Here is a 115,343-nt window from a genome sequence, read left to right on the forward strand (position 1 = left end):
AGCTGAAAATAGTCCTTGGTTTCCTCTTGTTCAGCATCCTCCACATCTTCATAAACCAAGGCATTGTCCAGGTCTGTCCTCAGTAACTGCTCCTGTCTGCCTTCACTACCCAAAGAGAGGAAGCAAAATGGCACTTTGGAGGCCTTTGGATATTTGGCATCCAATTTTTTCTTAGCCAATAAAATGGCCCTTCTTATGATCACATCATTTACTTCAGAAATGATATTGGCGATAAAATCGATGGCTACTTCATTTTCCAAATAATAGGCAAGTAGGTTTTCTGCCCGGTCTCTGATCACTTTCATTTCCTCTACCTCCCAAGTATTCATCAAAGCATGTATTAAGACCGCAGGGCTGTTTCCTTGAGATAGAAATACATCATGATCAGAAAGTATTCCTGTTATCTTACTTTGATCTGTACCATCCTCAGTTAATATCAAATGATGGAGGTGATGCTTGATCATCATTAAATAAAGGCTCGGAAAATTACTTTTATGGTGCATGGTCATCACTGGAGAGGTCATTATTTCCTCCACTTTGGCATCCACTGACAAGCCCGTGGCCACCACTCTATTTCTTAAATCTTTATCTGTAATAATACCTATCGGATGTCCCTGATCATCCAGCACTACAATAGATCCCACATCCATTTTGTGCATCATCTGAGCAGCCTCACTTATCTTTGCACCTTTTTGACAGCTGAGTACTTCTGTAGGGAAATTGACCTTTCCATTTTCCAAAAACAAAGATAGACCATGGTCTGAGGAAGCATCCTTAAATAATTTTCTGGCCTTTTGAGATTGGGAGAGATCTGTCCTTACCACTACCTGGCCTGCCGCAAATCCAGCTGCAAAATATAAACTGACCTCACTGTTTTCTTTAAGGATCTTGTTAAAAATATCTACAGGAACGGCATATAAAAGACTGTCCTCCGCAGCATAGGCATTTAAGACATAAGGCCTGTTTCCCAAAAGGGCCATTACGCCAAATACATCTCCCTCATCACAATAATCCTTCACAACCATTTTCCCGGAATCTTCTTCTGTCAGATAAACTGAACCCTCTTTCAAAACAAAAAAATGAGGATTGGCCATATTTCCTTTCCGAAAAATATATTCTTCCTTGCTGAAATACATCAACTCCACTTCCTTGGCGACACTTTCCAAAAGCTCATCTGAAAGAAAACTGAAAGGAGGATATCGAAATAAAAACTCCTTTACCCTGTTGACAATGACGTTTGACATGGTTATTGATTTTGGGCTATTGGCATATTAATTAGGTAAATACCCCAACATGGCTCCTATTAGCAGGCAATCTACTTAAAAACCATTGAAAGGTAAAAGCATGTAGAAAGAAAGCTTAGTGAAGGCATAACGTAAATTGACCTCAGTTGCTTAAAATTAAAAAAGCCGTTTCTTAAATTAAGAAACGGCTTCAAATTCATATCATTCAGTTTTTACTCAATCCTGCCCTTGATGATTTCATCCACTACAGACGGATCCAATAGCGTAGAGGTATCGCCCATATTATCCATGGATCCCTCTGCCACCTTTCTTAAGATTCTTCTCATGATTTTACCAGAACGCGTTTTAGGCAATCCCGGTACAATCTGGATTTTGTCCGGCTTAGCAATAGGCCCAATGATTTTACTAATGGTATCCTTAATTTCTCCTTTAAGGTTTTCCTCTGTCCTATTTTTCATATCACAGATCACATAGGCATAGATTCCTTGTCCTTTTACTTCATGAGGATATCCCACTACTGCAGATTCTATCACTTTAGGATGCTCGTTGATGGCATTTTCCACCTCAGCAGTACCCATTCTATGACCGGACACATTGATTACATCATCTACTCTTCCAAGTATTCTGTAATATCCGTCATGGTCCCTTTTGACACCATCACCTGTGAAATACATGCCTTTGTAGGTAGAGAAATAAGTCTGCTTGCAACGCTCATGATCTCCATAAGTCGTCCTGATCATTCCAGGCCAAGGGAATTTCACGCAAAGATTACCTTCTACAGAATTTCCTTTCAGCTCTTTCCCTTCCGGATCAACTATGGCCAATTGAACACCTGGAAGTGGCAAGGTTGCATAAGCGGGCTTGGTCGGAGTAACACCTGCTAAAGGAGACACCATAATCCCCCCAGTTTCGGTTTGCCACCAAGTATCTACGATTGGACACCTATTCTTACCTATATGGGTATGATACCAGTGCCACGCTTCCTCATTAATTGGCTCTCCTACGGAACCTAATACCTTCAGAGAGTCTAATTTATAAGGTTCAATAGGCTTAGTACCATGTGCTTCCAATGCCCTGATGGCAGTTGGAGCGGTATAAAACTGGTTCACCTTATATTTATCCACCACAGCCCAAAACCTTCCGGCATCGGGATAAGTAGGAACTCCCTCAAACATAATAGAGGTTGCTCCTGCCAATAATGGTCCATAAACTATATAAGAGTGGCCGGTAATCCAGCCAATATCAGCTGTACACCAATAAACATCACCTGGTGAATATTGGAATACATTTTCAAATGAGTATTTGGTGTAAACCATATAACCGCCAGTGGTATGTACCACCCCTTTTGGCTTACCCGTAGATCCTGAAGTATAAAGGATAAATAGCATATCCTCGCTGTCCATTACCTCTGCCTCATTGGTGTCAGGTTGACCTGCAATGGCATCATTCCACCAAATATCTCTTCCTTCTACCATATTGACCTCTTGCTTGGTCCTTCTATAAACTACAACGGTCTCCACCGTGGTAGTTTTCTCCAAAGCCTCATCCACAACGGCCTTAACAGCTATCTTTTTGGTGCCACGGAAGTTCCCATCTGAGGTCAATACCGCTTTGGCTTCACAGTCATTGATTCTATCTGCCAATGCATTGCTTGAAAAACCCGCAAAGACCACGGAGTGAACAGCTCCAATCCTTGCACAGGCCAACATGGCAATGGCTGCCTCTGGTACCATAGGCATATAGATAATCACCTTATCTCCTTTTCCAATTCCCTTGGATTTTAGTGCATTGGAAAACTGACATACTGCATGATAAAGCTCCCTATATGTCAAAGTCCTGCCTTCTTCATTGGGATCGTTTGGTTCCCAAATAATGGCAGGGCGGTCACCCATGATAAAAAGGTGCCTTTCAAGTATATTTTCGGTGATGTTTAGCTTACCATTGACAAACCATTTTATATCTGGACCCTCAAAATTCCAGTCTAAAACTTTATCCCAACGCTTTTTCCAGTGAAAGGAATCTGCTATCCTTGCCCAAAACTGTTCCGGTTCAGTAACACTTTTTTGATATTCATGAAAATAACCACTAAGGGTGTGGATTCTATCACTCATGTTATAAATTAAATTTTAGGTTTTATTATTAATTTGTTTTGTCCTTTTTGGATCCTCAAGCTATTTCTAATATTTCGAAAAACAAACAATCCATTAAAGAAATATTTCGAAAAAGATTAGGTCTCATTGTATTAAATCATCATGTCTAAAACTTAATTGATTTTTTATTAAAGTATAACAATTATACTGATACCCATAATTGTAAAATAGCCTCTCAAAGATTTCAAAGGTATCTACTAAAGATTCTTTATCCGTGAAAATCTGTGCAATCTGTGAGAAACTAACTTATCTGTATATAGTCATATAACTGTAAACTATAACGCGACGAATCCCAAATAGATATCCAAGTTAATATTAATTAACAAAAACTAATGAGACTGTGCCGCTCCTGCACCCCTAGGAATGCGGATGTCCTCCACCATCTCTTGAACAGCGGCAGGTGGAGCAGGTGTCATCATGGACACCACAAAACTCACCGCAAAATTCAATAGCATTCCGATTGAACCAATTCCCTCTGGGGAAATCCCAAATAACCAATGATCCTCAGTTAAGTTTTCTGCAGGTACTCCCAGCAAATTCGTACCGAACTTGAAATAAATGATATAAGAAAGCGTAAAAACCAATCCAGTTAGCATTCCAGCTATTGCTCCTTCCTTATTCATCCTTTTGGAAAAAATTCCCATTATAATCACAGGAAAGAATGAAGCCGCTGCCAAGCCAAAGGCAAAAGCCACCACCTGGGCAACAAAACCAGGAGGGTTAACACCAAAATAACCTGCTACTATCACAGCAACTGCCGCAGCAGCCCTGGCGATCATCAATTCTTTTTTATCAGAAATCCCCGGATTGAAGTTTTTTACCAGATCCCTCGACACGGAAGTAGAGATTACCAAAAGTAAACCTGCTGCAGTGGAGAGCGCTGCCGCCATTCCTCCTGCAGCCACCAATCCTACCACCCAATTGGGCAATTCTGCTATCTCTGGATTCGCCAATACCATGATATCTTTATCAATGGTCAGTTCATTTTTATCAGCTTCAGCAAGGTATTGAACCGTTCCATCACCATTTTTATCATCTATCTGTATCAGTTGTGTCTGCTGCCAATTCTCTACCCACTCGGGTAAATCATCCACAGGTTTCTCAGCGACTGAATCAATGGCATTATATATCCCAAAAGCTGCCACAGCAGGAGCAGTAGTATATAAGATCGCAATAAAGACCAGTGCATATCCTGCCGATAATCTGGCACCCTTCACTCTAGGCACAGTAAAAAACCGGACAATTACATGCGGCAAACCAGCTGTTCCCACCATCAAAGCCAATGTAATGGCAAACATATCAATCATTGGTTTTTGACCAGTCGTATATGCGTTAAAACCCAATTCGGTCAATACTCCATCCAACTTATCCAATAGAAAAGTCCCATCAGACACAGTTCCTCCCAGTCCAAGTTGAGGGATAGGATTGCTGGTCAACTGCATGGAAACAAAAATGGCAGGCACCATAAAAGCAAAGATCAGCACACAATATTGAGCCACCTGAGTATAGGTAATCCCCTTCATACCTCCCAAGACCGCGTAGAAAAATACGATACACATCCCGATGACCACGCCGGTATTGATATCTACTTCCAAATACCTAGAAAATACAATCCCTACTCCTCGCATCTGACCAGCTACGTAGGTGAATGAAATGAAAATAGCGCAAATGACAGCTACTACCCTTGCCTTATTGGAATAATATCGATCCCCCACAAAATCAGGCACCGTGAACTTTCCAAACTTGCGCAGATAGGGAGCCAATAACAGAGCCAGCAACACATAACCTCCTGTCCAGCCCATCAAATAAACAGACCCATCATAGCCCGCAAAGGAAATTACTCCCGCCATTGAAATAAATGAAGCGGCAGACATCCAGTCAGCCCCCGTTGCCATCCCATTTGCCAAGGGAGACACTCCTCCTCCTGCAACATAAAATTCTTTGGTAGAACCAGCCCTGGTCCAAATCGCTATCCCTATATATAGGGCAAAAGAAAGCCCTACCAGAATATAAGTCCAAACTAAAATATCCATGATTTAATTATTTTTACTGTGCTAGAAAAATTTATTCGTGTACATCAAATTCCCTGTCCAGCCTGTTCAAAAGCCAGACATAAACAAAAATCAATAACACAAAAACATAAATAGAGCCCTGCTGGGCAAACCAGAAGCCCAATTTAAAGCCGCCAATATGCCATTCATTTAAAAAATCTACCAGTAAAATACCGCATCCAAAAGATACGCAAAACCAAACTGCTAGAAGAGACAAAAGAATTTTCACGTTCTTCCTCCAGTAGGCCTTCATTTTTTCTTGATGAGTCATGATCAGAAAAGGGTATTTGGGGTTAAATTAAAAGACTTGAAGCAGAAAGCATCCTCAACAACCAATCCTTTGAATGGTCATCAACTTAACACTAGCCACTTCATATCAAACCTTTAAATAACAATAAATACACTGATTATCCAGACTATTGCCAAACATTTTTTCTTTAAATCGACCAAAAGCGAGAATAAATGAGAAAGATTGAAAAAAAATACCACATTGTAGCGAAACAGATAATGCCACCGTCTCGACAACATATAATAAAACTATAACCGGAATTATGAGGCCTTATTTTCTTTTACTTTTTTCAATTGTCTTTGGTCTTCTTTCCTGTAATAAGGATGATGAGTTTCCTTCCTGTGTTAAAGCAAATGTCATAGGGCCAGAGCAGTGTTCTGATTTTATTTTAGTAGAGATCATTAGTCCTGGCGGTGTTGGAAAAGACATCACCTACTATGACGGGAAGAGCTATCATAATGTGATCAAGTTAATTTCGAACGATGGTGTTCAGAATATCAACAGTGGTTATTACAATGTCCGTGATTTCGACCCCGAAAGGGATTCAGCGCTGAGCGATCCAGTTATTTGCCAAGCCATTTATGCCCCTTACAATGTCCCTGCAATGGTTGCAAATGCCTTTTCTATAATGGAATGTCCTTAACCTCCCTTTAGATCAAATATTCCGTGGCTATTGCCAAAAGAGCTGCAAGCAAACTCAGCAGTAGTCTATTCAAATGAAATTTGTGGTGAGGACTACTTTCAAAAAAGATAGTAGTAGAAATATGTAGGAAGCCCCCCGCAACAAGGCCAAATAATAGGTCTATTGCTTCGGTACCTAATATATTTTGTGCAAATAGGAACTGGCTAGACAGCATACCTAGAGGAGAAGCCAATGCAAAAACCAATAATAGTATTAACACCTTATTCCTTTTTAAGTTATTCATCAACACGGCTACCAAAGCAAAAGCAGCGGGAGCTTTGTGCATAATAATTCCCAACAATAAACTTTCCGTACCATGATGATGCCCTGAAAGGGAAGGCTGTTGACTTAACAAAGTCCCTTCCAAAAAGGCATGTAGTGACAAGCCTATCATCACCATCCAAACAGTATTTTTACCTGTACCATGATGGTGGATATGGCCATGCTCTATACCTGAAGAAAGAAATTCCAATACCTGTTGCAACAAAAAGCCTATTAACACATATAAGCCCATATAATAAGCTGAGTCTTTATTGGCAAACAACTCAGGTAGAATATGTAATACAGTAATAGAAAAAAGATAAGACCCTGCAAAAACCAGTATCAATTTGAAACTCTTTTCCTTCCATTGAGGCATGGCATAGGCTAGCAAACCTGCAATCATGGCTGACAAAAAAAGTATTAGAAAATTTCCGATCATAGGTTATTCAATATAATTATCCGCCTTCTTCTAAATGAGAATTTGGAATAAAACCCCAGATAATTTAAAATCTTAATCAATAGGACAATGATTGTTACCTAATTTAATTCTCTTCTCCCTTAATATAAGAAACAAAAGGCTTCAGCTTCTCACTGATATAGGTTTTCATTACTCCTTCTTCATCATAAATAAGAAACACATCGATATCCGCTGTTTTCTCCTGCAAAGCAATCGCCTTTTCTGTGCCCATCACCATCATGGCAGTAGCAAAGGCATCAGCTGTCATACAGTCTTTCGCCAAAACAGTTGCTGACAATAACTGGTGATTTACTGGATAACCGGTTTTAGGGTCGATAGTATGAGAGTACCTAACGCTATCCTTGACATAATAATTCCTATAATTCCCAGATGTGGCCATTCCACGGTTATTCAGTCCTATTATGCTATAGATATCATTATTACTAATATCTTCACTAGGTTGATTTACACCGACTTTCCAAAGCTCTCCATTTTCATTGGTTCCCTTAGCAGCCAATTCCCCACCAATTTCCACCAACATATCCTTGACACCCTTGCTTTGTAAAAAAGTCGCGACCACATCAACTCCATAGCCCTTGGCAATTGCGCTGAAATCCAAATAGACTTCCGGCTGTGTTTTCCAAACCTTCTCCTTATCAAATTGGATTTTGTCGAAACCCACTTTTTTTAGCAATGCCCCAATATTCACACTGTCTTTTGGATTGGCACCCTCTGGCCCAAAACCCCAAACATTTACCAAAGGACCAACCGTTGGGTCAAAAGATCCAGCAGTCTGCTGATTAATTTCCTTGCTTCTTCCCAGTACAGTAGGGAAAAATTTTGACTCAAAAAACAAGGTATCTCCCTGATTAAAACGGCTAAGCTCAGATTCTGGAATATAAGTGGAAAGGGACTCATTGAAAACTTCCAAAAGAGAATCTACTGAGGCCGTAAAATCCCGGTCTTCCAAATCCAGATAAACTATCCTGTACGAGGTCCCCATGGTTTGACCGCTGATCACCATTTTCCCTTCTTTTTCAGGTTCAGGGGCTTTAGGAGCCATTTGGTTCTGTCTGTAAAGAAATACTAGGAAAACCACCAAAAGGAGAATGATGGAATAAATAATGTTTTTTCTGGCGTTCTTTTGCATGTAAATCAGGAAATTTTCCCGAAAGTTAATTTTTATTTTTTTAATTGTCTCCAAAAGTCTGGCACAAGTCCTTGGGCACTGACTTTTTCCTACTTTGATTTTTCTATATTTGTATCCAAGGAAAAAGGAGAATATGAGAGAAGACTATCTAAGCGGCGAAAATGAAAATATGAGCCATACCGACAGGGAAATAGAAAAAGCCCTACGTCCCCTCAGCTTTGATGACTTTACTGGTCAGCAAAAAATCGTGGACAATATCCAGGTATTTGTGCTAGCTGCCCGTAAGAGGGGAGAACCGCTTGATCACGTTCTTCTTCATGGCCCTCCAGGTCTAGGAAAGACTACTTTGAGCCATATTATCTCAAATGAGCTGGAAAGCAGCTTGAAGATCACTTCTGGGCCAGTATTGGACAAGCCCTCTGATCTTGCGGGTTTACTGACCAATCTGGATGAGGGGGATGTGCTTTTCATTGATGAGATCCATCGTTTAAATCCCGTGGTAGAGGAATACCTTTATTCTGCTATGGAGGATTTCCGAATCGATATTATGCTTGACTCTGGACCTAATGCCCGCTCGGTACAGATTTCCTTGAATCCTTTTACCCTCATCGGAGCTACCACCCGTTCAGGGCTTTTGACCTCTCCCCTAAGGGCCAGGTTCGGAATCAATGCCCGGCTGGAATATTACGATGCCAAATTATTGACAACCATCGTAACCAGATCGGCCAATATTCTGGGAGCTCCCATTGACGAGATTGCAGCTTATGAAATTGCAAGAAGGAGCCGAGGCACCCCTAGGATTGCCAATACACTTTTGCGTCGAACCCGTGATTTTGCAGATATCAAGGGAAACGGCACTATTACGATTGACATTGCCAAGATGGCCCTGAATGCCTTGGATGTAGATGAAAATGGACTGGACGAAATGGACAACCGTATCCTAATGACCATCATTGATAAATTTAAAGGTGGCCCAGTGGGCATTTCTACTATTGCTACTGCTTGTAGTGAAGAAAGCGAAACCATTGAAGAAGTTTATGAACCATTTTTGATCCAAGAAGGCTATCTAAAAAGAACCTCAAGAGGAAGAGTTGCGACTGAATTGGCCTATAAGCACCTTAATATTCGTCCCAATTTTGGAGGACAGAATGGACCGCTGTTTGGTGACCAATAGGCGAATTACCCTTTATTTCTCCTAAAGAGATGCTTTCCATGAATCAAAATGAGAAAAATGCCACTACCATAAAGCAATTGGCCAAAGAACTTGGCTTTGAATATTGTGGTATCGCCAAAGCAGATTTTCTCGAGGAAGAAGCCCCAAAATTAGAAGCTTGGTTGAACCGCAATTACCATGGAGAAATGGCCTATATGGCCAATCATTTTGACAAAAGGCTGGATCCTCGTAAACTGGTGGATGGCGCCCAGACAGTGGTCAGCTTGATTTATAATTATTACCCTGAGCAAAAGCTCCCCGAAGGAAACGAGGATTATAAAATAGCCAAATATGCCTATGGCAAGGATTACCATTTTGTCATTAAAGACAAATTAAAAATCTTTTTGGAAAGGCTTAAAGAAGCTATTGGAGATATTGAAGGCCGAGCCTTTGTGGACTCTGCTCCGGTAATGGAAAGGCAATGGGCCCAGAAATCCGGCCTAGGTTGGCAGGGTAAAAACAGCCTTTTGCTCAACAGAAAGATGGGGAGCTTCTTCTTTTTGGCTGAGTTGATTATTGATCTCAAGGCAAGCCCTGATGTCCCTATGAACAAAGACTATTGTGGAAGTTGCACTCGGTGTATAGACGCCTGCCCCACCGATGCCATAGTGCAACCTGGAGTGGTGGATGGCTCTAAATGTATTTCCTACTTCACCATAGAATTGAAAGATGAATTGCCCAGCTCCATGAAGGGGAAATTTGAAAACTGGATGTTTGGCTGTGACATTTGCCAAGATGTATGTCCCTGGAACCGATTCTCCCAACCTCATCAGGAAACAGAGTTTCTGCCACATCCCGAACTCCAAAAGATGACCAATAAAGACTGGGAAGAAATCACCCAAGAAACTTTCAGCAAAGTATTTCAAAAATCAGCAGTTAAACGAACTAAGCTAAAAGGCCTACAAAGGAATATCCAATTTTTGAAGGAAGAAAAATAAAAGCGAGTGACCTGTAATAGAGGACAATCAACAAGGGCTACAAGTGAATTGCAGCCCTTATTATTTGCCATTTATTATTACGCTTCTTTTACTACCATCTTAAACCCTTCACCATGGATGGTGATGATCTGCACTTTAGGATCTGCCTTTAACAGCTTTCTGATCTTACTGAGGTAAACATCCATACTGCGGGCATTAAAATAACTGTCATCACCCCAAATTTGCTTTAGGGCATAGCTTCGATTGACAGGCTTATTCAATTCAGAAGCCAAAAGCCTTAGCAACTCATTTTCTTTCGAAGTCAATTTATGCTTGCCTTGGGGACTTTCAAGCAATTGTTCATCATAGTGCAATACCAAATCACCCAAATTATAATTCTTCAAACTAGCTGGAGCCTCATTACCCTTTTGGGTTCTTCTAAGAATGGCCCCTATCCTTAGCAACAATTCCTCCATGCTAAATGGTTTGGTGATATAATCATCAGCACCAATTTTCAGCCCTTCGATTACATCATCCTTCATATTCTTAGCAGTCAAATAGATAATGGAAATATCCTCCTGTATCTTCTTTATATCCTTCCCAAGCGTAAAACCATCCTTTTTGGGCATCATGATATCCAATATGCATAGGTCAAACTTATCTTTCTTAAATTGATTCCAGCCCTCTTCTCCATCTCTGCACAATGCGGTATCATATCCTTTCATGGTCAAGTACTCCTGAAGGATATCTCCCAAGTTAGGGTCGTCTTCTACGACCAAAAGTCTAGCTTTACTCATTTTTTTCGGGGTAAATTGATGGTAAATGTACTTCCTTTATTGATTTCACTTTCAACAAAAATCTCTCCATGGTGCTCTTCCACCATTGTTTTGACATAGGCCAATCCCAAGCCAAATCCCTTTACATCATGAACATTTCCGGTAGGGACCCGGTAGAATTTATCAAAAATCTTCTTAACGGAATCTTTTGACATGCCCATCCCATTATCTTTTATGGTGATGGTAAAGCCTTCTGGATTCTCTACCAATTTAAGTAAAATCTCCGGCTCTTCCCTGGAGTATTTGGTGGCATTGTCCAAAAGGTTATTGATGATATTGGACAAGTGAAAGGCATCAGCTTCTAAGTAAGGGTTTTCCACAGCGACATCCATCTTTATAACACCACCCTTTTTCTCTACCTGTAGCTCAAAATGCTTCTTGGCATCCTCCAATAAGCTCACCAAATCCACCTGTTCAAATTTCAATTTGAAATCCTTCTTGTCCAAAGCGGCAGCCTGAAGCACCTTTTCTACCTGTGTACCTAAGCGCTTATTTTCATCTTTAATAATGCCCAAATACCTATTCCTAAAGGCATCCTGATTGACCAACTCTGGATCCTGCAATGCCTCCACTGCCAAGCTGACCGTGGCAATAGGTGTCTTGAACTCATGGGTCATATTATTGATAAAATCATTCTTAGTTTCAGAAAGCTTTTTCTGTCTGATAATCACCTTTATGGCATACACAAAACAAAAAATGATGATTAGTAGAAATACCAGTGAACTGGATAAAGGAAGCCAAATTTGACTGATCAAGAAGGCGTTTTTTGAAGGGAAATTGATCATCATGAAATTTTCCTTTCCTACCAAATCACCAGGAAAAAGCTCTGCTTTCAGGCCATTGGCCAAAAAGAATTTAGGATCAGCGATATTATTAATCCCTATCAGCGAATTTTCATGGTCCAATATTGCCAGTTCAAAATGTCCATTAATACCCCTTTTACTAAGCTGCGATTTAATGTCCCTATGCAAAGCAGCTGTATCCACCCTGTTTAAAATACTAATTTTGGCATCTGCCAGTAACTGGGTCATTACGACTTCCACCAATTCGATTTTTTTATTGGCCTTTACGATATTTTCAGCAGCATTTTCTGAAATATTATATTCCTCAGTGATCAATGCCTCCCTATTTAAACTATAATCCTGCACCAAAGCAAAACTGTCCCGCTTAGCTACAAACTCAAGGTATTTTTCTTTTTCCTGAAGATAAATAATCATTTCATCAGGTGTGAATAACTGACTGGCAATGGAAGGAGGAAGCTCAAAATACTTCTGCAGCTCAAATTGATCTTGAGGCTTTCCATTTCTGGATGCAATCATCCTCCTAAAGGTCTGTGATACCTGTGGAACGGTTTCCTTAAATAGAGAATCCAAAACGGAAGGCCTTCGCTCTATGGAGACCTGCCTTTTGATATTAAATTCAATCGGCTCAATTTTTTGGAACAGGACCTTTTGGAAAGAACTGTCCTTTGCCATTGCGTTCAGGATAATTTCACTGGTCTCTCCCTTTTCCAATTTAGCAATACTGGCCGCCAAAGACTGGTACACATTCTGCTCGAATCGCTCTTGATTGATCTTGATGGCATTGGCTACCCAATAGTATTGGAAAGCCACCAAGCCCAAGCACGCAAGGGACATTAACAGAATTATTATTTTCATTTTTGTCTTAGACATATTACAAATTTACTGGTAAATATGGAGTATGCCGGAACCTTAACAATTTTTAACAAGGCTTAACAGGCCAAGCATAGAATTTTATTTCGAAATCAGGTACTTTTATACTCATCAACTTATTGATTTAATTAATAACATAATTAATCGATAGATCATTTCTTAAAATCAAAGTTCCCTCTAACCCCATATCGCTATGAAAACGAAATTAAATTGGATTATGGCAGTTTTTTGCTGCTTTGCCATCTCTTCAGTTTCCTTTGCTCAGGATACTGAAAATGGAACCAAATATTTCCTCAATGTCACCTCTGAAAAAAATGGCGTGAAGGAAAATATTTCTAAGACCTATGACAACCGCGAGATCATGGAAAAGGATCCCTTCTTTAAGGAATTAAAGCTAGACCTTCCAAAAGGACAACATGACAAGTTGGTCTTGGAAACCACCATCAATGACAAAAAGATCAGCCTTTCGACTATGAAAATGACTCAAAAAAGATTGGCGATTGGCAAACATATGGCTTGGGTGGATAGAGACGATGATGTCAATGTGGAAATACTGAATGAGAATGGAAAGCAAGTTAGAGTGATAGAAAGAAAGAGTGGATTTCAATATCCTAGTTTTGAATTCGATGCTCAGACAATAGAAGGTGGAAACGCAAAAATCTTTAGCCAAGACAAAAAAGTAGAGGTTTTTGCCTTTGAAAAAGATGAAGAAGGCCATATCAAAATGGATGATGCAGAAGTGGATGAAACCATCAAAAGACTGGAGGATTTGGTTAAAGAGCTAAAAGAAGCCAAAAAAAATAATTGATAAGTTTAAATTATAAGTTAGTGGATTAAATTTCAAAGAGGAAGGCAATGCCTTCCTTTTTTTGTTGCCCGGCCTTTTCTATCTTTGCCCACTTAATTAATCATGTATCATGACTATCAATAACGAACAGTATCAGATTCAGGGTGTTCCACTTTTGGACATCGCCAAAGAATTCGGCACTCCAGTATATGTCTATGACGGACAAAAAATATTGGATCAAGTAGCCGCATTAAAAAGTGCATTTTCTACAGTAAATCTGAAGATAAAATATGCTACTAAGGCACTTTCTAACATCAATATCCTGAAGTTGATGAAGAAGGCTGGTACTGGTGTGGATGCAGTTTCGATAGAAGAAGTAAAACTTTGTCTACACGTTGGTTACACTCCAGAAGAGATCATGTATACGCCAAACTGTGTTTCCTTTGAAGAAATCCAGCAAGCCGTAGACCTTGGAGTGATGATCAACATTGACAACATTCCAATGTTGGAGCATTTTGGCACCTATTATGGCAACACTGTGCCTATTTGTATCCGCTTAAACCCACATATTTTGGCTGGAGGAAATGCCAAAATTTCCGTTGGGCATATAGATAGCAAGTTTGGTATTTCCATTCTTCAATTGAAGCACGTACTTAAAATAGTAGAAGTACACAACTTACAAGTGATTGGACTACATGTCCATACTGGATCCGATATTTTGGATGCCGAGGTATTCTTAAAAGGTGCTGAGATTTTATTTGATGCTGCCAGAGAGTTCAAAGATTTGAAATTCTTGGATTTTGGGGGAGGCTTTAAAGTTGGCTACAAAGAAGCAGATATTACCACTGACATTCAGGATGTTGGCAAAAAGGTCTCTGCTGCTTTCAAAGAGTTTTGCAATGAATATGGAAGAGAGCTGGAAATCTGGTTTGAGCCTGGGAAATTCTTGGTAAGTGAATGTGGTTATCTATTGGTCCATGCCAATGTTATCAAATCCACACCTGCTTCGACCTTTATTGGAGTAGACTCAGGACTTAACCACCTTATTCGACCAATGATGTATGATGCCTATCATGGTGTAGTGAATATTTCAAGGCTAAATGGGCCAGATAGAGTTTATACCATAGTAGGGTATATCTGTGAAACCGATACCATCGCAGCAGACAGAAAATTAAAAGAGGTAAAAGAAGGTGATGTTTTGGCCATCAAAAACGCCGGAGCTTATGGTTTTAGCATGGCTTCCAATTATAATTCCCGTCTTCGCCCTGCTGAAGTATTGGTATTAGATGGAAAAGCTCATTTGATCAGAAAAAGAGAGTCATTTGAGGATATTTTAAAACATCAAATAGACATTAATATTATGTAGAATTATCAATTTATCTAATTATTAACTGATAATTCTTTGAGCATTAACAGGATATATTTAAATTAGCGATGAGTATAAACCATTGCACAAGCCTGGTAGTAATAATTACAAAAGCTCGGAGCCAACTCTCCGAGCTTTTCTTTTTTAGTCGAAATCTGAACTGCAGAAAATTTCCTCCAACTCAGGCACCCTTTAAAAAATTTAAAAGGCTAAGCCTCTGAGACTTCACCGAATTCTCAGGAAAATATCCCCATCAGTCATTAAATTCTTGTCATTCCGTTAGAGAATTTTCCTCCAGGTACTTTTCTCCAGACAACTGGTTTTTATCAACTTTTTCATGAAAACTATTTTTTCGCAAAAAAAATATTAAAAAATATCAAAATTTTAACATAACAGATAGCACCAATACTTTTGCTGTTAAAAACTTATTTTTTGTTTTTTACTCCGATTTCTTTCGTTTTTCACTTTTTAGAAAGCACTATCTGAACGAAGCTGCGCCATACTTTATTTTGTTTATATGTTTTTTATTTCATTTATTATAAATAGAAACTGGAATTAACAAATTTCAATTATTTAAATATGAAATTCATAAAATATTGTTTCAAATACTGAAACACGTTTTTCCTGTTTCGAAATGCAAATAACCAACGATAATCTACCCGGATTAATAATTATTTCTTCGACGTTAATCATATGCAGAAAAGTCCATATATATATGGGTCTAGGCTTCTTTGTCTCTTTGCATTTGTCCTTGGTATTTGTTTGTGGACAAACAGTAACAGCTATGCCTCTTCCGCTCTTGCCGTAGAGGTAAGTGGAAAGCTTGCACTATGTTCTTATGAAGAAAAAGGGAATATTATTCTAAACGTTTCTGGGGGAGTTTCACCTTACCAATACGAATGGCCATCTATCAAACAATACACTTCTTCGATAGACAATCTCAATGCAGGAAAGTATACTGTCATCATTACTGATGCCAATGGATTAGAACTCACCAAAGAGATCCTTATTCAGCCGCCCTATCCACTAATAGGAAAATTGCTTCAAACTGAAGCTGCTACCTGTGGCGCTGCCAACGGAACTGCGGAAATAAAAGTAGTAGTGGGAAGGGGAGATCCTTACCGTTACGAATGGAGCAATGGACTGAAAGGCTCCACCAAAGCTGAAAACCTGCAAGCTGGTGACCATTCAGTTGAAATCTTTGACAAATACAATTGTAGCACGACTTTATATTTTACCATAGAAGAAAAAGGCAGCCCTATTAATATAGCGGAGTCCCTAGTACACAACAGTTGTGGCAGCACAGACAAAGGTGCCATCTCACTGAATATTTCAGGGGGACAGGCTCCTTATGAATTCGAATGGTCCAATGGAGCCAAAAGCGCCAACTTGGATCAACTCCCTAGCGGAGAATTCAGCGTCGAAATCAAAGATGCCTCAGGATGTAGTATTAGCAAGACCTTCCAAATAAAAGATTCAGAGTCATTGCAGGTAGCAGTTGAAAAACAAAATATTAGCTGCAATGGGGCCGAAAATGGATGGATATCACTTTCCATAGAAGGAGGAGCAACGCCTTATACAGTAAAGTGGAGCGACACTGATGAAAACATTAGAGAAAGAAGCCAGCTCAAGCCAGGAACCTATATTGCAACTATCATGGATGCGAATGGCTGTATAGCTGAAAAAAGCATCGACCTTAGTGATGCCAGCCTTATGAATGCCAGAATCTTATCCATGGTGAACGTGGATTGTGGAAATGGCTCAGCCACAGGAACAGCATGGCTAAATATTGAAGGCGGCCTTCCTCCCTACAAAATCGAATGGCATAATGGCACCAAGAATCAAGATGAAATTTCTTTCAATCAGGCACAGGAAATAAGCGTGACGATCACCGATTCTAAAGGCTGTACCACCCAAAGCTCAGCCAAAGTAGATTTCCCTTCAAACCTAGCCAGAACCAATTTTACCTATGAGCTTGAAGGTTTTTCTACCAGTGAGGAAATTATCGCCAGAAAACCAGTGGCTTTCAGAAGTAATACACCTGAAGAAGTTATTGCATGGGAATGGGATTTTGGAGACGGAACAAGTAGTGAAGAAGCCAACCCAGTCCATGAATTTGTAAAAGAAGGGGAGTACGAAGTTACACTAAGGGTACATAATCTATATGGATGTAGCTCTGCTTACTCCAACACCATAGAAGTGGAAGACAATAGTTCAAGTATTAAAATACCCAATGCATTCAGCCCCAATGGGGATGGTCTAAATGACTATTTCGTTCCAAAGTTCAAAAACATAAGCGAGTTAGAATTAAGCATATTTAATACTTGGGGCGAACTGATTTATCATCAAACCAAGATAGAAGGCAAAGGCTGGGATGGCAGCTATAAAGGAGCTATTCTCCCGCCGGACAATTATGTCTACAAGGTCCAATTCAAAGATTTGGAAAATAACGTAATCGAAGAAGGAGGAGTATTTACACTAATTAGATAAGGGATGAAGAAGGCATTACTGTTTGGCATATTTTGGATGACTTGCCTCCTATTACAGGCACAGGACATTCAATATTCACAATTCTATGCTGCCCCAATATACTTAAACCCTGCCATGACAGGGGCAAGTGAAATGACCAGAATCGGCATGAACTATAGAAATCAATGGCCAGGACTAAACCAATCTGTAAATTCCTATTCAGCCTATATGGACCACTATATGTTCAATATCAACAGTGGCATCGGGCTTATGGTCAACAAAAGCCAACAAAGTGCTGCGAATTTGAGCACAACAGAAATTGCTGGTTCTTATTCCTATAGACTTCAACTGGGGGCTGAAAGCTATTTGCGCATGGGCGGCCAAGTGAGCTATATGTCCAGAGATGCCTATTTTGGCAATCTTGTCTTTGGCTCCCAATTAGATGTAAACTCCGATCAAATTATCGGCCCAAGCGGCGAAAACCTTGGTAACGATATCAAACATCGCTTTGCTGATTATAGCTTTGGCTTATTATATAATAATAAGAATGCCTGGCTTGGAATTTCAGGACACCACTTAACCACTCCAAATACCAGTTTTCTAGAAGATCAACTTAGCGAGCTCCCCATGAAATTATCAGCCCATGGTGGAGTTAAAGTTGACCTTCTGGGAGCTGGGATGAACACATTCAACGATAGAAGCATCACCTTTGCTTTCAATTACAAAACACAAGGGCAGTTCCAGCAGCTGGACCTAGGAACTCAACTCGACCTCAGCCCAGTGGTTTTGGGCGTATGGTACAGGGGAATTCCTGTCGTCAAACAAGAAACCCCTAACCACGAGTCCCTTATTGGGCTTTTCGGTTTCTCTTTTGACAATGGCATTGACATAGGGTACAGCTATGATTACACCTTATCAAAACTAGGCAACAACCTTTCTGGTGGAGCACATGAAATCTCCCTTAGATTTTCCTTTTTCGCTGGAGATTCCCGTTTAAGAGGCAGAGAAAGTTCAATGCCCTGCTTTAAATATTAAAACATAGCATTGCCTATTGGTCAAGCAATATATTGAGGGAGATATCTGCATATCCTTCTCCATCTTTTTTGTATCTTTGCCCTTTAATTCATTAGAGATTATTCTCTTAAAAGGTTTTACCTTAGAAAAAGGAAAAATATCAATAAGATGACGAAAGAAGTACGCGTACGTTTTGCCCCATCTCCAACCGGAGCCCTACATATTGGAGGTGTCCGCACCGCCCTTTACAACTACCTTTTTGCCAAAAAGCACAACGGCAAATTTTTGTTGAGAATAGAAGATACTGACCAGACCCGTTATGTACCGGGTGCTGAGGAATATATTAAATCTGCTTTGGAATGGATAGGCATCACACCAGATGAGAGCCCATGGGTAGAAGGTCCACATGGCCCTTACCGCCAATCTGAAAGAAAACCACTCTACATGCAATATGCCATGGACTTAGTGGAAAAAGGCTATGCGTACTATGCCTTTGATACAGCTGAGGAGCTAGATGCTATGAGAGAAAGATTGACTGCTGCCAGAGTAGTTTCTCCTCAGTACAATGCCATTACCAGAACCCAGATGAAGAATTCACTTACCCTTCCTGAGGATGAGGTAAAAGAAAAACTAGCGTCTGGAGAACCTTATGTCATCCGTCTGAAGGTCCCTAGAAAAGAAGAAATCAGATTAAACGACATGATCCGTGGTTGGGTAATGGTTCACTCAAACACATTAGATGACAAAGTTCTAATGAAATCTGATGGGATGCCTACCTACCATCTTGCAAATATTGTAGATGACCATTTAATGGGAGTTTCACATGTAATCCGTGGTGAGGAATGGTTACCTTCCGCCCCTATACACGTCTTACTTTACCGTTATCTGGGATGGGAAGACAGCATGCCTCAGTTTGCCCACTTACCATTATTATTAAAGCCTGATGGCAATGGTAAGTTATCCAAAAGAGATGCTGACAAGCATGGGTTCCCGATTTTCCCTATGGACTGGACAGATCCTAGAACCAACGAACTTTCTCCTGGATTCAAGGATGCCGGCTACCTTCCTGATGCTTTTGTCAATTTCTTGGCCTTCTTGGGCTGGAACCCAGGTGATCACCGTGAGATCTTCAATATAGAAGAACTCATAGAAGCGTTCACGGTAGAAAGAATCGGCAAATCAGGGACTAAATTTGACATCAATAAAGCAAAATGGTATAACGAGCAATACTTAAAAGCCAAATCCAATCAAGAGTTGGCGGGGTACCTGATGGAAGACCTTGAAAAAGAAGGAATTGAAATCCTCCAATCCAAGGCTGAGAGGATTGTAAATATCATGAAAGAAAGAGCCACTTTCCCTGCAGATTTATGGAGAGAAGGTAGATTCCTATTGATAGCCCCTGACTCCTTTGATGAGAAAATAGCTGGCAAAAAATGGAATGAAGATGCCGTACAGGTATTGAGCAGCTACAAAGATGAACTAGCTAAATTTGAAGGTGAGTTCACACCAGAAAGCGCTAAATCCTTATTGGAAAAAGCAGCAGAAGCCAATGAAATCAAACTGGGTAAGGTGATGCAGGCCGTAAGATTAGCCACCACTGGAGTGGGGGCTGGCCCTGATTTAATGGAGGTATTTGTGATCATTGGAAAAGATGAACTAATCAAAAGAATTGATTTTGCGTTAAATACATTAGAAGTAAAAGCAAATTAATCCACGAACAACCAGTCTACTAATAATCACTGGTTTAAAAAGAAAGGAAAAGTCATGGCTAAAAAACCTAAAAAAGAGGAAAACCCTAAAGTAAATCCAGAATTGGAAGGATTTAAAATGAATATCAATTCATTTGGGGAAATCTCTAGTTCTTTTTCCATTGACAAAATCAATGAGTTTCTGAACAAAAATGTAGAGGATAAAAAACTCAAAGACCGGAATGATTTAGACCAGGTCAAAAAAACCGATAAAAAATAGTCTGCGTAGGCAGACTATTTTTTATTATTTTTAAATTACAGAGCAGCTATTAAGTCTTCAACTTGAATCCTATCATCAAAAAACAGATCTATTATATTGCTAGTCTGGCATTAATATTTACCCTGTTGCTGTTCAACAGTTCATATACTTATGCCCAAACCAATATTGGCTTTAGAGGAGGTTTGAGCTATTCAGGCATGACTTACAGATCTGTTGCCTCACTTCCCAAAGTCAAGGCGCACGGTGTCAAAAACCAACCGACCTTTGCCTTTGTCTTTGAGCATTTCTATAAGGACCATGCAGGTATAGAGGTAAGTTTCCAGAAAGTGACTACGGGATTTATAGAATATAATGAGGACGAAACAGCTACCAATGAAACCCATTTTGACTATTTCAAAGTACCGGTTTTGGCCAATTTCTATTTTGGAAGGTCAGGGCGCTTTCATATAAAAATGGGGCCACATTTTGGAAGACTCCTCAAAGCCACAGATGTCAAAAGGGAATTTGAAGCTCCAAATGAAAACATTCCCATACTGCCTACTTACGGACAGGAAGGGGATGATCCCAAAAAATTAATGTACGGACTTACTGCCGGAGCGGGAATTTCTAAGGTATTTGGCATAAGCACCATAGCAGCAGACGTTCGCGCATCTTATGAATTTGGCCGACCAGAAAATCAAGACAGGATTTTTGATATGACCGGAACAAATATAGAATTCACCCTTGCTTATCTTTTCCGCGTGGCAAAAAGAAAATAAGCAGATCAAAAAAAGCCACCAATTTTCATTGGTGGCTTTCTATCTATTCATTTCTGTTTGTATCAATCCTCACCTAAGAAAGGATATCTATAATCCGTAGGAGTCACAAATGTTTCTTTGATGGTTCTTGGCGATACCCATCTCAACATATTGATCATGGCACCTGCTTTATCATTGGTACCAGAAGCTCTGGCTCCACCAAATGGCTGTTGTCCAACAACTGCTCCAGTACATTTATCATTGATATAGAAGTTACCAGCCGCATTTCTCAATTTCTGTGTTGCCAGCTGAGCAGCATACCTGTCCTGGGAGAAAATGGCACCCGTAAGTGCATAAGAAGAAGTTTGGTCTACCAATTCTAGGGTAGCTTCAAAATTATTTTCCTCATACACATAAATGGTCAATACCGGACCGAAAATCTCCTCACACATAGTGGTGTACATAGGATCCTTGGTCAATAGTACTGTAGGCTCTACAAAATAACCTTTTGATTTATCGTAATTACCTCCGGCGATCACTTCAAGGCCATCAGCTTTGGCATTATCGATATATTTGGTAATCCTATCGAATGCTTTCTCATCAATAACTGCATTGACAAAGTTGCCAAAGTCCTCAGTTCCTCCCATTTTAATGCTAGCAAGATCTTCGACCATATACTTCTTCACATCTTCCCAAAGGTTAGACGGAACATAAGCACGCGAAGCTGCAGAACATTTTTGGCCTTGGAATTCAAAAGCACCTCTTACCAATCCTGTAGCAAATTGCTTAGCATGGGCAGACTTATGGGCAATCATAAAGTCCTTACCACCTGTTTCACCTACAATTCTTGGGTAAGCTTTATATTTAGTGATGTTTTCACCGATAGTTTTCCAAATTGTCTGGAATACAGCAGTGGAACCTGTAAAGTGAATACCAGCGAAGTCTGGATGGTTAAATACCACTTCACCAGTGTCTGGCCCATCTACATAAATCAAGTTGATCACCCCATCAGGCACACCAGCTTCCTTAAATACCTCCATCAATACCTGAGCAGAATAAATCTGGGTATAGGCAGGTTTCCAAACTACCGTATTGCCCATCATGGCTGGAGCAGTAGGTAGGTTGCCGGCAATAGCGGTAAAGTTAAAAGGAGTCAAGGCAAAGACAAAACCCTCCAATGGACGTTGTTCAGTCCTATTCCAAACGCCATTTCCAGAAATCGGAGGCTGTTGGGAATAAATTTCCGTCATGTACTTTACATTGAACTTCAAGAAATCTACGATTTCACAAGCAGAGTCGATTTCAGCTTGATAGGCGTTTTTTGATTGCCCCAACATCGTGGCAGCATTCATCTTATACCTATAAGGCCCAGCGATCAAATCGGCAGCTTTTAAGAAGATAGCAGCTCTTTGCTCCCATTCCATGGTTTCCCATGCTTCTTTCGCACCCAAAGCAGCATTAATCGCCTGCTCTACGTGAGACTTGTCTCCTTCGTGAAAATATCCAAGGATGTGCTGATGGTCATGAGGAGGAGAAAGTGGAAGTTTATTCCCTGTCCTTACTTCCTCGCTACCAATATACATTGGTATATCCACTTCCATAGCGCGAGCCTCTCTGATTGCTTCCTGTAACTTAGCTCTTTCTGCTGAGCCAGGAGCATAATCAAATACCGGTTCATTTTTCGGTTCCGGTATATTGAAGAAACCTTTTAACATAATAATTTGAGTTTTTTATTCTGATTAGTGCAAAGATAAAATTTCGGACTTAAATTCTATGCAAAAGGACGAACAGCCTGCTAAAGAAATTTCTCTAATTCTTTGAATCCTTGAATAGTATATGTGGCCTCCACCCCAATATCCAATCCTTTGGGGTTGAAATAAACCTGATCTATGGAGGCACTTTTTGCGCCCTCCACATCAGATATTGGATTGTCACCTATCATCAAACATTCCTCAGAATAAGTTGCCAGTTGCCTCATTGCATACTCAAAAATCCGCTTATCGGGCTTCTTGTGCCCTGTTGTTTCAGATGTAACGATCAGCTTGAAATAATTATTAATTCCAGAAGCGGAAATTTTCTTAGCCTGACTTTCATCAAATCCATTGGTGATAATATGCAAATCATATTTCTCCTTTAAGTATTCTAAAATCTCCTTTGAATAAGGAAACAAATGTGGCTTTGAGGAAGTACGATGCATAAAATCCTCCTCCATTTCGACGGGCACTTCTATTTTATGAGCACCCAACTGATCAAAAATCCTCCTAAAGCGTTCCTTTCTAAGGGTAATTTTATCAATTTTCCCTTTATCATAATAATCCCACAAACCATGATTTACCTTGATAAAGGCTTTGTAAAAATCATAGTTCGAAGGTACTCCCAGATTCTCCAGTGAATAAACCTCATACAATTCAGATAATGATTCCTGTACATTTCGATCATAATCCCACAAAGTGTGGTCCAAATCAAAAAATAGGTGACGGTACTTTTTCAAAACTTTAAACTTTAGCGGTAAGGGGTATTTTCTATTTTGTTGATCGCTAGCTCCCTATTGGAACGCAAAATCTCATAAATTTCCTGATCTCGGATCAAATTGACATCTTTTTGAATGAACTTAAAAATTTGATTGATAATCTCAATGGCCTCGTCCAAAATATAATAGAAGGTCCATTGGTCCACTCTTCTGCTGCCCACCAAACCAGAGTTTTTAAGATAGGCAAGATGCCTGCTTGTCTTGGTCTGGGTAAATTCCAAGATATGCTCCAAATCGGAAATGCATAACTCCTTGTTTTGGATCAGCAAGTGAATAATCCTTACCCTAGGCTCTTCTGAAAGTGCCTTGAAGACCCGCATGCCGTAATTTAAACTGATATTTTTAAGTCTCATTTAATAATTTTTAACGAAGAAACCTCCCTGAAATTAAGAAAATGCAGTGAAAATAACCTATAATAGCATTTGAATTTGGGAGCTACTACTTAAACCAATTTCCTTAAGGAACGTTTCTCATTAAAAAGCTTTATTTTGAAAATCACTAATTTATATCTCCCTTTATTTTTGTTTTTTTTCCTGCTCATGACAGGAATCACTTCTTCTTACGCACAAGATTCTAAGGACAGAAAAGTGCTACAGCTGTCTGGTATTATTTTAAATGCAGACAGTACAACGGCTATTTCGGGAGTAAACGTATATGTACCCAATAAAGGTAGAGGAACCAGCTCTAATAATTTCGGATACTTCTCCATGCCTGTAGCTACAGGTGACAGTGTGGTCTTTAGCTTCGTAGGATTGAAAAATCAAACTTTCAAAGTTCCTGATACGGTAGAGGAAGATAAAATCAGTCTTATCTTGACAATGGTTCAGGACGAAATTGCCTTAGGCGAAGTAGAGGTAATGCCTTATCCTACAGAAGAAGAATTTAAACAAGCGGTATTAGCCATGACTGTGGATGACATCCCATTAGATAGAGGGAATTTGAGTCCTCAAATGCTGCTAAGATGGGCTGAGCAAATGCCATCTTCACCTAATGAGAATTTCAGAAGCTTCCAAAGCGGTCAAATGCAACAAATTCAAGACCGCTACGGACCAAGATCATTCCCACTACTTAACCCATTTGCTTGGGCCAACTTTATCAAGTCCATCAAACGGGGAGACTTAAAAAGCAAGGATTAAAAACCTACATAAACAAAATGGGCTGCTTCTTCCGAAGCAGCCCATTTTCATTTTCAACATTAATAGCTTTCAAAGCTAATTCCTACAATTCTGGCAATACCCATTCCTCAAGAATACTTGGCTTTTTCATCATTGCCTCTATAGCTTCGCTGCTTCTAGGTGCATCTGCAGAAAGGTTAACAAAACCATCCTTTGTAATCAGCACATCGTCCTCAATCCTTACGGCAATATTCCACCATTTCTCATCACAATCACTTCCTTCTGGAATATAAATACCCGGCTCAACAGTCAATACCATTCCCTCTTCCAAGGGGCCATAAGCACCTCTATCATGCACGTCAAGTCCCAAATGATGACTGGTACCATGTGGGAAATAACGGTGACGCTGGCCTCTGACAATAATCCCCAAGTCTACCAATCCTTCATTAATGATTCTCTGTGCTACCTTATTGACCTCACTAAACTCAGTACCAGGTCTACAAACTGCCATTGCCTCTTCTTGGGCCTTATAAACCAAATCATAAATAGCCTTTTCTTCTTTGGTAAATTCACCGGAAACAGGAATAGTTCTGGTAACATCAGCCGTATACCCCCTCCATTCGGCCCCAAGATCCATCAACATCAAACGGTTTTGGGGATCTCTCAAATCATTGGAGATATAATGTAGAATACAACCATTTTGACCAGCCCCAACAATAGAAGGATAGCCAACTGACTCAGCACCATAACGCTTATAAACAAATTCATGTATGCCTTGAACCTCCCTTTCAGAAATTCCAGGCTTCAATGCTTTCATCACCTCTACCTGTCCTATGGCAGAAATACGGATAGCATTTTTCAACATTTCAATTTCTTCCGGAGTTTTTACCCCTCTCAATACGGTCATCATCTCAGGCAAACCTGCCACATCCACCTTGGTTTCCGGCAGGTTCTTTGCTATTTCCATTCGCTTTTCTGGTGTCTCTGCATCAGCAAATGCGATTAGTAAGGCATCATTTTCCACCTCTGGATAATATTTTCTGTATCGACCAATTACCTGAGCAACATTTGCGGAATTGTCCAAGTCAGTCGCTTTGATCAGATCATACATTTGATTGGTTACTTTGGAAATCTGTTCAGGATAATTACTGGCAGCCTTAAATCCTTCCATCATGGTCATCATATCCTTATTGGCGCTACTTTCCTCAATCCCTTTAAGATTAAAGGTTAGCACTTTATCCAGTTCGCCCAAATTAACCTTGGCCTCATCATTAAACTGGGAATTCAGAAACACCTGCTCAAAACCCAACTTTTCTTTTACACCTTCAACTCCAAGCCTTTTCCCATTCCACATTTCAGCATTTTCATCCCTCGCCTGCACATAAATCACTTCATCAACCATTTCACCTCCTACCAATTTTGGCTCACTGAAAATCACCAAAACAGCATTAGGCTCTCTATAGCCAGTTAAATAGAAAAAATCTGTGTTGGGATGATATATAAAATCCACATCATTGGATCTGTTCTTCACAGGAGCGGTAAAAACCACAGCTGCTGAATTTTCTGGAAGCATTGCTCTTAGCGCTTCTCTTCTACCTTTGTGAAAAGATTTGTCAAGGCCATCATCAAAATATGACTGGGCCTTTACCATGTTTATCCCAAGGCAAAACAAAATTGCCAACAGTATTTTACTACCTTTCATATGCGATTATTTTTTTTCAAATGTGAATATAGGGGATTAAAATTACAATGGTTTTTACATAAATGACAAAAAGCTTTTTATGGCTTTTCAGAAAATTTCCAATTCCTTCTGCCACTTGTCCATTTGATTGACCAGATTCCAATTTTATTTATCCAAAAACCACCTTATTCCCTATATTTGTCAAATTCATAAAAAGCTAAAAACCTGATGAAAAAGATTGTTCTAGCCAGTTTAATTTTGTTGGCTTGCTTATCCACGGGATTCGCTCAAAATTCCCAAAAACCAAAATTAGTAGTAGGTATAGTAGTAGATCAAATGCGCTACGAATATTTGCACAAATTCCATGACCGATATACTGAAGGAGGTTTCAAACGCCTGATGCACGAAGGTTTCATGATGAAAAATGGCCATTATAATTATATCCCTACCTATACCGGGCCTGGTCATTCATCCGTCTACACAGGAACTACTCCTGCTACACATGGCATCATTGGCAACAGCTGGTATGTAAGAAGTATGGATGGGAATATGTATTGTGCAGGTGACAGTACAGTAACAGGCATCGGGGGCACAGCATCTAGTGGAAGAATCTCCCCAAGGAACTTGTTGACCACTACCATTACGGATGAACTTAAACTATCCACCAATCACCGCTCAAAAGTAGTAGGTGTAGCTATCAAAGATCGTGGAGCTGCCTTGCCTGCTGGTCATTTAGGAGATGCTTATTGGTATGATGGCAAAACCGGTGAATTTATGAGCTCTACCTATTATGGAGAGGAGCTACCTGATTGGGTGCAAAAATTCAATAAGAAAAAACTGCCTCAAAAGTATCTTTCAAAAGATTGGAAGCCTCTTTACAATATCAAAACTTATATCCAAAGCACGGAAGACAATAATGACTTTGAGTCGCCATTTATTGGAAGGGAAACTACTAGTTTTCCTTATGACCTTAAAAAACTCCAAGAGAATAATGGGGGCCTTGGCTTAATCTCTTCTACACCATTTGGAAATGACCTGACTTTAGACCTTGCCTATGCAGCACTTGAAGGTGAAGACCTTGGTAAAGGTGATGAAACTGACTTTTTAGCCGTTAGCTTTTCCTCTACAGATTACGTTGGACATCGATTTGGTCCAGCTTCCAAGGAAATTGAGGACACTTATTTAAGGCTAGACCAAGGACTGGACAAATTCTTTGCTTACTTGGATAAGGAATATGGAAAAGGTGAATACCTTGTTTTCCTTACCGCTGATCATGCGGTGGCCGATGTGGTCAATTATATGAAAAGCATCAATGTCCCAACAGGAAGTTTCAACTCTAACTTTGCCAATACACAACTTAAGGGATTCACCAACCAAAAATATGGTGAGGGAGACTGGATCCTAAACACTTCAAATGAACAGATTTTCCTAAATAGAAAACTGATAGCCGAAAAAGGGCTTGATCTGGCAAAAGTACAAAGAGAAGTTGCTGATTTCATGATGCGATTTGACGGCATTAAAGAAACATATACCGCCTCTGACATGATGAGTCATGAATATACCCAGGGTAGGGCCCACTTACTGCAAATGGGTTTTAATCATAAAGCCTCAGGCGATGTTTTATTGATTTTGGAACCAGCTTGGTTAGTCAACTCTTCTAGAGGAACCACGCATGGCACTGGCTATAAGTATGACACACATGTCCCTATTTTATTCTACGGATGGAATGTTGACGCAGGAAGCAGCTCAAGGTATTGCACAATTACTGATATAGCACCTACTGTTTCCATGCTACTAAATATCAGAATCCCTAATGGAGCAAGTGGTGAGCCAATTTTAGAAATCACCGACTAATAACAATTTCTATTGATTGAAAAATCCCTCCCAGAATCTTATCTGGGAGGGATTTTTAATTTCAAATTTCCAGCGTCTGTAAAGGGAAAAAGGAACAAAAATTATTTATTTTATCCACAGCTTTTCCACAGTTTTTCCCTGCCTTGTTTTGACCATAATCAGCAGCATTCCTTTTGGCAAATTCTGTATATCAAATTCATAAATACCATAATCAGGAGTTATTTTCCGTATATTTTGTCCCATTGGGTCTAATATACTAATCTCTACCACTTGAGGCAGTCCTGACAGCCCAATGTGGATATCTCCAGACGATGGGTTCGGATAGATATTTATGCGCCCATTTTCCACCTCTTTTTCAATAGAAGTGATCAAATCAATATTAACATCCAGGCTTTGCGATGGACCTGATTCACAGGCATTCATAGGCACAACATTTAGGGTAAAATCACCCTCAACCTCCCAGCTCACGAGCACTTGATTTGTACCCTGCCCCTCAACAATTCTACCACCATCTGTACTCCATTGATAATTCACGCCTTCCACTAATGGAACCTCATAAACCTCTTCCTTCAGGCCTACTTTTATTGGGCCAGTGATACTGCCAGGTTGTGCTGGCGCTTGGCTAACTGAAATGGCTTTTTCAAATACTGCAGCTTCACCACAAGTGTTCCTCGGAAACACTCTTATAGATTGATTCCCTTCACTTTCCCATTCCACAGCAATATGGGCAGTACCTTGCCCTTCTTGGATGATTCCACCACTTACCTCCCAAATATAGGAAGTACCAGGTATCGAGTCTACTTCGAAGGGTTGAGTTACTCCCAAGCAGGCGATACCATCACCAATGATATTGGACACTTGAGCAGGCTCCTCTGAGACCAAAACTTCCAATCCAGTGGTTGGACCATTACCGCAAATATTTTGTCCTCTTACCAAAACTGCATTCCTTCCAGGAGTATCCCATTGAACCACTACTCTATTGCTTCCTTGCCCTTCCAAAATAGTTCCTCCATCTACTCTCCATTCATAAGTCACTCCAGCCCCTACTTCATCCTGAATAGTATAAATTTGTTGGCTCAGGCAAATATCTTCCTCACCAAAAATAGCACTCGGCTCTAATGGAACCAGACAGCTATATTGATAAAAAATCCCGTTTTCTCCTACCGCATATCCAGTATTCAAATCTCCAAAACTAATATCTGTAAAATCCTGGTAGGTGCTGGTCAAGGTTTGTTCCCAAGTTTCACCTTGATCCATGGTTTGAATAATCAGACCTTTCTCCCCAGCAATAAAGCCGACAGACTCATCCAGAAAATCAATCCCTGAAAAATCCTGGGAATAAGTCAATGAAATCTTTTTCCAGCTCAGCCCTTTATCTTCCGATTTATATAAGGCTCCTGATTTACCTACCACCAAAACAGTCAATTCATCCAATATTTTCAATGCGGTAAAATCCTCCGAGGCTCCTAAACTTACTTTTTGCCAATTATCAGCTCCATCTGTCCTATAGATATTTCCTTGATCACCAATGATCAAACCAATATCCTGATCAAAGAAATCAATGTCCCTAAAATTAATAGGTAGTGCGCCTTCTGCAATTGTGGTCCAATTAACTCCACGATTGTCTGTTTTGGCGATATAGCCATTTTCACCAACTATGTACCCATTATTGGCGTCAAAAAAATGTATGCCATACAGGTTCTTTTCTGTATTCGGGTTTAAAGCTGTCCAGCCCCCACCGGAGTTAGTGGTTATTAATATCGTTCCATTATCGCCTACCACATAGCCAAAGGAAGCAGACACAAATTCCAAATTGTTAAAAGGTATGGAAAGGGGCCTAGAACGATCTGCAAAGGAACTACCACCATTGGTTGTAGAAAGTATTAAAGCCTCTTGCCCCACAATATAACCACGAAGATCCGTAACAAATTGGGTAGCTGTAAAATCATTATTCCTACCGGACATTCTAAGCGACCAGGATGCCCCGGAGTTTGCCGAAGATATCAGCACGCCTGAATTGGCTACAGCATAAACATTATTGGTGGCCAGCTTATAGCTTAGCCCTAAGATATTTTGATCTGTCCTACTTGTTCTTTGAGAAAATGTAAGCCCTGCATTGTTGGTATATAAAACCACTCCGCTCTCGCCAGCCACCAAACCAACGTTCGGATTGGTGTCATGAAAATCTACCCTGTTATAATTAAATTCAGTTCCACTTTGTATAAAAGTCCAGCTCAATCCGGCATCTATGGATTTCAAAATTGTGCCCGCATCACCTACAATATAACCTGTTGTATCATTCACGAATACAATATCATTTAGGGGATTGCTGACTGGTGTATTGATTTGAGTCCAGTTATTCCCACTGTCAACAGTACGGAGGACTTTTGCATCAGAAGTGGCCAAATAGCCTGTGTCCAAATTATAAAAGTGCATGGCATTCAAATCTGCCGTAAAGCCAATATTTTGGAAAGTCCAAGTCTGTCCACTGTCATCTGATAAAAATACTGTGCCAGCATCCCCGACTATATAAACCTTATTTTCTGTCAAGTATTGGACTGAATTTAGATCTTCACTGTGACCTATACTAACCAAATCCCACTGATCACCTCCATTAATTGTCCTAAAAACTAATCCCCCTTCACCAACTATCAATCCCATATCATTATTAAAGAAATCCAATGCCAGCATTTTACCATCAACAGGGCTTTCTTGCTCAAACCAACTCAATCCTCCATCTATTGTTTTTAAAATAATCTGATCACCTGAAATATAGCCTACGTCGTCATTTACCCAATGAATACCTGTAAGCTCATTTCCCCATCCGGACATCCTCCTCCAACTCTGAGAAAAGGACTGAAGTACAAAAAACTGAGTGACTAAAAAGAAAAGTATATATTTTTTCATGTAAATAATGGCTGTATTGATAAACGATGTTGTAAAAGTATATTTTAAATTATTCAAATACCATCCCCAAAAGCGATATGTCAACGCTTCATTACTAGTAATTTACAAAAAAATAACACAGATACCAGCTTTCCACTCACCCTAAATTATTCACCTTCAACAAGTAGCAAATACATCAATCCATTAATTTTTACTCCAGTCCACTTATATTTTAGGAAGGACCTTATATTCAAGAGAGTCACAAAACATAAAAGTTAGTAGATTATATAAAAAATTAAGCACAAAAAAAGGCTGATAAATCACCAGCCTTTCTATGTCTATACTTATATATTTTATCCATTAACGATCATCAGCACCTACAGAGATCATAGCACATCTAAACCCGATGCTATTGGTAGCTGAATCTTGGTGCATAAATCTCCTTGTACCTGGAGACAACCAATAGGCTACATCCTTCCAAGAACCACCTTTATAAACTCTATAATTATCATCAATCAAAGATGTGCCATATAGGTCTGCATCATCCAGAGTACCATCTTTTCTCAACGGGTTCAAATCTTCAAAATCTTCATAAGACAATGGTCTGTAAACATCTTGAACCCATTCGTTCATATTACCTGACATATTGTACAAGCCAAAGTCATTTGGTGGGAATTCGTAAACATTGGCAGGGATAATTTCTCCATCATTGGTAATACCACCAGCAATACCGGCATAATCACCTCGACCACGCTTAAAGTTAGCCAAAAGGTCACCTTGACGGGATTTCCTCTTCACATCATAAGGATTTCTAACGCCTCTACCATCCCAAGGATAAATTCTACCATTTTCTTGGTTCTCGTCTAAATACTGCGTTCCGATCATGGCTTTTGCAGCATATTCCCATTCAGCCTCATTTGGAAGTCGATAACTTGGCAATACTACACCTCTTTCTATCAACTGGTTTTTGCTCATGGTACTGTCCAGCTCATTTTCTTTTCTGTACAGCTCATTCACATACACCGTTCTCCATTGAGAGTAAGCATTTGCTTGAGCCCATGTAACACCTGCTACAGGGTAAAAGTTAAATCCAGGGTGACGGAAATAATAAGTAGAATATACGTCATTATAAGATAAAGCTTCAGACCAAACATCTTCTCTCGGCTCTAACTTATTCAATGAATCCGCGCTTACACGGCTTCTCATATTGAAAAGAAACTCTTTATAATCCACATTGGTCACTTCAGTTTCATCCATATAGAAAGAAGCCACAGTTACTGTTCTCTCTACATTGTCCCTGAATGCCATAACATCCTGCTCTTGGGTACCCAAGACTGCTCGACCACCTTGAATATATTTCAGCTTAGGCCCTACTACAGGATCTTTAAGCCTTACAACAGTAAATTTTGTGGTGTCTTCCAGATCAAAATTCAACTCAGCACCGGTTGAGGCACTGACCTTACCTGGATTTCCTGCTGTCCTTCTACCATACGTTGGACCGTTATTTTTAGCACAAGAAGCCAAAAGTGTCATTGACAACATTAAAAATGCTGCAAAGACTAATTTCAAATTTTTATTTTCAATCCCCATTTGATCGGTTGTTTTTTCCAAACCTAAACTAAGTACTAATATATAATCATTCAATGAGTATTCACAATACTTTAAATGATCCCGTACGCATTTTCCCTATTTATCTTAAATATAAAAGAACATAGTAAAAAGCACAACAAATAAAGTATTAGATATAATAAAAGCAAAATTTAATGCCTCATATCTGCCAACCACTGCTTGGCAATATTTACAGATTGAACTCCACTAATCGTAAGAATTAAACGATTTTTATGCTCCTTTATTTTACAATATCTTCCCTTTGATTGAATAAACCGAATTATATTCCCAAATACCTCAGATTTAAAATAAATTTCTCTTGATGATGGAACAAAATAACATTTCATCATTCCATTTTTGAGCACTAACTTTTCGAAACCCAGTTTCTCGGCCATCCATCTCAATCGCACAGTCTCAAACAAAGCACTTACTACTTCAGGGACTGGCCCAAAACGATCTGTAATGGATTTGGCAAATTTTTCCAGTTCCTCTTCGGTTTTAATATTATCTAATTTCGAGTACAAGCTCAATCGTTCGGAAATATTCGTCACATAATCTTCTGGGATCAAAAGCTCCATATCGGTTTCGATCACACAATCTTGTACCAACACTTCTACTTTCTCCTTAAGGTCCACTTCAAACAAAGCGGCAAATTCATTTTCCTTCAACTCCTGAACTGCTTCATCCAAGATTTTATGATACATTTCAAAGCCCAAGTCTGTAATAAAGCCACTTTGTTCTGCCCCCAAAAGATTACCGGCTCCACGAATATCCAAGTCCCGCATGGCCACCTTAAAGCCATCTCCCAAATCAGAAAACTCCTCCAAAGTCTGTAGCCTTTTTCGTGCTTCAGGTGTTAAACCTGACATTGGAGTGGTCAACAGATAGCAATAGGCTTTTTTATTGCTCCTTCCAACCCTGCCACGCATTTGGTGAAGGTCACTCAAGCCAAACATATGAGCCCTATTGATAATAATAGTATTGGCATTTGGAATATCCAGACCTGATTCGATAATATTAGTTGAAACTAAGACATCATATTCTCCTTCAATAAAACTCACCATCACCTTTTCCAATTGCTTCCCATCCATTTGCCCATGGGCGCCTACCACCTTGGCATCTGGGACCAATCTCATAATTAAATTGGCTATGGAATCAATCTCACCCACTCTATTGTGCACAAAGAATACTTGACCGCCCCTTTGAAGTTCCTGAGAAACAGCATCACGAATAACTTCTTCTTTGAATGCATGGATCTCAGTGGTCACAGGCTGTCTATTAGGCGGAGGAGTAGCTATCACCGAAAGGTCCCTTGCCCCCATCAAGGAGAAGTGTAGTGTCCTTGGAATAGGTGTAGCAGTAAGGGTTAGCACATCCACATTTACCCTTAGTTCCTTGAGCTGATCCTTTACCTTCACCCCAAACTTCTGCTCTTCATCTATAACCAATAAGCCTAGGTCTTTGAACTTCATGTCCTTATTGACAATCCTGTGGGTCCCTACCAAAACATCAATCTCCCCACTTGAAACCTGCTCAGCAATCTCCCTGACCTGCTTTGCAGTCCTGAATCGGTTAATATAATCCACCTTCACAGGGAAATCCCTCAACCTTTCTTTAAAGGTTTGGTAATGTTGCATGGCCAAAATAGTGGTAGGAACCAAGACCGCCACTTGCTTGCGATCATTAATGGCCTTAAAAGCAGCCCGAATGGCCACTTCAGTCTTTCCAAAACCAACATCCCCACACACCAACCTGTCCATTGGATAGGCTTTTTCCATGTCATCCTTGACATCACCTGTGGCACTGGCTTGATCAGGGGTATCCTCATAGATAAATGAACTCTCCAACTCGACCTGCAATACACTGTCAGGTGAAAACTTATACCCTGGGGCATTTCTGCGTTTGGCATAAAGTGCTATTAAATCCTTCGCGATATCCCTTACCTTGCGCTTGACCTTCTTCTTTTTGTTCTCCCACTCTGGTGATCCCAGCTTAGACATGCTCGGCATGGTTCCTTCCTGCCCAGAATATTTTGATATTTTGTGCAAGGAATGGATGTTCACATAAAGTAAATCATCATCTCTAAAGACCAGTCGCACTGCCTCCTGCAAGTTATCATTGATCTCTACCTTTTCCAGACCTGCAAATCGACCTATCCCATAATCAACGTGCACCACATAATCTCCAGGCTGCAAGGTCTTAAGTTCCTTCAGCGTTAGGGCTTTCGTTTTACTGGCCTTTTGATTGCTTTTATATCGGTGAAAACGCTCAAAAATCTGGTGATCAGTATAACAGGCCAACCTAAGGGAAAAATCCAAAAAGCCTTCCCTCAAACTAATGGGCATGGATTGCACCTTTAGTGTAGGATCGAGCTCCTGAAAAATATTTTGTAATCTTTCAACTTGCTTTTCACTCTCCGAACAAATGATATTGACCAATCCTTGCCGCTCATTATCCACCAGATTCTCCACCAACATATCAAAGTTCTTATTGAAAGATGGCTGAGGCTTTATATCAAACTCAAACACCTGAGCTTCTGGAAGGTGAAACTGATTGCCAAATTCCAGTTTATTAAATCCAGCAATGGACTTCATAAAAGCCGCCCCATCATCAAACAAACCATCAGGTTTTAGCATCAGCTTTTCACTCCCCGTTTGCCCCACTATCTGATCAAATTTTTGACTGGCTTTATCAAATGCTTGATCCAACAAATCCATGGTCATTTCCACGTCCTTTATCCAAACCTGGGTTCCTTCTGGCATAAACTCCAAAAACGACTGCCTTACTTCCTGCATCAGCCTGGTCTGCACATTGGGAATGATGCTGATCTGCTCTAAATTCTCCACTGAAAGCTGGCTCTCAGCATCAAAAGACCTTATACTTTCTATTTCCTTGCCAAACAGCTCTATTCTATATGGCTCCTCATTTGCATAAGAAAAAACATCAATTATACCTCCACGAATGGCAAACTGCCCAGGCTCATAGACGAAATCCGTTTTCTCAAAATCATAAGTGGCCAATAATTCTGCAATAAATTCAGTATCCACTTTTTCACCCACCTTAGCAGAAAAAGTATTGTCTTTTAAGGACTTCTTATTGATTACTTTTTCATAGAGGGCTTCTGGATAAGTCACTACGATCTCCTGCTCACTCTCCTTTGATAGAATTTTATTGAGAATCTCTGCCCTTAAAAGGACATTGGCGTTTTCCACCTCGTCATATTGATAAGGACGCTTATAGGAGGAAGGAAACAATAATGGCTTGATTCCATCCACCAGCATTTTAAGATCATCAGCAAGATAGGCCGCTTCCTCCTTATCACGAGCAACTATCAAATGATAATTGTCTCCGATTCCTGCCATTGCTGCCAATAAGACCATGTCCATACTTCCGGTCAGCCCTTTCAACTGAAAGTTTTCACCCTGAACACTGAAAATACTACTGGCCACAGTCCTGATATAAGAATCCTCTTTATACAGGGAAAGAAATGCTTTTTTATCCAAAATGAATATATCTTAAAGGTGGTATTCCAATTTTACGCTATCGATCTGCAAGTTAGGAAAAAGCTAGCTTTTCTCTCTGCCTGGGAAGATATACTACGCCAAGCAAATTTGTATATTCTTTCACTTTTACAAACCAAGCAATAGTTGCAACCAATTCACAGCTACTTAAGTTATAATCACGTACGACAAATCGATGGTCTCATCCGAAAATTGGCTCATGAAAACAAAAACAGAGGATAGCTGGGTAAAAAAAGTAGAAAGACTCCATCCATATCAAACCTTGGTTTATCTAGGAATGTTGGGTAGTGGTCTTATTTTCCTTTTTTTGTCTGTCGCATTTCTAAGCTCTTTTTATGACGCTAGCCCCCTGGAGGTTTATAAGCTTCCCAAACCTTTTTGGCTAAGCACACTGGTTCTTATTGTCAGTAGTTTTATCACCCATAAATTGATCAAATTCTACCAACAAGATCAGCCAAAGCAATTGGAAAGACTGTTATGGTTTATTTTCCTATTGGGATTATCCTTTACCAGCCTCCAGCTTTGGGGCTGGGAAGAACTGAAAAATCAGGGAATTAATTTCAGCGGTATACCCAGTGGAAGTTACCTATATGTGCTCACAGGAATACATATCTTTCATTTAATGGGCCTTTTGATCTTTGCCTTATTCCTTTTATGGGAAGTTCATCAAACTATTCTTGACCCTGTCAAAGATTTGGTATTTAGTACCAACCCCTATGCAGAGATGAAATTCAGGTTATTCATAATTTATTGGCATTATGTGGACATTATTTGGCTCTGCTTATTCCTAATATTCACTTTAGCATTTTAGCATTTTTCACCATTTACTATGCTTATTCCAATATTTTTTTGAAATTTCAATTTTCGAATAAACAAATTTTACCTTTATGGCAAACAATAATTTTGAGATCAATATCAACCCCGATTGGATCAAAAAGCACCTACGGAAGATCATTTTTGGACTGATCCTCCTCTATGCGGCATTTAGCGCCATATACACTGTAGGTCCTGAGGAAGAGGGAGTAGTTCTTCAGATGGGAAAATATAACCGCACCGTGCAGCCAGGCCTGAATTTCATTTTGCCTTTTGGCATTGAAGAGATTTTCAAAATCCCAGTCCAAAGGCAACTAAAACAGGAATTTGGATTTAGGACTTCCAATCCAGGCCAAAGATCAGATTATGTAAAGGACGGCTACCGCGATGAATCCACCATGCTCACTGGAGACTTGAATCTTACCGATGTCGAATGGGTGGTCCAATATCGTATCAGCGACTCCTATAAATATCTTTTTAAAGTCAGGAACGCGGACAAAACCCTTCGTGATATGTCTGAAGCAGCCATGAGGAAAGTAGTAGGCGATAGGACTGTCAATGAAGTGCTAACAGTGGGCAGACAGGAAATAGCCACCAGTGTGGAACAATTACTTCAAGAATTATGCGATGAATATGAAAATGGCATTCGAATCGATCAGGTTGTATTGCAGGATGTCAATCCACCGGACCCTGTAAAACCTTCCTTTAATGCCGTCAACGAAGCTCAGCAAGAAAGGGAAACCCTAATCAATCAAGCAGAAGCAGACTATAACCGGGTAATCCCAAGAGCCCGAGGTGAGGCGCAGGAAACCATTGAACTGGCAGAAGCCTTTGCCCTGAACAGGGTAAACCGCTCGAAAGGGGAAGCAGACCGATTCAATTCACTTTTCAAAGAGTATATAAAAGCCCCTGAAGTAACCAAGCAAAGGATTTATCTGGAAACCATGGAAAAAGTCCTGCCGAAACTAGGCAACAAGGTCATCGTGGATGAAAAGGGCAATAATGTATTACCCTTACTCAACTTGGACAGGAAAGGAGGAACTGAGAAATGAGCAGAAATATCATCATATACAGCATTATAAGTCTTTTGTTGATCATTGCAGCAAATGGCAGCATTTTCATCTTGGATGAAACCCAACAAGCTATCGTTACCCAATTCGGGAAGCCAGTGGGTGAACCGCGCACCAGTCCTGGACTCAACTTTAAAATTCCGTTTTTACACAAGGTTCAGTTCTTTGACAAAAGGTACCTGGAATGGGATGGAGACCGAAACCAAGTCCCTACCAAAGACAAGAAATTTATCTTTGTGGACACCTATGCCAGATGGGAAATCACCAATCCACTGCAGTTTTTTATCAGATTGAGGGATGAAAGATCTGCCCAGTCCAGATTGGATGATATTCTTGATGGTGAAACCAGAAATGCCATTGCCAGTCATGATCTACTGGATGTGGTCCGCTCCACCAACAGGGACCCAGAAGTCACAGAGGATTTTATGGAGGAACTGGAAATTCTGGAAGAGATCTCCGTTGGCCGAGAAAAAATCGAAGAAATCGTCCTTTCTAAGGCCAATGAAAGAACGGCTGATTTAGGTGTTAGAATTTTAGATTTTAAATTCAAACGAATGAATTATGTAAATGAAGTTCGTGACCGCGTGTATGACCGAATGATCAGTGAGCGAAATAGGATTGCCGATCAGTTCCGTTCTGAAGGTCAAGGTGAAGCCAGAAAGATCCAAGGTGATAAAGAGCGTGATTTGGCAAAAATCCAATCAGAAGCCTTTAAAGAAGCAGAAGAGATAAAAGGTCGGGCAGATGCTGAAGCTACTGCAATTTATGCCGAAGCTTACAACCAAAACAGACAGGCAGTGGATTTATATAAATTCCTAAGAACAATGGAAAGCTTTGAGAAGTCCTTGGATGAAAATACCAGCATTATTCTTTCTACAGATAGCGAATTCTTCAAATATCTCAATAGTATCAAATAAGAAAAGAAACATATTAAAACCTGATTATCCGCTATGATGACAGTAAGCTTAAGTCCTTTGCTCAGGTGGTCGGAAGTATGAAGTCCGAAGTAGTTCATATTTTAGTCAAAACGATCATTTCGATTCGCTCTTAATCATTATTTGTTCAAATGCGGATATACATATATTAAAAAATAAATGCGCCATCCACTGAATCGGATGGCGCTTTCTATTTGTCAGGTAAATCTTTTATTTCCTATCTTATTCCTTTGTCGCAAAATCAGGATATGCCCTCATGCTATGCTCATTGATATCCAAACCTTCCACCTCTTCACTTTCATGAACACGTATACCAACAGTCTTCTTCATAGAATAGAATAATACCCAGCTAAATACTATACAGAACACACCAACAGCAGCCACACCGATTAATTGAGACATCAATTGAGAGAAACCAGCAAGGTCACCAAAAATACCTACTGCTAGGGTACCCCAAATACCGCCTACCAAATGTACTGAAATCGCACCAACAGGATCATCTACTTTTACTTTGTCAAAGAAAACAACTCCAAATACTACCAAAGCTCCGCCTACGAATCCGATGATGGCAGACTCACCGACAGACATTAAATCCGCACCGGCAGTAATCCCCACCAATCCAGCCAATACTCCATTGAGTACCATAGTGATATCGTAAGACTTGAATTTCAAATAAGAGAAAATTAATGCACCAAAAGCACCAGCGGCACCAGCGATAGAAGTAGTCACAAACACTTTAGACACAGTTCCTGGGTCTGCACTCAAAACCGAACCACCGTTGAATCCAAACCATCCGAACCAAAGTAAAAACACACCGATTACAGCCATTGGAATATTGTGTCCAGGGATCGCATTCATACCTCTTTCAGTATATTTCCCAATTCTTGGCCCCAATAGATAAGCTCCAACTAAGGCTCCCCAACCACCTACAGAATGGACGATCGTAGAACCCGCAAAATCATAAAAAGGAGTACTTAGGGTATCCAAAAATCCTCCGCCCCATTTCCACATCCCAACGATTGGGTAACAAATAGCTACATAAAGTGTGGAGAATATGATAAATGGCCCCAATTTGATTCTTTCTGCAACAGCTCCCGACACAATAGTAGCTGCAGTAGCTGCAAACATGGCTTGGAAAATAAAATCAGTGAAGAACGTATAACCTTCGCTATAGGCATAAGTATCCCATCCTTCAGGAAGGCTTAAACCCAAGCCACTCAAGCCAAAGAAACCTCCTGCAAAAGCTTCTCCCGGATACATCAGGTCGAAGCCAATAAATGCATAGGTCAACAAACCCATGGCCGGAATAATGGTATTTTTAAATAAGATATTAATGGTGTTTTTGGCTCTTGTAAGTCCAGCCTCAAGGGAAGCAAAGCCAAGGTGCATGATGAATACTAGGATAGTGGCCACCATCATCCACACATTATTGATGGTAAATAATTCTTGGTTCATTAGAAAGGGAAATTATTGATTAGGATTTGAAAGGTGATAGATTAATAGTTGAGGAATTATAGTGCATCCGCACCTTTATCCTCATTTCTTACCCTATAGGCTTCAAGCACATCGGTAACGAAGATTTTACCATCTCCGATCTCACCTGTACGGCCTTCTTTCAGGATACATTTGATGACTGAATCTACCAGATCCTCTGTAACGACAATTTCCAACTTGGTTCTAGGAATAAAAGCTGGCTCATAAGCCACCCCCCTATACTTTTCAATCTTTGCGTGCTCAAGACCCATACCCTTAACTTCATAAAAAGTAAGGAATTTTACTCCTAAGGCAGCAATACATTTGTGAATCACCTCAAATCGAGATGTTCTAATAATCGCTTCTACTTTTTTCATTTTATTATACTGACAAACTACTCGGTTATATTTAAACCATTTTTTAACTGAATTGCATGCAAATCTAATAATACAGATTAATTTTTAACCCATATTTTTCATTTTTTTTAACAAAAACTCATTTCGTCGGGTATTTAACAAACCAAAAAGGAAGAAAACAGTGAGATTTGACAACAAACGGGTGGTTTTTAGCATTTTTTGGAAATCGGTCTAATTTTTGACTGCCCACATGGTCACTTTAAAAGATTGTCTTAATTTTAGGCACCAAAACAAACCAGACTATCAAGAAACTTTCAATTTCATGAATAAACCAACACTTTTGATTCTAGCTGCAGGGATAGGTAGCCGATATGGAGGGAATAAGCAAATAGATGGCTTTGGCCCAAAAGGAGAAACGATAATAGAATACTCAATATATGACGCAATCAGGGCAGGCTTTGGGAAAGTTGTCTTTATAGTCCGTAAAGAAATTCTGGAATTGGTCAAAGAAATTTTCTTGCCCAAGCTAGAAGGGAAAATCAAAGTCGAATTTGTTGTTCAATCCCTGGAGAGCATGGTTCCTTTGGAATATAGAAATCCCGAAAGAAAAAAGCCCTACGGCACAGGTCATGCAGTATTGTGTGCAAAGGATGCTATTAAGGAACCTTTTGCTGTAATTAATGCAGATGATTTTTATGGGAAAGAGGCCTTTCAGGTCTTGGGAGAATTTCTTCAAAATGGGGTAAAAGAGGACTTACACTGCATGGTCGGTTATGCGATTCAAAACGTACTTTCTGACAATGGCACTGTCAGTCGCGGAGTCTGCGCGACCAATGGTCATATGCAATTGATGGGAATGACAGAAAGGACAGCCATCGCACAGGAAGGTGATCGAATCCTTAGTCGTGAAAACGATCAAGAAATTGAAATACCTACTGATACTCCTGTTTCTATGAACTGCTGGGGATTCCATCCTTCATTCTTTGAAGAAACAGAAGACCTTTGGAGAAATTTCTTGGCCGAAAACAAGGACAATATCAAATCCGAATTCTATATCCCTACTGTAGCCAATGCTTTAATAGAGAAAAAGAAAGCCAACATCGCCATTCTGGAAGGAGGCAAAACATGGTTTGGAGTCACTTATCCTGATGACAAACCTGTGGTGGTAAAGGCGCTTCAGGATCTACATGAGCAAGGAGATTATCCTGATTCATTATGGACATAAGCCTATAATGGTTTCTTCCCAAAAAGATTTTACCTTAACATTATACTTCTGGATATTGTCCAATAGTTTAATTGAATAAGCGTTGATATTATAAGCACAATAAAATCAGCTTTTTATAATGAAAAAATTACTTTTCTCACATCGTCCATTTTCGCAGAATTTTGCGCTTTTGATCCTTAGGTTGAGTGCTGCAGGTATGATGATGACTCATGGCTGGTCTAAAATCGCCAATTTCAGCGAGTACCTGACCAAATTTTCAGATCCTATTGGATTAGGCCCAGCGGTTTCTTTACAGCTGGCTATTTTTGCGGAGTTTTTCTGCGCGATCCTATTGGCACTTGGCTTTATGAGCAGATGGGTATTGATCCCTTTGATTATCACTATGATGACCGCAGCATTTATAGTACATGCAGATGACCCCTTTGGAGGAAAAGAAAAAGCCCTGCTATTCCTAGTGATATTTGTTGTATTGCTTTTTACAGGCCCTGGAAAAATCTCCATGGATGCCCAGATAAATAAAAAAAATAGATATCGTTAATAAAAAGTCCCGGTGATCACCGGGACTTTTTATTATACCATTCTAGCTGTCTCCACCAGATTTATAATTTCCTCATAATTGATATTATGGTAATTCTGGGCGATCCGAGGATCGCTCATTACCTTATCCATAATTTCATTTTGGAGCTGGCCTTGTGCATAAGCGTCAGCATACTTCATATCTGAGAAAGTCACCATAGTGTACAGGGGCACCCATTCTTGTGGATATAGTTCATGGAGTTTTGCCTCTATTTTCTTGCGAATAATAAACTTAGGATTGGCCACACTGTCCCTCATTTCCACAAAATTATCCCTTGCCATTTGACTTATGGCATCTGTGTCGGGCTTTCTGATTTTCTGGAATTTCTCAAACACCAATTCCCAAGAAGTTGTACCAAATTTCTCTATCAGCTCATCCAGTATAAAGCAATCTTCAAATCCACAATTCATTCCCTGTCCAAAGAATGGAACCATAGCATGGCAGGCATCCCCAATCAATAAGGATTTATTTTTTTGCCATGGGAAGCATTCCACATTGATCAGTGAACTTGTAGGATTATTGAAAAACTCATCAGACAAATTCGGCATCAATTCAAAGGCATCATTAAAGAAAGTCCTGAAAACACTTTCCAGATCACTCTTATCGTTGATTTTATCAAAACATACTTTTTCACCTTCAAAAGGCAAAAATAAAGTACAGGTAAATGATTTGTCCGGATTTGGCAAAGCAATAAGCATAAACATACCTCTCGGCCAAATATGCAAGGCAGTCGGATCCATAGCAAATTCGCCTTCCGCCGTGGCCGGAATGGTCAACTCCTTATATCCGTGAGAAATATATTCTTGCTTATAATTCAATCTGGTCTGCTTCTGCATGGCATCCCGCAAGGAAGAATACGCTCCATCTGCCCCAATGATCACATCGGATTCTTTCACAAACTTTTGCCCGTCTGCATAGGAAAAGCTCAAAGATGTTTTAGAAATATCAATTTCTTCACAGAGATGATCAAAATATATACTCACCCCTTCTTTTTCTGCTTCGTTGATCAGCAGCTCATTGAAGTCTCTTCTCGAAATAGAATATATTGCTTGGTTTTCCTTTCCATAAGGCAAAAAGGATGTCTCACCATGTTCATCATGGATACTCCTCCCATACATGGGCAAAGCCATAGGAGCCACTTTTTTCCGTAGGCCAATTCTATCCAAGGCTTTCCAGCCACGGTCACTCAAAGCCATGTTGATGGACCTCCCTTCGGGAACATTCTTTTTATCCCTGAGATCAGAACGCTTTTCATACAAGCCAACTTCCAGTCCTTTTTTTCTCAGGTAAATTCCCAAAAGAGAACCAATCAATCCAGCTCCAATAATGCTTACATTATTATTCCTCATCGGTTCAAAATCAGTTTAATAGGTTAATTAAATAGGTCTAATATTTATTTATCTTAAGCAAATTTTGCTAAAGATCGTTCCAATATCTGCGCAAAGAGAAAAACATCCTCAAAGCTGTTGTATAATGGTGCTGGAGCTAGTCTAATCACATTCGGATTTCTCCAATCTCCCACAATTCCATTTCTATAAAACTCATCAAAAACAGCCTTTCCTCCTTTATGGATCAAAAGAGACAACTGACAGCCTCTAGCTTCAGGGTCTTCTGGGGTAATGATTTCCAAAACTCCAGTTTCACCGCTAATTTTGCGAATCAAGAATTCCAAATAGCCGGTCAATAAGACACTCTTTGTCCTCAGCCTGCCCATTCCCGCTTTCTCAAAAACATCCAAAGAAGCTTGATGGGCGGCCATCCCCAACACGTTTCCATTGGAAGTCTGCCAGCCATCCGCACCATACATGGGCTTGAAACCTTTTTCCATCATAAACCGCTCCTTTTCATCATGTCCCCACCATCCTGCAAAACGATTCAATTCCCTATTATCTGCATATTTTTCATGGACGTAGATTCCTGCCACATTTCCAGGCCCGGAATTCAAGTACTTATAACTGCACCAAGCTGCAAAATCCACCTTCCATTCATGCAAGACCAAGGGATAATTCCCAACAGCATGCGCTAGGTCAAAGCCTACCAAAGCCCCAACCCCATGACCTGCTTCGGTTATTTGCTTCATGTCAAACACCTGACCGGTATAATATTGCAGGCCTGCCATCATCACCAAAGCTAGCTCGTCCGCATGTTCTGAAATAGTATTCAGGATATCCTCAGTTCTGAGTGTATGCTCACCAACTCTAGGCGATACTTCTATGATGGCCTCATCAGGAGAATAACCGTGAAACTTCACTTGGCTCTCCAACATGTACATATCAGATGGGAAAGCTCCAGCCTCTGTCAGTATTTTAAACCTCTTTCCTTCCGGACGATAAAAAGAAACCATTAAAGCATGAAGATTGCTGGTCAGGCTGTTCATCACCACCACCTCATGTTCCTTGGCCCCTACAATATGGGACAAAGCCTTTTTTGCTCGAGTATGTACTGAAAACCAAGGTTGCTCTCCATCAAAATGTCCATCTACTGCCTTGTCCGCCCAAGCATGAAGTTCTTTCTGCACATACTCTTCTACTGCTTTTGGCTGCAAACCCAGTGAGTTTCCACAAAAATAAATAGCTGATCGTCCATCAATTTTTGGAAAAAGAAATTGAGATTGAAAATCCTTTAAGGGATCCTCAGCATCCATCTTTCTGGCAAAATCAAGGCTGTATTCGTAAGAAATCATGCTTTTGATCAAAATTTCGTGTTATTGGCTGCGAAGTAAATGTACCCACAGCCTATTTTTCCATCTTAGTTCCACACCGTGAACAAGTGGTATTCTCTGGATTGCTCCAGAATCTCTCCATGATAGGAGGCAACTGGTTAACGATATCGGTTACTTCATGGTATTCTTCATAAAGTTTATTTCCGCAATTTTCACAATGCCAGATAAAACCGTCCTTTTCACCTTCCCTTCTGTAACGCTCAAACACTAAGCCTATAGTATTGGCAGGCCTTCTTGGACTATGTGGAACTTTTGGAGGCAAAAGAAAAATCTCACCCTCTTTGATGTGGATATCCTTTGGCTCACCATCCTCTATCACTTTCAGGACAATATCCCCTTCCAACTGATAAAAAAACTCTTCTCCTTCATTGTAGTGATAATCTTTACGGGAATTTGGACCGCCCACTACCATCACAATAAAATCCTCATTGCCTGTATAAACTTGCTGATTACCGATTGGTGGTTTTAAAAGATGTCTATTATCATCAATCCACTTTTTGAAGTTAAATGGCTTTGCTAATTTCATGGTAATTGTGGTCTTTGTATGCATCAGAAATATAAATACTTCCTCAGTATCAATGGTTTTTATTAAAGGTGTTTTTAACGCCCTAAAAGTAAAAAAAAACTACCAGTTTATTGATTATTTCGCAAAATGGCTTCACCATTAAAAGCCATTAATTCCAAGATTATAGTTTACTCAAATCAAGACCTGACTTAATTAGGCCATTTTCAAACAACTAAATCCATAGCTGACTTCAATCTCCAAGCCAAAGCAATCAAAAACTAAATTGCTATAATAATTTCCTATTTTAGCCTCATATTAAACAATTACTTCGAGCTTCATTAACCTCCACAATTAGATAACATGTCCTCGCACCACTTTGTTAAAGAGCAGCAAGAACCCGCCTTAATGATACTGGATACAAAAGGCTATAATTTCGCCCAATTATCCTCTTTACTGGAATGGGTCCCGACCGTAGTAGTTGCCCAAGACGCTATCGAAACGGTCATTTCTTGGGGAATCAAAATCGACATCATTTTAGCTTCCTCAGAGTTCCAAAGAGAAAACCTGAACCTGCTGGAAGAACAGTACCCCATCCAATTCCTAACCGTCAAAAACAGCGATTTTCTCAATGAGGGATTACAATATTTAATCGCCTCTAAACATTCTGCAGTAAATATCATTGGCTTTGATCATCTAGAAGCTTTCAACTTGGAGGAAAAGCTGGATTTTCTAAATATTGTGATCTTTGACGGCCCCATCAGGTATTTTCCTGTGAGGGAAAAATCCTTTAAAAAGTGGTTCCCCGAAAGCTCATTACAAATTCATGCTCCAGAAGGAAGTATAGTAGAGATAAAAACCGCCAATGAAAGCCATTTGCTCAAAATCAGCCATGCCACCTTTATTGAAACAGAAGAAGGCACAGTGACCTTTAACTCAATTAAACCTTTTTGGATTGGGGAAATGATCTAAAAAAACAGGGATTACAGCTTCTTGACCACTTCTTTTTTGGGGATGGAAATGCTCCACATTCCCCTCAGATCACCTACTTTATGACCTTTGGCCTTATCCTCAGGATACAGTTCATCCAACTTGGACATTGTTTCCTCTGTGATGTCTTTGCCAGGTTCCCCATGACAGTTCAAGCAGAGCTTACCAGGAATCTTTATAGCCTTGGTATAAAGCAGCACTTCACCTCCTGGCAATTCCTGCACATTGGGTTTACTCTCTATATTGTTTTCTTCATTGTATTCATAAGCCTGCAAAAGCATTTCCTCCATTTCATCGGGCTGATCTGAAGGATTTCTGTAATCATGGGATACTCGCCTAATTTCTACACCGTATTCACCACTTACTTTTTTAAGGCTTGAAAGTGCCTCCACATTACAGAATGCCACTGCTTCAGCTGCTCCCTTTTCTTCTAAAGCAGTAGTCAATTTAGTCATCAGTTCTTCTTGAGCAGCTGCACTGATCTCACCACCCCATTCCATGGCCTTATTGATAATATCCACATCACTTACCTTTTTGATCTCCATGGATTGGTTAACTTCTTCCAAAACCTGCTTGTCCACATGTTTTTCAGAATTACAGGCCAAGAAGCCCCATGCACATAAAGCAATTATCAAAAGTCTCTTCATCTTTCAGCTAATTTGTAGATAAAGTTAATTGATTTTTTCCTGCATTTAAATCTAAGCCTGCTAAATGAAACAAAAGCCGAGTTGTTGAGATTTAGAGATAGCTGATTATAGATACCAGAATCCCACTTATTTTCTTAATTTTGATGCTTGAAAAGAAATTGAAATTATGCTTGATAAGTTAGAGCACATAAAAGACCGTTTTGAGGAAGTTGGACAGCTGATCATCCAGCCCGATGCTATGGCGGATATGAGCAAATACACTAAGCTCACCAAAGAATATAAGGACCTGGAAAAAATAGTAGCAGTTTATGACGAGTATAAATTGGTGCTGGAGAATATAGATAGTTCTAAGGAAATCCTGGAAAATGAAAAAGATCCTGATTTCAGAGACATGGCCAAGGCCGAACTTGATGAATTAAAAGACAGACAGGTAGTATTGGAAAAGGACCTTAAGCAGATGCTTATCCCTAAAGATCCCAATGACTCTAAAGACTGTATCCTTGAGATCAGGAGTGGTACAGGAGGGGATGAAGCAGCAATTTTTGCTGGTGACCTTTTCAGAATGTACCAACGATTTGCAGAAAAGCAAAACTGGAACCTGACCATTCTCGATTTGACCTTTGGCTCAGCGGGAGGTTATAAGGAAATTATCAGTACCGTTTCCGGAGCAGACGTTTATGGAATGCTCAAATATGAATCGGGCGTTCACCGTGTACAAAGGGTTCCAGCCACTGAGACACAAGGCAGGGTACATACATCCGCTGCTACAGTTGCTGTTCTACCTGAAATGGAAGATGTAGATGTGCAGATAGACATGAATGACGTACGTAAGGATACTTATTGTTCTTCAGGACCTGGAGGGCAGTCTGTAAACACCACGTATTCTGCAGTTAGACTGACACACGAACCAACTGGAATAGTAGTAACTTGTCAGGATCAGAAATCCCAGATCAAAAACTTCGAAAAGGCCCTAAAGGTACTGCGCTCTAGAATATATGAAATTGAGTTGGCCAAACACAATGAGGCTGTTGGTGCGCAGAGAAAATCAATGGTAGGAAGTGGTGACCGCTCTGATAAGATCAGAACCTATAACTACCCACAAAGCCGAGTTACTGATCACAGGATCAACAAAACCGTTTACAATCTTCCCGATGTGGTGGAAGGAAATATTGAAGAGTTCATCAGTGCGCTGCGATTTGCAGAAAATGCTGAAAGGCTTAAAAACAGTGGCATGGAGGATTGATCTCCATGCCTTTTTCTTTAGCATACTTTTTTTTCACCGCTAATCATTATTTTCTCCTCTCTACATGATTTTCGTCCTCTAGGATCATTTTGGGTATGATATATGTAGTGTATTCCGATTATTCTGAACACTACATAATCTATTATCTACCTCATATGAAAATTCAAGGAGACAAGGGCGTAGCACTAGTATCCTGGGGCGGACAGCACTTCCACAAACTGTATCCCATGGCCAACAACCCAGCTATTGCCAATAATTTAAAGGATAGTTTTCCACAGCCCTACACCATTCATGATGCTCGTGCATGGATAGAACACAATATAAAATTCAATCCTCCACAAAATTTTGCTATTGAAAAAAATGGCGAATTGGTAGGCTCTATTGGTGCAGAAAAAGGAAAGGATGAATTGCGAACCAATATGGAAATCGGCTTCTGGATAGGCCAAGCATATTGGGGACAGGGAATTGCTACTGAAGCCACAAAGCTTTTCGTCAATCACTTGTTTGAAAAATTTCCTGTCTATAGAGTATTTGCCACAGTTTTTGATTTTAACATCCCGTGCTTGCGTGTCATCCAAAAGGCTGGGTTTCAAGAGGAGGCCATTTTAAAAAATGCCTTTATTAAAAATAATAAAGTAGGAGACATCTATCAATATGTGATGCTCAAAGATGAATTTAAAAATAAATGATCAGCCATAAAATGGTAATGTAACTCTCAAAAACAGCAATTAACAACAACGTTTTCAATGTTGGTCTGATTATTGATTTTTGAGAAGCATGAAAAAATTTATCAAACATATCGGATTTTCACTGGTTCTATTCTTTCTTGTTTCAATGGTCACCAGTTCCTGCGTAGTATATGACCATCATCATGGACATTACTTCAAAAAGAGTTATAAAAAAGTCCCTTCTGGACATTTGAAAAACCATAATGGCCATCACCCCAAATATCATAAAAAAGGAAAAAAGAGAGGAAAATGGTAATAATTAAGACAGGGTTAATCCTGTCTTTTTCCTTTTCTCATCTTATATCCAAATCTATTTCTTGCTAAAAACTTTTACCTTTGCCCAAAGCAAATTAAACCATGAACGCTGCCAGGCAACTTTACAATTCTTTCCATTCCAAAATTCTAAGTATTTACCCAGATCCTGAGGCTCAACAATTAGTATTTTGGCTCTTTGAGCATTTTCTTAGAATTAGCCGGGCAGACATTATTAGAAATATAGAAATTTCTGAAGTACCTGAATCTCTTAATTTGGCCCTGAAGGAATTGGAATCTGGAAAACCAATCCAGTATATATTGGGCCATGCTCCCTTTTATGGGCGTGATTTTAAGGTTTCCCCTGCGGTGTTAATTCCCAGAAATGAAACCGAGGAACTGGTTCACCTTATCATTCAGGAAAACCAACAGCCTAATTTAAGGATATTGGATATTGGGACAGGTTCTGGTTGTATTCCCATTTCACTTTTTCTGGAAATGCAGCAACCTGAGACCCATGCTTTAGACATTAGTAATGAAGCACTGGAAATTGCCAAAGCAAATGCAACACAACTTCATGCAAAAATAAACTTCCACAAAACCGACATTTTAAAGGAAGAAATACCTCTGGAGGAGCTGGATATTTTGGTCAGCAACCCTCCCTATGTGCGAATGCTGGAAAAAACATGGATGCGTAGCAATGTTCTGGACCATGAACCTGATTTGGCTTTATTTGTCACGGATGACGATCCACTGGTTTTCTATAGAACAATTGCCCAAAAGGGTTTAAATGCACTCAAGCCTGAAGGCAAGCTTTATTTTGAAATCAACGAGGCCCTAGGAAAGGAAATGATTAAGCTAATAAAAACCATGGGCTATTTAGATGTTACCATTCACAAAGATCTACAAGGAAAAGACCGCATGCTATCGGCCACTAAAAGATAATTTAATCTCTATTCCAAACGCTCTACTGCCAATTTTCTAACTTCAGCATCTGGATCATGGAGAACAACAGAAGACAAAGTAGACTGTGTTTTCAATTTGCCAACAGCAATTTTTCGAACCTCTGCATCAGGATCATGAAGGGCGACTGATGCCAGCGTACTTTGGTTATTTAAATTTTCATCCTCTGTTTGAAAAGCTCCATGCATTTCCCCTTCATCTACAGAAGAAACAATTACCTCATCAAAGGATTTTTTTGACTCATAGCGAACTTTCATGCAGGAATTAAGAGCTAACAAAAGACCTAATGCAACAAAAAGATTTTTCATAGTACAGAATTAATCAAAAACTAAAACATTAAGTTATATCGATTCCTTTCAAATTCAAAATGATACAACAAATCAAACTATAATATTGGATCACTTACTTTCTGAATGATGCGATGATTAATCCACCAAGCTAAGGCCATATTGGGCACCCAGCATAACCAAGCCACAATAGTATAGGCTGTAATGAATTCAGGGAAAATCATGTTTAAAAAGGGTAAATAAATCCTTAAGGTTACCGCGGCCCAACAAAGGGCATAACTATAGATCATCATCTTTTGATGACGGATGATCTCTTTTCTCAAAATATAAAAATAGGCTGCAAAAGTACTTGAGAACCAACATAAGCCTAAAATTATGAAACCCATTTTGGTCAACCAGGTACCAGTAGCATAAAAGCCCAAATAAAAGCCCGCTAAAGCTCCAAGCAGGCCACAAATCACATAAAACCGCCCAATCGTCCTATGAATTTTTATATGCTGATTTCTAATTTTTGTGCTAAACTGAACCCAACCGATCAGTAAAGCTATCCCTGCAAAAACTATATGAACATAAAAACCTAAGTTCCAAGCAAAACTATTTAGCAACACCAAACTTTTGGTTCCTAAAAAACCTATATCCCTATCATTCATAAAAATATAAACAAGAGGATACACTCCTATCAATAGGGAGAAAAGGGCGAATACGAACCACCTGAGTTTTTTCACGATAGAAAGGAAACTATTTCCCATCAAATTAAGGAAATAGAACTATAAAAAAAATCCCCTGATCAGAACCTTCCAAACAGGGGACTTGTCAAACAACCGCAAATAATTAAGACAAAACTAATTACTTAAGTTATACTAGTAAATACATGTAATCATGTAATAAGCCCCATTTACGATCCTATCTAATCACTTTATTTATTTTCAGGAGATATCAACATGGATAGAACGATAATCTTGATTCAACTTAATCAAGATTAGATATACTATTTGTTTAACTCCTTCACAGCATAGTCAACAGCTCTTGCAGTAAAGGCCATATAGGTCAATGAAGGGTTTTGACAAGCAGAAGAAGTCATAAAAGAACCATCTGTAATAAACACATTTGGAACTTCATGCATCTGGTTAAATCCATTCAATACTGAAGTCTTTGGATCTCTACCCATTCTTGCCGTTCCCATCTCATGAATACAATGACCCGGAGGCGGGGCATTATCATATGAGTTTATATTCATTGCACCAGCAGCTTCCAGCATTTCCTTTGCACTGTCCGCCATATCTTTACGCATGGCTTTTTCATTCTCTCCAAATTCACAGTCAATATCCAAGGTCGGCAATCCATTGGGATCCAACTTATCATGGTTAAGGCTAACCTTATTATCATAATTTGGAAGCATCTCACCAAAGGCCTGAATCCCCATCCCCCAATTGGCTGATGCCACAGTTTTGGATATTTTAAAATCAGCTCCTATTCCTTCAGCCCCAACTTCTCCACGGCCTCTACTTGCTCCTCCCTGATAACCATATCCACGAACAAAGGCATCCATTTTAGTAGCCTCGTTGATATTTCTGAATCTTGGGATATAGATACCGTTTGGCCTTCTACCATAGGTTGTTTTATCTTCAAACCCTTCAATCTTTCCAGATGCACCTACCCCATAATGATGGTCCATTAGGTTATGTCCTACCTGTTCACTTCCATTACCTAAGCCATTAGGGAAGGCTTCTGAGATAGAGTTCAGTAAAATCCAGCTTGTTCCCAAAGTCGATGCATTCAAGAATATAATCTTTGCATAATATTCTATATATTCCTTGGTTTCGGCATCCATGATCCTTACACCATTGGCCTTGCCTGACTCCTTATCATATAGGACCTCCGTCACGATAGAGAATGGCCTCAGGGTCATATTTCCAGTCATCATAGCGGCAGGTAAAGTCACTCCATTACTACTAAAATACCCTGTAAAAGGGCATCCTCTTGTGCACAAACTTCTGTACTGGCAAGGACCACGACCATTATGGGCTTCGGTAATATTTGATGAGCGACCAATGGTCATGATTCTGTCCGAAAATTGCCCCTTAATACGTGCAGCTACATGTTTTTCTACGCAGTTCATTTCCATGGCCTGTAGAAAATCACTATCTGGTAGTTGTGGGAGCCCTTCAGCCTGACCTGAAATTCCCGCAAACTTTTCCACATAACTGTACCAGGGAGCAATATCATTATACCTTACCGGCCAATCCACACCATGTCCATCCTTCAAATTGGCGCTAAAATCTATATCACTCAACCGGTAACACTGCCGGCCCCACATTAAAGAACGACCTCCAACCTGATATCCTCTGATCCAGTTAAATGGTTTGACCTGATTGTAGGGATTTTCATTGTCATCCACCCAAAAATGCGCTGTAGTCTCGTCAAAAGCATAACATTTACTTTGGATGGGGTGCTTTTCTCTCATCTCATGAGTGGTTCTCCCTCCATGATCAAATTCCCATGGATTCATATTGGTGGTAGGGTAATCCTTGATATGCTCCACATTTCTCCCCCTTTCCAAGACCAAGGTTTTTAAGCCCTTTTCACTCAGTTCTTTGGCAGCCCAACCACCACTAATACCTGAGCCAATTACGATAGCATCGTAAGTATGCTCCTTTTTGGCTTTAATATTTAAATTCATCTACTTTCATTTAATATCAGGAGTAAACCCCATCATTAACACCTATGGTGGGAAAAGCAAAAAGCCGGCTCAAACCGGCTTCTATAATAAATTATAGATTTTGTTTTTTCAGTTCCTTAACCGCATGATCAGCTGCTCTAGCAGTAAATGCCATATAAGTCAAAGATGGATTTTGACATGCAGAAGATGTCATAAAAGAACCATCAGTGATAAATACGTTTGGAACTTCGTGCATTTGATTAAATCCATTCAATACTGAAGTCTTTGGGTCTCTACCCATTCTCGCAGTGCCCATCTCATGGATACAGTGCCCAGGAGGAGGAGTACTATCATAGGAATTAATATCTCTGGCACCAGCAGCCTCTAGAATATCAATGGCACTTTGGCGCATATCCTTTCTCATGGCTTTTTCATTATCCTTGAATTCACAATCAATATCCAAGGTTGGTAAACCATTAGCATCCAATTTATCATGATTGAGTGTAACCTTGTTTTCATAATACGGTAAATGCTCACCCCAAGAACCTATTCCAAAGCTCCACTCATCTCTAGGCTCAGTCTTGGACATCTTAAAGTCTGCTCCGATACCTTCAGGGCCTCCATTACCTCTCCCTCTACTTGCTCCTCCTTGATATCCAAATCCTCGAACATAATCATCTCTCATAGTAGAATCACTGATGTTTCGGAATCTTGGTACATAAATACCATTTGGTCGACGGCCATAGAAATATTTATCATTAAAACCATCAAACTTACCCGATGCGCCCACTCCAAAGTGGTGATCCATTAGGTTGTGTCCTACTTGCTCACTACCGTTTCCTAGCCCATTCGGGAACGCATCGGAAACAGAGTTTAACAATACCCAGCTGGTACCCAATGTAGAAGCATTTAGGAAAATGATTTTGGCATAATATTCCACATACTCCTTGGTTTCGGCATCCATGATTCTAACACCAGTAGCTTTTCCTGACTCTTTATCGTATAGCACCTCAGTAACAATAGAGAAAGGTCTCAGGGTCATATTGCCTGTCTTCATCGCTGCTGGCAAGGTCGCAGAGTTACTGCTAAAGTACCCTCCAAAAGGACAGCCTCTGGCACACATATTTCTATATTGACAAGGCCCACGTCCATTATGTGGCTGGGTAACATGAGCTGCCCTACCAATGGTGATGATCCTATCATCAAATTTTTCCTTTACTCTTTGCGCCACATGCTTCTCCACGCAGTTCATCTCCATTGCTGGAAGGAAATGGCTATCGGGAAGCTGTGGAAGCCCTTCAGCCTGACCGGAAATCCCGGCAAACTTCTCCACATATTCATACCAAGGAGCAAGCTCCTTATACCTAACTGGCCAATCTACCCCAAAACCATCTTTGGCATTGGCTGAAAAATCAATATCACTAAGTCTATAACACTGTCTTCCCCACATCAGGGATCTACCACCAACATGGTAGCCTCTCAACCAGTTGAATGGCTTAACCTCATTATAAGGATTTTCGTTATCATCCACCCAAAAATGCTCCGTAGCTTCACCAAAAGCATAACATCTGCTTTGGATAGGGTGCTTTTCCTTCATCTCATTGGTAGACCACCCGTGGTGATCCATTTCCCATGGATTAAGGTTGGTTGTAGGATAATCTTTGATATGCTCTACATTTCTACCACGCTCAAGCACCAATGTTTTCAGCCCTTTTTCGGCAAGCTCCTTAGCTGCCCATCCACCACTGATTCCTGATCCTACGACAATAGCATCGTAGGTATTCTCTTTATTTGCTTTAATATTTAAATTCATGATTTATTATTTTAGGCCCAAGCTTTGTCTCCAGGATGATAGTCTACACATCCATCATATCTTCCTGGTACCAACTTATACCTTAAGGCTTGTGTTGCACCAATTTCAGAACTGAAGTATCCAAAAAGTGTTAATTCTTTTACAATTTTATATCCTCTGGTCAAATTTTCATCTAGATCATTCTCCTTTGCATATACTTTAGCATCAATTTCGGCTATTGTAGCAACTTGACCATCAACAGCAAGGGATGAAAAGTCTTTTTCATTTTCAATATGAGCTAAAAAGGCAGATACTTTTTCCCTGTCTTCCTGTGAATAACAGTCTTCTAAAACAGTCACCATAAATGGCCCAACACCCGCTGCTTTCGCTCCTGGGCTATCTGGAGTATCCGGAATGATGATGTCTCCGATTTCTGACATTAACTGCGCGTCTTCAGGAGTAAATACTCCTGGTGCAGCTTCCTTGGAACGAGTACATCCTTGTTGAAAAACGGTCAATGTAGACACTGATAAAGCACTACCAAATATCAGCGCGACATTCTTCATCGCTTCGCGTCTTTTCATGTTAATTTATGTTTAGGATTAGTTTTTGCAAGCAATACAATCCCTGAAAATATTGAAAACCAAAATGATAAAAAACTTTTTTCTTACAAAAGGTAGTTATAGTCCTTTAGGCCATATCTCTGGCTTAAGAATATAGCATAGGTATTTTAGTCAATAATTTTGAGGAGATTTAAAATTTCATTTTAAAATTCTATAGACAAGCCTAATAGGGGCCATATCAGTATTTCCTATTGCAATAAAAAAGCTGCAAATTCCCTTTTCTTTTTTTGGGCAGATCAAAGGGGATACGGTAAAAATTTTACAATAGCTGACTGACCATTTTTAAACCTTTCCAAATTCGAAAAAATACATCCCAAAAAACTCGGAGCCCAGGAGATGTTGACTTTAATAACAATTAAGTTAATTTTATCGCAGATTTTACATTGATTAGTACTCAAATCAGTCCTTCAACATTTCTACCACTTTGCTAATAGGTAAAGCCTTGATCTCATGCCCCTCATAACCTCTGGTAGTTTCAGCAGCAAAAAGGGAATTGATGATAGCCTCTTCAGTCGCCTCAATAACCGCCAAAAACAATCCACTCATATCATCATTTCTCAAAACACTCATTTCATGCTTTTCCAATGATTTTGCCTGATAGGGAATTCTTAAATTTTCGGCAGTGGAAAAAGCCAATACATAATCGCCCGATCCATTGGAAGCAATCCCGCCAGTTTTGGCCAATCCCAAAAGGGCCCTCTTAGCAATGCGCCTTAGGTTTCTTTCATGCACTGGTGCATCAGTAGCAACTATGATCATACAGGATCCATCTGCGGACTCCAATTGGTTTTTAAATGCATATTGTTCCAAAGCCTTGCCAACCGGCAATCCATCTATTTGAAGCACACCGCCAAAATTGGACTGTACTAAAACCCCAACAGTATATCCGCCCATTTCCTCTGGCAATTCCCTGGAAGCAGTACCAATCCCTCCTTTAAAACCAAAACAAACTGTTCCAGTACCTGCACCTACATTGCCTTCTTCCACAGTCCCACTGCCTGCATCTTTTATTGCTTCCAAAACATCTGAAGCTTTTACATGTCTTCCACGAATATCATTCAAATAACCATCATTGGTTTCGCCCACAATAGAATTTACTGAACGAACACCGCCATTTTCTGGAAAGGAAAAAGTATAATCAATAAGTCCTTCAATCCCTGCTGCCACACTTAATGTATTGGTCAGCACTATGGGCGTTTCTATGTTTCCCAATTCCTCCACTTGCGTACTTCCCGCCAATTTCCCAAAGCCATTTCCCACGTAAACCGCTGCGGGTACTTTTTCCTGAAAAATATTTTCTCCATGAGGAAGAATTGCTGTAACACCTGTCCTCACACTATCTCCTTTAACCAAAGTTTTATGTCCCACCATGACACCACTTACATCGGTAATGGCATTCATCTTCCCAGTTGGCATCACCCCAAATTCAAAACCATAATCTCTGGCTCGCTTCTGGGCTGAAACCTGAAAAACAGGTAAAATCAATAAAGCCAGCAGGCATAGCGATTTTGTAAAAATATTCATGGATATGGGATATTAAATTCACATTATTGGATAAAACAACAAACATCTCAAACTGAACTCTGTACAATTTAGGGGATAAACACAAAACCACAAGATTTTAGGATTTCTTGTGGTTTTAAGGAGGAAATAAAACTTAATTTCCATCATGTTTTTATAGACTCTTTTAGGCTCCCAAAATGCCCTTAAGGTCTGCTGGAGAATAATTCACAGATTTTAGGGTTTTACGGTCCTCTTTTCTAAAAACCAAATACAAATCCCCCTCCTTTTCATAAAAGCAATCCACTCCTTGGCCTTGATAATGAGCCATTGTAGCCTCAGCTTCCTCTACAGACTTACAGGCTTTGCTCATATTAGACCTTTGCACTTCATCAAAGAGCTCCTTGAACTTATCGGCCAATCCAAATTCCAACACGGCCCCTGCCAGTACATATTGTAAGTCACATAAGGCATCTGCCACCTCTACTATATTTTCATTTTTTATTCCCTCTTCCAGCTCCTTTAGCTCCTCCGCCAAGAGCGAAACCCTTAACTTTGATCTATTCTCATGAGGCAAGGTTGGCGCCTCCAACACTGGATGCTTAAAGGTCTGGTGAAATTCAGCTACTGCACTTAAAGTCTTAGGATCTTTCATAATTCAATATCTATAATTAATCGGCACGAAAGAAATTCAAAAAGAGACTAAATACAAAAAAAGGCGAGAAAATCTCTCACCTTATTTTATGTTTACTTTGAAAAACCTATCTCATTGCTTTTTCAGCATTACCGCGCTTTCCAAATTACTTTCTACTTGACTGTATAGCAAACCGTTTCCGTCTACATTTCCAGGACCTATCTCTACTATCCCATCAGCATTAGCGTCCAGCGCTGTGCTTATATCCACGCCATCAAACATCGCCTCCATATCAAACACAACAGTCATATCTGTATTTCCTTCCACCTTATATCCATTGGAAGATTCAGCAGCGGCTCTTAACTGCTTTTCGGCCGAAAACCAAACTTCAGTTGTCTTGCCTTCCATTTCTCCCATAACCATAAGCGATTTATCTTTCATTTCACCATCAGTATGCTTATGCAGCTTAAAGATCACTTCAGTATAACTTCCATTCGGAGTTTCCCCTTCCCCAATCACTTCAACTTTACTTTCTCCATCTGCTACCAGCACGAGGCTTTTCTCTTTTGTCACTTCAGAACCGAGTTCCGCACTGAGGTTCGTCAATAATGTACCATTCCCGATGCTAATTCCAGCACTAACTTCTGCTTGGGACATATATTTCATTTCCATGTCCTTTGTACCTACTTGAAAAGAACTCACCGTCATAGCCCCCAAATCCATTCGACTGTTTTCTGATGTACTTCCCGCATCAGCTTTGGCAGTAGATTTTAAAGTTACTTGACTGTAACCTTCTTTCGGCATTTCATCATCCTGTGAACAGGCCATCATTATTAAGCCTAAGCTAAGAGGCATCATCCATTTCGCAATGTTTCTAGTTGAATTATTCATAATGTGTAAACTGTTGGTTTATCTTCAGGAGCTAGCCTTGCAAACAAAATGCCAAAAACGTGTATGAAATTCTGAATAAATGAAACAAGTCGTAATAATACATAAATAAAATACTCATACACAAAAGTAAAAACACATCCACAAGTACCATTGTAATAAACAGAAACAACAGCACTGAAAAAAAGAACTATAAACCTAAACCCGCCTTACTTTCACACCCATTATTACCCAGAAGTCTCCATCTATTCAGATTGTTGAAAAACTGAAAGATCCATAAGTAAAATGTAGATAATAAGAAATGAGTTGACAAAAATCGTAAATGAACAGAATTAAAAACAATATTGTCCAAGACATAAATTGAGGCTATTTCCGCAATTGCAAAGCCTTTTGAAGGTTTTGATCAAAGGCCAAAAATATAGCTTGATTTCCGTCCTCATTATTTGGACCTATCTGTATTATCCCGTCATTATTTCCATCCATGGCAGAGGACATTTCAATATTTTCAAATAATTTCTCTACCTCAAAAACCAGGGTTAATGCTGACTGAGAATAAATTGCATATGCATTAGTATTAACTGACTTTGCCTTTAGCCATTCTTCATTCGCCGTCCATATCTTCAGTTCCTTTCCTTCAAACACCCCCTCCAACTTCAATGAATGGGAAGTGATAGCACTTGATTTTTTTTCCAAATGGAAAATTACTTCTTGATATAAACCATTAGGCGTCTTTTCTTTCCCCAGTAAATTTGACCGCAACTTACCATCTTCTATCAATTTCAAAAAGGATCCAGAAGGGTTTCCATATTGATCAATAAAGGTATGAGATTCCATTCTATCCAAACCAGCATTTATTCCAGCCTCAGAAAGATAGCTAACACTAAGATCACTCAAGCCAAGTTCAAAATCATCAATTTGCAGCCCGCCAACATAAATAGCATCATCCAGATCGCTGCTTGACGCTGCTGCAGTTAGATTGATTTTCAATTCACTATAGCCCCCCTCATTGTTTTCATCCAATTCTACACATGAAAACATCAAAAAGCCTAGCAAAAAGCTAAAAGATACTTTGAATAATATATTGAAAAGATTACTCATGCTGGTCAATAAAATTGGCACACATCCATTTATACATTGGACAAATCCAGTACCAGCAATGGTCAAGCTCCTGCTTGGGCATAGCCTAAGCTCAAAAATGGAGTTTAAAAAACAAATAAAGCCGGATAAACAAAATTTATCCGGCTTTATAAAAATATCCTAAACTGTGTATTAAATGATAGAATTGTAGCGATTTTCCACAACTGACCAATCCACAACATTCCACCAATTAGACACGTACTTGCCTCTTTCATTTTGGTAATGCAGGTAATAAGCATGTTCCCAAACATCTATTCCCATTAAAGGAATACCTTGGAAATCCGAAACATCCATTAATGGGTTATCCTGATTTGGAGTAGAACCTATTTGCAATTTTTTATTCTCGTCTAACACAAGCCATGCCCAGCCAGAACCAAATCGGCCTTTGGCCGCAGCTTCAAATTCCTCTACCATCTTATCAAAGCTTCCGAATGCACCATCGATAGCAGCTGCCAACTCTCCAGCGGGTTTCCCCCCGCCATTTGGAGACATGATACTCCAAAACAGCTCATGGTTGTAATGGCCACCACCATTATTTCTCATTGCTGTACTGAAGTTAGAAACTTTCATCAAGACTTCTTCCAAAGGTTTTTCCATGTCCACTCCCTCAGCTTCACAGGCTGCCTTTAGTTTTTTGGCATAACCTGCAGCATGCTTGGTATAGTGAATCTCCATGGTCATGGCATCAATATTAGGTTCTAAGGCTGCATAGTCATAATTTAAGCCTGCTTGGGAAAAACCTGTGCTCAGACTTACAGATTCTTCCTCTTCTTTTGCAGCACCACAAGCAGTTAAGAAAGCTGACCCTAAAGCACTGCTTCCTATTCCTACTGCCAAAGTGGCCTTAGTACTTTGTGTTATAAAAGTCCTTCTTGAAGGATTAAATGAAACTTTTTTCATTACATATAAAATTTTATTTCGAAAACGAATTAATACTTCACAATATTCTTCTCAATAATTCCATTATTGAATCCAAGCAAGTTAAGTAATTCACTTTTAAAATAAAACCATAATTCGGACATTGCGTCCGAATTAATGACAAGTTGATTATGTTTGTAATTCAATAATAGAATGGATTGGTTTTTGAACCGTCATTTTACTTTAAAATACTTCAAACAAGGATATGGAAATATCATTTTATAAATATCAAGGAACAGGCAACGACTTTGTCATGATCGATGATCGATCAGAGCAATTTGATGACCAAAACCTTGAACTGGTTAGCCGGCTTTGTGACAGGAAATTCGGGATTGGCGCTGACGGTCTAATCCTGATTCGTAACAAAGAAGGCTATGATTTCGAAATGGTGTACTTTAACTCTGATGGTTCACAAAGCATGTGTGGCAACGGAGCCAGGTGCGCAGTAGCCTTTTCGAAATTTTTGGGCATCTTGGAAGAACACACCAAATTCCTTGCCATAGATGGACCGCATACTGCACGAATCGCTGATGGTTTGGTAGAATTGGGCATGAGTGAGGTAAGTCAGCTTTCGAATGTTGAGCAAGATTATTTTGTCAACACGGGTTCCCCTCACCACGTACGCTTCGTAGATGATGTAGCAACCTATCCAGTGGTAGATAATGGAGCAGAAATCAGGTACAGCAAAACCTACCAACCTGATGGTACAAATGTCAATTTTATTTCTGCCTTAGCTGACAATGAAATTTTCGTAAGAACATATGAGCGCGGAGTGGAAAATGAAACACTTTCCTGCGGTACTGGGGTGACGGCCTGTGCATTGGTATATGGCCAGCAAAACAAACTCAACCATGTTCGCATCAAATCTCTCGGAGGTAACCTAGCCGTTAAATTTACAGCTTCCTCTGATGGCAGTTTTAAGGATATATTGTTAATTGGCCCCGCTGAGCAGGTCTTCAGTGGAAAGGTAAAAATATAAGCCATTACTGCGAGCCAATTTCATACCCGATTACCGGGTAAAAACTACCGATTGTAACAAAAAGAAAGTAATTTTAAACGCTATTACAATTTTCAATATAATATGTTAGACGCTATTGCTAAAGGTCTGGCCAAAATCTTCGGAACCAAGTCAGATCGTGATATAAAAGAATTGCTCCCAATAGTGGATAAGATCAATGCTGAATTCAAGCAGCTCTCATCCATTACCGATGAAGAATTAAGGGCAAAAACCATCGAGATCAAAGGAGTTATCAATACGGAGTTAAAATCCTTCGATGATAATATCGCCACATTGAGAACTCAAATTGAAGCTTTGGCTCCAGATAAGGTGCATGAAAAGGACGCCCTTTTCAACCAAATCGATGGTGTCGAAAAAGATCGCAACGAGGCCTTGGAAGTGGTACTTGAAAAAGTGCTTCCCAAGGCTTTTGCCGTTGTTAAGGAAACTGCCAGAAGGTTCAAGGAAAATGGTAAAATCGTGGTTAAGGCCAATGATTATGACCGTGAACTTGCAGCAAGAAAAGACAATGTAGAAATCAACGGTGATGACGCCATCTGGCATAACAAATGGATGGCAGCAGGTACCGAGATTACTTGGGACATGCTTCACTATGATGTACAGCTGATTGGTGGCATGGTACTTCACAAAGGCAAAATCTCGGAAATGGCCACTGGGGAAGGCAAAACATTGGTTTCTACCCTACCATCTTATCTTAATGCCTTGGCCGGACGAGGCGTACACGTTGTAACTGTCAATGACTACTTGGCCAAAAGGGATAGTGAGTGGAATGCACCATTATTTGAATTCCATGGTCTTACTGTAGATTGTATCGATAAGTACCAGCCTAACTCTGCGGGCAGAAGAAAAGCTTATAATTCCGATATCGTTTATGGTACCAATAATGAATTCGGCTTTGACTACCTAAGAGATAATATGTCCAGGGAAGCCAATGACCTGGTTCAGGGCAAGCACCACTTTGCCATGATTGATGAGGTCGATTCCGTCCTGATCGATGATGCCAGAACGCCATTAATCATCTCAGGCCCTATCCCTAGAGGAGATGAGCACGAGTTTTATGATATGAAACCTAGGGTCGCTACCCTGGTGGATGAACAAAGAAAACTGGTTCAGGGATACCTTACTGAAGGTAAGAAACTGATCGCAGCAGGCAACCAAAAAGAAGGAGGTCTGGCATTGTTCAGAGCTTACCGCGGTATGCCTAAGTACAAGCCTTTGATCAAGTATCTTTCAGAGCCAGGAATCAGGGTAATCCTTCAAAAAACCGAAAACTATTACCTTCAGGATAATAAAAGGATGATGCCTGAAGCGGATGAGCCGCTTTTGTTTACCATTGATGAAAAGTCCAACACAGTGGACCTTACCGATAATGGTATTGAAGTAATCACCAAGAAAAACGAAGATACTAGCTTCTTTATTCTTCCAGACATTGGCACGGAAATCGCCGAAATGGAAAAAGATGAGTCTATCGATGATAAGGAGAAGTTGATCCGCAAGGAAGAAATCATCAAGGATTATGGTGTTAAGGCACAAAGGATCCACACAGTAAACCAGCTATTGAAGGCTTACTGTATGTTCGAAAAAGACACTGAATATATCTTGGTAGACGGTAAAGTAAAAATCGTCGACGAACAAACGGGCCGTGTGATGGAAGGAAGAAGATATTCTGACGGACTTCACCAAGCTATTGAGGCAAAGGAAAATGTGAAGGTTGAAGATGCTACACAGACCTATGCCACCATTACCTTGCAGAACTATTTCAGAATGTACCACAAGTTGTCTGGTATGACCGGTACGGCTGAGACTGAAGCAGGTGAATTCTGGGAGATATATAAACTGGACGTAGTAGTTATCCCAACCAACAAGCCTATTCAGCGTGATGACAGGGATGATAAAGTATATAAAACTGTCCGTGAGAAATTCAATGCAGTCGTTGATGAAATCAATGAACTGACTGATGCTGGAAGGCCTGTGCTAGTGGGTACCACTTCGGTTGAAATTTCCGAAGTTCTCAGCAGAATGCTGACTTTGAAAAAGATCAAACACCAGGTGCTGAATGCGAAGCAGCACGCCAAAGAAGCGGAAGTAGTTGCAGAAGCAGGTAAGCCGGGAACAGTGACCATTGCTACCAACATGGCCGGTCGTGGTACCGATATTAAATTGACCCCAGAATCCAAGAAAGCCGGAGGTTTGGCCATCATTGGTACAGAGCGCCACGAATCCAGGAGGGTAGATAGACAGTTGAGAGGTCGTGCAGGTCGTCAAGGTGATGTAGGTTCTTCCCAGTTCTTTGTTTCCTTGGAAGACAACTTGATGCGTCTGTTTGGTTCTGAGCGTATTGCGAAGCTAATGGACCGCATGGGCCTTGAAGAGGGTGAAGTTATCCAGCATTCCATGATTTCTAAATCCATTGAACGTGCCCAGAGAAAAGTTGAAGAAAACAACTTTGGTGTTCGTAAGCGTTTGTTGGAATATGATGATGTGATGAACTCTCAAAGAGAGGTAGTCTATAAAAGAAGAAGAAATGCCTTGATGGGTGAAAGACTTGAGCTAGATATCCTCAACATCATGTACGATGTCTGCGAAGGAATCATCGAAATGGCCAAGTCTACCGAGGATATTGAAAACCTAAGGATGAATATCTATAGCTCTTTGGGCATAGATCATAAGTTCAGCGAGGAAGATATCAAATCCAAAGATTTAGCTGTACTGACGCAAGAACTCTTTGATGCTTCTTACCAGAACTATGTGACCAAAAACCAAAGAGTCCTTGAGCGTGCCATGCCAGTACTGAAGGATGTCTATGAGAACAGAGGGGCAACCGTTAAGGAAATCATGGTCCCAATTACTGATGGCATTAAGCAAATCGGCGTGGTCATCAATTTGGAATCTACCCTTGCAAATGAAGGTAGGGATTTGATAAGAGCTTTGGAGAAAAACGTCACTTTGGCTATCATCGACCAAAACTGGAAAGAACACTTAAGGGACATGGATGACCTTAAGCAATCTGTACAAAATGCCGTTTACGAACAAAAAGATCCATTATTGATCTATAAATTCGAAGCATTTGAAATGTTCAAGCGTTTTGTAGGCAAATTGAATGAAGACATTATTTCTTTCTTGGCCAAGGCAGAATTGCCACAGCAAAACCCTGATCAGGTTAAAGCGGCACAAGCGCAGCGTCAGCCAGAACCAGCTGTACAAGCTTCTAAAGAGGATGCCAGTAGTTCTTTGAATCCACATGCCAATAGAGCAGCTGCTGCAGCCGTGGCCGCTAACCGTGGAGCTCAAAAACAAGCTGTGGCCCCAAGGAAATCAGACAAGGCCTATGGTAGAAATGACCGTGTTTCTGTCCAATATCCTGATGGAAATGTCAAAAAGGATGTTAAATACAAAAGTGTTGAGCAGGATATCATTTCTGGCAAGTGTATTGTTATAGAAGATTAAAAAACACCATGACAAAGCAAGCTTTTTCCCTTTTAATGTCTATAGTCTTCTTGGCAGGTTGTGCTGGAGGAAGTAAGATCAGTCGGTCTGCTGCAGCCTACAACAACTATCAAGAAGACCTTAGCTATAACCGGATAACCTACCCTGACCTACCACAGGAAAGCAGTGTTGTTCCTGAGAGCAATGGTCCGATCAGCGCTGAGGCTGGCGATCCAGTAGATGCCGATCTTCAGCAGGCATTAACCAGTTTTTCTATTGAAAATGAGGAAAGAGGCACTTACAATGGCTTTACTATTTTAGTCTATAGTGGTGTGGATAGAGAGCAGGCCTTTAGTGTAAGGAACGATCTCTATAACACCCTTCCTAGCGAGGTAAAAGCCGAAATGGAATATGAACAGCCAAGATACATGGTAAAAGTAGGACAATACCTTTACAGGATTGAGGCTCAATCCTTATTCCATACCATTAAAAAGGATTTCCCAACAGCTAGGATCATTAGACAAAGATTTGGCAAAGCCCCTGAAGAAGAAGCGCCAGAAGAAGGGGGAATTATTGAAGGAGAAGATATTTAAACATGTTAAAAGATAAAGTGAAAGCCCTGGCCGGGGAATACCTGGAACAGATCACCATTAATAGAAGATATATCCACGCCAACCCTGAACTTTCTTTTGAGGAATACAAAACCAGTGCTTTTGTAGCCTCCCAGTTGGAAGAAATGGGGATTACCAATATTGAAAAAAAGGCCAATACCGGGTTGGTAGCACTCATTGAAGGGAAAAATCCTTCAAAAAAAATCATTGCCCTAAGGGCAGATATGGATGCGCTACCAATCGTAGAACAAAATGACGTTCCTTATAAGTCAACTAATGAAGGAGTAATGCATGCCTGCGGACACGATGTTCACACGGCTTCCTTATTAGGTGCTGCCAAAATTCTTAATGGGGTAAAAGACGAGTTCGAAGGAACGATCAAATTGATTTTTCAACCTGGGGAGGAAAAAATACCAGGTGGTGCCTCATTAATGATCAAGGACAAAGCCCTGGAGAACCCGAAGCCAGAAGCTATCGTAGGTCAGCATGTGATGCCGCTGATAGACGCAGGAAAGGTAGGCTTCCGTAAAGGAATGTATATGGCCAGTGCTGATGAACTTTACCTTACCGTAAAAGGAAAAGGCGGTCATGGTGCTATGCCAGAAACCTTGGTGGATCCAATACTTATTGCCTCACATATCATCGTAGCCTTACAGCAGGTGGTCAGCCGAAATGCCAGCCCAAAGGTTCCTACTGTACTTTCTTTTGGGCATATTGAAGCAAAAGGCGCTACCAATATCATCCCTAATGAGGTAAAAATACAAGGAACCTTCAGGACCCTTAATGAAGAATGGAGAGCTGAGGCCCACAAAAAGATGGTCAAAATAGCTGAAGGACTAGCTGAAGGTATGGGAGGCTCCGTGGACTTTGAAGTGCGCAAAGGGTACCCTTTCTTGAAAAATGCTCCAGAACTTACTGATCGTGCATATAAAGCTGCACAAGAATTCCTTGGAGAAGAAAATGTGGAAGATTTGGATATTTGGATGGCGGCTGAAGATTTCTCCTACTACACTCAAGAGATGGATGGTTGTTTTTATCGTCTCGGAATAAGGAATGAAGAAAAAGGTATTACAAGCGGAGTACATACTCCTACTTTTGATATAGATGAAAGTGCCTTGGAAGTAGGAGCTGGATTGATGGCTTGGATAGCTATCAATGAACTCGCCAAAGGCTAGTAAAAGGCTTTTAGCTATACCTCCGGGCAATTTATTTTTAAAAAGATTACTAATATGAAGAAGAGTATTGCAGCACTTTTTTTGAGTACAGTAATTATTTTCCAATCATTTGGATGGGGGCAAAATGGACACAGGGTGGTTGGGCAAATAGCAGCTTGGCACCTGAGCAAAAAGGCAAAGAAGAACATTGCTGCGATTTTGCAGAATGAATCCATTCCCATGGTTGCCAATTGGATGGATCAAATCCGATCTGACAAAGCATATGACTATGCCTATTCTTGGCATTTTCTTACAATCCATGAGGGCAAGGGCTATCAACCTGAAATCCAGGGTAAACGTGGCAATGCCTATGAAACACTGCTTAGGTTGATAGATGAGCTAAAAAACAAGCCTCTATCTTTTAAGAAAAAGCAGGAAAACCTAAAAATGCTAATTCATATTGTAGGTGACCTGCACCAGCCACTGCATGTGGGAAATGGAGAAGACATGGGCGGCAATAAGGTAGATGTTTACTACTTTAACCAAAAGACCAACCTCCACACGGTGTGGGATACCAAAATGATCGAAAGGCAGCACCTGAGCTATACTGAATTGGCCAAACATCTCAATAATAGAGCGAACAAGGATAAAATTAAAAGACTTCAATCAACACCTATTCTAGATTGGCTGGAAGAAGCTGTTGCTCTAAGAAAGTATGTTTATGAGCTACCTGAGAATAAAAAGCTTTCCTATGAATACGATTATAAAAACTTCCCCATTATAGAAGAAAGGCTGCTTGCTGGAGGAATCCGCCTAGCTGGAATCCTAAATGATATTTATGGCTAAAAATATTCTAAAAACTAAAAGAGCCACTTAATACATTTTATGCTTTAGGAGGCTCTTTTTTTAATCAATTAATAGACTAATCCTTCAATTCTAGAATACTGTCAATATATTCCCTATTATTGGCTAGACGAGGCACCTTGTTTTGTCCTCCTAACTTACCCCTGGACTTCATCCATTTTTCAAATAAGCCATGTTGGGCAAAGTGTATTTTAGGCTTGTCCAAAGCCATATCCTTATAACGCTTGGCATCATAATCGGAATTAATTTCCCTGAGCGTAGCATCCAGCTTTTCTTTAAACAAACCTTCATCATTGGGCATTTTACTGAACTCGATTACCCACTCATGTGCCCCCTTGCTTCCTGCACCTTCAAAATACACCGGTGCAGCAGTAAAATTGACGATGGTAGCATCAGTAGCTTTGCATGCTTCTTCAATGGCTTTTTCAGCGTTCTCAACAATTACTTCCTCTCCAAAAGCATTGATAAAATGCTTGGTCCTGCCTGATATTTTTATCCTGTATGGGCTGGTGGAGGTAAACTTTACCGTATCGCCAATTTTATATCTCCAGAGCCCTCCATTGGTACTGATTACTAAGGCATAATTCTTCCCAAGTTCAACCTCTTCAAGTGGAATAACTTTGGGGTCGTCGGAATCCCACTCCTCCATTGGGATAAATTCATAGTAAATTCCATAATCCAACATCAGCAATAATTCATCGGAATTCTTTTGATCCTGGATGCCAAAGAAGCCCTCTGAAGCATTGTAGGTTTCCATATAATGCATACCTGAGGAAGGTATCAAATCTTGAAAAAGCCTTCTATAAGGACCAAAGGCAACAGCTCCATGGAAAAACACTTCCAAGTTGGGCCATACTTCCAGGATATTCTTTGAACCGGTAATTTCCATTATTCTCTCGAGCAATACTATGGTCCAAGTTGGCACTCCAGAAATGCTTACTACATTCTCCTTCATGGTCTCATATGCCATTCTCTCTATCTTCTCTTCCCACTCACTCATCAAGGCCGTCTCCAAGCTTGGAGTTCTGGCTAGCTGGGCCCAAACAGGCAGATTTCTCATAATTACAGCTGAGATATCTCCATAATGGCTGTTTTTGTTTACATCAAAGCTATTCACCTGATGGCTGCCCCCAATGGCCAAACTCTTTCCGGAAAAGAGTTTGCTCTCTGGGTAATTATTTACATAGAGGGAAAGCATGTCCTTGCCCCCTTTAAAGTGGCAATCCTCCAAAGACTCCTGTGAAACCGGGATAAACTTGCTTCTGCTTCCTGTGGTACCAGAAGACTTCGAAAACCAAGTGATTTCTGTTGGCCAAATCACATTTTGCTCGCCTTTCATCGTCTGTTCGATATAGGGCTGCATTTGCTCATAATTATGAACAGGGACATTATGTGCAAAATCCCAATGTGATTTGATATCTGAAAACCCATATTTCTTTCCGAACTGGGTTTTTCTGGCTGTTTTAATAAGATCGAAAAAAATATCTTGTTGAACTTCAATGGGGTTTTCTTTGAAGTTATCAATCTGACCTATTCGGATTTTAAAAATCCAGGTCATAAAAGTATTCAGTACGTCCATAAAATCAAATCTTACGTTTTAGCTCAAAATTCTTACCGAGGTATACTTTTCGAACCTGTTCATCAGCTGCAAGTTCTTCTGCCGTACCTGCCTTAAGCAACTTTCCTTCAAACATAAGGTATGCCCGATCGGTAATGGATAAGGTCTCATTCACATTATGATCGGTAATCAAAATACCAATATTTTTGTTTTTTAACTTGGCTACTATCGTTTGGATTTCTTCTACGGCAATAGGATCCACACCTGCAAAAGGCTCATCCAATAACACAAATTTGGGATCAACTGCCAAAGCCCTAGCAATTTCCGTTCTTCTTCTCTCGCCACCAGAAAGCACCATCCCCAGGTTTTTACGCACATGGGTAAGACTAAACTCCTCGAGTAACTCTTCCATTTTTTCCTTTTGAGCTTTTTGAGGGAGATTGGTCATTTCCAGTACAGCCATAATATTCTCTTCCACAGATAATTTCCTAAAAACAGAAGCCTCCTGTGCCAGATAACCAATTCCTCTTTTTGCCCTTCGGTACATGGGTAAAGGAGTAATTTCCTCTTGATCCAAAAAAACTTTACCGCTATTGGGTTTGATTAGACCTACAATCATATAAAAGGAGGTCGTTTTTCCAGCCCCATTGGGCCCTAAAAGCCCCACAATTTCTCCCTGCTCAACTTCCACGGAAATATTGTTCACCACCTTTCTACCCTTATAGATCTTAATCAGGTTATCACCTCTAAGTTTCATTTCAATCGAATTTTATGTCCTTAACGTACAGTTGTAAACTACTGGTATTCCTAAAAGTATTTTCCCTTACCTCAAAGGCAATATTGAAACGCATTTTACTTCTGAGCATTTCATAATAAGTGGCAAAACCAAAAGCAATACAAACTGGAGTAGTTACTTGCCCATCTTGTACAATTTCAAATTTCAAATGCTTGTCCTTTAGTACTTTTATATTCTGCGCATACACTTGATTGGCGCAAAATACAGGCTCAGGATTTCCAGGACCAAAGGGAGCCATTTGACGCAATATATTATAAAATTTATAATTGATCTGGTCCAGTTCAAGCTCATCATCCACCTCCAAGACCGGCTTGGTATGAATATCTGAAATCCTTCGGCTGACTACCTCTTCAAATTTTTCCTGAAATGCTGGCACATTTTCCAATTCCATGGTCAATCCTGCCGCATATTTATGCCCACCAAATTGCTCCAATAAATCACTGCACTCACTGATGGCCTCATAAATATTAAAATCAAATACCGAGCGCGCACTACCTGTTGCCTTATTATTGGATTCGGTCAATATAATGGTTGGCCTATAATATTGTTCTATGCATCTAGAAGCTACAATACCTATCACTCCCTTATGCCAATCCTCCTTATAAAGAACAGTACTTTTATAGGGCTTTATCTGCTCCCTATCCTCGATCATTTGTATGGCTTCCTTGGTGATATTCTCATCAAAGTTCTTTCTTGCAGCATTGACATCCTCCACTAATTCAGCACGCTCAAGAGCATCATGGATATCTTTGGAATTTAATAGTTCAACTGATGCCTTTGCGTGTTCCAATCTTCCAGAAGCATTGATACGGGGACCAATCCTAAAGACAATATCAGATATTTCAATATCCTTATCTGATTTCAACTGAAGCATTTCCCTGTGCAGCAACTGTCTATTTTCCTGCAATTCCTTTAGGCTGCGCTGTCCCTTTCCGGCCAAGATCAGGGCCATTAAGCCCGGGCGGGGGTTATTATTCAGTCTTTCCAGTCCATAGTGAGCTAGGATCCTGTTTTCTCCTGAAATGGGCACAATATCAGCCGCAATACTCACAGCTACCAAGTCCAATAAACCAAAAAGGTGACTGGCATTTTTTCCAGTTCGCTCTGTAAATCCCTGGATCAATTTAAACCCCACTCCACATCCACTCAACTCCTTATAGGGATAGTCACAATCCTCTCTTTTGGGATCCAACACTGCCAAGGCTTCTGGCAGCACCTCTCCTGGAGTATGGTGATCACAAATAATAAAATCGATCCCAAGGCTATTGGCCAAAGCCACTTTTTCAAGTGCCTTGATTCCACAATCCAGGGAAACTATTAATTTAAAATCATTTTCAGCAGCAAAACGAATACCGCGCTCTGAAACACCATAACCTTCTTGATATCGGTCCGGAATATAGAAATCTACATGTGGGTAAAATTCCTTCAAAAAGCCATAAAATAAAGCCACGGCAGTAGTTCCATCCACATCATAATCTCCATAGACAAGGATCTTCTCCTCATTATTCACCGCTTCCACCATTCGATCAACGGCCTTGTCCATATCCTTCATGAGAAATGGAGAGTGGATTTTATCCAAATCCGGCCTAAAAAAATCTTTAGCTTCCTGAAAATCAACTACTCCTCGATTGACCAGAAGATTGGCCAATGTCGGATTGACATTGATTTCGCTGCTAAGGGATTGAACGGTTTCTTGATCTGCTTTACTTTTTATTTCCCACCTAAACTCCATGCCGCCTAAATTACTAAACTAAACTGCTTCTTTATTAAAAAAATTTGCAATTATTTCCTTTCAAAAGCCTTTACATGCACTAAGTACCTGTGTCTAAGCCTATGAGCGCACAATTTAATGGATATTAGTTTTAAATAATACAATCATATTTTAGCTCAGTGCAAATTACACCAGACGAACCGCTGGGATAAAACTATTTTTGTTAAGTTTAAGCTACCATTTTTTACCCCTTAATTGCTATGAAATGATCAAAACGAAAAACTTTTCCCTCTCGGAAAGAGAATTTTTTGAAATAATCGCTACTAACCGGCTCAAAAAATTCTGGTGGCTTTATCTGATTTCCTTTATTATAGGGCTTTCAAACCTTAACAGCTTTGGAGGTGATAAATTCTCTACTGCCCTAGTAATATTTGGATTGACCTTTCCTCCGTTTATCTTTCTTCATTTATTTTATTGGGTAAAATCTTCGAAAAATGCCAGCCTATTTAATGAAATGAGCATGACATTTTCAGAGGAAATGATCAGTTTGTCTATGTCCAATGGAAATTATAGTGAGGTTCCTTGGGATCAAATCATGGAAATCAAAAAACGTCGCAATTATTGGTTACTTTATATTTCAAGCAATCAGTTTCTATTTTTGAAAAAGGAAGCTTTTGACTCTATTGAAGACTTTGAAAAATTTGAATTATTAACAATTGAAAAATTCACCAAATCATAAATCAAAACTAATGAGAAACACCGTCACCCTTTTATGTCTTTCACTATTGATACTTTCCTGTAGCTCAAAATCCACACAAACTTACCCAGTCGGTCAAGTAATCACCCCAAAGGGGGAAATGTTATTTTGGCTTTATGAGGAAACTCCTATTCATAAAGAAAGCTTTATAGAACTAGCCAATGCACATTATTGGGATTCTCTAACCTTTAATCGGGTAATAAAGGGCTTTGTGATTCAGGGAGGTTGTCCGGATACACCTGAAGGTTTTGGAGATTCTCCTTATCTGTTAGAACCGGAATTTGTCGATGGCATTAAACATGTATATGGTGCGGTAGGTGCTGGAAGAGATGATAATCCGGAAAAACTATCTGCAGGTTGCCAGATTTATATTATCCATGACAAAGATGGTATTGAAAGGCTAGACGGGAATTATACTGTTTTTGGGCAAGTATTTAAGGGACTAGATGTATTGGATGCCATTGCCACGGTTAAAACAGATTCCACCGATACACCTTTTGAGGATGTAAATATGGAGGTCAATGTCATTCAAATGACAGCTGAAGAACTTAAGGAAAATGGTTACGAACTGGAACTAAGATAAATCCATCATTTATCTACAACGGTATCTAGGACTTCTTTTAAAGTAACCCTTTCACCATCTTTATAGGGAACTATCCAAGCTGTTTTTATTCCAATTTTACGCATTAGCTTTTTAAAGGTATTGGCTTCATCATAGTCTCTATAATATCCCAAAAGCATTCGCTTCAAATCCCCTTTTTCTTCCACATCCATAACGAAGTCAGAGGGGATTTCTTTATCATACTCCTTCTCGGTTAAAGCCCCTATCTGCACCCGAAAAACTACCCCTTTGCTCCATTCTCCATCCAATTTGTCAGGAGCCCCGTGCAATTCCTCATGGGCATCTTCCATCATGGCACTGGTATATTTTTCCTCCAACTCCTCATGTCTCTTTTGAAGAATGGTAAGGTCTTGGGATTTGCTGGACAGTTCTTTCTTTAAATCTTGATTTTCCTTTTCCAGTTCTAGGATATTGACCTTTTGCTGCTGCTGCATTTCCTGCATCTGTCGAAGCTGCTCCGGAGTCATGCGTTTCAATTCTTTCTTCAGTGCTTTTTTCTCATCTTTCGATAACTGGGCTAAAGCATTTGTAATATTTGACAACAAAAGTGCCAACAGTAAGCATGATCCTAAAAGGTATTTCGAAACCATATCCTCCAATAATAATTTAGTTTAAACAAAAAAAGAAGAAGCATATTTCATGTAAAATACAAAATATACTTCCTCTTTTAAAATTTGGATAAAATAAAGTTAAAATATCGGTCTTTGAAGATTAATCCAAAAACAAATTATTTCATACTTCCTATCATATCTTCTGGTTTTACCCACTCATCAAACTGCTCATTGGTTAATAACTCCAATGCCAAAGCAGCTTCTCTTAGGCTAGTGCCTTCTTTGTGTGCTTTCTTGGCAATAGCCGCAGCATTTTCATAACCGATATGGGTATTCAAAGCTGTTACCAACATCAAAGAGTTTTCAAGGTGTTTCTTGATAAACGGCCTGTTTGGCTCAATACCAATCACACAGTTATCATGGAAAGAAACACAAGCATCACCTAGCAATCTTGCTGAAGTCAAAAGGTTATGAATCATCATTGGCTTGAACACGTTAAGCTCAAAATGACCATTAGAACCACCTACTGAAACCGCCACATCATTACCCATTACCTGAGCACAAACCATGGTCATCGCCTCAGCTTGAGTAGGGTTTACTTTTCCTGGCATAATAGAAGATCCTGGTTCATTCTCAGGAATTAGGATTTCCCCGATTCCAGATCTAGGACCTGATGACAACATTCTAATATCATTGGCAATCTTCATCAAGCTTACTGCCAGCTGCTTCAATGCACCGTGCGTTTCTACGATGGCATCATGTGCCGCCAAAGATTCAAACTTATTTGGAGCCGTAACAAAAGGTTGACCAGAGAATTCAGCTATCTTTTTAGCTACCAATTCAGCATAGCCCTTAGGAGTATTCAAGCCAGTTCCAACTGCTGTTCCTCCCAATGCCAACTCAGAAAGGTGCGCTAAGGTGTTTTTTAAAGCCTTAACCCCATGGTCAAGTTGGGCAACATAACCAGAAAATTCCTGTCCTAAAGTCAAAGGAGTAGCATCCATGAAGTGAGTACGGCCAATCTTCACCACATCCATAAATTGTTCAGACTTGCTTTTAAGGGTGTCCCTTAACTTCTCAACACCAGGAATGGTTGTCTCTACCACCATTTTATAGGCAGCAATGTGCATTGCCGTAGGGAAAGTATCATTGGAAGACTGTGACTTGTTCACATCATCATTTGGGTGGATGGTCTTTTTCTCATCCTCCAAGGTACCTCCTTGCAATACATGGCCCCTATAAGCGATCACCTCATTGGCATTCATATTGGATTGGGTACCAGAACCTGTTTGCCAGATAACCAATGGAAACTGGTCATCCAATTTGCCTTCCAAAATTTCATCACAAACTTTGGCAATAGTTTCTGCCTTTTCAGGTGCCAAAACGCCTAATTCAGCATTGGTCAGGGCAGCTGACTTCTTAAGAATGGCAAAAGCATGGGTAATTTCTAAAGGCATTCGGTTACGTTCACCACCAATTTTAAAGTTATTGATGGATCTTTGGGTCTGAGCACCCCAGTATTTGTCCGAAGGGACTTCCACTGGACCCATGGTGTCTTTTTCTATTCTATATTTCATGTGTAAATAATTTGTTTTAACTGTCACATAGCCTGTCCCGAACTAGTTACGGGAAAATCTCCCATTTCATAATTATCATTATGAATTACATGCTTGTAATGCTCGGTTTCAACTTTTAATTAATATTGATTTTGGTCAAAAATCCTGTTTCCAGCCAGTATCTTGTATTTCAAGCTGCTGTCAGCCAACAGTGCCACTAAATTACTACCTGAGGGCCAAAATCCATAAATGAAGGGTAATTTTGTCCTTTAAAATTCAACTGTTTTTTTGCAAGCTCAACATTTCGTGAAAAATTTTCTGGGACTCTTTTACCTTACGCTTAAAATACGACCAGGCAAAAAGGACATTGCCTAATCCTACGCCCAAACTCATCATGGCAAATATGGGTTGGCCAGCTGCCAACAAAAAGAAAATCCCCATGGCAAGGGTAATGACCGACCAAAATATGATAAAGAAGGATGAACCTGGAAATAGACTAAAATCCAAAAAAATAATGCAACCTGAACCAGTCGATTCTATTTTACCCTTGATCAGAGGAATAAAGCTGTCCGCTTTGGTCAGCACTTTAGAAAGTCTGAAAGAATCCTTATTAATACTACCATTAAAAATTTGCCCATCCTGAGATTCCAATGACGTCTGGGCAAGATAATCCACCTTTTGCGTTACAGCATTCAAACGAGTGATGACTTCCTCACAAGTAAGAGAGGAAACCAACACTTCAGTATGATGGGGCAAGTACTGGAACATTTACTCCTGCCTCCACAGGTTATTATGATTTTATTGCAATACAGGAAATTTCTACCTGTACGTCTTTCGGTAATCTGCTCACCTCCACAGTCTCCCTTGCTGGTGGGTTGGACTTGAAGTATTGACCATAGGCTTCATTGATGGTGCCAAAATCATCCATGCTCTTAATAAAAATAGAACATTTTACGACATCACCAAAACTATAGCCAGATTCTGTCAATATTGCATCCAGATTTTTCATCACCGTATGGGTTTCTTCAGTGATGTTTTCATTGATCAACTCACCCGTTGCAGCATCAAGAGCAATTTGGCCAGACACAAACAGGGTATTTCCAGCTTGGACCGCCTGACTATAAGGCCCTATTGGAGCTGGAGCTTCTTTTGAATAAATAATCTTATTTGCCATTTTCTAAAATTTTATCCCAAATGTAGGGAATTCTGATTGAATGCAATATGAGTCCTGAGTATTGAGAACAATTAAAACTATCCCCTACTCAAGACCCAATACTATTGACTACCTATGAGATCTCCCTTCCCATTAAAGGATCCGAAATACTATCCTTTCCTGTCTCCAATCTCCCTGCATATCGAATCCCAAAATTATCCAAACCTGGTACTTCAAGTTTAAAGTCATACCAACCCTGATTTTTAGAGGTATCCAAAGTGAAGCTTTCTGATGAGTCAGGCTGAACGGTAAAGATCTTCTCCAGTTTCTGATAAGTATCATCTGCCAGCCTTAAGTTTAGAGATTGTAGTTCACTGATATTATTTACAGTGATTTTTAGACTGTCAGTAATTTCCTTGCGCTTCTTTATTGGTTCACAGCTGATACTAACCCTAGGACCTTGAGTATTACCCAAAAACTCACGGTAATATCCATTAGGTCCATAAACCCTTAAATGATACTCACCACCTTCAAATGCTTCCAGCGGCCATTGATATTCCAATTCATCACCAGACTTCACTGCAAATGCCCAGGTTCTCACTGGCTCAAAGGCTTCTTTTTCACTATTCCAATAGCTTCCAGGTGCATAAACATTAAATGGAGCACCTAAAGCCTCTTCTCCAAACAGTTCTTGGGCAGCTTTAAATCGAATAATAAAATGCCTTCCATCATTACTTAATTTCCCATCAGCATATAACTCATATTTTAGCGCGTTGGAAGGTTTTGTTCCCTGCTCTTGCTTTGGCAAAATATCACTGCCCTCAGGATTTTGCCCTACTTCTCTGGCTTCTTCCTCTGAAAGGGGTGTAAAGTTTTTAGGCAAGTCCTTAAATTGGGCATTGAAAATTTGTTGCATGTGTTGATTTCTATCCAACCACTCTGGCAAATTGATATCCTCTCCATTGTAAGGTCTAAACACTGATGTCAAATCACCACTGATCTCCCTTCTCCATGCACTGATATTGGGTTCTTCCACCTTCTTACCCGTCTTCTTGGACAACCAATTCTCCATAAACTTGATCGTAGAAGTAATATCACAAACCTGTGAGTTTACCCATCCTCCTCGACTCCATGGAGAGGCTATTACTAAAGGAACCCTGTATCCCAGGCCTACTGGGCTGGTCCTGGCATCTTTTTCCTTGAAACCAACTGCCAATTCCTCCTCTTTGGTCACAAACTCACCGGTCACATCCAAACCTTCAGATGCTTTTCCGCTTTCGGCATCCATAGGATTAGGTGCTACAAATGGTGGCACATGGTCAAAATACCCATCGTTTTCGTCATAGTTCAGAATAAAAATGGTCTTTTTCCAAACGTCCGGATTTTGGGTCAGGATATCCATTACCTCAGACACATACCAGGCCCCATACCAAGGAGCACTTGGGTGATCTGAGAACTTTTGTGGAGCTACCACCCAAGAAACTGTAGGTAGCTTACCTTCTTTCACATCCTTTCTGAATTGGTGTAAAATATCACCTTTTGGAACCTTGGTTTCTCTGGCCTCTCCATTCTCCGTATAGGACATGGTTTCTACTTTATGATAATTGGGATCACCAATATTGGTCACAAAAGCCTTTTCATGTAAGCTCTTCTCCCTTGCGGAAAGCTTTTCAAACTGCTTTGGGTTCCACTTTTTGATATATTCTTTTACCTGGATAAGATCCTCTTTCTTCTCTGCTAACTTCTTGGCTAAATCCTCTTGGTCTTCGTTTGGAAGTTTTAATTGCTTTTCTAATTCTTTGATTTCTTTAGGAAGATTTTTTTCCCTCTTTTTCAGATAGTCATAATGCCCGGGACTAAAACGCACGCCAAATTGCGAGAACCATTCCAGGTTATTATCGGTAAAATTGGAAAGCAAGGAGTAATCCTCCACATCAGCACCCACACTCACTTCATTTTGATACACCTTCCAAGAGATGCCATTGTCTTCCAAGCGTTCAGGGAAAGTTGGCCAGTGCACCTCATTATTATATCCTAACTCATGATTTCTGACTTTAGCCTTTTCTCCATCAGGATGAGTCCTTCCTGTCCAAAAATAATTTCTGTTAGTGGTCGTCCCAGTTAATGAAGCACAAAAATGTTGATCACAAACCGTAAAGGCATCCGCCAATGCATAGTAAAAAGGAATATCCTCACGACTGTAATAGCCCATAGTCATAGGCACATCTTTGAATTCTTTGCGTCCTGACCTTTTAGCTTCTATCCATCCATTATATTTCCCCTCATTTCGGGCATCCACCTGGTTTTCCCAGGAATGGGGTATATCCCTCATCCAGGTAGCTTTAGTATCTTTAATATCAAATCTAAAAGGGGCAAAGCGGTTGCCATTTTTATCTGGCTGTAACCAAACAGGGTTCTTATCAGGTAGATTTATTGCTCTGGGATCATTAAAACCGCGCACTCCCTTTAAGGTGCCAAAGCAATGGTCAAATGACCTATTTTCCTGCATTAACAAAACCACATGTTCTGCATCATAAAATGTAGTCCCTGGGTCAGGAGAAATGGCCATAGCCCGCTCAATAGATGCCGGTAAAGCACTCCAAATCCCAGCACCACCAGTTAAAAGCGCCGCTTTTTTAAGAAATTCCCTTCTTGAATCCTTCATATTTAATATTCTTTAAGAACTTAATTTCAATAATATCACATTGTTGTAAGCTATCAAATAAAAAAAGTGGAACAATTTCCATCTTGGACAGGAATTGTTCCACTTTATCACTAAAAATATTGATTAATTTACTCTAACCACCAGGTCATTTTGTTGATTTGGTCATTACCCTCGCCAAATTGTCTACTGATTGCATCAGTAACATTACTGGCATTATAGTTATATTCTGACTGAGGGTAAATCCATCTATATGGAATCTCCACACCTGCAGGCCTCCTAAATGAAGGATATCCACCAGTCCTATGATGATCATAAAATGAGGTCCATCCTAACTGGAAGAAAGACTGCAGGTACTTTTGCATAATGATCAACTGTAATTGCTCATCCTCGTTTATTGCGTTACTGAAATCATTGATTGGTTTAGCCAAATAGGCCATAGCAGCATCTTCTCCAACCCACGAAGAATAATTCTCTGCATACATTTCGTAAAATTTAAAGGAGGCTTTCACCGCAGACTCATAAAGCATTGCCGCATCAGCAGAAATCCAACCCTTTATAGCGGCCTCGGCCAAAATCAGCTGCTGCTCAGAATACCCCAAAAGCATGTATGGCTCATTAACTGGGTCTTTATGATAACGTTCATTTACTTTGGACACATTTCCCTGAGTTGCCTTTTCATTTACCTCAGCATAAGGAGCTGCAGGATCACCGCCTTCATAGGCAGTAAAGTCATCAATGGCCTTTCCAGCTTCTTTAGCGGACTTGGTTTGCGTACAGTAAATAAACAATCTTGGATCTTCACGTTCCTGCAGTCTCTGCACAAAAGTAGAATCCATATACATTCCAGAACTAAAACCACTGGAGTTAAAGTCGGGATAACGATTATCCTGTTGATCTAAAAACACCAACTGACCGCTTTCCTCCACATTCTCCATTAAGGGCTCATTCTGATAAATAGATGCAAACTCACCTAGGTTTATTTCGCCCTCTTTTCCAGACAGTGTCAACATTACCTTAAGACGGAAAGCATTCACCAACTTTCTCCAGCTCATCATATCACCATCGTAAATGATATCACCAGCTATGATAGTATTATTGGCAGCAAGGATATCGCTAGCTTCCTTCAACTCAGCCAAAATGCCTTCAAAAACGGCTTTTTGATCATCATAAACTGGTTGGTAATTTTGTTCTGTTTCGCCCTTTAAGGCTGCTGAATAAGGAACATCACCAAAAGTCAAAGTCAGGTTATAGAAGTAATAAGCTCTGAAAAATTTCCCAAGCGCTACATAAGAAGGCTCCCCAATACGCTCTCCCTCCTCAATCATCTTAGATACATCTCTTAGCACACCATATGGTCCATAACTTCCTCTGTCCCATTTGTAATACTGATTGGCATTCTCTCCATCAGTTTGCACCAACATTTTCAATGCATATAAAGGCGAAGTCCCACGGTATGCCCTGAAAGCATCCCATTCAATTTTGGTCAATAACAACTGAGGGTGCGTCTCAGTGGGCAAATTAGGGTTGATGTTCATTTCCTCTAGGTTTTGACAGGAGAAAAGCCCAACCAACAGTAAACATATAACTATTATATTTTTCATTTTTTCTCTTTTTTCTTAGGCTGAAAAATCAATTAAAAGGTTGCGCGAAGGGTGAAACCAACATACCTTGAAGATGGATCTTGTAAGTTGTTATCATCTCCATAATCAGGGTCCAACAAAGGCATCTTTTTCCACATGGCCAGGTTATATCCATAAACCGATAGATCCAGTTTCTTGATTTTTTCCGAAGTCATGATATTCATCAAATCATAAGTCACAGAAAGCCTTCTCAACTTGAAATAAGAACGGTCATACACATTGGCAAAAAGCTCATTTTCTTCCTCGGTTACTTGGGCACGATAAGGGTAGATCTGAGACCAAGTCTGCCAGCTAACAGCTGTGGTGTTCTGGGTATATTCGCGGGTATCAGAAATAATGTTTCCATTTACATCCCTAACCAACTCACCTCCGGTCACCACTACACCTTCTGGTACATAAACTGGTGCTCCAGCTGCATATTCTTCATCTCTATACAATACCGAGTTGGGATGTTTACCTCCCCACCACATTTTCTCAATGGTCAAGGAACGAATCAAACCACCCCAAGCTCCATCGATATCCATATCTACTCTAAAGTCTCCTACTCTAAACCTGTTCTGAAGACCCAATCTCCAAGATGGATCCAAATGTCCGATTTTGCTTGGGTAAGGATCCCTAGTTGGTAAACCTGTATTGGCATCCAGGATCACTTGACCGTCAGCACTCTTTTGCCAAACAGTAGCATAGTAAGCATCCGCTCTATCTCCAACACTTAGATTTCCAAATTTTTCATTGCCACCATAGATATCAGTGATCTTCTTCACATATCTGGTCCAGTTCATACCGATATCCCAGCCAAATTTGTTATGGTCAATCGCATTGAAATTTACCATTGCCTCAAAACCATGGGTGGTATATTCATTACCATTAACTTTTCTTGAAGAAAAACCAGAAGCCTCAGAAATATTCAGGTCAATAATCTGGTTCTCATCCAAAATCCTGTAATAGGTACCTTCCAAGGTCAATCTCTTCTGCGCAAATGAAGTGGAGAACCCTGCTTCAAAGGAAGTAGATTTCTCAGGCATGATCTGCGAATTCACCAATCCAGAAGGATAGTATACAGACGGAGTAGATCCATATGTAACTCCTTTTTGGTAGGTAGCATAAATACTGTAAGGACTTAAATCACTTGATACCTGAGACCAAGAACTATACAGCTTCAAATAATCCATTGCCTTTGGCAATCTGATAAATTCAGAAAGCATGGCACTCAGGGACGCTGAAGGATAGAAATAGGAATTGGTGGAGGTTGGCAAAGTAGATGACCAGTCATTTCTTCCTGAAATATTCAAGAATACTGAATTCCACATATCAAAGTTCACAGAACCATAAGCACTTCGAATGGCTTTTTCTTGAAAAGAATTTCTTGCTTGAACAGGACCTTGGGTATTGCTTAAACTATAAATTCCAGGAACGATCAATCCATCTGAAGAAGCAAATTCCTGCTGATAGGTCCTGTAAAAACTGGAACCACCGGCATTTACTGTAAAGGCAAAATTTTCGCTTATGCTCTTATTATAAGAAGCCAATATATCCGTATCCAAATTCAACCTGCTATCATTCCACATCTTATAATCACCATTTCTGGAATCACCATAGTTCATATAAGACTTTGGACTTTCCATATCGGAAAAAACCCTATACTCTCTGGCTGAAACCCTACCCTGAACATATAAATCTGGGGTGATCTGGTATTTCAATTTCAATTTACCATCCAAGGTATTCTGATTGTGCTTCTGGTTAAGCTCATGAGCAGCGAAATACACATTATTATACCAGGCATAGTTATAATTGGCTTGACGATAACCTTCAAGCCCCGGTACATACATATGGTCTCTTAGATCCTGTCCATTGACATCATCACCCATCCAGATCAATATGGTGTACATATGGTTTTTAGGCCCATAGCCATACCTTGGAAAGTTGGGAGAATACACCTTATTATAACTCAAAGTAGCATCCAACTGAAGATTACTTGTTAGATCAAATGAACTATTGAAGTTCAAGCCTCCAGTGTTAAGGGAGGTATTTGGAACCTGTCCTTTTTGGTAGGAATAATTACCAGAAAAGTAAAATCTAGATTTTTCGCCCTGATAGGCAACAGAAAAATCATTCTTGGAAACCACGCCCGTCTTCAAAAAGTCCTTCAAGTTTTCATGCCTTTCCCACGCGATTGGCACTCTCTCATAACGAGATTTATCATCATATACGGTTCCGGCGACATTTCCGTACCATTCTATCACCTCTCCAGTTTGTAAATCCCTAATAGGGCTATTCCACTGCGGAATCATCACTCCAGGCTCAAACTTAGGTCCCCAGATCATATCCCCATCAGAGATCCCACCATCAGCACCATCCCAGAATTCATATTTCCCATTTGATCCATTACCGTATTCAGTCTGTGTTTCAGGGAAAACAGTGAAACCTGCAGTTACCATATTACTAGTAGAAGCAGTTACTGTCAAACCTTCTTTGGAAGCATTTTTTCTTGTGATCAAGATCGCTCCATTTTTACCTCTTGCACCATAAAGAGCGGATGCCGCACCTCCTTTAAGCACATTGATACTTTCAATATCCTCAGGAGAAATGTCAAACAAATCAGTCTCTACTGGAATACCATCCAGAACAATCAAAGGAGTCTTACCTCTCAATTTGAAAGAAGGAGATTGAAAAATACCCGTTGGGTTGGTCACTGTTAAACCAGCAACTTGCCCAGAAAGGGCATTACCCAGGTTCATGGTTCTGGACTCACCCAAAACCTCGGTGTTCACTTCTTGGGTAGCATAACCCAATTTTTTCTTTTGTTGTTTGATACCTATAGCCGTAACGACTACTTCATCCAAACTTTTCTGGTCTTCCTCCAAAACCACATTGATTAGGGAACGACCATTTATGGCTTCCTCTTTTGCAGTGAAACCGATAAAACTGAATTGTAGCACCGCGTTTCTGTCAGCATTGATCTTGTAATTTCCATCAAAATCCGCAACAGTGCCATTTGTGGTCCCTTTGATCATAACCGTAACCCCCGGAAGACCCGCTCCCGAAACATCTGTTACCTGACCTTTTACCAAGTCCTGCCCCGATGCGAGGAAGGGGAAACCCATCAGCAGGAAAATAAAAACTGTAAAAACGTGTTTCATAAGTTAGTGTGAATTATAAAATTTAAATAATTGATTTTCAGACAAATAATTACTTTTAAAAGGTTTACAAGGTGCAATTTTGACGCAAAATTAGAAGTCTGATTAAAGGAGGAGATATAAGAGCAATTATGAATTCTTTAATTGCATTTGGATATCCTTAAGTAAAAATTAATATAAAAGTCGTGATCCTGGTTATGTAAAAATGCCTATAGCTTTAAATCAATATTTGTCATTAAAAAAGATCAATAAAACCAAATAGCTGACACCATAAAATAATATTTTAATACCGATAGATATATTATCCAAACGTTAAAACAACTACAGAAGCTGTAAGCTTATCCATGCTCAAAATTGATTCAAAAGGGGAAAAAGATCATTAATTAAACAGGATGAAAATAGAAATGGGTATTTAGAAAATCTGATTATCCGCTTTGATGCCAGTAACCATAAATCCTTTGCTCAAGTGGTCCGAAGACTGAAGTAATTGATACTTTCTTCAAAAGGATCGTTTCGATTCCCTTTTAACATTTACTGGTGCAATTACGGATATACATATTAGAAAAAACTACACTTAAAAATTGGTCAAAAATAACTGGATGTAAATAGAAATCATCCATGCCCAATCAAAGCCTGGCTTCTTGAAAAAAGGCAAAAAAAAAGGCAGATAGACCCTACCTGCTTTTTTCAAAATTAAATCAACCGCATATTTAAAATCTTATTGACATAAAAATCAGTTTTTCACCAATAATTCCTTTGTCAACTTATTCAGTGCTTCCACCTTATATTCAAAGTCTCCTTTTAAGGTATCTCTATATTCATTAATGTTCTCGACCATTTCATTAATATCCTCAGGAATTACCTCTTCCAAAAATTGTCTTAATCTTTTGGCTGTAGTAGGTGATTTACCATTCGTACTGATGGCTATTTTCACATTGCCCTTGGTAACAATTCCACCAAGGTAAAAATCACATAATTCAGGGGTATCGGCAATATTCACCAGAAGGTTTCTGGCTTTTGCATCCACTTGGATCTGCTTATTTACTTCCTTGTCATCAGTTGCGCCAATGACAATATGTCGATTCTCCAGGTATTTTTCCGAATAAGCATCCTCTACCAGAGAAATATTATCCTTTTCTCCAGCTATCTTTTTGATCTCATCGGAAACTTCTTTGGCAACGATGGTGACTTTTGCATTTGGACTGGATTTGAGTAAAAAAGAAAGCTTCTCTAACCCAACATTTCCAGCCCCCACTATTAATGTATTCAACTGTGCTACCTTAAGGAACACAGGGTAAAGTTCGTTCATTGTGACATGATTTTTATGATAAGCACAATTAGAGCATTAATATATTAATAATATCTCAATACTCCTGCTTTATTTATGGAAAAAACTAAATTCGTATAGCTTCTCGATAAATATTCATCAGTTTAGGGCTTTCACTGACAACATTTCCAATGATAATGATCGCCGGAGCACCCACACCACTTTCAAGTACCTTTTGCTCAATATTATATATTTGACCGGCCACTACTTTTTCAGTTGGGGTTGTTCCATTTTGAATCAAGGCAATCGGAGTATCCTCTCTCCCAAGAGCGCTAAACTCTTGGACAATTTCCTTAAGCTTTCTTGTCCCCATAAGGATAACCAGGGTGGCGGTGGATTGAGCAGCAATTCTAATATCTCTAGACAGTTGACCGGAAGAAGTAGTTCCTGTAATCACCCAAAAGCTTTCTGAAACACCTCTTTTGGTAACAGGGATTCCTTGATAAGCGGGAACAGCTACACTTGAGGTAATGCCCGGAACAATCTCCGTTTTTATCCCAAACTTCTGGGCATATTCAATTTCTTCTGCTCCCCTACCAAAGACAAATGGATCTCCACCCTTAAGCCGGACCACATGTCCGTACTTCAAGGCGTAATCCACTATCATTTGATTGGTTTTTTCCTGAGGGTTTAATTTACTCCCCTGTCTTTTGCCCACAAACACCTTTAAGGCATTTTTTGTGGCATGATTTAGCAAAGATTTGTCTACAAGTGCATCATATAATATCACATCCGCCTTGCCCAGTGCCAATACGCCCTTTAAGGTGATCAACTCAGGATCACCAGGGCCAGCACCGACCAAAGTTAACTTAGGTGTGATTTTAGGGATCATGCTTCTACCTCCTTAGCTCTGTAATCACTTATAAGATGGTAAACTTTTTCTGCTTTAGCATAATAAGCTCTTGCAAACTCTTCAGTTGGCTCATTTTTCTGAAGCTCATATACAATATCAGCAAAACTAGATCCCAAATCGATTTTGCCAGTAGACACAAAAATTTCATCAAACTGACTTACAATATTGGCATAAGAGTTAGCTGACTTTCCTTCAGAAATCATGATGGCCTTAGCTGTGTTCACCAAAGTAGCATAAGTATGGTAAATGCTATCTGACCATTTTTGATCATTCAAGCTATCTTCAGCATTGGCCAGCTTTTCTCTTGCTTCCAAAAGCAGGGTTGCCACCAAATCAATTACCACACCGGCACACTCACCAACGCCTACTGCTTTCACATATGGTTGCTCATTGCCCCAGTCTATGTAATCTGCATCTACCACATCATCCGTACTGGCCAATGGCTTCAGCTGCTCATAGAAATACATTTGACCCTGACGGTCATAGTAATTCACAAAAGTCTCACCTTTTTCAGCGTTTTTATCAAAATCATCTAAAATAACTCTTAAAGCCTGAGGTGCTCTTTTACTTGGGATTTTAATCACTTTATCGGCAAATCTTCCTTCACCGTCACCAAGAATTGCTCCACCCAAAAGTACCTGAAGGGCAGGAATCACAGATTTACCCACTTTAATGGACATGCCTTGGAACCCAATGGCAGCCATATTATGCTGACCACAAGCATTCATACAACCTGAAATTTTAATGCTCAAGTCCTTATTAAACAAATGCTGAGGGTATTCTTTAGCAATGACTTCTTCAAGGACATGTGCAGCACCAGTACTGCTGGCTATACCCAAGTTACAAGTATCAGTACCTGGACAAGCAGTAAGGTCTCCTAGAGTATTGTAACCAAAAGCCACGAAATCCAGCTTTTGCAATTCTTGATAGAAGAATGGCAATGCCGCTTCCTGCACATCTCTGATCAGGATGTTTTGCCTTAAGGTAAGGCGGATCTCATCATTGGCATATTCACTTACCAAATCTGCCAATTTTCTGGCCTTATCGGTATAAAAATCTCCCAAATGCACCTTAATACCTATGGATACATAACCAGCTTGCTTTTGAGGAAGCACATTGGTCTTCAACCAGTTTTGGTAGGCCTCTCCTTCTGGAACTGCTACTGCAGGCACTTCAGGCTTAGCTATTGTGTTTTTAGCCTCGTAGGCTTTATAATCGATTGGATAGGCCTGGAACTGCAGGGCTTTTTGTTCCTGCTCCACCAAACTCATGAATTCATCCACACCAATTTCCTTGATAAGGAATTTCATCCTTGCCTTCATTCTCTTGGCCCTTTCACCATGTCGGTCAAAGATCCTCACCACACCTTCAATGAAAGGAATCAATTTATCTTCAGCTAAGAAATCGGTAATGATATCTGCATTTCTAGGCTGTGAACCCAAACCTCCACCAAGCATTACTTTGAATCCCCTTTGTTCTTGACCATCTACGGTCTTCACTTTAGGAATAAAACCCAAGTCATGCAGATAGGTCAAAGCTGTATCCTCCTCCGTTGCAGAGAAGGCCATCTTGAACTTACGGCCCATTTCCTGACAAATAGGATTTCTAAGCATATACCTAAAAGTGGCATCTGCATAAGGCGTAACATCAAAAGCTTCCTTAGGATCAACACCAGCCGTTTCAGAAGCTGTTACGTTTCTGACGGTATTACCACAGGCCTCTCTTAGGGTGACATCATCCTTTTCCAGTTCCGCCCATAGTTCGGGAGTCCTGTCCAAGCTCACATAGTGGATCTGAATATCCTGACGGGTAGTGATGTGCAATCTACCCGTTGAAAACTCATCAGAAACCTTACAGATCCTGTGCAACTGCTTACCTGTCACCTTACCATAAGGTAATTTGATACGGATCATTTGCACTCCTGGCTGTCTTTGGCCGTAAACACCTCTAGCCAATCTGAGACTCCTGAATTTTTCTTCGTCTATTTTACCGTCCTTGAAAAGCGCAATTTTCTTTTCCAGTTCGATAATATCTTTTTCCACAACGGGATTTTCTATTTCTGTTCTAAAGCTTTGCATAGTGGTTATTGTATTTGGTATGAATGAACCTAAAAGGGCTGAATTAATCAGCCGGTTCTTTCTACTGGATGAAACCTACACTAGTAGTATCAAAGGAAGCTTCATCAATTAATATGAAACTACCATTGGACGTACTTTCTTTGTATGAATCAAAGTGAATTGGTTTGCTCAACCTGAATTTCACTTTACCGATATCATTCAGTTTCAACTGATCTGCTGCTTCCTCACCCGAAAAATCGGTATGCACCAAGCCTTCTATGCTGTCCACCTTGGCTAATACCTGGTTAACACCATGTTGAAGGATATATTTTGCCCCTACTCTTAAAGGCTTACTGTTTACTTGACAAATAGTTGCTGAAAGTTGTTTTTCTGACTTTGGCAGCTCGCTGGACTTCACCAACATATCTCCTCTACTCACATTCACCTCGTCTTCCAAAGTAATGGTAACTGAGCTCCCAGCAACAGCTTCCTCAAACTCCTGATCGAAGAATTCAATGGATTTGATTTTACTTTCTGTGAATGATGGCAATACAGTTACCATATCACCTACTGCAAGGCTTCCGCCATATAATTTACCGGCAAAACCTCTGAAATCATGGTGGGTATCCGTTTTTGGCCTTATCACATACTGAACTGAAAAACGGGCATTTCCATTTTCCTCCAACTCATCAATCTCAAGATCCTCAAGATATTCCAATAGAGAAGGACCGTGGTACCATGACATGATTTCAGATCCACTGGCAATATTATCACCATGCAATGCACTTACTGGAATAAAGGTCACCTGATCATCAGAATAATCACTTTTTTCAATCAGTGATTCGAAATCCTTTTTGATATCCTCAAATACCTGCTGATCAAAATCCACCAAATCCATCTTATTGATCGCAACGATCACATGACCTACCCTAAGCAGGTTATTGATAAAGAAGTGACGATAAGTTTGCTCGATCACACCCTTTCTGGCATCAATCAAAATGATCGCCACCTGAGAGGTGGATGCACCGGTCACCATATTACGGGTATATTCCACGTGACCTGGAGTATCGGCTATGATATAATTTGTCTTCTCTGTGTTGAAATAAATATGGGCAACATCAATAGTAATACCCTGCTCCCTTTCTGCCACCAAACCATCAGTAGCCAAGGAGAAGTCCAGATAATCGTATCCTTTTTGCTTACTGTTTCTCTCAATGGCCTCTAACTTATCTGTAGTCAAAGATCGGGTATCATACAACAACCTTCCGATAAGGGTACTCTTACCATCGTCTACACTTCCAGCTGTTGCTATATTAATCAGTTTTCTATTTTCAGTACTCATTGTGTTCTTTTTTAAAGGGATTTGATGCGATGAAGTCCAAAAGTTCACCATAGGACTCCTTTTAGAAAATTCCAGAATTAAGTGGATCCTAGAAGTAACCTACTTTCTTCCTGTTTTCCATGGCTGCTTCAGAACGCTTATCATCAATTCTGGCACCACGTTCGGAAATGGTACTTGCCCTGATTTCCTCTACCACTTCCTCAAGCGTTTCGGCCTCAGACAATACCGCTGCAGTACAGGTCATATCCCCAACTGTTCTGAATCTCACCATTTTTTCAACCACTTCTTCGCTATCCTCACGGTAAACATGCTCAGAGGCAGTCCAGATCATTCCATCTCTTTCAAAGATCTCACGCTTGTGCGCAAAATAAATGGATGGAATGGAAATATTCTCAGTCTTGATATACTCCCATACATCAAGCTCTGTCCAGTTGGAAATAGGGAAAGCCCTTACATTCTGACCTTGATGGATTTTTCCATTTAACATATCAAAAAGCTCTGGCCTTTGGTTTTTCTCATCCCACTGACCAAAGTCATCACGTACAGAGAATACTCGCTCTTTGGCCCTGGCCTTTTCTTCATCCCTTCTGGCTCCACCAATACAGGCATCAAACTTGTACTTCTCAATAGCATCTAGCAAAGTGGTGGTCTGAAGTGAGTTTCTACTGGAATAACGTCCTTTCTCTTCCTGAACTTTTCCCTCATCGATAGAATCCTGCACCTTGGCTACGATCAGTTCCAAGCCCAATTCTTCTACCAATTGATCCCTAAACTCAATGGTTTCAGGAAAGTTGTGCCCAGTGTCTATGTGCAGTAATGGAAAAGGAATTCTTGCTGGGTAAAAAGCCTTTTGAGCTAATCTTACTAGGGTAATCGAATCTTTTCCGCCTGAAAACAATAGGACAGGCTTCTCGAATTGCGCTGCCACCTCACGGATAATGTGTATAGATTCGGCTTCTTTTGGATTAGGAACAAATATATTTTTCATGCTAGACATCTATTTTATATGTAAACCACATTCTTTTTTTGAACTTTCCCACCACCATCTACCGGCGCGTGGGTCTTCTCCCGGCTCAATGGCACGGGTACAAGGTGCACAGCCTATGCTGACAAAACCCTTGTCGTGAAGCGGGTTATATGGGATTTTTTTCTCTTCTATGTACTGAAGCATCTCTTCCATGCTCCAATCCAATAGAGGGTTAAATTTCATTATTTGATTACCTTCATCCCATTCCAGTTTGGTCATGGAACTTCTGTTGGCACTTTGCTCGGATCTCAATCCAGTAATCCAAATACTGTTTCCTTTAAGGGCCCTTTTCAATGGCTCAACCTTACGTACATAACAGCAGCTTTTTCTATTTTCAGGGGATTCGTAGAATCCGTTGATCCCGATATCAGCTACCAGGTTTTCGACAGAACTCGCCTGGGGATAATACGTTTTGATTTTCAATTTATATTTGCTTTCTGTCCTTGAAAGCAAATCATAAGTTTCGTAAAACAACCTTCCTGTGTCCAATGTAAAAATCTGGACTGGCAAATTGTTCTTTGCAATTATCTCAGTAATTACCTGATCCTCCTGCCCCAGAGAAGTCGAGAAAACCACTTTTCCGGGAAACAATTCACATAACTGCGCAATAGCATCAGCTATGGAAATATTCTCTATTCGAACAGATAAGTCTTTTATTAAATTCTTCTTCATTCTACTCTCTTATTATTTATCTGTGATTCTGGCCCAAGCTCTTTCATGGAAATAATACAATACCATTTTGCTTACGACCTCTATAGAACCAATGGACAATGCGGTCTTAATCTGACCAGTGATGAGGTAAGAAATAACGATGGTATCCATCGTCCCTACAAGTCTCCAGGAAACAGACTTCAAGACACTCTTGATATTGCTGTCTTTTCCTTTATCATCCACAAACCATTTTTTGATAGGCTGATCAAAAATCATAGGTTTCATAATTTGTTGAATTACAAAAGTATATAAAACCTATAAAAAAAGTAGGGTTTGTAGGAAATTTTTTTTCACCCTTTATCAAGTATATCTGACAAGGTCTTGTTTTCCAGTATATTAAGGGTTTCATCACGCACCTGAATCATCACTTTATTTAAACCACATCTCTCTTGATCTTTACACTCCTCACACGCTTCATAGTAATTCAAGCTTACACAAGGTAACAAAGCTATTGGGCCGTCCAACAATCTAATAATTCTTGACAACGGAATATCCTTAGGCTCCTTGATCAGGTAATAACCTCCACCTTTGCCCTTTTTGCTTCCAAGAAAACCTGCTTTCTTTAATTCTAGCAGGATGTTTTCAAGAAACTTATGAGAAATACCATGCTCTGCAGCAATATCATGAATCAATACAGAACCTTCATCTTTGTGCTTTCCAAGATAAGTTAGGGCATGAAAAGCATATTTGGTTTTTTTGGATAACATCTTACAAAAATATAATAATTCCTTAAATCACCCCATTTGTTGGATTTTTTTAATGGAAACCGTTTTCCAGCCCACTAAGGAGCATTTTTCCTAAACAAAATAATGCTTATTACATACAAATAAACGCATAAAATAAAAGCTCTCCAAATAAATCCAGAGAGCTTTTATTATTTTTTAAGCATGTATTAAATCATATCTACACTTCTCTTTACAAATTCTGTCAAATCTTTACCAGAAAGCATCCCCTGGGAAAGCTTAGCCAAATCAAAGGCCTGCTTCGCTAACTTGGTCTGCTCTTCCTCACCTCCTGCATTTAGGATCCTGTCGATGATTTTATGGTTAGCATTGATGGCCACTTTGTAATTATCCGGCATTGCTCCGTAGAATCCCATTCCACCACCAGTTTGCGCCATGTCTTTCATCCTACGCATAAACTCTTCCATGGTAATGGTCACCGGCAGCTCTTCAGGACTTAGACCTTCCACCTCAACAGTATAAGCTTTGTTGCCAATAGCCTTTTCAAACACTTCCTTCACCTGTTTGCTCTGCTCCTCGGTCAAAACATGTGCAGTATCTTCTTCCTTCTTGATCAACTTATCCACCACATCGGCATCGACACGCTTCAATGAGGTCTTTTCCAACTTCTGCTCTAACTGATTAATGAAGTGACTGTCAATTGGAGTATCCATCACCAGGACATCATAACCTTTCTTATTTGCGGACTGAATAAAAGCATCCTGCTTTTCAGCATCAGTACTGTAAAGGAAGACAGCCTGACCATCCTTGTCAGTTTGATGCTCCTTCACCTTTTCTTTATATTCCTCCACTGTGAAATGCTCACCTTGAGTATTGGTCAGTAAAGCAAAGTCCTTTCCTTTATCATAGAATTTATCCTCACTGATCATTCCATACTTCACAAACAGCCCGATATCATTCCATTTGGATTCATATGCAGCCCTATCCTTCTTGAACAACTCACCAAGCTTGTCTGCTACCTTCTTAGTGATATAACTGTTAATCTTTTTCACATTGCTATCGGCCTGCAAGAAACTTCTAGACACGTTCAATGGAATATCAGGAGAATCAATTAACCCATGCAACAACATCAAGAATTCCGGAACAATATCCTTAACCTCATCGGTAATGAAGACTTGGCGGGAGAATAATTTGATTTTGTTTTTCTGAAGATCGAATTCATTCTTCACCTTAGGGAAATAAAGCACCCCTGTAAGATTAAATGGATAGTCCACATTTAGGTGAATCCAAAACAAAGGATCCTCGCTCATTGGATACAGCTCCTTGTAGAATGCCAGGTAATCCTCATCTTTCAACTCACTTGGAGACTTGGTCCAAATCGGCTCAGTGGTATTGATAATATTATCCACCTCAACAGATTTGTACTTAGCCTTACCCTCCTCATCAGTACCATCTTCTACACTTTCTGTTTTGGTTTCAAACTTGATTGGAACTGGCAAGAACTTGCAGTACTTATCAAGGATTTCCTGAAGTTTCCACTTGTCCAAAAACTCCTCAGATTCTTCGTTGATATGAAGGGTAATTTCTGTTCCTCTTTCTGTCCTATCCCCGGCAGAGATCTCAAAAGAAGTACTGCCATCACATGTCCATTTGGCAGGTTCAGCACCTTCTTGATAAGAAAGTGAGTGAATATCCACCCTATTGGCCACCATAAAGGCAGAATAAAAGCCTAAACCAAACTTACCGATGATCTCATTAGCATCTTTAGCATCCTTGAATTTTTCAACAAATTCGGTAGCTCCTGAAAAAGCAATCTGGTTAATATACTTTTTGATTTCTTCAGCAGTCATACCAAGCCCCTTATCGGCTATGGTAATGGTCTTCTTCTCCTTATCGAAACTAACCTCTACCGTGATGTCTCCCAACTCTCCAGAATACTGCCCAAGCTGAGCCAATCTTTTGATTTTCTGCGTTGCATCAACAGAGTTGGAAACTAATTCTCTAAGGAAAATTTCATTATCAGAATAAAGAAACTTCTTAATGATTGGAAATATATTCTCGGTATGAATCGAGATTGTACCTTTCTCCTGCATAACTTATATAAATTTTATTTTTTTCTGGTTTTCACCTGCCAGATAACAAGTGCCGTTCCAAACAGAATTTTGTGCCAAAATGACAGCACCAACGACAAAAAACAAAATGAAAATACAGTAAATCACAAGCCTCCCAATCAAATCTCTAATACACAAACTATTGATTCTTAAAGCATTTTACTATATTTATATTACATTTTAATTTATTTAAAACAATTTAAACAGGCTAGATTTGATGAAACTAAAAATCATTATGCGTCAAAATTCATTTCATTATTCATGTCAACTTTTACTCTATGAAAATAACTATCATAAGCGAATGCAAAGCCAGAGAAATGGTGGCAATTGACAAAATTTTACAGTTCTTCCCTGAAGCCACCATCGTGAAACCTACTTTTTCTAAAAGCAAGAAAAAACTAAGGACGCTCCCCAAAAGGGCCTTTTTGAAAATACAGTATAAGCAGCTCACAAAATTAGTCTTAAGAAATAACACCAAACTACACCCAGACAAATTCATCACATTCCCAGCTGCTAAAATAAACACACAAGAAGGTGTAGACTTCTTCAATGAACTGGACACAGACCTCCTTATAACCTGTCGTGCCCCGATAATATCAAAGGAAATTATCCAAACACCTAAAATCGCTGCCATCAATATCCATTATGGTATTTCTCCAAATTACCGTGGCAATGATAGCCATTTCTGGGCATTGATCAATAAGGACTATGACAACCTAGGCGGATGCCTCCACCGTATTGATGCGGGGGTCGATACAGGCAATATTCTAGCAGAAGTCTACCCTCTATTAAAGCCAAATGATAATGAACTGAGTATTGGAATAAAGACTTCACACCTGCTGGGAATAGCTATGGTAAACCTTATCAAAGCACAAGAAAAAAATCCATCCCCCATTGAAGGCATACAACAAAAACAAAAAGGAAGGAATTACCATTACACAGAGCGCACCTTTTGGAACAGCCTTGGACTAATCATAAAACAATTAAACCCTAAATACTCCTTACCGGAAAGAAGCCAAAAGGTCATCACTTATTTTAAAAATGAAACAGCTAATTTCTTCAGCTAAACCAAACAGCTTGAATCAACAAATAGCGATTTGCATTAAACCCAAAGCGCAAAAACCCAATATCACCACAACATTCAATTAAAAAAAGTGACTGTATCATTTAGATTCTAAGCCATTGACCTAGTGTTATTAAATTTCTTAAATTGTAGTAAAAATAAACCCAAAATAATATGGCTTTTTATCATCGATTAGGAAATATCCCTCCAAAACGCCACACCCAGTTTAAGCAAGCAGATGGCAGTTTATACAAGGAGGAACTGGTCAGCTCTAAAGGCTTTTCCGGCATCTATTCTATACTTTACCATATCCACAACCCCAATGAAATCAAGGAAATAAAAAAACCTGAACCCTATCATTGGGAAATAGCACAAGATTATGGACTTAAGCAAACCCATTTGAACACCTCTGAAGTAAAAACAACTGGAAAGGATTATTTAAATGCCCGTAGGATATTATTAAAAAACAAAGATGTCATGATGGGCATTTGTATGCCGGAAAACCACAAAATGGATTATTTTTTTAAAAATGCCGATGGTGACGAGGTCATTTTTGTCCATGAAGGAAGCGGCCAATTAATCTCCCAATTCGGTCAACTCGACGTGGAAGAAGGCGATTATATAGTTATTCCACGAACAACCATCTATCGCTTTAAATGGAAAAGAGGCCCAATCAAACTCTTGGTCATAGAATCAACAAGCCCTATAGAAACAGTCAAGCGCTACAGAAACGAGGTTGGGCAACTTCTCGAACACTCACCATATTGCGAAAGAGACATCAAAATCCCAGACAAATTGATTTTGGAAAAGGAAAAAGGAGAGCGCTTGGTGCAAATAAAAAAACATGACCAATTACATCAATACATCTATAACCACAGCCCTTTGGACATAGTAGGCTGGGACGGCTACCTTTACCCCTACGCACTGTCCATTAAAGACTTTGAACCCATTACCGGCCGTATTCACCAACCGCCACCAGTACACCAAACTTTTCAGTCAGCAGGCTTTGTTATTTGCTCATTTGTCCCAAGGTTGTTTGATTACCATCCATTATCGATTCCAGCCCCTTACAACCACTCCAATATAGATTCAGACGAGGTTCTCTATTATGTAGACGGCGAATTTATGAGCAGAAAAGGAATTGATCGAGGCTCTTTTACGGTTCATATGGGCGGCCTCCCTCATGGCCCACATCCTGGAATGGTAGAAAAAAGCATTGGTGCTACCAAAACAGAAGAAACGGCAGTGATGCTAGACACTTTCAGCCCTCTCTATTTAACGCAGGATGCACTGAGATACGTGGACAAAAATTATCCAATGAGCTGGACAGAATAATAGCAAGTCAATTATGGTAAGGCCAGGAGCAATAAGATTAGTCAATATCACTTTATCCTGCGCTTATTTCTGTATCTTTGCAGCTTAAAATCAACCAATATCACATGAGGCTTCATTCCAACACCGTTTACGGGGTAGTCAATGCCATAGACCAAATATTCAACGAAAAACAATATGCCGATAAGGTCATCGAGAGAACCTTGAAATCCAATCCAAAATGGGGATCAAGGGACCGTGGATTTATCGCTGAATCAGCTTATGAAATGGTCCGTTGGTGGCGACTCATCAATGAAGTCAGTCCGACAGACGACCTTTTCCATTTGTTTGCTACCTACTGGCTGATGCAGGGCAACGAACTTCCACCTTGGAGAGAATTCGAGGGAATCGACGCAAAAAACATCAAGGATCGCTATGAATGCATCGATGACCGTGCAATCCTTCAATCTATCCCTGACTGGATGGACAAGATGGGCGAGGAGCTGCTAGGAGAAAAATGGGATAAAGAAATAGACGCTCTCAACGAACAAGCCCAAGTGGTCATCAGAGTAAACAGCCTCAAAACAAGCAGAGAGGACTTGATGAACCGTTTCAAGGAAGATGGCATCGAGACCTTTGCCCCAAAGGGATACAAGGACGCTTTGGTTTTGGCCAAAAGACAAAACATATTCAGACATCCCGCATTTAAAGAAGGGCTTTTCGAGGTTCAGGACGCATCTTCCCAATTGGTAGCAGCTGCATTGGATGTTCAACCAGGCATGAGAGTGATCGACGCTTGTGCAGGTGCTGGAGGCAAGTCACTCCACTTAGCTACTTTAATGGAAAACAAAGGCCGCATTCTATCCATGGACGTGGAAGACTGGAAGCTTAAAAACACCAAGCTAAGAGCCAGAAGAAATGGCATCAGCATTATCGAAACCAAAACCATTGACGGTAGCAAAACCATCAAGCGTTTAAATGAATCAGCCGATAGGTTATTATTGGATGTTCCCTGTTCTGGAATGGGCGTATTAAGAAGAAATCCAGACACCAAATGGAAAATTTCTGAGCAGTCCATTGGCAATGTCCGCAAAATCCAACAGGAAATTCTTCAAGGATATTGCAATATGGTCAAGCCAGGCGGGATGATGATTTATGCGACCTGCAGCATTTTCCCTTCAGAAAACCAAATGCAGGTAGAGCAATTCCTGAAAAGTGAAAAAGGCAAAAACTTCAAACTCATTGAAGATCAAAAAGTTCTCGCCCACGAAAGCGGATTTGACGGATTTTATATAGCCAAACTACAACGAAAGTAAATTTGGCATTGCAGGGAATTCTTGCTATTTGATGGCGACTTCCCTGCATTTCACCTCCTTCTATTATTTTAAGTTTCCAAAGATTATTCCTTGAAGGCGCAATTTATTCACGAAATATTAAATTATTTTTTAGCTATCATTGATTCACATTCAAAATTGTTTGTATCTTTGACGGGCAAATAGGGTTCCTTAACCAAATTTGCCATGAATCTAAATACCGATAAATTCCTCTTCGAAGCACTCACCTATGATGACGTGCTTTTGGTTCCCGGATACTCAGAAGTATTGCCGCGAGACACCAATACCTCCACTCAACTTACAAAAAAAATCAGGCTGAATATCCCTTTGGTATCAGCAGCCATGGATACCGTTACTGAAGCTGAATTGGCGATTGCCATCGCTTTGGAAGGGGGGCTAGGCTTTATCCATAAAAACATGACCATCGAACAGCAAGCTGCTCAGGTTAGAAGGGTAAAGCGTTCTCAAAGTGGTATGATCCTAGATCCAATCACCCTACAGGTGGATGCCATAGTTAAAAATGCTGAAGACATCATGAGAGAATACCATATTGGTGGTATTCCAGTAGTGGACAAGGATAGAAATCTAAAAGGAATTATCACCAACAGGGATTTGAGATTCATCAAAGATCAACAAAAACCTGTCAAGGAGATCATGACCTCCGAAAATCTCATTACAGCTAAAGCTGGTATCACCCTAGAACAAGCTGAAGAGATTCTTCAAGAATATAAAATCGAAAAGCTTCCTATCATCGATGAGGACAACAAACTTACAGGACTGATCACCTATAAGGATATCCTCAAAAGAAAAGACAAGCCAAATGCTTGTAAAGATGAATATGGCCGTCTAAGAGTGGGAGCTGCAGTAGGAGTTACCGCTGATATAGTTGAAAGAGTTAAAGCACTTAAAGATGCCGGTGTAGATGTGGTTTCCATTGACACAGCACATGGTCACTCCAAAGGGGTTATCGACACTTGTAAGAAAATCAAGGAAACCTTCCCTGACTTAGAAGTTATTGTAGGTAATATCGCTACTCCAGAAGCTGCTTTGGCTTTAGCAGAAGCAGGAGCAGACGCTGTAAAGGTAGGGGTAGGACCAGGAAGTATCTGTACTACCAGAGTTATTGCCGGTGTAGGTGTGCCTCAGCTTTCAGCAGTATTTGAATGTGCCAAAGTGTTAAAAGACAAAGGTGTTCCTGTTATTGCTGATGGTGGTATTCGTTATTCAGGCGACTTAGTTAAGGCTGTGGCAGCAGGAGCCAGCTCTATCATGATTGGATCATTATTGGCAGGAACTGAAGAGGCTCCAGGTGAAATGATCATCTATCAAGGAAGAAAATTCAAGACCTATAGAGGAATGGGATCTTTGGAAGCCATGGAATCAGGATCAAAAGACCGTTATTTCCAAGATGCTGAGGACAATATCAAGAAATTGGTACCAGAAGGTATCGTAGGAAGGGTAGCCTTCAAAGGCCTGGTTGCTGAGGTACTTTATCAATTGGTAGGTGGACTTCAGGCCGGCATGGGCTACTGTGGCACCCAAACTGTAGAAGACCTTCAAACCAACGGTAAATTTGTTAAAATCACTGCTGCTGGGGCTCACGAATCCCACCCTCACGATGTAAGCATCACCAGAGAAGCTCCTAACTATAGCGTTAAAGGGTAATCAATTACTCATTATAAATATAATATTAAAGGTCATTCGTTTAGGCGAATGACCTTTTTTTTATTGAGGACCGGATGGAAAAATAAGGAGAACTATAAACTGGACACCACATAATTAGGCCTACTTTCTTTAAAATCCATTAGCATCAATATATCCAAAAATTATATCTGCACTACCGATAGCGATTTACACGAGCCCTTTATATCTGTACTTAATAATATTTGCCCACTGATTAATAACAATATTTTATGATTACCCTCATTTACAAAACACAATCCATCAAAAAGTATCCCCCTAAATATTTAGGCATAAAAAAAGCGTGACAGATTAACCATCACGCTCTTAATTATTATTCTTTCGGATCAATCCATTCCTAAGAAGTCAACTTCAAATACCAATACCGAATTGGCCGGGATTCTCTCTTGCTCCCTATCTTGATAAGCATAAGGTGAAGGAATCACTAACACGGCCTTAGATCCACTCCTAAGTCTCCTAAACCCATAAGTAAAACCTTGTATAGCTCCTGTTGAACTTCCAAGAGTGAATTGATAAGGCCTATAAACATCTCCTTCTTCATGAAGGCCACTGTCTTCTGCCACTGACTGGATATTAGTATCAAAAACAGTATCGTCAGTCAACATGCCCACATAATTGGTATAAATTACATTTCCATTGTTAGGACGAGAACCTTCGCCTTCTTCCTGCACGATAATCACCACGCCGCTTGGATCATGAATTCTATAAAGACTGTCGATTTCAGCTACCTCTAAATATTCAGCTATCTTGACACTATCTTTTTTTAGATTACCCTCAAAATCATAAACGGGCCCAGTATTATAAGGGTTATTAGGCTCACAGGATATCATGCCTCCAATCAGTGCCAATCCCAACAATCCTAAAATATACTTTTTCATATTATTCTCCAGTTTCACTATCATCCTCAATATCCTTATCCACTTCTTTCAGGTCCAAGTCAAACATCAATACGGAATTTGCAGGAATTCTACTTCCTTGATCAACATTTCCATAACCATAGTAAGAAGGAATAATCACTCTTGCTTTATCTCCTTCTTCCATTTTGGAAAGCCCAATTAAAAAACCTGCGATGTAATCATTGTCGTACAAGTACTTAATTTTCAAAGGAACATAATCTCTATTTGAATTATAAATTCGATTATCTCTGGCTATATCCTCATTAGAAGTATCAAATACGCTTTCATTCAACAACATTCCAGTATAATCCACATGCAAGGTATCACCTTCTTCTGGCTCAAGCCCAGAATAAGACTTATGTCCCCACAAAACCACTACACCCGTATTCTCATCTTGCTCCATCTCTACATATGGATAATCCGATGTAGCGAGGTATTCATCGATTTTCTCAAGATCACGCTGGTAAATCTCTAGTGGCGTTTCCTGTTCCTCCAAACAAGAAGTCAGCACCCCTGAAATCAGGAGTGCTGACAAAATTATTTTTATACTATTCATTGATTTATTTCTGAACATCAACTACTTCTACGTCAAAAATCAAGATAGAGTTCGGCTTAATCACCTCACCAGCTTGTCTTGGCCCGTAAGCAAGAGTAGAAGGGATCAACAACTTGGCCTTGCTACCACCTTTAAGCAATTGCAGACCTTCATCCCAACCTGGGATAACTCGACCTTTTCCTACCATTACATTGAATGGTTCGTATGGACGGTTTTCGTTGAAAATCTCATTTTCCTTAGCTACTTCTGCCACACTGGTATCGAAGATGGTACCATCCAAAACATAACCGGTATAATTAACAGAAACAGTGTTTCCTTCTTCTACAGTGTCACCATCACCTTCTTCCTCTATAATATAGAAAAGACCAGATTCAGTTTTTGTGGCATTAAGATCATTCTCAGCCATATAATCCTGGATCATTTTGATATCAGATGCCAATTGCGCTTCTGATGCCTCTTCTTGCTTTGCACGTTGCTTTTCCTGAACCTTAGCCATAAAACCCTCCATTTCAGACTCATCCAAGATATCAGTTACACCGATATTCAAGGTTACATTTTCATCAGGAGTCAAGAAAGGAGGCGTATTCATATCACCAAAAATCTTAGAAGCAGCAGCAGTAAACTGAATACTGTCTCCTTTTTTAAGGCCAGAAAAAATCTCATCAATAGCTGGTCTTACTTTGGTAGTATCATACCTTTTGATGGAATCATTGTGCATCATATAAGCAGGCGCACCATTTTCTATGCTAGAAAGAAATACGGAGTCTTTTGCATTTTTTGCCGTGAATTCATAGATCACAAACTGGCCATTTTCAGGCTTCTGAGATCCTTCTTCAAGATAAGTATACTCCGTACCATCTTCTGTTGTTTTCGTCTTGTTACAAGAAACGACCCCTAAGGACAATGCCAGCACACTTGCTGACAACATCATGCTTTTAATGTTTTTCATTGACTAATTCTAGTTGATTTAACAATCTTTGTTGATTATCTTTTATTAATTTTTCAAACTTTTCTATGGTCTCCTTTAAAGACAAATCGGATTTTCCGCCGGCAGCATTTTTATGCCCACCTCCGTCAAAGTATTTCGCAGCAAACTGGTTGACCGCTACATCTTCTGTGGATCTGAAGGAGATTTTCACGCCATCCTTCCTTTCCGTAAACATGGCAGCAATTTTCACACCATCCAAGGAAAGTGCATAGTTAACCAAACCTTCCGTATCTCCAGTACGAGAATCATATTTTTTCAGGTCTCTTTTACTGATCCAGAAATAGGCGGTATTCAAGTCTGTATGAATCACCAATCTTCTGCTTAAAGCAAAACCTATAAATTTAAGACGGTTTACGGAATTGGTGTCATAAATCAGCCGGGAAATTTTTGCATTGTCAGCCCCAAGGCCAATTAGTTCAGCAGTTACACAGTGCACATGCTTGGTGGTATTGGGGTGTCGGAAACCACCGGTATCGGTCATGATACCCGAATAAAGACAATCTGCAATATCACTATCGATCAAGTCTTTCTCTCCCAATTTTACAATCAGGTCATAAACCAATTCACAAGTAGCTGCAGCCTCAGTACTCCAATACCTAAAGTCCGCAAAATCCTCTGGATCCAAATGGTGATCGATATTGACCTTAACCGCTTTAGATTCCCTGACCAATTCACCCAGCTCATGAATTCTTTTTAAACATGAAAAATCCAGGCAAATAATCATATCTGCAGCAGCCACTTTTTTAGCTATCTCCTCCTGATGACCCTTGTCCTCGTAATTCAACACTTCATCATTACCTTTCATCCAATATAAAAAGGACGGGTAATCAGATGGAGTAATCACACTTACCTCATGATTCTTTTTCTTGAGATAATTGCCCATACCCAACGAGGAACCTAATGCATCTGCATCGGGTTTATGATGGGTGGTGATTACAATTTTCTTAGGCGAGGACAGTAGTTTTTTAAATGACTCTAACTCTAGCATCTACATTATTTTAGTAGCACTTTCAACACTACACAAGATGCAAAGGTCATTATAATTTTTTAAAAATCCCAATTTGCGCAAGCCACTAAAATAGAGCAAGATAGCCCGAATTTCTTTTCGCATATTCTATCTTTCCGTTAAAAACACTATTTTTGCAGGGGAAAATAAACCTTGTACTATTAATTAATCAAAAATGGCAAATAATAGAACATTCACCATGATTAAGCCTGATGCTTTTGGCGCAGGAAATGCTGGAGCGATTCTTAAAATGATCGAAGAAGCTGGATTCAAAATTGTAGCAATCAAAGCTACTCAGTTGACAGCTGAATTGGCCGGAAAATTTTATGAAGTTCATAAAGAAAGACCTTTCTATGGTGACCTATGTACTTATATGTCTTCTGGTCCTATCATTGCTGCTATCTTAGAAAAAGACAATGCAGTTGAGGACTTCAGAAAACTAATTGGTGCCACCAACCCAGCAGAAGCCGCTGAAGGTACTATCAGAAAATTATTTGCCAAGTCTATAGAAGCCAATGCGGTGCATGGTTCTGACTCTGATGAAAATGCTGAAATCGAAGGCAACTTCTACTTTAGCCAATTCGAGAGAGTTCTTTAATCTTTCGAAAAAAGACTTCGCTCCCTGGGAAATTACTCAGGGAGTTTTTTTTATTTACAGACCCCTTCTGTCCAACTTTTCACCCCATTGGATTTAGCCACACAATCATTGGAATAAGTTTTGCCATCGCAACCACAGACAGGTTGATATATCTCGAAACATGCAGCACCGGGATCTATCATATCTGGATCTATGCAATCGGATACAGTGGGATTTTCATCATTATTGCACTGAAAACCTAAGGAGAGAAAGGCCAACACAATAAATAGTATAGGGGTTTTCATTGGTTCATCTTTTTAATCTTTACGTGATATAGTTCTCTTTCGCTACATGATAACTTAAGTTTCGTTATAAATCAATCCGCCTAAAAACTAGTCATACCCCATACCTTTAATCAAAGCTCCTAGCAATAAAATAAAAATAAAGTGGTGGAGAAATCAATAAAGAAGAAAAAAGAGCAGGGGGAAAGGACAGCAAAAACTTGCCTTTTTATACCTTAAAAACTTCGTATCCTCTGCGGCATCTTAGTGCGCTCTGCAAGAAAAGAGGTCCTTTACTAAGAATTCCAATCATTTCTTTATTAATGTAAATAACACTTTGCTAGGTCTAGATGATTAACGAACTCTGCGGGAAAGAAAATGAATTGACATTACTCAGCCGTTTCCTCTTTCTTCTTAAAGAACACCTGCCTGATCCATCTAGGCAAAAAGACTGCTCCCAAAAGCAGATATGGGTAATAAGAAAACATTCTCCATAGAATACTGGTAACAAAAGTGTAATTGGACAGAAATTCATAAAAGAACTGGGCAAAGAAAAACTCTGCAGTTCCGCTACTTCCCGGAGTAGGGGAAACCATCATGACAATCCACATGATAATCTGTCTGGCAAAGACCACAATATGTTCACTAAAACTAATATCCACATAGGCAGTAATGAGTGCATTTAACATCAAATACCTAGAACACCATATAAATATAGTAGCCACCGAAATGGTCAACCAATAATTGGCCTTTTTTCCCTGCAACTCCTTACTGGACTCAATAATCTGATCGCCATATTCGCTAGCATTATGTTTCCATTTTCTGATCCACCGAATGCTAAATATCTTCAGCAATATCCATTTGAATACTCTTGGCCGGTAAAACAATGCTGCTGCCATTATCAAACTATACAAGGCATATAAAAAATAGCTAACCCAAAAGATATAACTCAAGCTATTTTCCAATCTGAGCTCTAAAACCTTACTATCAGGAAAAATATAACCTTGGGCAAAGTAAAGCACTATAGGTGCACCGATTACAAAAAAAAGATTATCCAAAATAGCTGTCACCATCACATAGGCAATAGCCTTTCCCAACTTGATCCCTTCCTTGTGTAAAATAAAAACCGCCACCGCAGTCCCACCAACAATAGAAGGGGTAACTGCAGAAGCAAATTCCCATAAAATAATCACATAGATAGCCCTAACCCAAGTAAGCTTCTTGTCGGTAATTTCCCTAATACGGAATACATAGCCTGCATCGCGCATAAAAATCACCGCAAAAGCAATAAATAAAGAAAATAAGGAAGCATCAAAAACACTACTTAGATTCTCCTTGGTGATCGAGGGATCCATATAGAACATAAGGAAAACAATGCCTATCCCGATCAAAATTGGAATCCAAACCTTATTAGGGTTCAGCGTTTTGAAAATCTCTTTATTATCTAATCTCATAAATGCTAGGCCTGAACTTCTTCTGTTTTCTCCACCCAAAAATTGTTAAATCCTTCTCCCAGCTTAATGGTTACGAGCGACAACTGCAATAATTCCAGTATCGCAAGAAAAGTATAAATCACGAATATCTTATCAGGCTTATATTCTATAAATTCAGAAAATGCCACATGTTTTTTGAAGCTGATCTTGTCCAAAACAAAGTTCTTCTGCTGATCAATAGTGTAGGGATATTGGACCACAGTGTGTTTTGTTTCATCAGTCCTGGCAGAATACTTTGCCATTACTTTTTGGAAAACCTTCAGGATTTTATATAAATCTATATCCTGCACTTCACTTTCCACATCATCCACCTTACTCAGCTCTTTAAGTTCAGCGGCGATGTTCCCTCTCTTCTCCTTGCTCATCCTTTCTGCTTCCATATCGGAAAGCTCATTGATCACTGACTTGTACTTCTTGTATTCCAAGAGATGACGGATTAGTTCTTCTCTCGGATCAATTTCTTCACCATTCTCATCCAATTCGGGTCTTGGGATCAATAATTTGCTTTTTATTTTCATCAAAGTTGCCGCCACCAATATAAATTCGCTGGCCACTTCGATTTCCATTTTCTCCAAATGTTTTAGATAATCCAGGAAATCATGGGTGATTTTTGAAATGGGAATATCATAGATATCCAGCTCATCGCGCTCGATAAAGAACAGCAATAAATCGAAGGGTCCCTCAAAAAGCGGTAATTTGATCTCGAAACTCACTGGATAGTATTAAATTTCTCTTAATTTTGCGATCGAATTGATTATCAAAGATATTACATATATACAAAAATCTATACGAGACGGTTCAAAATCCATAAGATTTATTTCAGGATGAAAGATTGGCTAAATTTTAGCTATATTGAAACAATTGAACCTTAGTCTCAGTTATTATTGCCAAACGGTCTCAATCTGCCATGTTAATAGAACCAGGGAAACTTCTTGCCCAAATCAACTCCCCAGATGAATTGAAAAAATTCAGCAGGGATCAACTCGTACAAATTTGCGAGGAGTTGCGTCAATACATTATTGACTCTGTGTCCGTTTATGGCGGTCATTTTGGCGCCAGTCTCGGCGTGGTGGAGCTAACCGTTGCCTTACATTATGTATTGAACACCCCTTCTGACCAATTAGTTTGGGACGTGGGCCATCAGGCTTATGGACACAAAATCCTTACAGGAAGAAGGGATAAATTCCATACCAATAGGTTATACAAGGGAATCTCAGGATTTCCAAAAAGAAAAGAAAGTGAGTACGACAGTTTCGGCGTTGGCCACTCTAGCACCTCCATTTCAGCTGCCTTGGGAATGGCCATGGCCTCCAAGTATAAAGGAGATGACTTAAAACAGCATGTAGCGGTAATAGGTGATGGATCTATGACTGGGGGAATGGCCTTTGAAGCAATGAACCATGCTGGAATCTCAGACACCAATATGATCATTATTCTTAATGACAATTGTATGTCTATAGATCCCAATGTCGGTGCTCTAAGGGATTATCTAACGGATATCACCACATCCCAGACCTATAACAAGTTCAAGGACGATCTTTGGAGAACCCTCGGAAAGTTCAGCAAATTCGGATCAAGTGCACAAGAAATTATCTCTAAGGTCGAAGGAGCTGTAAAATCAGCATTGCTTAAGCAAAGCAACCTTTTTGAATCCCTAAACCTGCGCTACTTTGGCCCGGTAGATGGCCATGATGTCAACCATTTGGTGGAAGTACTGAATGATCTTAAAAGAATACCTGGTCCAAAAATCCTTCATTGCCTGACCGTAAAAGGTAAAGGCTATGATCTAGCAGAAAAAGACCAAACCAAATGGCATGCTCCAGGGAAATTTGATAAAATTACCGGTGAGATTTCTAAAAAAATACACGATACGCCACAGCCTCCCAAATACCAAGATGTCTTTGGGCATACTTTGGTAGAATTGGCTGAACAAGATGAAAAAATCATGGGTATCACTCCTGCCATGCCTTCAGGCTCTTCCATGAATATCATGATGAAGGCTATGCCTGACAGGGCTTTTGATGTGGGGATTGCCGAACAACATGCTGTGACTTTCTCAGCAGGTTTGGCTACTCAGGGGCTGAAACCATTCTGTAATATTTACAGCACATTCATGCAACGTGCCTATGACCAGGTCGTTCATGATGTTTGCCTGCAGAATCTTCCAGTGGTTTTCTGTTTGGACAGAGCTGGATTTGCAGGTGCAGATGGACCTACCCACCATGGTGCTTATGATTTGGCTTATTTCCGTTGTATTCCAAATTTGGTTATCAGTGCTCCTATGAACGAGGAAGAGCTAAGAAACATGATGTTCTCAGCTTCCAAATATGAAGGTCCTTATTCCATTAGATATCCTCGAGGAGAAGGAGTGATGCCTGATTGGAGAAAACCAATGAGAGAAATCCCAACCGGTCAAGGACGAATCATCAGAGAAGGTGAAGACATTGCTATTTTGACCTTGGGACATATTGGAAATTACGCCATAGAGGCCTGTGAAAAGCTTGAAAAAGATGGCCTAAACCCTGCCCACTATGATATGCGTTTTGTAAAACCATTGGATGAATCATTGCTTCATGAAGTATTTGGCAAATTCAATAAGGTAATCACTGTTGAAGATGGTTGTCTAATGGGTGGATTTGGCAGTGCTGTACTAGAGTGGATGATGGACCATAATTATCAGGCCCAGGTAAAAAGACTGGGAATTCCCGATGAAGTAATCGAACATGGCACACAGATGGAATTGCACAAAGAATGTGGTTTTGATCCTGACGGAATCGCGCAAGCAGTAAAAAAGTTAGCTGATCCCATATCAGTGGAAAAATAAAATATCTTAGAGCCCACACAAGGGCTCTTTTTTTTACCCCATTCATTAATTAATTTTCTCCTATGACCAGTCATATAGAATATACCGATCAAGGAAACGGCAATCCTGTAATATTGATACACGGTTTTTGTGAAGCCAAAGAAATGTGGAAAAAATTTGGGGAGGAATTATCTTCCCATTATAGGATTCTTTGTCCGGATTTGCCTGGCTTTGGAGAGACCCGATGGTATGAAGAAACCATCAGCTTGGAGAGGGCAGCTGAAATGCTCAAGGAATGGATAGAAGAATTGGGACTGGAAAAACCTGTTGTAATTGGCCATTCTTTGGGAGGATATGTAGTCTTGGCCTTGGCCGAGCTGATGGGGAATAAACTGGGTGGAATTGGGCTTTTTCATTCTACAGCATTTGCCGACGATGAGGAAAAAATCGGAGTAAGAAATAGGACCATCACTTTTGTGAAAAAACATGGTGTCAGGAAATTTGTAGACTCCTTTGTACCCCCATTATTTACCGAAGAGCATAGGGAAACAATGCAAGAAAGCATACAAGAAGTGGTGAAAATTGCCAGAACAACCACTTTTGAAGGCCTGATTTCCTTTACCATAGCTATGAGAGACCGCAAAGACCGAATGGATATCCTTCGAGATTTTAAAGGAAAAAAACTGATGATCGCGGGGGTATTAGATGGAGCGGTAAAGATCAATGCCAGCCGAAAACATCAAGGATATGTGGATTTCTACCACGAACTTCCTGAAGCAGGACATATGGGAATGTTTGAAGCCGAAAATGAAACCCTTCAAATAATAAGGGATTTTTTGGAGGCTTGATTTGAATCAAGTTGAAAAAATTGGGGAAGGAAAAATAGTATCTGGTATTTGGTATCAAGTAGCTAGCCTTCAGATTAGATAAAAGAGCAAAGAATCAACAAAACGCACAAAATAGGTCTATGTGAAGCGGGATATTTAGTATTGATTCCAAGTAAAATGTAGAGCCTAAGGTTTAATTCTAATCGTACCGGAACAAAGCACTAGGCACGGCCATAACCCTCCCATACGGGTAATCTAAATTAACAGAATAAATCAATAAGCCCTTGGAACGGGAATTTCCAAGGGCTTATTTTTGACCTAAGTCCTATTATATCAGAACTTCACATTTACACCTAGCATAAAGTTAGTTCCGGCCATTGGGTAATAATAATTTTCTGTTATCAATTCCCGGTTTGTCTCCCCTGGAACGAAATAGCTGAAAGTATACCCATTTGGCTCATACATTTCATTGAAAATATTATTCACCTTCACATTAAATTCCAATGCTTTCACAAACCTTGGACGCACGGAATAGATCAAGCGAAGGTCATTGGTAAAGTAAGCATCCAACTTGCGGACTCCATTTTGGGTATTATCCAAATATTGATCATCCACATACTTGGCCATCCAGCTGATCTCCATATTCTTCACCGGTCTGAAATCGATAATGGCAGAACCTACAATATTGGGGGAAAAAGCAATATCAGTATCCGTATAGGTAAAGTCTATCTGCTGAAACTGCTCTGAGGCATAATCATCAACATACTCTGTAAACTCATCTATCTTGTTTCGGCTAAAAGCAATATTACCCCCAAGCGTCCACATTGGCGAAAGCCTTACAGCACCATCCAATTCAATCCCTGCCCTGTATGACTTATCCACATTTTCACGAATATAAGCCCCTACATCATTGATTTGTCCAGTTAAGATCAACTGATCTTTATAGCCCATATAATAGAAATTGGCATTATAGCTGAAACTCCCTCTTTGTGCCCTTACACCTGCCTCCACATTATTCAGCCTTTCTGGCTTTGGTACTTCAGTAATAGGGTTATCAATAAAATCACTTCTTACAGGCTCTCTGTTGGCCACGGCATAAGAAGCATACCAAGTCTCTCCACTCCCTGTTTCATAGCTGATTCCCACTTTTGGATTGAAGAAATCATAATGCTGGCTTCCATCTACCACCCTTTGATCATCGTTGACGCCTTGGAATTGATAATCTATTTGTCTGAATTGCAAATCACCAAACAAATACAGCCTATCAGCCACTTCATAGGTAGCTTTAGCATAAATATTTCTATCATCCTTTACCGCATTATTATCATAGTAGCGGTCCCGAATTTCAGTATCTCCAGCTATCCTTGCCCAGATAATTTCACCAAAGTGATCTCCATCATAGCGATTGGCTCCACCACCGAATAAAAAGTCCAAGTGGCCATTATCCGAAACATAGTTTAAGGAGAATACGCCCCCATAGAAGTCATTGTCCAACCATCTTCTTCTAATAATATCCGTGCTCTCGATTATCTCGCCCCCTATTACCAAAGGATCTAAACCATAACTGGCGAAATCATCATCCTCCCGATATTGCTCATAATATCCTCGGCCATACGTATAGTGGAGGGCACCATTGGCTTTCCAGTTCTGGCCAAACTTTCCAGTATAAATAAATTGATAATGATCTTGTTGATAATTATCGGTTTCATTATCATAGGTATAATAATTAAAGGTCCTGTCATCCTCCAATTTGGACTCAGGCAGGCCATACCAAGATTGATAAGTCTGTTCTTTTCCTGAGAATATGTTCACTTTAAAAACATGATCATCCCCATAGTATCCTCCAGAGACAAAATAAGATTTCAAATCAGAAAAAGCCCTGTCCACATATCCATCAGAGCTAATTTTTGAAAGCCTGGCATCTACTGCCCACCGATCATTCAACAAGCCTGTCCCTGCCTTAACAGTGTGTTTCCATGAATTAAAAGACCCAAAGGAATTCCCCACTTCTGCATAGGCTTCTTCTTTTTTTGTATCCGTTTGAATATTCATACTTGCACCAAAGGTGGCCGCTCCATTTGTAGAGGTACCCACCCCACGTTGAATCTGAATATTATCTACTGAGCTCGCAAAATCAGGCATGTTCACCCAAAAAACCCCGTGTGACTCGGCATCATTCATAGGGATTCCATTCACGGTTACATTTATCCTGCTCTGATCGGATCCACGAATCCTCAGCCCTGTATAGCCAATCCCGGCTCCCGCATCGGAATGCGTAACTACTGAAGGAGTATAATTAAGCATAATTGGGATATCCTGTCCCAAATTATTCTTTGCCAATTCTTCCTTATCAATAGTTTGGAATGTCGTAGGAGTAGTTGCTGAAGCACGCGTGGCAGAAACGATAAACTCCTCTGTCAGGAGGGAATTTCTTTCAAGCTGAATTTTCAACCCATTCACTGGTGCTTGGATATCTTGAACAAAGGTCTCATAACCCACAAAGGAAACCCTTAACTTATAGTTTCCAGCAGGTACATTTGCGATGGAAAAATTTCCCTCCAAATCGGAAGTACTTCCTCGGCCTGTTTCCTCCAAAACCACATTGGCTCCAATAAGCTCTTCACCGGTTTCTACATCCGCAACATGACCAGCCACTCGATTTTGTGCCATAGCACAAAGTCCGACCAACATACATAATGTGGTCAAAAAGACACGTCTCATAATAATCTTAGTATTAAAATTGGTTAAACTTCAGAACAGTCCAGGGGAGACTGCTACAATATATGTTCACCATAATATCCACCCAGAGTGGAATTCTCATTTCCCTTCGTCGGCATTACCCGAATCAGGTATTATGGGTATGATCTCAGCCCGATAATTTAGGGCACCCCTTATTAGATCTATTTGCAAGGGCAAAGTTAGAAGGTTTATTTCAGAAAGAAAAACATAATGCCATTAGCACCATGAAACCTGGACTTTTCAAGCAGTCAGGTCCAACAATGACTTATTTATTAAATTATCTTCCTAGTATCAATGCATAGACAAACTGCACAAGCGATATGGCCCACCTACAAACATGTAGACGAGCAGACGTTCTTATAAAACAAACACGGCTTTACTTGGGGTTAAACCTGGGTAATTAATTATCAAAGAAAATGAAAAACCATCTGGCATTTTGAATTGGGCAGGAACTTTATGACAACTCCCTAAGGCGATTTTTTCTCTCTATAAATAAGCATAGCCCTTCAACAACAGAACGAACTAAAACTATTCAATAAAAAAGCCACAAGATTTAATCATCTTGCGGCTCCTTCTGTTTAATAATTGTTTATCAGACTCTTCCCAAAACCCTTAGGTGTTTAACATGGGAAACAAAGGCCAATCTCATTTTGGGATGCTCCAGATAAGGAATATTATATTCCAAACAAGCTTGCTTGATAATCTTACTGATGGCGGGATAATGTATATGGGAAATTTTTGGGAACAGATGATGCTCAACTTGAAAATTCAAGCCTCCCAAAACCCAAGAAATCACCTTATTGTTGGTAGCAAAGTTGGCGGTAGTTTTCAACTGATGAATTGCCCATTCATCTTCCATTTTATTAGTCTGAACATCCGGTATTGGAAAGGATGTTTCCTCTAAGCTGTGTGCCAACTGAAAAACTACCGTCAACATTAAACCTGCAAATAAACCATATACCGTAAATCCAATCACCCAAGGCAAAAATCCAAGCAAGTAAATAGGCAGGGCAATAAACAAAGCGGCATGAATCAATTTAAAGCCCCAGAAAGAAACATGATCCATGGTTTTCATTTTCTGAATAGGCACAGGTCCTACTTTTTTGGTTACATATTTTTTGTAATCCGTGAAAAACACCCAATACAGATACAAAAGTGAGTAAGTTAAAATAAAGTAATAATGCTGAAAACGGTGGATTTTATACCTTTTCTGTGCCGGACAAAGTCGCAAAAACGGCCTTGCGTTCATATCATCATCTACTCCCTCTACATTGGTATAAGAGTGGTGCACCACATTGTGCTTGGTCTTCCACATGAAAACATTGGCCCCGAGGAAATTGATAGACATTCCTGCTGCCTTATTAAGCCAATGGTATTTGCTAAAACTTCCATGAGCACCATCATGCATGACATTAAAGCCAATGGAAGCTGTAAGCGCTCCTAGAATCACACACTCGAATATGGCAATGGCCCAGTGCGGAGTAAAAAAGAGTAAGTGCACATATAATAAAATAAAGGCGACTACCAGAATCGTTGCTTTAATGAATAATTGGGAATTTCCTGTTTGAGAACAGCCTATTTCTTTGAAGTATGAACCTATTCTTTTTTTCAATTCAAGATGAAAAGAAATATCAGGTCTTGAGAATTTTGGCGTAGCCATAAATTGATATTTGTTGATAATAAATGAGGAGAAATTGAGCGGAACCTCAGGAGGGACAAGTCAAGATACCTTTTGTCAAAGATACACTAATAAAAACGGAATATAACTTCTCTTATTGTCCGCCCTCCCTTCAATCTTGGCAACTAAGAATTTGTCTAAGTGTAAAACCTGTTCATTTGACCTATTTCCATTCTTTTAAAAAAAATGTCTCAATAAATTATAAAAAAATTTAACGAATTTTAAGGTAATCACCCTCTATTGCATCTATAGATTTAGCCAATCTCTGCTCCAAACTACCAGAAATCTTTACCACAGGAATCCCAGTCCCCAACAATAAACGCTCATACCAATCATAAAAAAATTGTCTCATATCAGGATCGGGATGTTCACGCTGCGGGTCTTCTTGCCAAGGAATATCTATGTCCATCAGCAGGTATAAATCGTAATCCCGTCTTTGAATCTCCTCCATAATCCAAGGATCCGTTTGTCTGAATTTATGCTCACTCCATACCTGAATAACATGCAGATCTGTGTCACAAAAGAGAAGCTTCTTGGCCTCCTGAATTTTGGTGTCTTCTAATTTCATTTGCCCTCGGGCCATTTCCAAAAGATCATCATACCTGTATTCACGGTCTAATCTTTCAATATAGCCTCTGGCATATTCCTCCACCCAAGGCTCACCATAATGAGCTGCCAAAGCCTGTGAAAGGGTACTTTTACCAGTTGATTCCGGCCCGATTATTACGATTTTTTTAAGCTTCCCTTGCATAGTTTTTCGCAGATTTGATCCAAGCAATTAAGCCAATAATAGCCAGAACCGTAAAAAATAAAAATTGGAATGAAGTCAAGATCAATCCCTTATAGAAATATAACGGAACTGATACCAGGTCAGTAATTATCCAAGCAATCCAGTTTTCCACTTTTTTCTTGGCCATCAGATACATCCCTACAAAGGCCGAAGATGTCGTAAAAGAATCCCAGTAGGGCACATCACTATCTGTAAAATTGGACAGGACATAATATAGCACACCATAAGATGTCAATAATAACAAAACAGAAAACACCCATCCATTCCACTTTAGCCAAGTTACTGGCAGCACTTCTTTACCTGCCTTGGGATGAGTCCATACATACCAGCCAAAAATAGACATGGAGAAATAGTAAGCATTGATACCCATATCTGCATAGAGCTTTACTTCAAGACAAATCCACACATAGATTAAGGTACTGATAATTCCTGTAGGGTAAACCCAGATATTTTCTCGCATGGAAAAAAACACACTGGCGACACCAAAAATCACCGCAATACCCTCTAACCAAGTCATTTGTTGAAATCCTGCCACAAAACCATCTATGATCCATTGCAAATCCATGCCCGAAATAAG

The 115,343-nt window shown here is 39.9% G+C and carries 97 protein-coding genes and 1 riboswitch (1 of these 98 cut by a window edge); of the genes, 36 read left to right on the forward strand and 61 right to left on the reverse strand.

Features of this window, described 5'->3' with window-relative positions; all coding sequences use genetic code 11:
* From KMW37_RS14190 to KMW37_RS14205, 4 genes are all read right to left on the reverse strand, one after another.
* Positions 1-1,244, reverse strand: the 5' portion of a protein-coding gene (locus KMW37_RS14190) for a DUF294 nucleotidyltransferase-like domain-containing protein (protein WP_215225302.1). Its footprint begins 703 nt before the window's first position; 1,244 of the gene's 1,947 nt are visible here — the first part of the coding sequence; its start codon is at positions 1,242-1,244; its stop codon lies off the left edge, out of view.
* A gap of 212 nt (positions 1,245-1,456) precedes the next feature.
* Entirely contained in the window at positions 1,457-3,355 is a 1,899-nt protein-coding gene (gene acs, locus KMW37_RS14195) for an acetate--CoA ligase (protein WP_215225303.1), read from the reverse strand.
* A gap of 368 nt (positions 3,356-3,723) precedes the next feature.
* Positions 3,724-5,427, reverse strand: a complete 1,704-nt coding sequence (locus tag KMW37_RS14200; RefSeq protein WP_215225304.1) for a sodium:solute symporter family protein — start codon at positions 5,425-5,427, stop codon at positions 3,724-3,726.
* Positions 5,428-5,458: 31 nt separating this feature from the next.
* Entirely contained in the window at positions 5,459-5,716 is a 258-nt protein-coding gene (locus KMW37_RS14205) for a DUF4212 domain-containing protein (protein WP_215225305.1), read from the reverse strand.
* 280 nt (positions 5,717-5,996) lie between these two features.
* Between KMW37_RS14205 and KMW37_RS14210 the strand changes: the two genes are divergently transcribed.
* Entirely contained in the window at positions 5,997-6,377 is a 381-nt protein-coding gene (locus tag KMW37_RS14210) for a hypothetical protein (RefSeq protein WP_215225306.1), read from the forward strand.
* A gap of 7 nt (positions 6,378-6,384) precedes the next feature.
* On the opposite strand, the gene KMW37_RS14215 is transcribed toward KMW37_RS14210, so the two are convergent.
* Both KMW37_RS14215 and KMW37_RS14220 read right to left on the reverse strand, forming a co-directional pair.
* Positions 6,385-7,116 (reverse strand): ZIP family metal transporter, encoded by a 732-nt coding sequence (locus KMW37_RS14215; protein ID WP_215225307.1) that lies wholly within the window; start codon positions 7,114-7,116, stop codon positions 6,385-6,387.
* Positions 7,117-7,219: 103 nt separating this feature from the next.
* A complete protein-coding gene (locus KMW37_RS14220; protein ID WP_215225308.1) occupies positions 7,220-8,284 on the reverse strand; it encodes an FAD:protein FMN transferase in 1,065 nt (354 codons plus the stop codon).
* 133 nt (positions 8,285-8,417) lie between these two features.
* Between KMW37_RS14220 and ruvB the strand changes: the two genes are divergently transcribed.
* Together ruvB and queG are read left to right on the forward strand one after the other, a co-directional pair.
* Complete coding sequence (ruvB, locus tag KMW37_RS14225; protein WP_215225309.1) at positions 8,418-9,458, forward strand: Holliday junction branch migration DNA helicase RuvB; 1,041 nt, start codon at positions 8,418-8,420, stop codon at positions 9,456-9,458.
* Between the two features lie 38 nt (positions 9,459-9,496).
* Positions 9,497-10,435 (forward strand): tRNA epoxyqueuosine(34) reductase QueG, encoded by a 939-nt coding sequence (gene queG / locus KMW37_RS14230; protein ID WP_215225310.1) that lies wholly within the window; start codon positions 9,497-9,499, stop codon positions 10,433-10,435.
* Positions 10,436-10,512: 77 nt separating this feature from the next.
* Here queG and KMW37_RS14235 read toward each other — a convergent pair whose 3' ends face one another.
* Both KMW37_RS14235 and KMW37_RS14240 read right to left on the reverse strand, forming a co-directional pair.
* On the reverse strand, positions 10,513-11,211 hold the full coding sequence (locus KMW37_RS14235) for a response regulator transcription factor (RefSeq protein ID WP_215225311.1): 699 nt from the start codon (positions 11,209-11,211) through the stop codon (positions 10,513-10,515).
* Positions 11,208-12,908 (reverse strand): sensor histidine kinase, encoded by a 1,701-nt coding sequence (locus KMW37_RS14240; RefSeq protein WP_215225312.1) that lies wholly within the window; start codon positions 12,906-12,908, stop codon positions 11,208-11,210. The genes KMW37_RS14235 and KMW37_RS14240 overlap by 4 nt, the downstream gene beginning before the upstream one ends.
* Positions 12,909-13,116: 208 nt before the next feature.
* On the opposite strand from KMW37_RS14240, the gene KMW37_RS14245 reads away from it, so the two are divergent.
* The 7 genes from KMW37_RS14245 (at position 13,117) to KMW37_RS14275 (ending at position 21,285) form a co-directional block, all read left to right on the forward strand.
* Positions 13,117-13,731 carry a hypothetical protein gene (locus KMW37_RS14245; protein WP_215225313.1) on the forward strand — a complete coding sequence of 205 codons (615 nt, stop codon included), beginning with the start codon at positions 13,117-13,119 and terminating at the stop codon, positions 13,729-13,731.
* Positions 13,732-13,840: 109 nt separating this feature from the next.
* Positions 13,841-15,076 carry a diaminopimelate decarboxylase gene (gene lysA / locus KMW37_RS14250; protein WP_215225314.1) on the forward strand — a complete coding sequence of 412 codons (1,236 nt, stop codon included), beginning with the start codon at positions 13,841-13,843 and terminating at the stop codon, positions 15,074-15,076.
* 693 nt (positions 15,077-15,769) lie between these two features.
* A complete protein-coding gene (locus tag KMW37_RS14255; RefSeq protein WP_215225315.1) occupies positions 15,770-17,566 on the forward strand; it encodes a T9SS type B sorting domain-containing protein in 1,797 nt (598 codons plus the stop codon).
* 3 nt (positions 17,567-17,569) lie between these two features.
* On the forward strand, positions 17,570-18,580 hold the full coding sequence (locus KMW37_RS14260; protein WP_215225316.1) for a PorP/SprF family type IX secretion system membrane protein: 1,011 nt from the start codon (positions 17,570-17,572) through the stop codon (positions 18,578-18,580).
* A 147-nt stretch (positions 18,581-18,727) separates the two neighbouring features.
* Positions 18,728-20,269 (forward strand): glutamate--tRNA ligase, encoded by a 1,542-nt coding sequence (gene gltX, locus KMW37_RS14265; RefSeq protein ID WP_215225317.1) that lies wholly within the window; start codon positions 18,728-18,730, stop codon positions 20,267-20,269.
* Between the two features lie 54 nt (positions 20,270-20,323).
* Positions 20,324-20,527, forward strand: a complete 204-nt coding sequence (locus KMW37_RS14270; protein ID WP_215225318.1) for a hypothetical protein — start codon at positions 20,324-20,326, stop codon at positions 20,525-20,527.
* Positions 20,528-20,622: 95 nt separating this feature from the next.
* Positions 20,623-21,285 (forward strand): outer membrane beta-barrel protein, encoded by a 663-nt coding sequence (locus KMW37_RS14275; RefSeq protein WP_215225426.1) that lies wholly within the window; start codon positions 20,623-20,625, stop codon positions 21,283-21,285.
* 62 nt (positions 21,286-21,347) lie between these two features.
* Here KMW37_RS14275 and pruA read toward each other — a convergent pair whose 3' ends face one another.
* From pruA to KMW37_RS14290, 3 genes are all read right to left on the reverse strand, one after another.
* Positions 21,348-22,979, reverse strand: a complete 1,632-nt coding sequence (pruA, locus tag KMW37_RS14280) for an L-glutamate gamma-semialdehyde dehydrogenase (protein ID WP_215225319.1) — start codon at positions 22,977-22,979, stop codon at positions 21,348-21,350.
* A gap of 80 nt (positions 22,980-23,059) precedes the next feature.
* On the reverse strand, positions 23,060-23,755 hold the full coding sequence (locus KMW37_RS14285) for a YjjG family noncanonical pyrimidine nucleotidase (protein ID WP_215225320.1): 696 nt from the start codon (positions 23,753-23,755) through the stop codon (positions 23,060-23,062).
* An 11-nt stretch (positions 23,756-23,766) separates the two neighbouring features.
* Positions 23,767-24,147 carry an ArsR/SmtB family transcription factor gene (locus tag KMW37_RS14290; protein WP_215225321.1) on the reverse strand — a complete coding sequence of 127 codons (381 nt, stop codon included), beginning with the start codon at positions 24,145-24,147 and terminating at the stop codon, positions 23,767-23,769.
* 186 nt (positions 24,148-24,333) lie between these two features.
* On the opposite strand from KMW37_RS14290, the gene KMW37_RS14295 reads away from it, so the two are divergent.
* Positions 24,334-24,930 (forward strand): carboxypeptidase-like regulatory domain-containing protein, encoded by a 597-nt coding sequence (locus KMW37_RS14295; RefSeq protein WP_215225427.1) that lies wholly within the window; start codon positions 24,334-24,336, stop codon positions 24,928-24,930.
* 82 nt (positions 24,931-25,012) lie between these two features.
* Here the strand turns inward: KMW37_RS14295 and KMW37_RS14300 are convergent, their stop codons facing one another.
* Positions 25,013-26,611, reverse strand: coding sequence for an aminopeptidase P N-terminal domain-containing protein (locus KMW37_RS14300; RefSeq protein WP_215225322.1), 1,599 nt, complete (start codon positions 26,609-26,611; stop codon positions 25,013-25,015).
* Positions 26,612-26,818: 207 nt separating this feature from the next.
* Between KMW37_RS14300 and pafA the strand changes: the two genes are divergently transcribed.
* On the forward strand, positions 26,819-28,444 hold the full coding sequence (gene pafA, locus KMW37_RS14305) for an alkaline phosphatase PafA (RefSeq protein WP_215225323.1): 1,626 nt from the start codon (positions 26,819-26,821) through the stop codon (positions 28,442-28,444).
* A gap of 105 nt (positions 28,445-28,549) precedes the next feature.
* On the opposite strand, the gene KMW37_RS14310 is transcribed toward pafA, so the two are convergent.
* From KMW37_RS14310 to mfd, 3 genes are all read right to left on the reverse strand, one after another.
* On the reverse strand, positions 28,550-31,351 hold the full coding sequence (locus tag KMW37_RS14310) for a YCF48-related protein (protein ID WP_215225324.1): 2,802 nt from the start codon (positions 31,349-31,351) through the stop codon (positions 28,550-28,552).
* Between the two features lie 339 nt (positions 31,352-31,690).
* A complete protein-coding gene (gldJ, locus tag KMW37_RS14315; protein WP_215225325.1) occupies positions 31,691-32,920 on the reverse strand; it encodes a gliding motility lipoprotein GldJ in 1,230 nt (409 codons plus the stop codon).
* A 170-nt stretch (positions 32,921-33,090) separates the two neighbouring features.
* On the reverse strand, positions 33,091-36,441 hold the full coding sequence (mfd, locus tag KMW37_RS14320; protein ID WP_215225326.1) for a transcription-repair coupling factor: 3,351 nt from the start codon (positions 36,439-36,441) through the stop codon (positions 33,091-33,093).
* 217 nt (positions 36,442-36,658) lie between these two features.
* Here mfd and KMW37_RS14325 point away from each other — a divergent pair, with 217 nt between their 5' ends.
* From KMW37_RS14325 to hflC, 3 genes are all read left to right on the forward strand, one after another.
* Positions 36,659-37,270 carry a cytochrome c oxidase subunit 3 gene (locus tag KMW37_RS14325; RefSeq protein ID WP_215225327.1) on the forward strand — a complete coding sequence of 204 codons (612 nt, stop codon included), beginning with the start codon at positions 36,659-36,661 and terminating at the stop codon, positions 37,268-37,270.
* A 76-nt stretch (positions 37,271-37,346) separates the two neighbouring features.
* Positions 37,347-38,324: an FtsH protease activity modulator HflK gene (gene hflK / locus KMW37_RS14330; RefSeq protein WP_215225328.1), complete on the forward strand. Its 978-nt coding sequence runs from the start codon at positions 37,347-37,349 to the stop codon at positions 38,322-38,324.
* On the forward strand, positions 38,321-39,259 hold the full coding sequence (gene hflC, locus KMW37_RS14335) for a protease modulator HflC (RefSeq protein ID WP_215225329.1): 939 nt from the start codon (positions 38,321-38,323) through the stop codon (positions 39,257-39,259). The genes hflK and hflC overlap by 4 nt, the downstream gene beginning before the upstream one ends.
* A gap of 240 nt (positions 39,260-39,499) precedes the next feature.
* Here the strand turns inward: hflC and KMW37_RS14340 are convergent, their stop codons facing one another.
* Positions 39,500-40,732, reverse strand: a complete 1,233-nt coding sequence (locus KMW37_RS14340; protein ID WP_215225330.1) for an ammonium transporter — start codon at positions 40,730-40,732, stop codon at positions 39,500-39,502.
* 56 nt (positions 40,733-40,788) lie between these two features.
* A complete protein-coding gene (locus KMW37_RS14345) occupies positions 40,789-41,127 on the reverse strand; it encodes a P-II family nitrogen regulator (RefSeq protein WP_186755777.1) in 339 nt (112 codons plus the stop codon).
* Positions 41,128-41,428: 301 nt separating this feature from the next.
* Between KMW37_RS14345 and KMW37_RS14350 the strand changes: the two genes are divergently transcribed.
* Both KMW37_RS14350 and KMW37_RS14355 read left to right on the forward strand, forming a co-directional pair.
* Positions 41,429-42,331 (forward strand): nucleotidyltransferase family protein, encoded by a 903-nt coding sequence (locus KMW37_RS14350; RefSeq protein ID WP_215225331.1) that lies wholly within the window; start codon positions 41,429-41,431, stop codon positions 42,329-42,331.
* 118 nt (positions 42,332-42,449) lie between these two features.
* Positions 42,450-42,869 (forward strand): DoxX family protein, encoded by a 420-nt coding sequence (locus tag KMW37_RS14355; RefSeq protein WP_215225332.1) that lies wholly within the window; start codon positions 42,450-42,452, stop codon positions 42,867-42,869.
* 32 nt (positions 42,870-42,901) lie between these two features.
* Here the strand turns inward: KMW37_RS14355 and KMW37_RS14360 are convergent, their stop codons facing one another.
* From KMW37_RS14360 to KMW37_RS14370, 3 genes are read right to left on the reverse strand one after another with little or no spacing between them, the layout of a single operon-like run.
* On the reverse strand, positions 42,902-44,257 hold the full coding sequence (locus KMW37_RS14360; protein ID WP_215225333.1) for an FAD-dependent oxidoreductase: 1,356 nt from the start codon (positions 44,255-44,257) through the stop codon (positions 42,902-42,904).
* Positions 44,258-44,310: 53 nt separating this feature from the next.
* A complete protein-coding gene (gene kynU / locus KMW37_RS14365; RefSeq protein ID WP_215225334.1) occupies positions 44,311-45,591 on the reverse strand; it encodes a kynureninase in 1,281 nt (426 codons plus the stop codon).
* A gap of 52 nt (positions 45,592-45,643) precedes the next feature.
* Positions 45,644-46,156, reverse strand: coding sequence for a 3-hydroxyanthranilate 3,4-dioxygenase (locus KMW37_RS14370; protein ID WP_215225335.1), 513 nt, complete (start codon positions 46,154-46,156; stop codon positions 45,644-45,646).
* Between the two features lie 384 nt (positions 46,157-46,540).
* On the opposite strand from KMW37_RS14370, the gene KMW37_RS14375 reads away from it, so the two are divergent.
* Complete coding sequence (locus tag KMW37_RS14375) at positions 46,541-47,104, forward strand: thiamine pyrophosphokinase (RefSeq protein ID WP_246581503.1); 564 nt, start codon at positions 46,541-46,543, stop codon at positions 47,102-47,104.
* Between the two features lie 11 nt (positions 47,105-47,115).
* On the opposite strand, the gene KMW37_RS14380 is transcribed toward KMW37_RS14375, so the two are convergent.
* Positions 47,116-47,769 carry a Tll0287-like domain-containing protein gene (locus KMW37_RS14380; RefSeq protein ID WP_215225337.1) on the reverse strand — a complete coding sequence of 218 codons (654 nt, stop codon included), beginning with the start codon at positions 47,767-47,769 and terminating at the stop codon, positions 47,116-47,118.
* 166 nt (positions 47,770-47,935) lie between these two features.
* Here KMW37_RS14380 and prfA point away from each other — a divergent pair, with 166 nt between their 5' ends.
* From prfA to prmC, 4 genes are all read left to right on the forward strand, one after another.
* The gene (prfA, locus tag KMW37_RS14385) at positions 47,936-49,012 is read left to right on the forward strand and encodes a peptide chain release factor 1 (protein ID WP_215225338.1); all 1,077 of its coding nucleotides are present in this window, start codon (positions 47,936-47,938) and stop codon (positions 49,010-49,012) included.
* A 155-nt stretch (positions 49,013-49,167) separates the two neighbouring features.
* Positions 49,168-49,701 (forward strand): GNAT family N-acetyltransferase, encoded by a 534-nt coding sequence (locus tag KMW37_RS14390; protein ID WP_215225339.1) that lies wholly within the window; start codon positions 49,168-49,170, stop codon positions 49,699-49,701.
* Positions 49,702-49,789: 88 nt separating this feature from the next.
* Positions 49,790-49,996, forward strand: coding sequence for a hypothetical protein (locus tag KMW37_RS14395; protein WP_215225340.1), 207 nt, complete (start codon positions 49,790-49,792; stop codon positions 49,994-49,996).
* A gap of 101 nt (positions 49,997-50,097) precedes the next feature.
* Entirely contained in the window at positions 50,098-50,937 is an 840-nt protein-coding gene (gene prmC / locus KMW37_RS14400; RefSeq protein ID WP_215225341.1) for a peptide chain release factor N(5)-glutamine methyltransferase, read from the forward strand.
* Positions 50,938-50,945: 8 nt separating this feature from the next.
* Here prmC and KMW37_RS14405 read toward each other — a convergent pair whose 3' ends face one another.
* The 10 genes from KMW37_RS14405 to KMW37_RS14450 all read right to left on the reverse strand — a co-directional run bounded on the left by KMW37_RS14405 (position 50,946) and on the right by KMW37_RS14450 (position 61,375).
* Positions 50,946-51,212, reverse strand: a complete 267-nt coding sequence (locus tag KMW37_RS14405) for a HEAT repeat domain-containing protein (protein WP_215225342.1) — start codon at positions 51,210-51,212, stop codon at positions 50,946-50,948.
* Positions 51,213-51,340: 128 nt separating this feature from the next.
* Entirely contained in the window at positions 51,341-51,991 is a 651-nt protein-coding gene (locus tag KMW37_RS14410; protein ID WP_246581504.1) for a DUF2306 domain-containing protein, read from the reverse strand.
* A 239-nt stretch (positions 51,992-52,230) separates the two neighbouring features.
* Complete coding sequence (locus tag KMW37_RS14415; protein ID WP_215225343.1) at positions 52,231-53,922, reverse strand: GMC oxidoreductase; 1,692 nt, start codon at positions 53,920-53,922, stop codon at positions 52,231-52,233.
* A gap of 91 nt (positions 53,923-54,013) precedes the next feature.
* Complete coding sequence (locus KMW37_RS14420; RefSeq protein WP_215225344.1) at positions 54,014-55,714, reverse strand: GMC oxidoreductase; 1,701 nt, start codon at positions 55,712-55,714, stop codon at positions 54,014-54,016.
* Positions 55,715-55,725: 11 nt separating this feature from the next.
* Entirely contained in the window at positions 55,726-56,277 is a 552-nt protein-coding gene (locus KMW37_RS14425) for a gluconate 2-dehydrogenase subunit 3 family protein (RefSeq protein WP_215225345.1), read from the reverse strand.
* A gap of 438 nt (positions 56,278-56,715) precedes the next feature.
* Positions 56,716-57,840, reverse strand: a complete 1,125-nt coding sequence (locus KMW37_RS14430; protein WP_215225346.1) for a P1 family peptidase — start codon at positions 57,838-57,840, stop codon at positions 56,716-56,718.
* 163 nt (positions 57,841-58,003) lie between these two features.
* Complete coding sequence (locus tag KMW37_RS14435) at positions 58,004-58,471, reverse strand: pyrophosphohydrolase domain-containing protein (RefSeq protein ID WP_215225347.1); 468 nt, start codon at positions 58,469-58,471, stop codon at positions 58,004-58,006.
* 111 nt (positions 58,472-58,582) lie between these two features.
* Positions 58,583-59,341 carry a hypothetical protein gene (locus KMW37_RS14440; protein ID WP_215225348.1) on the reverse strand — a complete coding sequence of 253 codons (759 nt, stop codon included), beginning with the start codon at positions 59,339-59,341 and terminating at the stop codon, positions 58,583-58,585.
* Between the two features lie 363 nt (positions 59,342-59,704).
* On the reverse strand, positions 59,705-60,436 hold the full coding sequence (locus KMW37_RS14445) for a hypothetical protein (RefSeq protein ID WP_215225349.1): 732 nt from the start codon (positions 60,434-60,436) through the stop codon (positions 59,705-59,707).
* A 171-nt stretch (positions 60,437-60,607) separates the two neighbouring features.
* On the reverse strand, positions 60,608-61,375 hold the full coding sequence (locus KMW37_RS14450; protein WP_215225350.1) for a superoxide dismutase: 768 nt from the start codon (positions 61,373-61,375) through the stop codon (positions 60,608-60,610).
* 223 nt (positions 61,376-61,598) lie between these two features.
* Between KMW37_RS14450 and dapF the strand changes: the two genes are divergently transcribed.
* The 5 genes from dapF (at position 61,599) to KMW37_RS14475 (ending at position 68,448) form a co-directional block, all read left to right on the forward strand.
* The gene (gene dapF, locus KMW37_RS14455; protein WP_215225351.1) at positions 61,599-62,372 is read left to right on the forward strand and encodes a diaminopimelate epimerase; all 774 of its coding nucleotides are present in this window, start codon (positions 61,599-61,601) and stop codon (positions 62,370-62,372) included.
* Positions 62,373-62,474: 102 nt separating this feature from the next.
* Positions 62,475-65,858, forward strand: coding sequence for a preprotein translocase subunit SecA (gene secA, locus KMW37_RS14460; protein WP_215225352.1), 3,384 nt, complete (start codon positions 62,475-62,477; stop codon positions 65,856-65,858).
* A gap of 8 nt (positions 65,859-65,866) precedes the next feature.
* Positions 65,867-66,430: a hypothetical protein gene (locus tag KMW37_RS14465; RefSeq protein WP_215225353.1), complete on the forward strand. Its 564-nt coding sequence runs from the start codon at positions 65,867-65,869 to the stop codon at positions 66,428-66,430.
* A gap of 2 nt (positions 66,431-66,432) precedes the next feature.
* Positions 66,433-67,623, forward strand: a complete 1,191-nt coding sequence (locus tag KMW37_RS14470) for a M20 metallopeptidase family protein (protein ID WP_215225354.1) — start codon at positions 66,433-66,435, stop codon at positions 67,621-67,623.
* A 54-nt stretch (positions 67,624-67,677) separates the two neighbouring features.
* Positions 67,678-68,448 (forward strand): S1/P1 nuclease, encoded by a 771-nt coding sequence (locus KMW37_RS14475; protein WP_215225355.1) that lies wholly within the window; start codon positions 67,678-67,680, stop codon positions 68,446-68,448.
* 76 nt (positions 68,449-68,524) lie between these two features.
* Here the strand turns inward: KMW37_RS14475 and KMW37_RS14480 are convergent, their stop codons facing one another.
* The 3 genes from KMW37_RS14480 to KMW37_RS14490 are packed head-to-tail and all read right to left on the reverse strand — an operon-like array spanning position 68,525 to position 72,552.
* Positions 68,525-70,045: a GH3 auxin-responsive promoter family protein gene (locus KMW37_RS14480; protein ID WP_215225356.1), complete on the reverse strand. Its 1,521-nt coding sequence runs from the start codon at positions 70,043-70,045 to the stop codon at positions 68,525-68,527.
* 4 nt (positions 70,046-70,049) lie between these two features.
* Positions 70,050-70,781 (reverse strand): LPS export ABC transporter ATP-binding protein, encoded by a 732-nt coding sequence (lptB, locus tag KMW37_RS14485; protein WP_215225357.1) that lies wholly within the window; start codon positions 70,779-70,781, stop codon positions 70,050-70,052.
* 1 nt (position 70,782) lies between these two features.
* On the reverse strand, positions 70,783-72,552 hold the full coding sequence (locus tag KMW37_RS14490; protein ID WP_215225358.1) for a single-stranded-DNA-specific exonuclease RecJ: 1,770 nt from the start codon (positions 72,550-72,552) through the stop codon (positions 70,783-70,785).
* A 244-nt stretch (positions 72,553-72,796) separates the two neighbouring features.
* On the opposite strand from KMW37_RS14490, the gene KMW37_RS14495 reads away from it, so the two are divergent.
* A complete protein-coding gene (locus KMW37_RS14495; RefSeq protein WP_215225359.1) occupies positions 72,797-73,270 on the forward strand; it encodes a YcxB family protein in 474 nt (157 codons plus the stop codon).
* 10 nt (positions 73,271-73,280) lie between these two features.
* Complete coding sequence (locus KMW37_RS14500; RefSeq protein WP_215225360.1) at positions 73,281-73,871, forward strand: peptidylprolyl isomerase; 591 nt, start codon at positions 73,281-73,283, stop codon at positions 73,869-73,871.
* A 5-nt stretch (positions 73,872-73,876) separates the two neighbouring features.
* Here KMW37_RS14500 and KMW37_RS14505 read toward each other — a convergent pair whose 3' ends face one another.
* The 16 genes from KMW37_RS14505 to htpG form a co-directional block, all read right to left on the reverse strand.
* On the reverse strand, positions 73,877-74,452 hold the full coding sequence (locus tag KMW37_RS14505) for an SPOR domain-containing protein (protein WP_246581505.1): 576 nt from the start codon (positions 74,450-74,452) through the stop codon (positions 73,877-73,879).
* A 185-nt stretch (positions 74,453-74,637) separates the two neighbouring features.
* Positions 74,638-76,038 (reverse strand): class II fumarate hydratase, encoded by a 1,401-nt coding sequence (fumC, locus tag KMW37_RS14510; protein WP_215225361.1) that lies wholly within the window; start codon positions 76,036-76,038, stop codon positions 74,638-74,640.
* Between the two features lie 255 nt (positions 76,039-76,293).
* Positions 76,294-76,785: an ATP synthase subunit B family protein gene (locus KMW37_RS14515; protein ID WP_215225362.1), complete on the reverse strand. Its 492-nt coding sequence runs from the start codon at positions 76,783-76,785 to the stop codon at positions 76,294-76,296.
* A gap of 22 nt (positions 76,786-76,807) precedes the next feature.
* Complete coding sequence (locus KMW37_RS14520) at positions 76,808-77,191, reverse strand: RidA family protein (protein ID WP_215225363.1); 384 nt, start codon at positions 77,189-77,191, stop codon at positions 76,808-76,810.
* Positions 77,192-77,303: 112 nt separating this feature from the next.
* Positions 77,304-79,835, reverse strand: coding sequence for a phosphocholine-specific phospholipase C (locus tag KMW37_RS14525; RefSeq protein ID WP_215225364.1), 2,532 nt, complete (start codon positions 79,833-79,835; stop codon positions 77,304-77,306).
* Positions 79,836-79,963: 128 nt separating this feature from the next.
* Entirely contained in the window at positions 79,964-81,436 is a 1,473-nt protein-coding gene (locus tag KMW37_RS14530; RefSeq protein WP_215225365.1) for a SusD/RagB family nutrient-binding outer membrane lipoprotein, read from the reverse strand.
* Positions 81,437-81,468: 32 nt separating this feature from the next.
* Complete coding sequence (locus tag KMW37_RS14535) at positions 81,469-84,615, reverse strand: SusC/RagA family TonB-linked outer membrane protein (RefSeq protein WP_215225366.1); 3,147 nt, start codon at positions 84,613-84,615, stop codon at positions 81,469-81,471.
* 730 nt (positions 84,616-85,345) lie between these two features.
* The gene (locus KMW37_RS14540) at positions 85,346-85,921 is read right to left on the reverse strand and encodes a precorrin-2 dehydrogenase/sirohydrochlorin ferrochelatase family protein (protein ID WP_215225367.1); all 576 of its coding nucleotides are present in this window, start codon (positions 85,919-85,921) and stop codon (positions 85,346-85,348) included.
* An 85-nt stretch (positions 85,922-86,006) separates the two neighbouring features.
* Positions 86,007-86,771 (reverse strand): uroporphyrinogen-III C-methyltransferase, encoded by a 765-nt coding sequence (gene cobA / locus KMW37_RS14545; RefSeq protein WP_215225368.1) that lies wholly within the window; start codon positions 86,769-86,771, stop codon positions 86,007-86,009.
* On the reverse strand, positions 86,768-88,870 hold the full coding sequence (locus KMW37_RS14550) for a HEPN domain-containing protein (RefSeq protein WP_215225369.1): 2,103 nt from the start codon (positions 88,868-88,870) through the stop codon (positions 86,768-86,770). Before KMW37_RS14550 ends, cobA begins: the two co-directional genes overlap by 4 nt.
* 61 nt (positions 88,871-88,931) lie before the next feature.
* The gene (locus tag KMW37_RS14555; protein ID WP_215225370.1) at positions 88,932-90,191 is read right to left on the reverse strand and encodes a sulfate adenylyltransferase subunit 1; all 1,260 of its coding nucleotides are present in this window, start codon (positions 90,189-90,191) and stop codon (positions 88,932-88,934) included.
* A gap of 88 nt (positions 90,192-90,279) precedes the next feature.
* Entirely contained in the window at positions 90,280-91,179 is a 900-nt protein-coding gene (gene cysD / locus KMW37_RS14560; RefSeq protein WP_215225371.1) for a sulfate adenylyltransferase subunit CysD, read from the reverse strand.
* A gap of 9 nt (positions 91,180-91,188) precedes the next feature.
* Positions 91,189-91,890: a phosphoadenylyl-sulfate reductase gene (locus tag KMW37_RS14565; protein ID WP_215225372.1), complete on the reverse strand. Its 702-nt coding sequence runs from the start codon at positions 91,888-91,890 to the stop codon at positions 91,189-91,191.
* 12 nt (positions 91,891-91,902) lie between these two features.
* On the reverse strand, positions 91,903-92,145 hold the full coding sequence (locus KMW37_RS14570) for a DUF2061 domain-containing protein (RefSeq protein ID WP_215225430.1): 243 nt from the start codon (positions 92,143-92,145) through the stop codon (positions 91,903-91,905).
* Positions 92,146-92,219: 74 nt separating this feature from the next.
* On the reverse strand, positions 92,220-92,636 hold the full coding sequence (locus tag KMW37_RS14575) for an RrF2 family transcriptional regulator (protein ID WP_215225373.1): 417 nt from the start codon (positions 92,634-92,636) through the stop codon (positions 92,220-92,222).
* Positions 92,637-92,821: 185 nt separating this feature from the next.
* On the reverse strand, positions 92,822-94,705 hold the full coding sequence (gene htpG, locus KMW37_RS14580) for a molecular chaperone HtpG (protein ID WP_215225374.1): 1,884 nt from the start codon (positions 94,703-94,705) through the stop codon (positions 92,822-92,824).
* Between the two features lie 296 nt (positions 94,706-95,001).
* On the opposite strand from htpG, the gene KMW37_RS14585 reads away from it, so the two are divergent.
* From KMW37_RS14585 to guaB, 4 genes are all read left to right on the forward strand, one after another.
* On the forward strand, positions 95,002-95,790 hold the full coding sequence (locus KMW37_RS14585) for a formyl transferase (protein ID WP_215225375.1): 789 nt from the start codon (positions 95,002-95,004) through the stop codon (positions 95,788-95,790).
* Positions 95,791-95,960: 170 nt separating this feature from the next.
* Positions 95,961-97,121, forward strand: a complete 1,161-nt coding sequence (locus KMW37_RS14590; protein ID WP_215225376.1) for a homogentisate 1,2-dioxygenase — start codon at positions 95,961-95,963, stop codon at positions 97,119-97,121.
* A gap of 104 nt (positions 97,122-97,225) precedes the next feature.
* Positions 97,226-98,413, forward strand: a complete 1,188-nt coding sequence (locus tag KMW37_RS14595; protein ID WP_215225377.1) for an RsmB/NOP family class I SAM-dependent RNA methyltransferase — start codon at positions 97,226-97,228, stop codon at positions 98,411-98,413.
* A gap of 204 nt (positions 98,414-98,617) precedes the next feature.
* Positions 98,618-100,096, forward strand: coding sequence for an IMP dehydrogenase (gene guaB, locus KMW37_RS14600; RefSeq protein WP_215225378.1), 1,479 nt, complete (start codon positions 98,618-98,620; stop codon positions 100,094-100,096).
* 362 nt (positions 100,097-100,458) lie between these two features.
* On the opposite strand, the gene KMW37_RS14605 is transcribed toward guaB, so the two are convergent.
* Genes KMW37_RS14605 through KMW37_RS14620 form a run of 4 tightly spaced genes read right to left on the reverse strand, consistent with a single transcriptional unit; the run spans position 100,459 to position 103,560 of the window.
* On the reverse strand, positions 100,459-101,010 hold the full coding sequence (locus KMW37_RS14605) for an FKBP-type peptidyl-prolyl cis-trans isomerase (protein ID WP_215225379.1): 552 nt from the start codon (positions 101,008-101,010) through the stop codon (positions 100,459-100,461).
* 1 nt (position 101,011) lies between these two features.
* Positions 101,012-101,584, reverse strand: a complete 573-nt coding sequence (locus tag KMW37_RS14610) for an FKBP-type peptidyl-prolyl cis-trans isomerase (RefSeq protein WP_215225380.1) — start codon at positions 101,582-101,584, stop codon at positions 101,012-101,014.
* A 4-nt stretch (positions 101,585-101,588) separates the two neighbouring features.
* Positions 101,589-102,533 carry an FKBP-type peptidyl-prolyl cis-trans isomerase gene (locus KMW37_RS14615; RefSeq protein ID WP_215225381.1) on the reverse strand — a complete coding sequence of 315 codons (945 nt, stop codon included), beginning with the start codon at positions 102,531-102,533 and terminating at the stop codon, positions 101,589-101,591.
* Positions 102,520-103,560: a DHH family phosphoesterase gene (locus tag KMW37_RS14620; RefSeq protein ID WP_215225382.1), complete on the reverse strand. Its 1,041-nt coding sequence runs from the start codon at positions 103,558-103,560 to the stop codon at positions 102,520-102,522. Before KMW37_RS14620 ends, KMW37_RS14615 begins: the two co-directional genes overlap by 14 nt.
* 193 nt (positions 103,561-103,753) lie before the next feature.
* On the opposite strand from KMW37_RS14620, the gene KMW37_RS14625 reads away from it, so the two are divergent.
* Positions 103,754-104,176 (forward strand): nucleoside-diphosphate kinase, encoded by a 423-nt coding sequence (locus KMW37_RS14625; protein WP_215225383.1) that lies wholly within the window; start codon positions 103,754-103,756, stop codon positions 104,174-104,176.
* Between the two features lie 50 nt (positions 104,177-104,226).
* Here KMW37_RS14625 and KMW37_RS14630 read toward each other — a convergent pair whose 3' ends face one another.
* The 3 genes from KMW37_RS14630 to KMW37_RS14640 form a co-directional block, all read right to left on the reverse strand.
* Positions 104,227-104,460 carry a Kazal-type serine protease inhibitor family protein gene (locus KMW37_RS14630; protein WP_215225384.1) on the reverse strand — a complete coding sequence of 78 codons (234 nt, stop codon included), beginning with the start codon at positions 104,458-104,460 and terminating at the stop codon, positions 104,227-104,229.
* Positions 104,461-104,825: 365 nt separating this feature from the next.
* On the reverse strand, positions 104,826-105,890 hold the full coding sequence (locus KMW37_RS14635; protein WP_215225385.1) for a lysylphosphatidylglycerol synthase transmembrane domain-containing protein: 1,065 nt from the start codon (positions 105,888-105,890) through the stop codon (positions 104,826-104,828).
* Between the two features lie 5 nt (positions 105,891-105,895).
* Positions 105,896-106,642 carry a segregation and condensation protein A gene (locus tag KMW37_RS14640; RefSeq protein ID WP_215225386.1) on the reverse strand — a complete coding sequence of 249 codons (747 nt, stop codon included), beginning with the start codon at positions 106,640-106,642 and terminating at the stop codon, positions 105,896-105,898.
* Positions 106,643-106,836: 194 nt separating this feature from the next.
* Here KMW37_RS14640 and dxs point away from each other — a divergent pair, with 194 nt between their 5' ends.
* Positions 106,837-108,753 carry a 1-deoxy-D-xylulose-5-phosphate synthase gene (dxs, locus tag KMW37_RS14645; RefSeq protein WP_215225387.1) on the forward strand — a complete coding sequence of 639 codons (1,917 nt, stop codon included), beginning with the start codon at positions 106,837-106,839 and terminating at the stop codon, positions 108,751-108,753.
* A gap of 62 nt (positions 108,754-108,815) precedes the next feature.
* The gene (locus KMW37_RS14650) at positions 108,816-109,580 is read left to right on the forward strand and encodes an alpha/beta fold hydrolase (RefSeq protein WP_215225388.1); all 765 of its coding nucleotides are present in this window, start codon (positions 108,816-108,818) and stop codon (positions 109,578-109,580) included.
* A gap of 312 nt (positions 109,581-109,892) precedes the next feature.
* On the opposite strand, the gene KMW37_RS14655 is transcribed toward KMW37_RS14650, so the two are convergent.
* The 4 genes from KMW37_RS14655 to pnuC all read right to left on the reverse strand — a co-directional run bounded on the left by KMW37_RS14655 (position 109,893) and on the right by pnuC (position 115,331).
* Positions 109,893-112,280, reverse strand: a complete 2,388-nt coding sequence (locus KMW37_RS14655) for a TonB-dependent receptor (protein WP_215225389.1) — start codon at positions 112,278-112,280, stop codon at positions 109,893-109,895.
* A gap of 84 nt (positions 112,281-112,364) precedes the next feature.
* A riboswitch (TPP riboswitch) is annotated at positions 112,365-112,461 on the reverse strand.
* Positions 112,462-112,890: 429 nt separating this feature from the next.
* Entirely contained in the window at positions 112,891-113,958 is a 1,068-nt protein-coding gene (locus tag KMW37_RS14660; RefSeq protein WP_215225390.1) for a fatty acid desaturase family protein, read from the reverse strand.
* Positions 113,959-114,187: 229 nt separating this feature from the next.
* A complete protein-coding gene (locus KMW37_RS14665; protein WP_215225391.1) occupies positions 114,188-114,727 on the reverse strand; it encodes an AAA family ATPase in 540 nt (179 codons plus the stop codon).
* The gene (gene pnuC / locus KMW37_RS14670; RefSeq protein WP_215225431.1) at positions 114,711-115,331 is read right to left on the reverse strand and encodes a nicotinamide riboside transporter PnuC; all 621 of its coding nucleotides are present in this window, start codon (positions 115,329-115,331) and stop codon (positions 114,711-114,713) included. Before pnuC ends, KMW37_RS14665 begins: the two co-directional genes overlap by 17 nt.
* Positions 115,332-115,343: the final 12 nt, after the last annotated feature.

Origin of the sequence: Echinicola shivajiensis, assembly GCF_018642165.1 — a bacterium.
GTDB classification, from domain to species: Bacteria; Bacteroidota; Bacteroidia; order Cytophagales; family Cyclobacteriaceae; genus Echinicola; species Echinicola shivajiensis.

What these genes read in the sequence shown, in the direction of transcription:
- acs (WP_215225303.1), bottom strand. Translation starts at nt 3,355, where the DNA reads ATGAGTGATAGAATCCACACCCTTAGTGGTTATTTTCATGAATATCAA.
- KMW37_RS14200 (WP_215225304.1), bottom strand. Translation starts at nt 5,427, where the DNA reads ATGGATATTTTAGTTTGGACTTATATTCTGGTAGGGCTTTCTTTTGCC.
- KMW37_RS14205 (WP_215225305.1), bottom strand. Translation starts at nt 5,716, where the DNA reads ATGACTCATCAAGAAAAAATGAAGGCCTACTGGAGGAAGAACGTGAAA.
- KMW37_RS14210 (WP_215225306.1), top strand. Translation starts at nt 5,997, where the DNA reads ATGAGGCCTTATTTTCTTTTACTTTTTTCAATTGTCTTTGGTCTTCTT.
- KMW37_RS14215 (WP_215225307.1), bottom strand. Translation starts at nt 7,116, where the DNA reads ATGATCGGAAATTTTCTAATACTTTTTTTGTCAGCCATGATTGCAGGT.
- KMW37_RS14220 (WP_215225308.1), bottom strand. Translation starts at nt 8,284, where the DNA reads ATGCAAAAGAACGCCAGAAAAAACATTATTTATTCCATCATTCTCCTT.
- ruvB (WP_215225309.1), top strand. Translation starts at nt 8,418, where the DNA reads ATGAGAGAAGACTATCTAAGCGGCGAAAATGAAAATATGAGCCATACC.
- queG (WP_215225310.1), top strand. Translation starts at nt 9,497, where the DNA reads ATGAATCAAAATGAGAAAAATGCCACTACCATAAAGCAATTGGCCAAA.
- KMW37_RS14235 (WP_215225311.1), bottom strand. Translation starts at nt 11,211, where the DNA reads ATGAGTAAAGCTAGACTTTTGGTCGTAGAAGACGACCCTAACTTGGGA.
- KMW37_RS14240 (WP_215225312.1), bottom strand. Translation starts at nt 12,908, where the DNA reads ATGAAAATAATAATTCTGTTAATGTCCCTTGCGTGCTTGGGCTTGGTG.
- KMW37_RS14245 (WP_215225313.1), top strand. Translation starts at nt 13,117, where the DNA reads ATGAAAACGAAATTAAATTGGATTATGGCAGTTTTTTGCTGCTTTGCC.
- lysA (WP_215225314.1), top strand. Translation starts at nt 13,841, where the DNA reads ATGACTATCAATAACGAACAGTATCAGATTCAGGGTGTTCCACTTTTG.
- KMW37_RS14255 (WP_215225315.1), top strand. Translation starts at nt 15,770, where the DNA reads ATGCAGAAAAGTCCATATATATATGGGTCTAGGCTTCTTTGTCTCTTT.
- KMW37_RS14260 (WP_215225316.1), top strand. Translation starts at nt 17,570, where the DNA reads ATGAAGAAGGCATTACTGTTTGGCATATTTTGGATGACTTGCCTCCTA.
- gltX (WP_215225317.1), top strand. Translation starts at nt 18,728, where the DNA reads ATGACGAAAGAAGTACGCGTACGTTTTGCCCCATCTCCAACCGGAGCC.
- KMW37_RS14270 (WP_215225318.1), top strand. Translation starts at nt 20,324, where the DNA reads ATGGCTAAAAAACCTAAAAAAGAGGAAAACCCTAAAGTAAATCCAGAA.
- pruA (WP_215225319.1), bottom strand. Translation starts at nt 22,979, where the DNA reads ATGTTAAAAGGTTTCTTCAATATACCGGAACCGAAAAATGAACCGGTA.
- KMW37_RS14290 (WP_215225321.1), bottom strand. Translation starts at nt 24,147, where the DNA reads ATGAGACTTAAAAATATCAGTTTAAATTACGGCATGCGGGTCTTCAAG.
- KMW37_RS14295 (WP_215225427.1), top strand. Translation starts at nt 24,334, where the DNA reads ATGACAGGAATCACTTCTTCTTACGCACAAGATTCTAAGGACAGAAAA.
- KMW37_RS14300 (WP_215225322.1), bottom strand. Translation starts at nt 26,611, where the DNA reads ATGAAAGGTAGTAAAATACTGTTGGCAATTTTGTTTTGCCTTGGGATA.
- pafA (WP_215225323.1), top strand. Translation starts at nt 26,819, where the DNA reads ATGAAAAAGATTGTTCTAGCCAGTTTAATTTTGTTGGCTTGCTTATCC.
- KMW37_RS14310 (WP_215225324.1), bottom strand. Translation starts at nt 31,351, where the DNA reads ATGAAAAAATATATACTTTTCTTTTTAGTCACTCAGTTTTTTGTACTT.
- gldJ (WP_215225325.1), bottom strand. Translation starts at nt 32,920, where the DNA reads ATGGGGATTGAAAATAAAAATTTGAAATTAGTCTTTGCAGCATTTTTA.
- KMW37_RS14325 (WP_215225327.1), top strand. Translation starts at nt 36,659, where the DNA reads ATGAAAACAAAAACAGAGGATAGCTGGGTAAAAAAAGTAGAAAGACTC.
- hflK (WP_215225328.1), top strand. Translation starts at nt 37,347, where the DNA reads ATGGCAAACAATAATTTTGAGATCAATATCAACCCCGATTGGATCAAA.
- hflC (WP_215225329.1), top strand. Translation starts at nt 38,321, where the DNA reads ATGAGCAGAAATATCATCATATACAGCATTATAAGTCTTTTGTTGATC.
- KMW37_RS14340 (WP_215225330.1), bottom strand. Translation starts at nt 40,732, where the DNA reads ATGAACCAAGAATTATTTACCATCAATAATGTGTGGATGATGGTGGCC.
- KMW37_RS14345 (WP_186755777.1), bottom strand. Translation starts at nt 41,127, where the DNA reads ATGAAAAAAGTAGAAGCGATTATTAGAACATCTCGATTTGAGGTGATT.
- KMW37_RS14350 (WP_215225331.1), top strand. Translation starts at nt 41,429, where the DNA reads ATGAATAAACCAACACTTTTGATTCTAGCTGCAGGGATAGGTAGCCGA.
- KMW37_RS14355 (WP_215225332.1), top strand. Translation starts at nt 42,450, where the DNA reads ATGAAAAAATTACTTTTCTCACATCGTCCATTTTCGCAGAATTTTGCG.
- KMW37_RS14360 (WP_215225333.1), bottom strand. Translation starts at nt 44,257, where the DNA reads ATGAGGAATAATAATGTAAGCATTATTGGAGCTGGATTGATTGGTTCT.
- kynU (WP_215225334.1), bottom strand. Translation starts at nt 45,591, where the DNA reads ATGATTTCTTACGAATACAGCCTTGATTTTGCCAGAAAGATGGATGCT.
- KMW37_RS14370 (WP_215225335.1), bottom strand. Translation starts at nt 46,156, where the DNA reads ATGAAATTAGCAAAGCCATTTAACTTCAAAAAGTGGATTGATGATAAT.
- KMW37_RS14375 (WP_246581503.1), top strand. Translation starts at nt 46,541, where the DNA reads ATGATACTGGATACAAAAGGCTATAATTTCGCCCAATTATCCTCTTTA.
- KMW37_RS14380 (WP_215225337.1), bottom strand. Translation starts at nt 47,769, where the DNA reads ATGAAGAGACTTTTGATAATTGCTTTATGTGCATGGGGCTTCTTGGCC.
- prfA (WP_215225338.1), top strand. Translation starts at nt 47,936, where the DNA reads ATGCTTGATAAGTTAGAGCACATAAAAGACCGTTTTGAGGAAGTTGGA.
- KMW37_RS14390 (WP_215225339.1), top strand. Translation starts at nt 49,168, where the DNA reads ATGAAAATTCAAGGAGACAAGGGCGTAGCACTAGTATCCTGGGGCGGA.
- KMW37_RS14395 (WP_215225340.1), top strand. Translation starts at nt 49,790, where the DNA reads ATGAAAAAATTTATCAAACATATCGGATTTTCACTGGTTCTATTCTTT.
- prmC (WP_215225341.1), top strand. Translation starts at nt 50,098, where the DNA reads ATGAACGCTGCCAGGCAACTTTACAATTCTTTCCATTCCAAAATTCTA.
- KMW37_RS14405 (WP_215225342.1), bottom strand. Translation starts at nt 51,212, where the DNA reads ATGAAAGTTCGCTATGAGTCAAAAAAATCCTTTGATGAGGTAATTGTT.
- KMW37_RS14410 (WP_246581504.1), bottom strand. Translation starts at nt 51,991, where the DNA reads ATGGGAAATAGTTTCCTTTCTATCGTGAAAAAACTCAGGTGGTTCGTA.
- KMW37_RS14415 (WP_215225343.1), bottom strand. Translation starts at nt 53,922, where the DNA reads ATGAATTTAAATATTAAAGCCAAAAAGGAGCATACTTACGATGCTATC.
- KMW37_RS14420 (WP_215225344.1), bottom strand. Translation starts at nt 55,714, where the DNA reads ATGAATTTAAATATTAAAGCAAATAAAGAGAATACCTACGATGCTATT.
- KMW37_RS14425 (WP_215225345.1), bottom strand. Translation starts at nt 56,277, where the DNA reads ATGAAAAGACGCGAAGCGATGAAGAATGTCGCGCTGATATTTGGTAGT.
- KMW37_RS14430 (WP_215225346.1), bottom strand. Translation starts at nt 57,840, where the DNA reads ATGAATATTTTTACAAAATCGCTATGCCTGCTGGCTTTATTGATTTTA.
- KMW37_RS14435 (WP_215225347.1), bottom strand. Translation starts at nt 58,471, where the DNA reads ATGAAAGATCCTAAGACTTTAAGTGCAGTAGCTGAATTTCACCAGACC.
- KMW37_RS14440 (WP_215225348.1), bottom strand. Translation starts at nt 59,341, where the DNA reads ATGAATAATTCAACTAGAAACATTGCGAAATGGATGATGCCTCTTAGC.
- KMW37_RS14445 (WP_215225349.1), bottom strand. Translation starts at nt 60,436, where the DNA reads ATGAGTAATCTTTTCAATATATTATTCAAAGTATCTTTTAGCTTTTTG.
- KMW37_RS14450 (WP_215225350.1), bottom strand. Translation starts at nt 61,375, where the DNA reads ATGAAAAAAGTTTCATTTAATCCTTCAAGAAGGACTTTTATAACACAA.
- dapF (WP_215225351.1), top strand. Translation starts at nt 61,599, where the DNA reads ATGGAAATATCATTTTATAAATATCAAGGAACAGGCAACGACTTTGTC.
- secA (WP_215225352.1), top strand. Translation starts at nt 62,475, where the DNA reads ATGTTAGACGCTATTGCTAAAGGTCTGGCCAAAATCTTCGGAACCAAG.
- KMW37_RS14465 (WP_215225353.1), top strand. Translation starts at nt 65,867, where the DNA reads ATGACAAAGCAAGCTTTTTCCCTTTTAATGTCTATAGTCTTCTTGGCA.
- KMW37_RS14470 (WP_215225354.1), top strand. Translation starts at nt 66,433, where the DNA reads ATGTTAAAAGATAAAGTGAAAGCCCTGGCCGGGGAATACCTGGAACAG.
- KMW37_RS14475 (WP_215225355.1), top strand. Translation starts at nt 67,678, where the DNA reads ATGAAGAAGAGTATTGCAGCACTTTTTTTGAGTACAGTAATTATTTTC.
- KMW37_RS14480 (WP_215225356.1), bottom strand. Translation starts at nt 70,045, where the DNA reads ATGGACGTACTGAATACTTTTATGACCTGGATTTTTAAAATCCGAATA.
- lptB (WP_215225357.1), bottom strand. Translation starts at nt 70,781, where the DNA reads ATGAAACTTAGAGGTGATAACCTGATTAAGATCTATAAGGGTAGAAAG.
- KMW37_RS14490 (WP_215225358.1), bottom strand. Translation starts at nt 72,552, where the DNA reads ATGGAGTTTAGGTGGGAAATAAAAAGTAAAGCAGATCAAGAAACCGTT.
- KMW37_RS14495 (WP_215225359.1), top strand. Translation starts at nt 72,797, where the DNA reads ATGATCAAAACGAAAAACTTTTCCCTCTCGGAAAGAGAATTTTTTGAA.
- KMW37_RS14500 (WP_215225360.1), top strand. Translation starts at nt 73,281, where the DNA reads ATGAGAAACACCGTCACCCTTTTATGTCTTTCACTATTGATACTTTCC.
- fumC (WP_215225361.1), bottom strand. Translation starts at nt 76,038, where the DNA reads ATGAAATATAGAATAGAAAAAGACACCATGGGTCCAGTGGAAGTCCCT.
- KMW37_RS14515 (WP_215225362.1), bottom strand. Translation starts at nt 76,785, where the DNA reads ATGTTCCAGTACTTGCCCCATCATACTGAAGTGTTGGTTTCCTCTCTT.
- KMW37_RS14520 (WP_215225363.1), bottom strand. Translation starts at nt 77,191, where the DNA reads ATGGCAAATAAGATTATTTATTCAAAAGAAGCTCCAGCTCCAATAGGG.
- KMW37_RS14525 (WP_215225364.1), bottom strand. Translation starts at nt 79,835, where the DNA reads ATGAAGGATTCAAGAAGGGAATTTCTTAAAAAAGCGGCGCTTTTAACT.
- KMW37_RS14530 (WP_215225365.1), bottom strand. Translation starts at nt 81,436, where the DNA reads ATGAAAAATATAATAGTTATATGTTTACTGTTGGTTGGGCTTTTCTCC.
- KMW37_RS14535 (WP_215225366.1), bottom strand. Translation starts at nt 84,615, where the DNA reads ATGAAACACGTTTTTACAGTTTTTATTTTCCTGCTGATGGGTTTCCCC.
- KMW37_RS14540 (WP_215225367.1), bottom strand. Translation starts at nt 85,921, where the DNA reads ATGAACGAACTTTACCCTGTGTTCCTTAAGGTAGCACAGTTGAATACA.
- cobA (WP_215225368.1), bottom strand. Translation starts at nt 86,771, where the DNA reads ATGATCCCTAAAATCACACCTAAGTTAACTTTGGTCGGTGCTGGCCCT.
- KMW37_RS14550 (WP_215225369.1), bottom strand. Translation starts at nt 88,870, where the DNA reads ATGCAAAGCTTTAGAACAGAAATAGAAAATCCCGTTGTGGAAAAAGAT.
- KMW37_RS14555 (WP_215225370.1), bottom strand. Translation starts at nt 90,191, where the DNA reads ATGAGTACTGAAAATAGAAAACTGATTAATATAGCAACAGCTGGAAGT.
- cysD (WP_215225371.1), bottom strand. Translation starts at nt 91,179, where the DNA reads ATGAAAAATATATTTGTTCCTAATCCAAAAGAAGCCGAATCTATACAC.
- KMW37_RS14565 (WP_215225372.1), bottom strand. Translation starts at nt 91,890, where the DNA reads ATGAAGAAGAATTTAATAAAAGACTTATCTGTTCGAATAGAGAATATT.
- KMW37_RS14570 (WP_215225430.1), bottom strand. Translation starts at nt 92,145, where the DNA reads ATGATTTTTGATCAGCCTATCAAAAAATGGTTTGTGGATGATAAAGGA.
- KMW37_RS14575 (WP_215225373.1), bottom strand. Translation starts at nt 92,636, where the DNA reads ATGTTATCCAAAAAAACCAAATATGCTTTTCATGCCCTAACTTATCTT.
- htpG (WP_215225374.1), bottom strand. Translation starts at nt 94,705, where the DNA reads ATGCAGGAGAAAGGTACAATCTCGATTCATACCGAGAATATATTTCCA.
- KMW37_RS14585 (WP_215225375.1), top strand. Translation starts at nt 95,002, where the DNA reads ATGAAAATAACTATCATAAGCGAATGCAAAGCCAGAGAAATGGTGGCA.
- KMW37_RS14590 (WP_215225376.1), top strand. Translation starts at nt 95,961, where the DNA reads ATGGCTTTTTATCATCGATTAGGAAATATCCCTCCAAAACGCCACACC.
- KMW37_RS14595 (WP_215225377.1), top strand. Translation starts at nt 97,226, where the DNA reads ATGAGGCTTCATTCCAACACCGTTTACGGGGTAGTCAATGCCATAGAC.
- guaB (WP_215225378.1), top strand. Translation starts at nt 98,618, where the DNA reads ATGAATCTAAATACCGATAAATTCCTCTTCGAAGCACTCACCTATGAT.
- KMW37_RS14605 (WP_215225379.1), bottom strand. Translation starts at nt 101,010, where the DNA reads ATGAAAAAGTATATTTTAGGATTGTTGGGATTGGCACTGATTGGAGGC.
- KMW37_RS14610 (WP_215225380.1), bottom strand. Translation starts at nt 101,584, where the DNA reads ATGAATAGTATAAAAATAATTTTGTCAGCACTCCTGATTTCAGGGGTG.
- KMW37_RS14615 (WP_215225381.1), bottom strand. Translation starts at nt 102,533, where the DNA reads ATGAAAAACATTAAAAGCATGATGTTGTCAGCAAGTGTGCTGGCATTG.
- KMW37_RS14620 (WP_215225382.1), bottom strand. Translation starts at nt 103,560, where the DNA reads ATGCTAGAGTTAGAGTCATTTAAAAAACTACTGTCCTCGCCTAAGAAA.
- KMW37_RS14625 (WP_215225383.1), top strand. Translation starts at nt 103,754, where the DNA reads ATGGCAAATAATAGAACATTCACCATGATTAAGCCTGATGCTTTTGGC.
- KMW37_RS14630 (WP_215225384.1), bottom strand. Translation starts at nt 104,460, where the DNA reads ATGAAAACCCCTATACTATTTATTGTGTTGGCCTTTCTCTCCTTAGGT.
- KMW37_RS14635 (WP_215225385.1), bottom strand. Translation starts at nt 105,890, where the DNA reads ATGAGATTAGATAATAAAGAGATTTTCAAAACGCTGAACCCTAATAAG.
- dxs (WP_215225387.1), top strand. Translation starts at nt 106,837, where the DNA reads ATGTTAATAGAACCAGGGAAACTTCTTGCCCAAATCAACTCCCCAGAT.
- KMW37_RS14650 (WP_215225388.1), top strand. Translation starts at nt 108,816, where the DNA reads ATGACCAGTCATATAGAATATACCGATCAAGGAAACGGCAATCCTGTA.
- KMW37_RS14655 (WP_215225389.1), bottom strand. Translation starts at nt 112,280, where the DNA reads ATGAGACGTGTCTTTTTGACCACATTATGTATGTTGGTCGGACTTTGT.
- KMW37_RS14660 (WP_215225390.1), bottom strand. Translation starts at nt 113,958, where the DNA reads ATGGCTACGCCAAAATTCTCAAGACCTGATATTTCTTTTCATCTTGAA.
- KMW37_RS14665 (WP_215225391.1), bottom strand. Translation starts at nt 114,727, where the DNA reads ATGCAAGGGAAGCTTAAAAAAATCGTAATAATCGGGCCGGAATCAACT.
- pnuC (WP_215225431.1), bottom strand. Translation starts at nt 115,331, where the DNA reads ATGGATTTGCAATGGATCATAGATGGTTTTGTGGCAGGATTTCAACAA.